This is a genomic window from Clostridioides sp. ZZV14-6387 (genome assembly GCF_020657835.1).
Lineage (GTDB): Bacteria > Bacillota > Clostridia > Peptostreptococcales > Peptostreptococcaceae > Clostridioides > Clostridioides difficile_A.
In genome coordinates, this window is sequence record NZ_JAGWCW010000003.1 from 115,343 (window position 1) to 209,856 (window position 94,514).

Genomic DNA, 94,514 nt, shown 5'->3' on the forward strand with positions numbered 1-94,514 from the left:
ATATTTATTCCAATGGGGATTTTCTTTCCTATAGTATTTAAAGAATTAAATAAAAAAACTATGATTACAGCAATTATATTTATTAGTTTAGGATTTGAAACAATACAATATATTCTTGCTCTTGGAAGTAGTGATATAGATGATATTATTTTAAATTCATTGGGTGGTATAATTGGTATTGCTATTTACATAAATATGACTAAATTATTTCCTAATAATATAATAAAGTTCAAGGCTATAATAGGAACTAGCTTGGTTTTAGGAGTTATAGGGCTAGGAATTATTTCTATAAATTATCAAGACTTGTTAAACTTTAAATTTAAATCAAATAAAGAAATATCAAAAATATTAATTGATGAAAATAAGGAAATAATCAAGGATATAAATAAAGATGAGGTAGACATAATTGGTACATTTGAGAGATTTGAAAAAGGCACAATAACCATTAAAGCTGGTTCTAATAATAAAGTAAAGAGACCAGAAAATATAATTGATAGTGATGGAAATATAAGAATTTATTTAAGTGAAAATACAAGATTAGTATCTTATGTGATTACTGAAGAATCAAAAAGTGATGTAGTTAAATATCAAGAATTTGATGTTAAAAATTTACCATTATTAAGGAAATACGATACATTTTATGTTTGGATTGATAAAGAAAACCAATCAAAAGATAAACATGGGATTGTAGCTAGCAAATTGTTAATTGGATTAAATGAATAGGACATTAATTTAATATAAAAGAATAACAAACATAAAAAACGAAAAAACTATTTCTATAACTATTTTTACATTATGCATAAAATAAGACAACTTAGTGAAGGAGTAGAGATAAATTATGGAAATAATAAGGTATGTTTTGTACTTTTTTATATATTCTTTCTTAGGATGGACAGTAGAAAGTATAGGTTGTTCTATAGCGAGCAAAAGAATAATTAATAGAGGCTTTTTAAATGGTCCAATATGTCCTGTTTATGGTTTTGGAGCAGTGATTATAATATCATTATTGGAAAGGTTTGATAATATAGTCATAATATTTCTATTAGGCATGATTTTAACAACAATATTAGAGTATTTTACAGGATTTATTTTAGAGACCTTATTTCATGCAAAATGGTGGGATTATTCTGACAGAAAATTCAATATAAAGGGTAGAGTATGTTTAAAAAATGCAATATACTTTGGTGTAATGTCTGTTATAATAGTAAAGTTGATACATCCATTTATAAAGTATTTTGTAGGAACAATTCCATATAGAATATTAATATCAATTGCTATAATTACAACACTTTGGACTATAATTGATTTGATTGTTACTATTATAACACTCAAAAAATTGGATATAAAGTTAAGCTTGTTAGATGAGATAATTGCAGACCTTAGTGATATAAATGTGAAACTTGATAAATTTGATAGAGGCGAGATACAAGCTTTATTTAAAACAGTAAATAAAGATGAATTGGAAACTAGAGAAAAAATAAACAAAATAAACAGTAAATTAGACCGTATAGAGTCCAATATTATCCTACAAAAAAGAGTTATCAAAGCTTTTCCATATATAAAACATAAAAAACAACAAGAGCAATTAGAGTATTTCAAAGGTATTATTAGAGAAAATAAAAAATAATTATATAATTTAATAGAAAATAAACAGAATAATGGTATTTATAAGTTAATTTTCAAAGGACTCTATAAAAATAGAATAGAGTCCTTTATTTTTTGTGGAATAATGTTTATTTGATAAGAATAAAATATATTGTTCCTGAATAACAAATATTTTGAAAATTGTAAAAACATATATTGACAATTTGTGTCAAAGATAATAACATTAAGTATATAAAGAATTTTATATAGGAATATCTTTATAAATCGCAATAATTTTAAAACATAAATCTATTTAAAGAGGGGATGATTTGCCAATGAGCGAGATAACTAGTCAAATGATAAGTACAGAAGAAAAAAAATATGTTGCTAAAACACAAAAAATACCTTACTATCCAGTAGCATTTAAATCAGGTGATGGTGCAATGTTATATGATTATGAAGGTAATGAGTATGTTGATTTTTTAGCAAGTGCAGGCTCTGCGAATGTAGGTCATGGAAATAAGGAAATCTCACAAGCAGTTAAAGAACAAATGGATGATATTACACAATATACACTTGCGTATTTCCATAGTGATCCTCCTGTAAAATTAGCTGAGAAGCTTGTGGAAATAGCCCCTGGAGATAATGATAAAAAAGTATTATACAGTGCAACAGGTTCTGCTTGTATAGATGCTGCTATAAAACTAGCAAGAGGGTATACTGGAAGAACAAAAATAATATCTATGTATGAATCTTATCATGGAAGTACTTATGGAGCTATATCTATATCTGCATTAAGTACAAATATGAGAAGAAAAATGGGTCCATTGTTACCAGAAGTTTATCACTTCCATTACCCTGATAAAAATAGAACAGCTAAAGAATGTTTAGATGAGATAGAATATGCTTTTGCGCACTATTTACCAGCAGAAGAAGTAGCTGCAATATTTATAGAACCAATTGCAGGAGATGCAGGAATAATAGTACCTCCAGTAGAGTGGGTACAAGGTTTAAGTAAAATATGTAAAGAAAATGGAATACTACTTATAAGTGATGAAATACAACAAGGTATGGGAAGAACAGGTAAGTGGTTTGGTATAGAAAATTTCGGAGTTGAAGCAGACCTTATAGTTCTTGGAAAATCTGTTGGAGGTGGATTACCTTTAGGAGCAGTTGTTGGAAGAACTGAGATAATGCAAAGCCTTGATGCTCCAGCACATCTATTTACTTTAGCTGGAAATACAACAGTATGTGTAGCTGCTTTAAAATCTATAGAAATAATTGAAAGAGAAAACTTACTTCAAAAGAGTATAGAAATGGGAGATTATATTAAAGCAGGATTTGAGAAGTTAAGAGAAAAATACGATATAATTGGAGAAATAAGAGCTTTAGGATTATCTATAGGAGTTGATATAGTTAAAGGAAATGGCTCTAATGAAAAAAATCCAGATGCTACAGCTAAGATATGTTATAGATGTATACAAACTGGTTTAATAATGATATTCTTAGGTCAATCTACTTTAAGAGTACAACCTCCTCTAGTAATAACTAAGGAACAAGTAGATAAAGCAATGAGTATCATAGATTCTGCAATAGATGATTATTTAAATGGTAGAATTGGTGATGAAGTATATGAAGTAACTCAAGGTTGGTAAAATACATATAAATAAAAATAAGAGTTATCTCAGTTTTAGAAAGTAATTTCTGAAATGAGATAACTCTTTTAAATTACCCACAAGTAAGAAGATTAGTTGATTCATTAAGGGTCATGTTTTGGATGTCATTCTTGTGAGCATCAGAAACAGTATTATGAGAGTAGTTACCTTTACTTGTATTATCTGTTAATTTAGTTATAATTAATATTGCTAAAAGAATAAAAATTACTGTGTATAGGGCAATAACATAAGGTTTTCTTTTATATTTGTATTTGTTGTTAAAAAAAGAATGACCATAATTATTTTTATTGACTTTAGATTTATTGGTATTTATATTCTTTTTCTTGTTATTTTTCTTTTTATCATCCTTTTTTTTATTTTTAGGGTAAGGAATGACTTTGTGTGTATTATCAAGTTTGATATTTTTATTTTTTTGAATATTGCTTTCTAGGCTAGCTTTTTTTTCTCCAAATTGAATAGTTTTGTTGGTATTGTTGTTATCTTTCAATGTTAATCTCCCTCCCTTAAACTTTCCCTTTAGATAATATTACTACTAACCCATAGAATATACAATAAATAATATATAAGTAATAAAATTTTATAAGTATAAGTCTCTTTCTCCACGTTCTAAGGCAGTCATATTATTAGATACTATGTTTCTTATATCTTCTCTTTCTATCTTAGCTATTTCTTCTGTGATAAGTTTTTTGCCCATAGCTTTAAGTTCCTCATCACCATAATCAATTAGAAATTCATTTAATGTAGTAAGAGCATTTGGTGTACAGACATTGTGGATTTGGCGACTTTTAGCTAAACTCATAAATCTATCTCCAGTTCTACCTTTGCGATAACAAGCTGTACAATAACTAGGGATATATCCATCAGTTATTAGTTCTTTAAGCACCTCTACAGGGCTTCTATGGTCTCCAACTTCAAATTGTTCTGTATTGTCACCATCTTCATATGCTTTATATCCTCCAACACCTGTCAGAGAACCTGCACTGACTTGTGATACACCATACTTTAGCAATTCATTTCTCATATCAGCAGTTTCTCTAGTGGACATTATAATTCCAGTAAAAGGAACGGCTAATCTAGTTATAGCTACTATTTTTTTGAACATATCATCAGAAACTAAGTGAGGAAAATCTTCTAAACTCATTCCTTCAGCTTTTTTTAATCTAGGGAAAGATATAGTGTGGAATCCTACTCCGAAATTTTCCTCTAAGTGTTCATTATGCATCATAAGTCCTAGAACTTCAAATTTTGGGTCAGATAAGCCAAATAAGACTCCAGCACCAACATCATCAACACCAGCTTCCATAGCTCTATCAAAAGCTGTTAAATGGTAATAGTAGTCATTTTTTATAGATTGACCATGCATCTTTATAAATGTTGGTTTATGATAAGTTTCTTGGAATAATATATAAGTTCCTATTCCTTTTTCCTTTAGTAACTTGTATTCATCTACACTTGTAGCAGCTATGTTAACGTTTACCCTTCTTATATTTCCATTTTCGTTATATGTTGAGTAAATTGCATCTAAGCAATCTAAAATATAATTTATATCACAGTTTTTAGGGTCTTCACCAGCTTCTAGAGCAAGTCTTTTATGACCCATTTTTTCTAGTATTTTAACCTCTTCTTTTACTTCATCCATAGTAAGTTTTTTTCTTTTAAATTTGTTGCATGTACTGAAACCACAGTAAACACATTCATTTACACAGTAGTTTGATACATAGAGAGGGGCAAATAAAACCACTCTATTACCATATATTTCGTTTTTTATTTGCCCAGCTATACTAAATAATCTATCTAGTTGTTTTTTATCTTCCACTTCAAGAAGAGTAGCTATATCTTTATAAGTAAGTTTTTCCCTTCTATCAGCCTTATCAAGTACCTTTTCAATATCATCATAAGTTGAATTTTTTGCATCCTCTAATAAAGAATTAATTAGTTCATGTTTTATGAACATTTACAAACGCCTCCATTCAATATTATCACCACGAGAATAGTCGACTTTAAGTCCTAATGACTTGATGTTTTCTTCTAAACTTTGGTGATACTCACAAGCTTCTTGACCAGTAAAGGCTTTGTTATCGTAAAGAGAATATTGTTTTCTAAATTCTTGAGGAGAAAGGTTTGGCATAATTACATTACAGCCAGCTAAAAGACCTGCATTTCTTCCACTAGGGTTTATAGATGCAAGGGCCGTTGTAGCAGGTAATAAAACTTTTGGAAGTAGAAGTCTTGTAATTGAAAGCATAAGTAGTGTCTTTTCTAAATCTCCATGTTTATAATCTTTAAATATTGTATCATGATGTGGAATAAAAGGTCCTATTCCAACCATATGAGGATTTAATTCTTTTAGATACAATAAATCACGAACAAGGTCCTCATTGGTTTGAAATGGTGACTCAACCATAAATCCAGCACCTACTTGATAACCAATTTCTTTAAGGTTTTTTAGGCATTCCTTTCTAGTTTTAAGTTCAATGTTTGGTGGATGTAATTTTTTATAATGACTGTCTGTAGCAGTTTCATGTCTTAAAAGATACCTGTCTGCACCACTTAAAAAGTATTTTTTATATGAGTCATAACTCTTTTCTCCCAGTGATAGTGTTATGGCACAATCCTCATATTTATTTTTTATAGTTGAAACAATTTCACATATTTTATCATCATTAAAATATGTATCTTCACCACCCTGCAAAACAAAAGTCCTGTATCCTATTTTATATCCTATATCACAACATTCAAGTATTTCATCAAGTGAAAGTCTGTATCTTATGATATTTTTATTAGAAGATTGTATTCCACAGTAGTAGCAATTATTTTTACAATAGTTTGTAAGTTCTATAAGTCCTCTCAAATAGATTCTGTTTCCATAATGCTTATTTCTCATGTCGCTAGCTTGCTTATAAAGATAGTTTCTTAAATTTTGTTCAAAGTTATATTCTTCATTGTCAATATTTTCTATTAAATATAGTAGTTCATCAAAGCTTAATGAATTTATGCTGTAAAGTTTATCTATAAAGTATTTAATCTTATTTTTAGTCATATCTAAATATGTAATTATTAAATATGGTTAAATTTTTAATAATTGAAAAGTTCAAGTGATCTTTCTAAAATACCTTTTACATATGCTATTAAAATACCATAGTTTACTATAGGTACATTGAAAGATTTTGCCTTTTCTATTCTAGATAACATTCCAGCTCTATTCATCATACAAGCTCCACAATGAACTACAAGTGCATATTTATTTATATCTTCAGTGAAGGATACTCCAGAACTAAATTCAAAAGTAATATTTTTGCCAGTTTTCTTTCTAATCATGTTAGGAATCTTTACTGTTCCAATATCATCAGTCTGTCTGTGATGAGTACATCCCTCAGCCATCAAGACTTTATCACCATCTTTTAAATTTTCTAAAGCATAAGCGCCATTAATTAATTCTTTAAGGTCTCCCTTTTGTCTAGCAAATAATATAGAAAAAGATGTAAGAGGAATATCTTTTGGAGTATCTTTATCTACTTGTGGAAATACTTGAGAGTCAGTAATAACAAGTTTTGGTTTTTTACCTAGACTAGATAGAGTTTCTTTTAAACTATCTTCCTTTGTAACTATAGAAATTGCTCCAGTATCTAAAATATCCCTTATAACTTGCTGTTGAGGAAGTATAAGTCTTCCCTTTGGGGCGGCTTTATCTATTGGAACTACCAAAACAACTAAATCACTTGGTTCAATTAAATCTGATACCAATTTAAATTCAGTGCTGTCTTTAGGTAAGACTCTTATTATTTCATTCTTTAAATCTTCAATTCCAATTTTATCTGTTGATGAGACAGAAACAACTGGACATTTAACTTTATTTTTAGTTAAGTCTAAAATTTCAGAGTGATTCTTAATTGTATCAATCTTGTTAAGAACTAAAATATGAGGTATATTCTTATCATTAAACTTTTCAATTAGCGTTAAATCTTCTTTTGATATACCAATTTGGCAATCAACTACTAGTAAAGCTATATCTGTTTTTTCCAAAACATCTAATGATTTACTTATTCTAAGTTCACCAAGTTCACCAACATCATCAAGACCGGCAGTATCTATAAGAACACAAGGTCCTATAGGAAGGATTTCCATTGGTCTAAATACTGGGTCTGTAGTAGTTCCAGCAATATCTGATACTATCGCAGCACTTTGATTCGTTATAGCATTTATTATGCTAGATTTACCTGCATTTCTTTTACCAAAGAGACCTATATGTACTCTTATTGATTGTGGAGTAGAATTTAGACTCATTTGTACTCACCACCTTAAATTTCTTTTTTTGATATACTAGTTTTTACAGATACATGAGGTATGTTTCCCAATTTACCAGTCAAACTATTAATAGTATCCATTTCGCCAACAACTGCTATACATACAATCGATACTCCTTCTTCTTCACAAGGAATTCCCATTCTGCCTTTAATAATACCTTTAAAACCTGATACAACCTCATTAAATTTAAGCTGACATTCTTTTGGCTCTTCTAAAATAGCACTTATGACCGCAACCTTTTTCATAAATATCCTCCTAACTCAGAAAATATGTCTTAAACAAATCCAAAATCAAAAAACTTTTCTTTTAAAGAAAAGTTTCTACAAAAGAAAAGTTATTAATTACACAAGTATAATGTGCCATATTAAACTATTTCCTTACAGATTAGATAACTCTTTTCTGGTAGGGTTAGCTTGTAAAAATTTAATTTAACAACAATTAACTAAAGAAAATTGAAGCTACTTATATAATAGTAGTAAATTGAAATTAAGTCTATAGGAAAACCAATTTTTGTATAAAAATTAAAATTAAAATTGGTTATTTGTTAAGAAATGACTTTAGTAAAATGTGTATTTAACTATTTTTTAAGCATATAGTTTATAAGTAGTTTTAGAGTGTTTTCGATAGCTTCTATATGTGTTCTTTCATAGTGATGACTATTGTTTGTTCCAGGACCAACACATGCTATTTGAACATCTTCTCCCCAACGAATGGCCTCTGAAGCGTCTGAACCATAGAAAGTAAATACATCGACAGCATAATCTAAATTATTGTCTTCTGCAACATCGACAAGTTTGTTTCTTAAATTAAAATCATATAATGATAAATTATCTTTTGCAACTATAGTTACACCATGTTCACTAGATGTTTGACTTGGACCAGTTGGTGCTATATCTATTGCTACAAATTCTTTTGTTTTTTCAGGTAAAGCTTTAGAAACACCATGTCCAATTTCTTCATAATTACTTATATAAAAGTTAGTAGTATGTTTAGGAGTTAAATTATTTTCCTTAAAATATCTACATATTTCAAGAACCATTGCTACAGCAGCTTTATTATCTATATATCTAGATTTTATAAAACCAGATTCTGTAGCTTCAAAGCGATGGTCTAGACACACAAAATCTCCAACACTTATTCCTAAATCTAATACATCTTGTTTTGTAAATACTTTTTCATCAAGTCTGATAATCATTGTTTCTTCATTTCTCTCAGTAGCAGCCTTTGTCTGACCATATATATGTGTAGAAGCATATTTAAATACAATACTTCCTCTGATTTTTTTACCCTTTCTAGTTATAACAGTACAGTTTTCTCCTTCTATAGCTGCCCAACAACCACCACCAACTTTATGGTATTTAAGAGTACCATCAGATGATATTTCTTTTACCATAGCTCCAAGTGTATCCATATGTGCAGATATTGTTATTTGATTTGAATCATCTTCACCAGGAAGAGTAGCTATAAGTGCACCTTTTTTTGTAAGAATAGTATTAAGACCTAATGCTTCAAAGTCTTTTTTACTTTCTAAAACTGCATTTTCAGTATATCCAGCTGGACTTGGGATATCTAAATATTTTTTCATTAAATTTATAGTATTAGTTAAATTTAAATTCATATTGTTTCCTCCTAAAAAATATATATTCATACAAATTATAACATAAATACGAATGTTCCGAAAACTAAAAATAAAAGAAAAAATTCTAAATATACTTAAAAAAAAAGTATATAAAATAAATTTAATTTATATTGTATAGATTTAAAGTAAAAATAGTTTTATCACATAATTAATAAAAATAAATACAAAACAAAATGAATGAATAAATAAAATATTTAGTTTAATTATCTTTACAAATAAAAATTTTAGTAATAAAATAATTGTTGGAAAAGATTTTAAATTCAGATTATTCATTTTTTAAAGTAATTAATCTGCAAACCTTTATTAATATATGTAAATAGTTAAGTATATATGTATTTAATTAGCATAATATAGATAAAAATATTTATTTTAATTGTTTATTTTCTGAAGAAAAGGTCTTTATTAGTAATCATAAAAAATAAAATTAATTAAGAAAAGAGAGGATGTGTATATTGTGATTGAGAATGGATTTGTATATTGTAGTTTCTTAGTTGTATTTGTAGGTGTAATTTTTTTTATGGTAGATAAATTGAAATGGAAAATATTTGATGTAATTAATCCAATGCTTTTAATATACTTAGGAGCAGCTATACTAGCATCATTTGGTTTATTTGCACAAAATGATGATGTTGGAATATATCAAAATATAATAACAGTAAATTTTTTACCATTAATGTTAGTTTTCTTGTTAATTCAGTGTGATTTAAGAAAAATATTAAAAATGGGTCCTAAAATGTTATTATCATTTTTCTGTGCTACATTTACATTTATGCTTGGATTTGTTATAGCATTTATAATTTTTAAAGGTTCAATGGGTGCAGACTCATGGAAAATTCTTGGAGCAGCATCTGGTTCATGGATAGGTGGTTCATCAAATATGATTGCTGCAGCAAATGCTTTAGGAGTTGCAGAAGAAGGTCTTAGCTATGCAATACTTATGGGTTCTATAGGATATACAGTATGGATGTCTGTTTGTTTAATGTCTGTAAAATTTGGACCTAAATTTAATAAATGGACAAAATGTGATACAAGTTTTATAGATGAAGTTACATCAAAACTTGAGAAAGAAAATAAAGATAATACAGCACCCACATTTGTAGAACTTATGACTTTACTTTCTGTTGGGTTTGGAGTAGCAGCTTTTGCACAAATTGTATCTAAGATACTTCCAACTTCGGGAATACTTAATGAAACTATGTGGGTAGTACTCGTTGCATCTACAGTATCAATACTATTAGGTATGACTAAAATATCAAAACTTAAGGGAAGTACATTAGTAGGGAATGTGTTTATGTATTTACTTCTTGCAGCTACAGGAAGTAAAGCAAATTTCTTTGGATTGTCAGAAGCACCTGTTTACATAATGTTTGGGTTAGTAGTAGTACTTGTACATGCTATTTCATTTATAGGACTTGCAAAATTGTTTAAACTAGATTTATTTACTTGTGAGGTAGGAAGTATAGCTAATATAGGGGGAGTAACCACAGCACCTATGATTGCTGGAGTTCATAACCCAGTATTAATACCAGTAGGAGTGCTTATGGGACTTTTAGGAAATGTCATAGGTACATATTGTGCTCTTATGGTAACTCAAATATTACATATGTTAGCTTAATAAAAAACAATATTAAACTAATACTTTTATATAAGAAAAGTCATCTCAATTTAAGTGTAAGCTTTTATTGAGATGATTTTTTGTTTGACAATATAATTTATATAAAAAAGATATTTTGACATATTTAGTGCATAACATTGTAAAACTTACTAGAATCGAGATATATTTAATTTTTGTATTGAATCGAACGTCTGTATGATGTATAATAAATATATAGAACGAATGTTTGCAGAACGGATGTTTTTTGAATTTATTTTAATAATTTATGAATATATACCATAATACATAAATATATTTAAATATAAAGATTAAAAAGAATTTAAAGGAGTGTTGATAACTTATGATAATTCCATCAAGAAGAATACAAGATATAACATTAACAAATTTAAAAAATGGTGAAGTAACTTTAATTGAATTGGATGAAATATATAAGAAGATGGGATTTTTATTTGTTGTTAGTGAAGGCAAATTGAAAAAGATAAAAAAGGAGAATCATCATTAGAAATGAATGAAATAATAAATATTATAATAGTTTATAAAACCTAACTTATATAGTATATAAATACTTAAGTTAGGTTTTTTTGTGATAAAGTTTATAAGTAATTAAATAAGTAATTGATTTTATAAGCTAAGTAATGTTATTAAGTGAAAAATAAATAAGTTTAAACTTTAATAAGTATTATATTACATAAGAGGTGATATTATTATGAAAATAGTAACCTACAATATTCATAAAGGTATGGATTCAAATAATAGATTAACTCTAACTAAAATGGGAACATATTTAAAACAGTTGGAGTGTGATGTAATTTGTTTGCAAGAAGTATTATATCCTCAATTTTTAGCTTTAAAAACTGTTTTAAATATGGATGGTGTATTTGCTACAAACGTAAAAAAAGTAAGTATGATATATGGTATTTGCACGTTTACAAAATTTAAAATATTAAACAGCAATCATTTTTTCCTAACTAGCAAAAAAGAACAACGAGGAGCACTTTGTATGACTATAGATGAATATGGAAGAATAGTAAATATAATAAATACTCACTTGGGTCTTGATAGACAAGAAAGAGCAAAACAATTAGATGAAATAATAGACTATAGAAACAGATTAGTGGGGATAGTTGTTTTGTGTGGTGACTTTAATGAGGAAAATGTCTTTTTAAGCATGTTTAATGATATTGCCATTTCACTAGCTAAGTCTCATCTATCTACATTTGAAAAATCAAAATCTAGGATAGATTACATTTTTGTTAATAAAAATGTTGAGTTAAATGGATATGAAGTAGAAAAAATTTACTTGTCAGACCATTATCCAGTGATAGGTTATATTTAAATTTTAATATAATTTAAACTAATTATTATAAAATCCTTGATTTTTTTATTAAGAAATAATAAAAAAATATAATAAAAAAATATCAAAAATAAAACTAATTATAAGACATAAATTTACAATAAAGTTACATTTGATTAAATTCCTTGTTTAAAAAAAGCTATTCAAATATAATCTAAAGTAGTTTTGAAATGGAAACTCTATTAGGCAAAATTAAGTTAGTGTTAAAATGAGGTGAAGTTATGGGCAGAAGTGCAACAAGGGTTTCAAGATTAGGAAAAGAAAGAAAGAGAAATCTTATAATAGTATTAGCAATTTTAGTTGTAGCTATAGGAGGATTTACTTATTTTTTTAATAACAAATTTCTGTATAATGGGAAAATCGCTAAAAATGTGTATATAGAAGGAATAAATGTATCTGATATGACTAAAGAAGAAGCATTAAAAGCTATAACAGGTAAGTATATTCCAGAAGATTTAAATCTTAGTTATGATGGGAAAAAATATACAATATCTCCAAAAGATATTGACTTAAGATATAATACAGAAGAAGTTGTAAAAAATGCATATGAGACTACAAAAAAAGGCTCTTACTTTCAAAACTTAAAAAAATATATTGATATAAGAATAAATAAGCTAGCTCTAAAAATAGAATCCAGTTATGATGAGGCAAAGCTTAGTTCAAAAGTATCATCTATAGCAGATAGTATCAATGTCAAAATGAAAAATGCTTCTATTAGTGTTGGAAGTGGAGGATTGAATTATACAGATTCTGTTGTAGGAAGAGAGTTTGATTTAGCAGCAAACAAAGAATCTATATATAATATGATAAAGAATAAAGAGCATAAGTCTTTAGAACTTAAAGTAAATCTTCAAAAACCAGACATAACAACTGAGCAAGTAAAAACTGTGAATTCTGTTATAGGTCAATATTCAACCACTTATTCTCAGGCTGTAGAAGGAAGGTCATATAATGTAGGTCTATCAGCAAGAAAAACTAGTGATGTATTATTAATGCCAGGTGAAGAGTTTTCATATAATAAGCTTACAGGACCTAGCAATAAGGCTAATGGTTATAAGGATGCACCAGTTATAGTTTATGGGAAATTAGAACAATCAGCAGGTGGAGGTGTTTGCCAGACATCTTCAACAATTTATAACGCTGCTCTTATCTCAGGAATGGAGATAACTCAAGTCACAAATCATTCGTCTGCATCAACGTATGTGCCAAAAGGAAGAGATGCTACTGTAAGTGATGGAGGATTAAACTTAAAGTTTAAAAATTCATATGACCATCCTGTATATATTAAAAACTATGCAGGTGGAGGAAGTGTATCATCAGTAATATATGGTAACTCTAGTGACAAACCTAATATATCAATAGAAGTAAAACAGACTGGTCAAAATAAGTATTCTACATATAGAATATTTAAAGATTCAAATGGAAATGTAATAAAAAAAGAACATATATCAAATAGTTCCTATAAAGAACTAAAAAAATAAATCATTTTTTAAAGTGATATTTATACAAAAAAACAAGGAAGCCTCTGACTTTCTTGTTTTTTTTGTATAAAAGTAACATTATTGACTCTTGTTTTGATATTAGAGTCATTAATATATAGAAAATATTCCTATATATTGGTATAATTGTAAATAGATTTAGTTATATAAAATGTATGAGGAGGTGACATGGTTGAATTTTATAGGCAATAGATATGAGGTAGTAAATTCTGATGACGTTTTAGAAATTAACAAAATCTATAAAGCTAGAGATGTTTTTTACAGAAAAAATGTGCTAATAAAAGTTATAAAGCACAATAATTATATCTGTGGGGATTTTGTTTCAAATTTAATTGATGAAAGTACTGCTTTAGATGAAATAAACTCTCCTTATATACTAAAAATAATAGATGTTGGAATTCATTGTACAGAAGAAACAACACTGTATTATGTTGTAAGTGAAGACTTTAATGGTATCGGATTAGATGAATTAATTCTAGGGAATTATCTTCATTTAGAAGCAATTGTAAATATAATGATACAAGTTTTAAAAGCTTTAGAAATGATACATAGAAATCATTCATATCATGGTAGTTTAAAATCAAGTAGTATAATAGTAGATACAGAATATAATATCAAGGTTTGTGATTTTGGAATTACAAAAGCAAATAATGGGGTTAATACAAGAAGTTATGGAAATAGAAGGTATTTATGCCCACATCAACTATGTATAAATTATACCGATAAAGAAAGTGATTTTTTTGCGACAGGGCTTATTTTATTTGAGTCAATATTTAAAAAATTACCTTTTGGAGAATCGAATTCAGAAGAAAAAATATTACAGTCTATTGATAAAGGATTAGATTGGAATAGTATAAAAGCAATTAATGGGAATACAGAACTTATAAACGTTATAAAGAGGCTTCTTGGTAGAAATAACAAGTATACCAGAGCCAATGATATTATTGTTGATTTAAGTAAAGTAATGTATGAAAAAGCTTATATAGAAGTTGAAGATGAGAAAAAAGAAGAGAAACAAGAAAAAGTCGTACAGATAAAAAAAGAAGAAAAAATTAAAGTGAGAAAAAAATTACATAAAAAACTTGTTGTTGCTGGTCTAGCAATAGTTATGATTTCAATGATTATTATCAGCTCTATAATATAAAAACTATATATTACATATTTAAAAGCAATATCTATGAACAATATACATATAGATAGAAAATTTAGTTTAGTCATAAATTATGAGAGGAAGTGGTTATTATGTTAGAAAAAAATAATGAGGTATCAAACATCTAAGAATATTTTAACAAATAGCCACCTGCTTTTGTAATTTAGAATAAAAAGCTGTGGCTAAAAGTCACAGCTTTTTGCTACTTTTTAAAGGCAGGAACATATTAAAAAGGAGCAAAGTATGAGTGAAATAAAAATAATAGCAAGCAATAAGTGTTGGATTGAAGATATAGCAAAGAAACAGCTTGAAGATATTTCAAACTTAAATGGAGTTTTAAAAATAGTAGGATTACCTGATTTACATGCAGGTAAAATACCTGTTGGTCTAGCTGTTGAAACTAGTGACTTTATTTATCCACATATAATTGGAAATGATATAGGATGTGGAATGACCTTATTTAAAATTGGGATTTCAAAAAAGAAATTTAAAAAAGAAAGATGGATTAAATCTCTTGATAAGATTAAAGACTTATCAGATATAGAAATAGCAGATATATATGAAGAAGAATGTCCAATTTTAAATTTGGGAACTATTGGAAGTGGAAATCATTTTGTAGAGTTTCAGTGTGTAAATGAAGTTTATAATAAAGAAGAATTTGAACAATTAAGATTATCAACTGATGATATAATGATGTTGGTCCACTGTGGCTCAAGAAATTATGGAGAAACTATTTTGAATAAATTTTATAATAAAAATGGTATTGAGGTTGAAAGTGATAAAGCAAGAGCGTATATGGAAAGTCATGATAAGGCTTTAATTTGGGCAGAACGTAATCGTGAAGCTGTCAGTAAAAAAATTATGCAATCAATAGGTACATCTGGAAATATTGAAAAGATATTATCTATAAATCATAATTTTATAGAGAAAAGACAAGATAAATTTATACATAGGAAAGGCGCTGTTTCAAGTGAAAGTGGAGCTGTAATTATACCAGGTTCGAGAGGGAGTTTATCATATATAGTTATGCCTACTGAAAATACAGAGATATCTTTATATTCTCTGTCACATGGAGCTGGTAGAAAATGGTCTCGTTCAATTTGTAAATCTCGTCTTAAAAACAAGTATAATAAAGACAACATAAAACAAACTAAATTTAAAAGCCATATTATATGTAATGATATAAATTTATTATTTCAAGAGGCTCCAGAAGCTTATAAAAATATAGAACAAATTATTGAAAGTTTGATAGAGTATAAGCTTATTCAAGTAGTGGCAACTATGAAGCCACTGATTACTTATAAAGGTTAATTTTCAAAGTTAAGAAAGATTAAAATTATATTAGATTATAAATAGCTGATTTTGTTAGAGCATGTAAAATTGTTTTACTATTATTAGCTATTTTTTTGTTCTCATAAAAGAATATAAAATGCAAATGAAGAGATTATGTTAATACAATAAATAGAAAGTTTAAAAAGTGTGTTGAAAAATAAGGATATAATGAGTATAAGTATTTATGGATTCTTGATGAAGTACAATTTTTATTATGCAAAAATATCAATGAAATTATTTTTATTGACATGAAGATGGAATCTATGAAATAATATTAGGAGCACCAAGATAAATGATTAAGTAAAAATAGAAAAGGAGCAGTTTTTTATGAAGAAAAATACTAATAGTAATGAGTCCGGGGTTAAGCTTCTTAATAAATAAGGAGTTTGATGCAGAATAACTCCTTATTTATTAAGTCGTTCACAAGATAACTATTATCAGAGTAAATGGTATGGGGATTTAAAAGCCTATGACTTATAAATAAAGGAGAAAAAATAATGAATAGTAATACATTTGAAAGATTACAACTAAACGAAGTGAAAGAGTTAATAAAAGCATATTGTGTAAGCTCACTTGGAAAAAATCTGATAGATAAATTAACTCCTAGTGGTAATATTGGAGTAGTAAGAAGAAAGTTAGCAGAAAATAAAGAAGCTAGAAAGATAATTGAAAATAGCAATCATATACCACTTGAAGGATTGTTTAATGCAGGTTCTACAATAGACAAAATTGAAAAAGGAATGATAATAGAACCAATTGAACTTGTAAATATTGAAGATTTTTTAAGAGGATGTAGGAAGATTAAAGCTTTTATGCTAGAAAAAGAATTTTATTCACCTACATTAAGTTCCTATGCTTTAAATATAACAGAATGTAAAAATATAGAAGATGAAATAAATTACTGTATAAAATCGAATAAAGTCGATTCTAATGCTAGTAAAGAATTAAAAAAAGTAAGAAGAAATATAGAAATTACAGAAGGAAAGATAAAAGATAGACTAAATAAATTTATAACATCAACTATAAATAAAAAATATATACAAGAGTTTATAATAAGTAAAAGAAATGATAGATATGTAATACCAATTAAAGCTTCCTACAAAAATGAAGTTGATGGTACTATATTAGACACCTCATCAAAGGGAAATACTGTATTTATTGAACCTATAAGTGTTTCAAATCTAAGTACAGAATTGACTATGTTAAAAGCTGATGAGACCATTGAAGAATATAAAATCTTATCTTATTTAACAGAACTTATATTTGATAAGATAAATCAGATAAAATTAAATATAGAAATACTTTCTGAATATGATATGGTATTTGCAAAAGCTAAGTATAGTCAAAAAATAAAAGGTATTACTCCGAAAATAAATAATAATGGCTATATAAAAATAATTAAAGGTAAACATCCTCTTCTAACAGGAGATGTTGTACCTTTAGATTTTGAAATAGGAAAAGACTACAGAAGTCTTGTAATAACAGGACCTAATGCAGGAGGGAAAACTGTAACTCTTAAGACCGTTGGATTATTAACTTTAATGGTTCAATGTGGATTTGATATTTCTGCAAAAGAAGGCAGTGAATTTAGTGTATTTGAAAAAGTTTTTGTGGATATAGGAGATAATCAAAGTATTGAAAATGCATTAAGTACTTTTTCATCACACATAAAAAATATCGCAGAGATTATGAGTTCATCAAATAATTCTACTCTTGTTCTATTTGATGAGATAGGAAGTGGAACTGAACCTAATGAAGGTTCAGGATTAGCAATATCATTATTAGAAGAGTTTTACAGAATGGGATGTATAACAATAGCATCAACTCATTATGGAGAGATAAAGAAATTTGCTAATTTACATCCAGAGTTCGAAAATGCTGGTATGATGTTTGATAAAGAAACTTTAGAACCAATGTATAAGTTGACTATAGGAAAATCTGAGGATAGTAATGCTCTTTTTATTTCAAAAAAAATGGGAATAAAAAATAGAGTACTAGAGAGAGCTAAAGAATATATAATTGATAGAAACTATAATTTAGACTTAGTTAAAAGAAGTAAATTACAATCGAATGTTGAAGAAAATAAAAACTCTGAAATTATTTCAAACTATACAGATTATAATGTAGGAGATAAGGTAAAATTATTAGATGAAAATGATTTTGGGGTTGTATATAAACCAACAGACAAGTTTAATAATGTAGAAGTATTATTTAAAGATGATTTTATTTCAGTAAACATAAAAAGATTGGAACTTAGTATAAAAGCGTCAGAATTATATCCAGAAGGATATGATTTGGATACCTTGTTTACTAGTTTTGAAGATAGAAAATTAGAAAAAGACATTCAGAGAGGTTCAAAGAAAGCTCTTAAAAAGATTCAGAAAGAAATTAGAGAAAATAGAAAACAAATATAAAAACACAAAAGAAGCTATCTAAAGATAAAATTTTATTTTTAGATAGCTTCTTTATTAACATATCTTCATAAATCCAATGACCAACAGTATTAAACCACTTAACCAAGATAAGTTTAGATTTATTTTTTTAACAAATACATTTCCTAGTAAGCAACCAAGTAGAACTGCAATTATATTTGAGAGTAAAGAAAATAGAATAACTTGTATATAATTTACTCCTACAAGACCACTACCAAATCCAATTGCTAATCCATCTAGACTTAGAGCAATAGCAAGTGTAAATGCTTCAGCGGACTTAAGTATTTTAGATTTACTTGTATCTAAAGTATCAGGTTCAATGCTTACATTAAAATTTAGTTTAAGGTCTAACATATTAAGATTATAATCTTTTGAATGTATGGATTTTTTCTTAAAATAAGATTTAAAAAAGCTTTCAATTAGTCGAGCACTTCCTAATAAAAATAAGATAAAGAAACATATTAACATTGTTATATTTTGAGGTAAAAAATCTCTAACGATTGTACCTGCAAAAAGTGATATTGCTAAAATAGCTGAACAGACTACACTAATAATTATATTTGAATATAAAGGAACTTTAACTTTATTTACGCCATATCCAAAGCTTGTTACAAAGGCATCTATACAAAGAGAAGTCACTAATAAAATTGATTCAATCACAGCAGATTAACATCCTTTCTCTTAAATTTTGTACTTATATTAGTTATAGTATTGTAAAAATGGATAAATTGTTACAGATAAACCAATAAATTGTTGATAAAATTTCAACATCATACAACACCTAAGTAACAGAACAATCATATTAATAATATAAAACCAATCATAATAAAGCAGGTGAAAAGGATGGAACAAAATAGTGCGGTTGGGAATTTCGGTGACTTATTTAAGATTTTGCTAGAAGAAAAAGATATATCAATGGGAGAATTGAGCAAAAAAAGTGGAATTGACAAAGCTACTATATCTCGTATAGCTAATAATAAGCAAAAACCCAATATAAATCACTTGGAAAAGATAGCAATACATTTAAATATTAATTTAGAAGAGTTATTAAAAGCTTCAGGACATGAATTTAAAAGCAATAATAATCAAATATTTAATACAGAGAGTGATTTTAGTAATTTTGATGATATTCTTGGATTTGCAAATTTAATCAATGATAAGAATTTTAATGGAAACATTGAAAAAGAATTGAGTAAGTGCAAATTATATGTACAGACAGATGAAGGGAAAAAACTACTTTTTGATAATTTTAGTAAAAAAGTAGATTCTATTGAAAAGCAAGGTCAATTTACAGATAGACTAAGAAAAATGTATGCTGACTTTTGTACAGGAGGACTTACAATAAAGAAATATTTATTGATTGGAAGTATGTTACTTTATTTTGTAATATCAACAGATGTTATTCCAGATTTTGTATTTCCAATAGGATTTATGGATGACTTAGTAGCACTAAATATAGTTACAAAATTACTCAAGGATGATAAGTAATTTTAAAGTTGTATTTATTACTTAAAGAAATAAAAGTATAGATAAAATTTATTCTCTTATTTGTAAGTAAGATATTAAAAATTTTAAAATGAACAAGTTAATATATATTTTATAAGTATTTAAGTATATAAAATAAAATAATATCCAAACTAATACAAAATAGTAATAATTGTTTTGTACTGGAGGATATTTATGAACTGTAAATGGATATCTAAAATAGATGGACAAAAAAAATGCCCTAGAGAAGCGGATTCTTCTGGATATTGTATCTTTCATAAAGAACATAAGTCTGATAAAGATATACAACTAATGATGGATACTATTTATAAAGAAGAAATTAGTGAATTTGATGGATTTATATTTGAAAATGAATTTAATGCAGAAGAAATATTAACTTATGATTACAAAAGATTGAATTTTTCTGAAGTAATATTTAAAGAGAAAGTAAATTTTAAAAAATACATTTTTAAAAAGAATATTATTTTTAACTATACAGAATTTAGAAAAAGTGTGTTTTTTAATGGTGGTGTATTTCTAGAAAACTGTGATTTTAATAAAACAAGATTCAGTAAAGCCTATATAAATGACCGTATATTTGAAAAAGTAAAATTTAAAGGACCTGACTTAGTAGTTAATAGAGCAGAAAATTTTCCACGAATGGATGGGATTATTTTTAGTATGTGTACAAAGTTTGTACTAAAAAATGTAGAGTATGATAAAAGTGAGTATAAGCATGGAAAGATAAATTATAGAATAGCTAGAAATCAAGCAACAAAAATTGGAGAATACGAAATGATAGGGTTTTATTATTATAAGGAAAGAATTTATAGTAGTAAAATAATGAAACGCTCTGATTATCCTACTTTCAGTGACTATTTAGTTGAGAAATTTTTTGACCAAGTAGCACGTTATACTACAGGTTATGGAGAAAAGCCATGGAATATATTGTTAGTAATTATAGTGATAATAAGTGTTTTTGCCTTATTATACTTGTTTGTAGGCATACAAAGTTCAAATAGTACACTTGTAGCTTTAAATATAAATAATATAGGTGATTATTCATTAAGTGAGATTTTTAGAATGTATATAGACTTATGGTATTTTAGTATGGCTACATTTAGTACAGTAGGCTATGGAGATATGGTTGCTACAAGTTTAATTGGAAAGGCTTTAGCAGGAATAGAAGTATTTTTTGGAGTTACAATAGGAGCAATTTGGGCATCTGTGATTATTAAAAGGATGATAAGATAATATCTGTGTAAATATGGATAGGTATTAATTACTAGATATAAATTGGACTAAATAGGGAAAATTTAAATATAAATATACTTAATAATCCAAGAAGGTGAAAAAATTGAAAAATGCAATAAGAAAAATTATAGCATTAGCCATGATACTAGTTTTTATAATACCAACTTATTCATTTGCAGATGAAAAATCTGTAGACAAATACTCAAAAACATCTATACTTATAGACCAAGAGACAGGTAGAGTTTTATATAGTAAAGAACCTGATATGAAGGTACCATTAGCTAGTTTAAGTAAGATGATGACTTTTTTACTTGCAATAGAAGCTATTGAAAATAAAGAAGTAAAAGAAACTGATGTAGTAAAAATAGACAAGTCTATTGCATCTGTAAAAGGTTCAAGTTATAAACTTAAAAATGGTGAAGAAGTACCACTTATAGAGCTTATGAGAGGTCTTATGATTGTATCAGGAAATGATGCGGCAATTGCTATAGCAAAACATATTTGTAAAACTAAGGAAGCGTTTGTGGATAGAATGAATAAAAAAGCAAAAGAAATAGGAATGACAAATACACATTTTCTAAATCCAAATGGTCTTCCAATATACGATTTAAATAATCCAAAACAACCAGCAAAAGAAAATAAATCTACTGCGAGGGATATAGCTATTCTTGGTAAATACATGTTTGACCATTATGAAAAACAAGTAACAGCTATAACTGATATGGAGACATATACAAATTCAGATAGAAGTTTTGAAAAAAGCAATACAAATGCATTATTAAGAATTATACCAGAAGTAGATGGTATAAAAACTGGATATACTGGTAATGCCGGATATTGTTTATCATTTTCTATGATTGTAAACAAAAATGAAAAAAATGAGAAAAAACGTAGAGTAATAGGTGTAGTATTGGGTACTAATCATAAAAATAAAAGAACATCTGCTTCTTTAGCACTACTTAAATATGGAAAAGAAAATTTTAATATGAAAAAATTAATTGATAAAGATAGTTTTATTGGTAAGAAATATATTAAAGGCATGAAAGAATTAGAAGTTACTTTAAAAGCTAAGGATGAACTTTACACAGTATTAAAAGATGATGAAAGTATAAAATCAGAAGTAAAGATTAAAGATATAGAATATCCTGTTAAAAAAGGTGATACTATGGGTACTATAAAATACTATACTAATTCAGGTGACTTACTTGGAAGTGTAGATATAGTAAGTAGTAATAATGTAGACAATATATCATTAAAAACAAAATTAAAAATGAAATTTGCAAATTAAATTCAAAAAAATGGTATAAAATACACAAAAAAATATAAAAATAGAAAATATGGAAAAAATATTGTTATTTTTTCACCTCTATGATATACTACTAGAGGTGAAAAAATAAAATAAATCACACACAGCATTGGGATCCTTAAAAGGTGCCTATTACATGGTTTTTTAGGGAGAAGATCAAGCTGGAGGTATAAAACCAGGAGGTAAAATATGTCAGTAATATCAATGAAACAATTATTAGAAGCAGGTGTTCACTTTGGTCATCAAACAAGAAGATGGAACCCTAAAATGGCTAAGTATATATTCACAGAAAGAAATGGAATATATATAATAGACTTACAAAAAACAGTTAAAAAAGTTGAAGAAGCTTACAAGTTCACTAAAGAAGTAGCTGAAACAGGAAAGCCAATCTTATTCGTAGGAACTAAAAAACAAGCTCAAGATGCGATAAAAGATGAAGCTGAAAGATGTGGAATGTACTTTGTTAATGAGAGATGGTTAGGTGGAATGTTAACAAACCACAAAACTATAAAAACTAGAATAAATAAATTAAGAGAATTAGAAAAAATGGAAGAAGAAGGTGTATTTAATGTTCTTCCTAAAAAAGAAGTTATAAAATTAAGAGCTGAAAAAGAAAAACTAGAAAAATACTTAGGTGGAATAAAAGACATGCCTGAATTACCAGGTGCAATGTTCGTAGTTGACCCAAGAAAAGAAAACATAGCTATACAAGAGGCTCATAGATTAGGTATACCAGTAGTTGGTATAGTTGATACTAACTGTGACCCAGAGCAATTAGACTTTGCTATACCAGGAAATGATGATGCTATAAGAGCCGTAAAATTAATAACTGGTGCTATGGCAACAGCTGTAATCGAAGGTAGACAAGGTGCTGAAGAAGAAGTAGCTGAAGACCAAGAATAATAATTTGACAATTAAATGGTAAGGGTCGCCCTTACCATTTATAATATGGAATAGAATAAGTAGGAGGAAACTTAAAAAATGGCTAATATAACTGCTCAAATGGTAAAAGAGTTAAGAGAAAGTACAGGCGCAGGAATGATGGACTGCAAGAAAGCTTTACAAGAAGCTGAAGGAAATATGGAAAAAGCAGTAGATTTATTAAGAGAAAAAGGATTATCAAAAGCTGCTAAAAAAGCTGGTAGAGTTGCTGCTGAAGGTCTAGTTGCGATAGAAATGAATGATGATAATACAGTTGCTTCTATGGTAGAAGTTAACTCAGAAACAGATTTCGTTGCTAAAAATGAAGACTTCAAAGTATTCGTTAAAGATGCTGCTTGTATGGCATTAGCTACTGATAAAGAAGATGTAGCTTCTTTATTAGGTGAGACTCATAGAGAAGGAATAACTTTACAAGAAGTTTTAAATAATAGAGTTGCAAAAATCGGTGAAAAATTAGACTTTAGAAGATTTGCTAAAGTTGTAACTAATGGACAAGTTGCTGGATACATTCATGGTGGCGGAAAAATAGGTGTTCTTGTTGAAATGGAAACAGAAGCTAGAGATGCTAAAGTTTTAGAATTAGGTAAAGATGTAGCTATGCAAGTTGCTGCTATGAATCCTAAGTACGTTTCAAGAGATGAAGTAGATGCTGAATACATAGCACATGAAACAGAAGTATTAACTCAACAAGCTTTAAATGAAGGAAAGCCAGCTAATATAGTTGAAAAAATGGTTAAAGGAAGATTAGAAAAAGAATTAAAAGAGGTTTGTTTATTAGAGCAAACTTTCGTTAAAAATCCAGATATAACTGTTAAACAATTAGTTGCTGATGTTGCTAAAGCAGTAGGTTCTGATATAAAAGTTGTTAAAGTTGTGAGATTCGAAGTTGGTGAAGGTATACAAAAGAGAGAAGAAAACTTTGCAGAAGAAGTTGCGAAGCAACTTAAGTAATAACCAAAGAGAGAACACGCAGGTGTTCTCTTTTTTAAAAAATAGAAAAAAATGGATATGAAGGATTGAAATAGGAGGTTTCTGATGGATAAACCAATGTACAAAAGGGTATTGTTAAAATTAAGTGGAGAAGCATTAGCTGGAGAAAGAGGTTTTGGTATAAACAATGATGTAGTTAATGATATTGCTATTGCTATTAAAAAAATACAAGAAATAGGTGTTGAAGTAGCTGTAGTAGTAGGTGGAGGAAACTTCTGGAGAGGTAGAACTAGCGAAGGAATGGACAGAACTACTGCTGATTATATAGGAATGTTAGCTACAGTTATGAATGCGATGGCATTACAAGATGCACTAGAAAATATAGAGGTTGCTACAAGAGTTCAAACTGCTATAGATATGAGACAAATTGCAGAGCCATATATAAGAAGAAGAGCAGTTAGACATTTAGAAAAGGAAAGAGTTGTTATATTTGGTGCAGGAACAGGAAACCCTTACTTTACAACAGATACAACTGCTGCTTTACGTGCTGCTGAAATGGAAGCAGAAGTTATCCTGTTAGCTAAAAATGTTGATGCAGTATATGACAAGGATCCAAAAGTACATGCAGATGCTAAGAAATTTACAGAATTAAGTTATATGGAAGTTATACAAAAAGAATTAAAAGTAATGGACTCTACAGCTACATCTTTATGTATGGATAATAAGATTCCAATAAAGGTATTTGAGCTTACAACAGAGAATATAATAAGAGCAGTAAAAGGTGAAAATATAGGAACTACTGTAAAATAATGAAGAATGAAGGAGGAGTAAAATTATGAAACTAGAAATACATAAGCAGTTAGAAGAGAAAATGAATGGGACAATTGATGCTCTGAAATTTGAATTTGGGACTATAAGAGCAGGAAGAGCTAATGCACAAATGTTAGACAAGATAAGAGTTGATTATTATGGAACTCCAACTCCGATAAATCAAATTGGTGCTATATCTGTACCAGAACCAAGAGTATTGATGATATCTCCTTGGGATAAATCTGCTATGCATGAAATAGAAAAAGCTATATCTAATTCAGATTTAGGATTAAATCCATCAAATGATGGTGAAGTTATAAGACTTTCTGTACCTGCTTTAACAGAAGAAAGAAGAAAAGAACTAGCTAAAAAAGCTAGTAAAGCTGCAGAAGAATTTAAAGTTAGAATAAGAAATGAAAGAAGAGACGCCAATGAAAAGATTAAAAAAATGGAAAAAGGCGGAGAATTAACTGAAGACGAGTCAAAGAAAGCACAAGATGAAGTTCAAAAAATGACTGATAAATTTATAAAAGAAATAGATGCATTATTATCTAAAAAAGAAAAGGATATAATGGAGGTATAATATTGAAAAAATATTATAACCTTTTAGGTCTTCATGTAGATGAGGTAAAAAAATATTTTGATGAACAAAATATAACTTATACTATAAAATCGATTGAAGGCAAAAAGGATAAAGATAAACTTGTAGTTCCTAGAGTTATAAAAATATCTGAGATAGGTGATAATGTAGAACTAATAATCACATACTTTTCTGACTCCTTAGTTTAAGGAGTCAGAACAATATTGGAGGCAAAATATGAATAACAACATTATGTATGACATAGACTTAAATAACATACCTACTCATATTGCTATTATAATGGATGGGAATGGAAGATGGGCAAAATCTAGATTTCTTCCAAGAACTGCAGGACATAAGGCTGGAGTAGAAACTATAAGAGATATAGTAAAAGAATGCTCAAATTTAGGAGTTAAGCACTTGACATTATATGCATTTTCAACAGAAAATTGGAAGAGACCAAAAATTGAAGTTGATACACTTATGAACTTATTATCTACATACTTAAGAAATGAAATAGCTGAGCTTCATCAAAATAATGTAAAAGTAACAGCTATAGGAGATATAAGTGCTTTACCAAAGACTTGTATAAGAGAATTAAACTCAGCTAAGGAAATGACAAAAGACAATACAGGAGTTAACTTAAATTTAGCATTAAACTATGGAAGTAGGGCAGATATAAAAAATGCTCTTATAGATATAGTAAAAAATTGTGAAAGTGGGAAAATAGATATAAACAATATTGATGAAGATATTATAAAAAACTATTTAAGCACAAAGTCTATACCAGATCCAGACTTGGTAATAAGAACAAGCGGTGAACAAAGATTGAGTAACTTTTTACTTTGGGAAGTTGCTTATTCTGAGTTTTACTTCACTGATATACATTGGCCTGATTTTAATAAAGAAGAATTACAAAAGGCTATTTATGTATATCAAAAAAGAGATAGAAGATTTGGAGGACTTAAGTAAGGAGATTATTTTATGCTTACAAGAATTATTGCTTCACTAGCTCTGGTTCCATTATTTCTATTTGTTGTATATGGAGGGATTCCTTTATATATAGCTGAGATGGCAATAGTTTATATTGCATTACATGAGTTTTATAAGGCGTTTAAAATAAAAGATATAAATCCAATCTTCATTATTGGATATATATTTTCTATTTATTTAGCTATAAAAAATATTTTTAACTTACCATTAGAGTATACTTATGCAATGATTTTCATTTTATTTTTAGCAAGTATAATTTATATGTTGATGGGCAAAAACAATGTTATAGATGTTTCGATTACGTTTTTAGGGATTTTTTATATAGGAGTGTTTTTAGATTTTATAGTTATAACTATAAATGGTTTTGAAAAAGGTAATATCTATGTATGGCTTATATTTGTTATATCTTTTATGACAGATATATTTGCATATTTTAGTGGCTATTTACTTGGAAAACATAAGTTAATTCCTAAAGTGAGTCCTAAAAAGACTGTAGAAGGAGCTATTGGAGGAATAATAGGAAGTACACTTTGTTGTATTATATTTGGATATTTATTTGGTATTAATTTGCTTCAATTAGCAATAATAGGAAGCATAGGAAGTATAATAGCTCAATTAGGAGATTTATTTGCATCTTCTATAAAGAGATATGTAGGGATAAAGGATTATGGAAAGATAATACCTGGTCACGGGGGTATATTAGATAGATTCGATAGCGTTATATTAGTTGCACCTTTTGTGTATAGTGCTATTAAATTTTTTATTAGATAAAGATTGGTTTTAAAAGAGCAGTCTATAATTGCTAGTAATGAAAATAGCTATGTAACTTCTAAAAGCAGAAGATTCTGCGATTGTTTAGTTACATGGCTATTTTCATTGTTTAATGATTTAGAATATATTAAGTGGATTATATAAAATAGGTATTGCTTTACAAATGTATACTATATTTGTAGTATGCATTTGTTTTGTATACGAGAATTGTCATTAAAAAGTATTTTTTTGTTTAATAATATCGATATTCTTAATTTTATTATCTTTTTATAATATATATATCTAAATGTAATTAGTTTATTATATATTTATAAATTTTATTTTTAAACATAATTAATAATAGATAAGTAGATTGTTGCTTTTATTGTACAAGTATATGTATAATTTAAGTAATATCTCAAAAAAAAGGAATATATTTCCATAATGTGATAAAATAAATTCAAAGAGTTAAATTCTAGGTAAATGGTACTTTAATTGTTTATTAAAATAAATTAGATATTCCATCTTCAATGTCATTTACTTGATGATTAAATTTAAAGTAGACTAATATTTAAAATAGCTTTTGAATTAGGTAATGATTTATTATACACATAAAAACTTTCAGAGATATAAAATGTTAGTAAAATAAAAAAATAATAGATAAATGTTTATTTCAAAAAGTTTGAAATTTGAGGGGGATGGATTAATGGAGACATTAACTAATAATATTATAGATAAATTAACGAATTTAAATGGGAATTATAATTTTAGGATGATGCTTTCAAGCTTAGAAAATCAGAAGAATCCATATGGAATTATGTTTATTGGAATAGATGATTTTGAGCAAATTAATAATTTATATTCTTACTCATTTGGAGATAAGGTTTTAAAAAAATTTTCTAGAGCTATTTTACCCTTTTTACCTGAAGATGTAAGTTTATATAGATTGGATGGAAATGGCTTTGGAGTTTTGTATCCAGATGGAGATTGTTATGAATTAATAAAACTATTTAATAGGTTTCAGGATGTAGCACAATGTATAAAACAGATTAATGGGCATGCTATTTCATTTACTATATCAGGAAGTATTTGTTTTTATCCTAAGGATGGTATAGATTGTGATTCATTGTACCAAAATGCACGTGTTACTTTTGAGAGGGCAAAGAAACAAGGAAAAAAGACTCTCCTTGTCTACTCAAAGGATAAGTTAACTTTTTCTCAGTATTCTATAAAATTGATAGAGTATCTAAGAGAAAGTGTGTTAAATGATTTTAAAGGATTTTATTTAAATTATCAACCACTCATTTTTGCTGATAATAAGAAACTATATGGATGTGAAGTATTACTTCGTTGGAAGAATCCTAATTTTGAAATGAAACTTGGCCCAACTGAGTTTATACCTTTTTTAGAATCTTCTGGACTTATGGATAAAGTTAGTCAATGGATAATTAGAACTGCTTTAAAACAACTGAATATATGGATAAAATATATGCCAAATTTCAAGATGAACATAAATGTATCATATCAACAACTTGAAAACCCTAGCTTCAAGTTCTTTATTTTAGATACTATAAGAAAAGAAGGTGTGCCACCATCTCTAATAACATTGGAATTGACAGAAGATAATACTATAAAAAAAATAGAAGAAATAAGACGTTCTTTCGATTTTCTTCGAAGTCAAGGCATTAAGATTACCTTTGATAGTTTTGGAGCGAAACATTCATCCTTAGAAATTTTTCGTGAATTAAGTGCAGATTCTTTAAAAATTAATCATACTCTTTTAAATCGTATTACATATGATGTAACAGACCAAAAAATTGTTTCACAAATTATTAACTTGTGTCACAGTATGAATATGACAGTCTATGTTGAAGGAATTGAAGATAAGGAAACTTTAAAAATTATTGAACAGATGAGACCAGAAATACTGCAAGGGTTTTATTATAAAGAGCCTATAAATGCAGATAAGTTTCATGAATATTATTTTGAAAAATATGTTGATTCATTTAACTATCAGGAAGATATTATATCAAAAGACGTTTCTTTAGAAAAGGAAAAGAGCATGGTATATTCTGCACTCACTCCAACGCATTCAATGAATATAAAAGAACTGATAGATAATGCATATGCAGGTATATTTCAAGTTGGAATGGACCATGAATTTACTTTTCTTACATGTAATGAAGGGTATCGTAGAATGCTTGGTTATACAATTAAAGAGATGGAAGAAAAATTTAAGAATCAAGCATTAGGATTTGTTCATCAAGATGATATAGAATATGTAAATTATGAAATTAGGAGACAACTTGGAATTAGTGATATAGTAACTATTGAATTTAGAGTAGTAAAATCTGATGGAACACCTATATGGATACTCGGAACAGGTAATGTCGTAAGAGGAAAAGAAGGATTTAAGAGCTTAATTGTAGTTATTGTAGAAAATGACAGACTTAAGAAGAGGTCTTTAGAGATGGAAGAATCATATTGGAAATACAGGAAAGTGCTGGATAATATTCCTGCTTGTGTAAAATGTATTCGTTTTGATGAAGATTTCACTTTAGATTACATTTCTCCTAGTTTTATATCATTAATAGGTTATACAGAAAAAGAAATAAAAAACAAGTTTGATGGAAAGTATATTGATTTAATCTTTGAAAAAGATAGAAAAAATGTAATAAGTGATATAATAAGCCAAATTAATTCTAAAGATATAATTACACTCAACTATCGCATCAGGTGCAAAGACAATCGTTTAATTTCTTTAGAAACAATTTCTAGGTTATGTGAAAATGATAAGGATGGGAAACAGTATTTTTATTCAAGTATAGTAGACGTAACAGATGAAACTTATGAAGAAAAAGATAGAACATCTAATAATTTAGCTAATCGATACCAAAAAGCATTAAAGCAATGGGGTGACATTTTATTTGAATATAATTTTAAGGATGATACAATAATATTTTCTGATAATTATTACAATATTTTTCAAGTAGAACCAAAATCAACAATTACTGAACAGTTATTAAATATTTATGAAGATGATTGTAAGACCTTACTGGATGCTTTAGAAGAGGCACAGAGAGGTAACAAGCCAGAAACAATAGAAATACGTATACTCTCTAAAAATAATGTGCATTTATGGTGTTCTATAGAGTTTAATGAACCAGATAAGATTGGAGATACTGCTATATCCATACTAGGAAAAATAAGAAATATAGATGAAGAAAAGAAAGAGTATAATAAATTAATTGAACAATCTCAAAATGATTTAATGACAGGATTGCTAAATAAGAGCACTACTGAGGAAAAGATTAGAAACATATTGCTATCGAGTGATAGAAGTAGAAGTTATGCTCTGTTTATGATTGATGTAGATAATTTTAAATATGTCAATGATACTATGGGACATGTATTTGGAGATAAAATATTAGTTGACTTAGCTGAATGTTTAAAAAGAAATTTTAGAAAAGCAGATATAGTTGGTCGTGTAGGAGGTGATGAGTTTATAGCTTTTATGGAGTACAGTGGAGAAAAAGAAAGTATACAAAATAAAGGTCTTGATATATTAAAAATACTAGATAGTACATTTAAGTATGATGATTTATATTTTGAAATAAGTGTAAGTATAGGTATTTCTGTATATCCAGAAGATGGAGAACAATTTTATGAGTTATATCATCATGCAGATAGTGCTCTATATAGAGCAAAAGAAGAAGGAAAAAACACATATTGTATGTTTTCTATCTAAAAAAATCTATATTATCAGAGATTGGTCTATCTTAGATATATAGAAGATAGAGCTATTTGAGGTAAATACATACTACTGCAAAGTGTTGATTATGCAAAATTCTATGAAACAGGAACCCTGTGACTTTAGTTATGGGAGATTCAGAAGTGATTAGTCATTTGCAAATTATATAGATATATTATAATTGAGGTAACAATAATGAAGAAAAAATATGATTTTTTAATTTATGCTACTATTTGGTTAGTTGCTATTATAATTTTTATATTTTCCCTATACAATAGTATAGAACATATTAAAATTATAAATTATACTAGTACCATTGGCAGTGAAACTCAAAAAGTTGTTAAACAAGAGTTGAATAATAAAAGAAATGATAACTTGATAAAACAACTAGATAGCATTTTAATAGAGCTAAGAACAGGTAAAGGGGAAAATGGATTACAAAGGTGTGATAATAAAGAATTTCAAGAAAAATTAATTCAAATGGATTCTATGTGGAAATCTATGAAAAAAGAAATTATAAAAGTTAGAAATGGTGGTTCAGGTGATGAATTATACAGATTGAGCGAAACATATTCTTCACTATCTAGAGATGTTATTTTTATATCTGAAAAACATTCTGACATAAAATTGCATACCTTTGCTACTGCATTACTTATCTATCTTATAGTCTCAACAATAAGCCTATTGATTTGGGAATGTTATAATAAAAGAAAATTTGATAAAATATTTTATACTGACAATTTGACAAAAATAAAAAATCAAGTTGCATTTGAAAACAGAGCTATTGAAATTTTACATCATGCACATAAGGGAGAATATGTGTTATTAAATATTGATATTGACAATTTTAAATATATTAATGATACACATGGATATGAATATGGTGATAAAGTTTTAATAATAGTTGCAACCGCACTTTCCAAGACATTTAATACTAAAGAAATTTGTGCAAGAGTTGGTTCAGATAATTTTGTGATACTTGCAAAATATAGAGAGACTCTATTAGATGAAATTAGTAAAATTCTGACTGATTCCATAATATCTGAATTAAATATGAATGTAACTCAAACTATATCTTATTGTATAGGTGCATATTTAGTTGAAGATGAGAAATTAGATTATAAATCTATTAACTCTATAATGGATAAGGCAAATATTGCACATAAGGTAAGTAAAAAGAGAGGGATTTCATCTACTGTATGGTATAATGAAAATCTGTTAAAGCAACTACAAATGGAAAATAGTATTTATAATTATATGCACAAGGCACTAGAAAATGAGGAATTTCATATGTATTTGCAACCAAAATTTCAGATATCTTCTTTAAACGTTGTGAGTGCAGAAGCTCTTGTACGATGGTTTTCTCCGGAACTTGGATTTTTGTCACCAGATCAATTTATTCCATTATTTGAGAAAAGTGGATTTATTATTGAATTAGATTTTTATATGTTAAAGAAAGCATGTTCATTTATAAAAAAGACATTTATGAAAAAAAATCAATACACTTATCCTATAGCAGTTAATTTTTCAAGAGTTACTATTTATCAAAATGACTTCTACCAAAGATTTTTGGATATTGTTAGAGAATATGAAATTCCTTTTAAATATATAGAAATAGAGGTAACTGAAAGTGCTTTTAATAAAATATCTGAGCCAGTTATTTCGATTTTAGATAATCTTAAAAAGTTAGGATTTTTAATTTCTATGGATGATTTTGGTTCAGGATATTCTTCTCTAAGTCTTTTATGCTCTTTATCGATTAACGGGTTAAAGTTAGATAAAAGTCTACTTAAAGAAACTTTTAATAGAGAAAAAGTGTATAGTATTATTCAGTGTATTATCGAAATGTCACATCGTATAGATATGTCTGTTGTATGTGAAGGTATTGAAACTAAAAAGGACCTAGATTTTTTAAAGACGATTAAATGTGATGTGGGACAGGGTTTCTATTTTTCTAAACCGATAGAAGAAAAAGAATTTTTTAATAAATATGTAACTGGAAAAATAGTATAATGTTTTTTTATTGATTTATGGATTGAGCTATTTAATGAAATATGAAATAGCTCAATCCATAGTTATGTACATCAAAAAATATAAATCATTCAAACTGTTTTTTATATTTATATAAAAATTCTTCTATATTTTTTGATTGTTCCCATATTTCAACTGCCTCTACATCTAGTAAATAAAGTATAGAATCATTTACAAGTTCAACATATTCCCCATCTTCTGAGCCAAGTGCATGCCTTTCAATTTTTAATCCTTTTTCCTCATAATATATTTTTGTTTCTCTATATAGTGATTCTCGTTTTTGTATATAGTCTTTTACTTCATTGTTTGGAAAATTATATGAATCTACCAATGTTTCACCATTTATAAAGGTTTTTTCATTAGCAATTTTTTCATCCCAACAATGGATTTCGTTCCAGCTAAAAAATATCTCACCATCATTTGGTATGAATGAAAATCTAGTAATAATATATAAATAATTGTTGAAATTTACTTCATAATATTCAGGGATATCTTTAAATTCAATATAGTAATTTATATAATTAAAATTACTACTGTCTCTTTTTACAAATGGTATTTTTTCAATAAATTTATATATCGATTGTTCATTTTTAAAAATTCCTATATCGTAGCTTCTTTCAAATTGATTAATTTTTAATAAATATGGCATATTTTCTCCTTTTTTCTAAAATATAAATTTTAAAATTTTTTAATTAAATATTTGTATATGATTTATATAATATTATAATAATGAGTTTTAAATCAATACAATAGTATGTATTTTTTGGATAGCTATTTTTCTAGTTTTGTAATGCCCAGTATTCATAACCAAATATACTTTTTCTTTTACAAAGTTTAACTAATTTATTTCTATTTATTGACTTGTACATTTTATTGGAAACTTTCATTCTTTTTATTTTATTATCTGCCTCTATTTTAAAATAATATTCCTTTCCAGAACGAGAAGAAATACTTACTTTATCAATCACTTTTACAAATTCAATTTCAGGTTTATCCAATGTGGCAACATAATTTAAAGCTGGTGTTGTAGAAAAACTAAGAATGAACGTAGAAAAGAGAACTAATAAGATGATAAATTTTGTCTCTCTTATTTTTTTTGAAATTAACATTAAAATATATGGTATAAATAATATTATCATATAAATGAAAACAAAAGTGAATCTCTCTTTTGTGGATGTATATAATAAATTTGTAGATAGAAGAAGAATCATTATTGACAATACACATGCAGTGAAAGGAAATGGTATATAATATTTTTTTAAGTCACTTTTTTTAGGCATTTCCATTGGCATTTTAGGATATAGTAATAAATACATTATCCAACAAAATAATGAGATAAATATGTATATAGAGAACTTAAGCTTAGTGGGAAGAAAAAAAGCAACAATAGCAAGTGTTGTTAGAAAGTAACGAATAATGCGAACAACATTTCTTTCTTTTTCTATGACAGTTAAATCCCAATGATTTTTTATAAATTCGTGTTTTCTTTTATGAGCCTGATTCATTTAATCATCTCCTGTTAGTAGTATAGTTTTAAATCTATTACTTTGATTTATTTTAACATATTTATTTCTACTAAACTATAATTCATATCTATTTATAAAAGAATTATTTATCTAAATAGGTGAAAATTTTCCAAAATAGATAAAATGTGATAGAATATATTTTGCGAGGTGATAATATGATTTCATACGCTCCATTATGGAAATTATTAATTGACAGAAAAATAAAGAAAATGGAATTTGTAAATATATCAGGTATAAGTATTTCTGTTTTAGGGAGACTAGGAAATGATAAATCTGTTTCTATGGATACAATGGAGAAGATATGTCTGGCACTAGACTGTAAAATAGAGGATGTTGTTGAAATAAAAAGAGACATTTAATAATACTAAAATATTTTATAATACTTTATAAAATACAGAAACAATGGATTGATTTTGGTTTGTAGAATATACTACATGAAATTTCTATGAAGAGTAAAAATAATTGTTTTAGTAGTGTTATAATGTTTTGATAGGGTATATTTATTATTAGAAAGGATTATTATATGAAAAGGATATCAATTTTAGGCTCTACAGGCTCTATAGGTAAACAAACTTTAGATGTAGTCAGAGAAAATAGAGACAAGTTTGAGATAGTTGCAATATCAGCTAATAGTAATATTGAGTTATTACTAGAACAAATAGTAGAATTTAAACCTAAATACGTAACAGTTTTTGAGGAAGATAAAGCATTAAAATTAAAAGAAATGTTGTCAAAAGATATAAAAATAGAAGTTTTAGCAGGGATGGAAGGACTAAAAATAATATCATCACTTGATGAAGTTGATGTACTTCTAACTGCTGTTGTAGGAATGATAGGCTTGGTTCCAACTCTTTGTGCTATAAAGAAGGGAATAGACATAGCATTAGCGAATAAAGAAACGTTAGTAACTGCTGGCGAACTTGTAATGAGAGAGGCAGAAAAATATAATGTAAATATTCTTCCTGTTGATAGTGAACATAGTGCTATATTTCAATGTTTAAATGGAGAAAATAAAAAAAACATAGAAAAGATAATACTTACAGCATCTGGAGGTCCATTTAGAGGAAAGAAAAAAGATGAACTTGTAAATATAACTAAAAATGAAGCTCTTAAGCATCCAAACTGGAGTATGGGTAGAAAGATAAGTATTGATTCTTCAACACTTATGAATAAAGGTCTTGAAGTTATAGAAGCTAAATGGCTATTTGGGGTAGAACAAGAAAATATAGATGTAGTAGTTCATCCACAAAGTATAATCCATTCAATGGTACAATATACAGATAGCTCAATAATAGCACAATTAGGATGTCCAGATATGAGACTACCAATACAATATGCTCTTACATATCCAGATAGAATGGAAAGTAGCTTTGAAAGAATGAATTTTTCAAAATTTAGCACTTTAACTTTTGAAGAGCCAGATTTAGAGACTTTTCCATGTTTAAAATTGGCTTATGAATGTTTAAAAATGGGAGGAACTTATTCTTCTGTTCTAAATTCAGCAAATGAAGTTTTGGTAAGTGAATTTTTAGAGGATAAAATTGGTTTCTATGACATACCATATTACATAGAGAAGACTTTAGAAGTTCATAGTAGCATAAGTAAACCAACATTGGAGGAAATATTAGAAACAGATAGATGGAGTAGAGCTTATGTTGCAAATCTGATAAAAAAATAGGAAGGTGAATTTATGACTATAATAGCTGCATTAATACTATTTAGTATAATTGTATTAATACATGAGTTAGGACATTTTATATTTGCAAAAAGAAGTGGTATCAAAGTAAATGAGTTTTCTATAGGTATGGGACCTAAGATATATAGTGTAAAAAAAGATACAGAGTATTCTATAAGAGCACTTCCAATTGGTGGATATGTGAGTATGGAAGGTGAAGATGAAGAACAAGTAAGTCCAAATTCTTTTGGAAATAAATCTATATTACAAAGATTTAGTACTATTGTAGCAGGACCAATATTTAATATAATATTAGCAGCAATACTTTTGGTACCAGTATTTTTATATATAGGTTCTCCAACAACTAAATTAGGGAAGATAATGCCAGATACTCCTGCACAGGCTGTAGGGCTTCAAGTAGGAGATAAAATAAACAAAATTAATGGTAATTCTGTTAAGTCTTGGGATGAAGTTGCAAATATAATAAATACTTCTTCTGGTGGAGAATTGAAGCTTAGTATAACTAGAGATGGAAGTGATAAGGTTATAAATGTAACACCTAAAAACAATAATGGAAAGTATGAAATAGGGATTCAACCACAAAGAGAGAAGGATTTTTTTGGTTCAATTGTAAATGCATGTAAAACTACTGTGGATATGACGAAGCAAATGTTGACATTCTTAGGTCAAATGGTTACAGGACGTGTCCCAGGAGGAATTGGTAATGCTGTTGCAGGTCCAGTAGGTGTTATTGGTATGGTATCAGATGCAGCTCGTACAGGTATTATAAATGTAGTGTATTTAGCTGCTATAATAAGTTTAAATCTAGGTATAGTAAATCTATTACCAATACCAGCCCTTGATGGATGGAGAATACTTATGTTATTACTAGAAGCAGTTAGAGGTGGTAAAAAACTTGACCCAAATAAAGAAGGTATGATAAATGTGGTTGGTTTTGGAGCTTTGATGTTATTTATGCTTTTTATCACATATAAAGATATATTAAGGTTATTTCAATAATTTAGTTTTTTATAGATATTAAGAAAAGGGCTATGTAGTTTTAAATGAGAATAAATAAATTTCAATATACGATATTTATTCTTATTTCTTTAACTATATAGCTTTTTAATTTATAATATATATGTAGATTAGAGTATTTTTAATAGTTAAATAGAATTAATATAAAATAATATATAGAGGTGGAATATGAGTTACGAGAGAAGAAAGACTAGAGAAGTAAGTGTAGGAAATATAAAAATAGGAGGAGAAAACCCTATAAGTATTCAATCTATGACAAACACTGATACAAGAGATGCAGATGCTACAATAGCTCAAATAAAGAGACTAGAGGAAGCTGGTTGTGATATAGTTAGAGTAGCAGTTCCTGATATTAAAGCAGCTAAAAATATAGGTAAGATAAAGTCTAGTGTAAATATACCTATTATTGCTGATATACATTTTGATTATAAATTAGCTCTTGAAGCTATAGAACAAGGTGTGGATGGAATTAGAATAAATCCTGGTAACATTGGTAATATAGAAAGAGTTAAGGCTGTAGTTGAGAAATGTAAGGAAAAAAATCTGAAAATTAGAATTGGAGTTAATGGAGGTTCTTTAGAAAAAGAACTTTTAAAAAAGTATGGTTCTGCAACAGCAGAAGCATTAGTTGAAAGTGCAATGGGTCATATTAAGATTCTTGAAGATTTAGATTTTCATAATATAGTTATATCTCTAAAATCATCTGATATTTATAAAACTGTCGATGCATATGAATTAATATCAAAAAAAGTTGATTATCCTCTTCATGTTGGAATTACAGAATCTGGAAGTATCCATAAAGGAACAATAAAATCTTCTATAGGTGTAGGAGCACTACTTCTTAAAGGAATTGGAGATACTGTTAGAATATCTTTGACAGGAGACCCAGTTGAAGAGGTTGTTGTTGGTAAACAAATCTTAAGAAGTCTAGGACTTTTGAATGATAAGATTAAGGTTATATCATGTCCTACATGTGGTAGATGTAATATAGATTTAATTAGTGTTGTAAATGAGGTTGAGGAAAAGATTGGAAATATGGAAAAAGATATTACTGTTGCAATTATGGGATGTGCTGTAAATGGACCTGGTGAAGCTAGAGAAGCGGATATAGGTATTGCTGGAGGTAAAGGTGAAGGTCTTTTATTTAAAAAGGGAGAAATAGTAAGAATGATTGATGGTAATAAGTTAGTTGATGAGTTACTAGAAGAGATTGATAAGTTATAGTATAAAATAAATAGATTTTAATTGGCTAGATTTTTAAATACTTTTAGACTAGATTTTATCTAGAGTATTTTAATCATCTAGCCATTTTTACTTTGAGAAATTTTAATAGATATAAAGAAATATATATTCTGATTTAAATAAAAAACAGCTAATTTAACAACTGTTATCTTGTTAAGAGCGTTTTTAATTGTCTTGTTTAATTGTATGAATATAATTCATAATAAGTTAGCAATAAATCTACCATTTTACCATAGCTCTGAGTACCTTCAGCAACACCATTAGCTTTTAAATAAGAATTGTTGAACTCATTAGAAATTTCATCAATTTTACCTTCATATTTTTGCCAAAACTCACTTTCATTTTTTAAATCTCTAAGGACTGAGTCTGAAATACCTTTAGATATGTCAACATAGGCATTATAATCAATCCTACTTAAGGCAGAAGCAGTATAATTTAAAGCTAAAATATAACCAGAATAGTTAAAATCAATATTAGGATGTTTTATACATGTAAGATATGCTATAAAATTAGCCTCATCTTCACTAGCAAATCCTCTTTGATGTGCCATTTCATGTTCGACTGTACAAGGAATATACAAGTCAGGTATTGCTACATTTACATTTGCCTCACCTGTAAATGGAAAATATATACCTGTTATTCCTGTATAGCACATAATATTCGATGAAATAATATACTTAGCTTTAGAATAACTTCCACTAACGCTAGGTAATATATCTAGAACATTATCATATCCTAGTTGAGCTCTATTTATCACACCTTTATAATCTGTATTAGATTTTATAACTCCATTCTTATCTTGTAATGTGAGTTTTCTAGTTTCATTTGACTTAGTTACAAGAAATTTATATAATTTAGTAAGTTCTTTAGCACTATGTTGCTTTGGTTGAATAGAGCTCTTATTTTCTAAATTATATTGATTTATAAGGGTAGTTTCAAGTGGAATCCTATTATAGTTTATCCCCCAAAGCACTATAAAAAGAAAGTATACTATTGATACAATAGATAATATATTTAAAATAGCATTCTTTAAAAATATTTTTAAATTTTTTTTCTTATTGAAAATCGTAAATATAGTAGAGCATAAAAATAAAATGATAGATATAACAATTATGTACATTGTTATTTCATATAGAGAAAATGGGAAAATTCCTGAAATCTTACTCAATATTTGTACAATTGTTTTATCTATTGCTTGAGAGTAATATTTTTCAACAATGTGTGGAATTTTACTTGCTATAAAATTTAAAAGTAAAGCAATAGGAAAAAGAATTAAAGAAAAATATTTTGATTTTTTGTTCATATTTCACCTCACAGACTCTAGTTTATATAAACATATTATATATCAATTGGAGATATGTTGTAAAATAAGTATATATATGTATTTATAACTTTATACTAAATTAATGATAAGTTATAATATATTAATATGAATAAACAATATGTATACAACTAATAATAATAAAAAATATTAACTATATAAGGAGTAGATAAAAATATGGTAATAAAACTTACTAAAGATAACTTCAATTTTAGATTCAAGCAATATGAAGGCATGTTTTTTCATGCAGAATTAATTGAAGGAAAAGAGTCAATTAGATATAAAATAACTAAAGATAAAGAAGGTGTAGAGTTAAAAGAATTTGGAAGTACACATATAAAAGATAATATGATATATGTGCCTCAAATAGAAGCATACATAGATTTAAATAGTATAAAATAAGGATTATAAAATTTAAATAAAATTTTTTTAGTAGGGGGAATTTAATATGAGTAATCCTATAGATATAATAATAAGACCTATAAGGAGTGAAGATGCACAAGCTGTTAATGAAATGAGAAGGACATATGGTGTTATGAGAAATACTTTGGCTTTAATGAGTGATAGAGTAGATAAAACTATAACTATGTTGAATTCTTTAGGAGAAAATGATTACATGTTTGTTGCTGAGATTGATAACAATGGAGAAAAAACTGTAATAGGTTTTGCTGGTTTACATGTAAATTCCTCTCCAAGATTAAGACATAGTGCAGAACTAGGAATAACTGTGGATGAGAATTATCATAGAAGAGGAGTAGGAAAAAAACTAATAGAGCAGCTTTTAGATATAGCAGATAATTGGATTATGTTAGCTAGAGTAGGATTAGAAGTAATTGTGGATAATGAAAAGGGATTAAATTTATATAAAAAGTTAGGTTTTGAAGTAGAGGGTATTAAAAGATATGCTGTAATTAGAGATGGAAAATTTGAAGATACCTATGTTATGGGAAGATATAATAAAAATTTGATTTAAAGAGTCTGATAGGAATAGAGAAGTAGAATAAATTGTCTTTAATATAAATTTTCATTAAAGATAATTTATTCTACTTCTCTATTATATTAAAAAACTTATTTTTAAATGTTTATAAAAACATTCTATATACAAATAAAATTATTAGCAATATCAAAGCTATTTTAAAAGCTAGACTAGCAACAGTCTTTATAATTTTTACAGAAACACCTATAGCAACTATAGCAAATACTATTTTAAAGAGTAAATCTAAATCCATATTTAAGCCTCCTATTCTATAATACATATAGATATTATTGACAAATATCTAGGAAAAAATTCCATCAATATGCTACAATAAAATGTTTATATTTGTAATTTATTGAATATGTTATTATATAATACATAAAAGAATAAATCAAGATAACAATAAAATACTTATAAAAGGTATAGATATAACTGAAAATAGTGTTGTAAAAAACACACATTGTGAAGCTAATGTTATATTGGAATCATATTGATTAGCCATTATAGCAGTATTTGCGGCGGCAGGCATTGAAGAAATTACTACTGGTATAGCTAAAATCATCTTATCATCTATCCATCCCTTTAGAATAAAATATACAATCACAGGAAGTACTAATAATCTTATAAAAGTGACTAGATATAATTTTTTATTGATAAAACAATCTAGAGCTGAAGAATTAGCAAGTAAACTTCCAATGATAATCATTGATATTGGTGTAGTGATGTTTCCTAACATCTTAAGCGGGTCATTTATAAATTGAGGTAATCTAAGTCCTGTCACAAATAAAAAAAGTCCAATAACCACAGCTATTGTAGCAGGGCTTATAAGTGATTTCATTGAAAAACTTTTGTTTGTACTACCTTTAGATAGAAGGTAAATTCCTAAAGTAAAAGAAAACAAGTTAAATGGTAGATTGAATATAGCAGTATAGAATATCGCTTCATGGCCTAGAACAGCTTCAATTACAGGATAGCCCATAAAAGCAACATTTGAAAAAACAACTATATACTGATATATCCCCAAATCTTTTTTATTGTCGCATTTCAAAACGTATTTTAATAAAAATGCAATTATAATTGAGACCATATACATAATCAGAGATGTAAATAATAACAATAGTATTTTTTGTATCATTTTATTATCAAAGTTAATTTGCATGGAGCTAATTATCATTGATGGCAAAAAAACCGTCATTGTCAAGTTTGAAAGTTTAGATGTGCAGTGGTCATCTAATAAGTTGAATTTTCTGACAAAATATCCAACTAAAATAATTATAAATAAAACTGCCACTTGAATAAAAATATTGCTGAAGTTCATAAAATGTCCCCTCCCTATATATACATTATATACCAATTATATAATAAAATCTAATGATTATAAAATTTAAAATCTAATGTTACAATATAGTGACAAAAGGTAAAAATTCAATATTATAGCATTAATTATGGATTATAATGTATAATAATGTTTGAGAGATTATATTTTATAAAATGGGTAGGTAGCTAATAATGAAAAATACAAAATTTTCTATAAAAAAAATAAAAAATATATCTAGTGACCCGAAAGTGATACATACTAAAGGGGCTCTTCTTGAAAAGATGGGTAAGACAGAAAGTGCAATAGAATTATATAAGAGTGCAGCATTAGATAATTATGTAAAATCTCAATATACTTTGGGAAATATATATGAAAGTAAAAAACAATTTAAAGAAGCCGAAAAATGGTACTCAATGGCATATAAAAATGGAAGTGAGGATGCCGCTTTTGATTTAGGTAATATGTATTATAGATTGGATGGTTATGAGTATGCCATATATTGGTATGAAAAGATAGCAACTTTAGGGTATTTACCAGCACAAAATAATTTGGGTGTATGCCATTTTAAAATGAAGGATTTTATAAGAAGTGAAAAATGGTTAAAAGCAGCAGCAGACAATAACTTAGGGAAAGCTTGTTTTAATCTAGGAGTATTATATACTTTTTTGGAGAAGGATGATGAAGCATATGAGTATTATAAAAAAGGTTCTGTACTTTTAGATGATGATGCAAAATATAATTTAGCAATATTAAATGGAAAAAAGAAAGATAACAAATCGACAGTGAGTCTATATAAACAATTGTATAAATCAGGTCATATGAAAGGTTGCTTTAACTTAGGTATGATTATGGAAATAAATGATAATTTAGAAGAAGCAGAAAGGTACTATAAAAAAAGTGCAGATAGAGAAGATGTAAAATCTGAATACAGACTTGCATATGTATACGATAGAAAAGAAGAACTAGGAGATGCAATTTATTATTATGAGAAAGCAATAGAAAAAAATCATACACTTTCTAAATATAGACTTGCTAATTTATATAATAGGGAAAATGATATAGAAAAAGCAAAAATTTATTACAAAATGGCTGCAGAAGATGATATAACAGAGGCAAAAAATAATCTGGCAGGTATATATTTTGAAGAAAAAGATTATGAAAATGCTATTAAATATTATGAAGATGCTATAGCTGTTGGATGTAAAAGTTCACTTGAGAATCTTGGAGATTTATATTATCAAAATCAAGATATAGAAAAAGCAATTTCGTACTATTCAAGGATTCCTAATAATGCATCTTGTCAAATCAAATTAGGAAATATCTATGAGGATTTAAATAATATCGAAGAAGCTATAATTTGGTATAAGAAAGCATCTGAAAATGGAGATACTAGGTCTAGTTATAGATTGGGATGTATATATGAAAATCTAGGAAATACAAAAAATGCTAGAAAATATTTTGAGATGGCAAGTAGTAAAAGTCATATGAATGCTCGTATACACTTAGGTAGAATTTACTTTAGAGAAGGAAAATTAGAAGAAGCTAAGATGATGTTTGATACACCTGCTAATGAAAATAATGTGTATGCTCAACATATGGTAGGATTAATTTATGATATGTTCTATAAAGACTATGTAAATTCTAAGTTTTGGTATGAAAAGTCTAGAGCACAAGGTTGTGTTGAATCAATCTATAATTTAGGACAAATTTATTTGAAATTAAATGATGATGTAGAAGCTGAGAAATATTATAAAGAAGGTATTAAATATGGAAGTAAGAAGTGTGAGTATATGCTTGCAGGCCTTTATTATAAAAAAAGTTTAGATATGTATACTTCTTTAGCTAATGAAGGATATGATAATTGTGAAGAGATAGTAGAAGATTTCCCTAATTTAAATATAAACTTTGATGAAGTATTAATTCCTCCATTTAAACTACAAGAGGAAGTAATTGACGAAGAAGAGTATGTGCCAATTTATATATTAAATATAAAAGAGAGTTTAGATTCTATGTTAGAAGGTCTTGAAACTGAAATGATTATAGATGAAGAACACGATAACTAAAAAACGTTATAAGAGTCTATAGATTTAAATATATAAAAGCCATTAGAATAAATGAAATCAATTAATTCTAATGGCTTTTTTAATAAATATTTTATAATAGCTTATTTCTTGACATGAAAAATGTAATCACTATACATATTATAGAGGTAATAAGCAGAATTATCCAAAATCCATTTGGATTATTGGAAAATGGCATATTGATAACATTCATACCAAAGAATCCTGATATTATTGTAGGTATTGAGAAAATTAGTGTAACTACTGTTAAAATTTGCATAACATTATTTTGATTATTACTTATAATTGCACTGAAAGCATCCATAATTCTACTCAATATATCTCCGTATATTTTAGCCATATCAAGAGCCTGTCTATTTTCGACTATAACATCTTCTAATAGGTCTTCATCGTCTGGGTATTTCTTTATACCAGCAGTTCTAACCATTTTGTTTAAAACCAGTTCATTAGATTTTAATGAAGTAGAGAAGTATACCAAAGACTTTTCTAATTCCAATAATTGAACTAATTCTCTATTTTTCATTGATTTGTAAATTTCTCGCTCTATTATGATTGTCATCTTATTTATTTTTCTTAAGTAATGCAAATAATAAGCTGCATTTTTATGAAGAATTTGAAGTAAAAAGCGAGTTTTTTTAAATGTAAAAAAATCTTTAATATGACCAACTATAAAGTCGTTTAAAATCTTAGTCTGTGCATTACAAACGGTTATAATAGCTTCTTTAGTTATTATAATACCTAGGGGTATTGTAGTATAATGAGAAGAATTAGAGTCACTTTCGTCTACTGGTATATCTATAAGTATAAGAGTATGATTGTCTTCAACATCTATTCTTGAGCGTTCTTCTTCATCTAGTGCAGATTCTATGTTTTCTACATCTATATTCAATAAATTAGAAATTTCGTTGATTTCGCTATGATTAGGTTCAACAAGATTTATCCAACAGCCATCTTCAAAAAAACTAAGTTTCTCTAATTTTGAATCTATAGTTTTGTAATATCTTATCATGGCAACACATCCTTTATTCAGTTTTATATAAATCTCATCATTTAATAGTATCTATTAATTAGCTAATTTATATAACTGAATATATGTATTAGTTTTGATTTTAGATATTATTAAGTGATGAGATTGTAAAAAATTCTCTCCGCAACGGACTAGTATCCATTGCCCATCACTCTCCTTATTTATTATTTTATATACCTATATACTAAATTCGTATTTTAAGCACTCTTTAATATAATACCTTTTCCAGGTATATAAATCAAGTTTTGATTTGATTAAATAATATTTTTACCACAATTTACATGTTAAATACAACAGTTATATTTAACTTAAATAAAGAATATATATATTCTGAGTGAAAATATTAAATATATTAAAAAAATAAGTGTGTGTTTATATATTTACTTATTTACAATAATATATTTAAAATAAGGTATTTTATTTTCAAAAGTAAATTTTATTTATAATTTGTAACGAAAATAAGAGTACCATAAATATAAGAGAATGAGAGGTTATTGAGATATGAGTGAATTTAAAGAAATTGTAGCAGAAGATATTAAAAATAATCCATTTGGATTGATAGGGAAAGACTGGACACTTATAACAGCAGAAAAAGAGGGCAAAGTAAATACCATGACTGCTAGTTGGGGAGGTCTTGGAGTTATGTGGGGAAAAGATGTTGCCTTTGTAGTAATAAGACCACAACGTTATACTAAGGAGTTTATAGATAATACAGATAAATTTTCTCTTACTTTTTTTGATGAAGATTTCCGTAAAGAGCTTTCATATTGTGGTAAAGTATCTGGTAGAGAAGAGGATAAGATATCACAAATTGGATTTAATATAGAACACTTAAATGAGACACCTTATTTTAAAGAAGCAAAGATGGCTATTATATGTAAAAAGATGTATAGTCAGAAAATAGAGCCTCAATGTTTTATTGCTGAAGGTATAGATGGAAGATGGTATCCACAAAAGGATTACCACACTTTATATATAGCTGAAATAACTAATGTTCTTGTAAAAGAAGATTAAATGTAAGACTACTATTAAATTGAGTTGAATAGGAGATTTGCAAAAATATATTGATATATAAAAACATATAAAAAAGCTAAGGAAGTAAATATGTTAACAAAGATTAATCGATAACATATATAAATTCCTTAGCTTTATAAAATTTCAAATTATAACTCTTTAAATTACAACTCAGAAATCAATTCATTGATAACATCTTCAACACTACTTAACTTGTCAATCTTATATGCATCATTTCCACAAAATAAAAGTGAATTTTCAACATCTCCTTTAACTGCATTGATTAAAGCTTGAGAAATACAGTAAGGAGTTTCTTTTGGATTGCAAGGAATCAAGCAATTGTAACATTTTGTTATTTCTGGACGAGTTATTTTAACTTCTTCTATAAATTTATTTCTTATAGCACGTCCAGGAAGACCTACAGGGCTTTTAACTATATGAACATCGTCTTCACTAGCATTTATGTATGCCATTTTAAAGTTCTCATGTGCATCACATTCATAAGTAGCAACAAATCTTGTACCAACTTGTACACCACTTGCTCCCATGTCTATATATTTTTTAACATCGCTACTTGATGTTATACCACCAGCAGCAACAACTGGAATGTTTCTGCCAAATTTTTCTCCATAAGTATTTGCAACCTTTAAGATTTCAACAAATTCCTTATCATAGTCTATAGAATCTATGTTATCAAGTTCCTCATTAGAGTATCCAAGGTGACCACCAGCTTTTGGACCTTCAACAACTATTAAGTCAGCCGTAGTTTTTTCTTTTCTATCCCACATCTTTAAAATTACATTAGCAGCTTTTGCAGTTGAAACGATAGGAGCTATTTTTACATTACTTCCTTTTACCAATGATGGTAACTTATTAGGTAATCCAGCTCCAGATATTATAAGGTCTACGCCAGCTTTAACAGCTTCCTTTACGTATGTTTCATATTCTTTCATAGCTACCATGAAATTAATACCAATAATACCACCATTTGAAATTTCTTTAGCTTTAGAAATATGTTTTTTTATAGCTCTTAAATTTGCATTTATAGTGTTAGTTTCAAAATCTTCCTCATCATATCCAATTTGAACCCCAGAAATTACACCAACACCACCAAGCTTAGCAACTGCACCAGCCAATGATGATCTAGATATACCAACGCCCATTCCACCTTGAATTATAGGAACTTTTGCAACTAAATCTCTAATTATTAACTCTTTTATGATAATCCCTCCTTAATGTAAACATGTTTAAAGAACTAGATTATAATACTTAATATTATTACCTAGTCCTAATTATTATACTACAAATTATAATAAAAGAGTAGTTATATTTTATAGATGAGATGATAATTATATAATATTTAAAACAGCTCCATTAGAATCACAACATAACTCTTTTATTTGCCAATCAGATTTTAATTTTGATAGGTAGTCTTTCATATTATCTACAAAATTATCATCATTTTCTTGTATTAAAGACATTATAGTAGGCCCAGCTCCACTTAAAAAGACTCCAATACTATTTAATTGCTCAGATTTTTTAACAATATCACTGTAGTTTTCAATTAGAGTTCCTCTATAATCTTGATGTAATTTATCCTGACAAGCAACTTTAAGAAGGTCAAAGTTTTTGTTTAGTAGAGCTGATACAAGTAATGCAACCCTACTGACATTAAATACACCATCAGAATAAGGTATTTCTTTTGGTAAAACACCTCTAGCTTTTTCAGTTGATAACTTAAAATTAGGTATCATTGCACAAAATTTAAGTTCGTTAGGAATTTCTATAATATCATAGTGTATGTTATCATTATCAGTCACAGAGACAATCATATTTCCTAAAATAGCAGGGGCAACATTATCTGGATGCCCTTCTATTTCTGATGCTATATTTAACAACTGGCATTTATCCAAATTAGCATTTGATAGAGCATTTGCAGCTATAACACCAGCTACTATGCAAGATGCACTACTACCAAGACCTCTACATATAGGGACTTCACTTTGAATTTTTATTTTGATGCCAGTAGGTATTTTGTCTGGCTTAACTCTATCAAAAAAGTACTTCATAGATGTATAAACCAAATTGTTTTCGTTTTTATAGGCATCTTCACAGCCTTCTATTTCAAGACCATTTTCAATTTCTTCAATATAAAATTTATTATATATATTTAATGCAATTCCAAGACAATCAAACCCTGGACCTATATTAGCACTTGTTGCAGGTACTATAATCTCTAACATAATAATCACCTATACTTTCAAAAATTTTTTTATAGCTAGTTTTAATTCATCTTTTTCACAAATATCTTTATGTAGTATTTCTGCATCCTTAAGATTTTTAATAGGTTTTGGTATATCTGTTTTAGAAATACTTGATAATCTATCAATTATAGCGAAGTCATCAAGGTTCTCAAAATCACAATCTATAGATTTTAGAACATCCTCAGAAAACTTGAATGGACTTGCAGTACTTACAATAACAGTTTTTGTGTTATCAGAAGTTTCTTTTTTGTACTTTTCATAACAATTGTATGCAACAGCAGTATGAGTATCTATCAAATAGTTATAATTTTTAAATACATTATTTATTGTTTCTTTAACTTCTTTTTCATTTGAATATTCTCCATAAAATGAAGATAAATTTTTTTCCATATCTTCATTTATTTTGTAGACTCCATTATCATTAAGGTCAGATAATAGTTTATTTACGATAGTAGTGTTTCTATTTGATATCTCAAACAACAATCTTTCTAAGTTACTAGATATTAATATATCCATAGAAGGAGAAGACGTTAATTTTAATGTTCTATTTTTATCATAAATACCAGTTTTAAAGAAATCATAAAGAACATTATTATCGTTTGATGCACATATCAATTTGTTTATTGGAAGTCCCATTTGTTTAGCATAATATCCAGCTAAAATATTACCAAAATTACCAGTTGGTACAACAAAATTTATTTTATCATTTAACTTTATCTCACCCTTATCAACTAATTTCATATATGAATAAAAATAATATGCAACTTGTGGAAGAAGTCTTCCTATATTAATTGAATTAGCAGAAGATAGTATATAATTATTATCTAATAGTTTTTGATTAAATTCTTTATCAGAGAAAATTTTCTTTACACCAGATTGTGCATCATCAAAATTTCCTTTTATACCAACTACATATGTATTTTTTCCTTTCTGAGTCTTCATTTGAAGCTTTTGTACTGCACTTACACCATCTTCTGGGAAGAATACAATTATCTTTATTTTATCAATATCTTTAAATCCCTCAAGTGCCGCCTTTCCTGTATCTCCAGATGTAGCAGTAAGAATCACGACATCTTTCTCTAAATTATCTTTCTTAATAGATGTTTTAAGAAGATGAGGCATTATAGTAAGTGCCATATCCTTAAATGCTAAAGTTGGTCCATGATATAATTCCAAGAAATAAGTATCATTTATTTTATTTAATGGAGCTATACTAGTGCAATCAAACTTTTCGTCATATGCATTTTCTATACAGTCTTTAATCTCATCTTCAGTAAAATCACATAAAAATTTACTAAGCACAAAGAATGCTATCTGAGAATACGTTAAATTCATTAAATCTATAAGTTCATTTTCAACATTTGGAAATTTACTTGGGACATAAAGACCACCATCATTTGATATTCCCTTTATTATTGCTTGTGATGCAGTTACTTTTTCTTCGGTGCCTCTTGTACTTGAATAATACATTTCTATAATCCTCCATATATTTTAGATTTTTAATTAGCTAATTAAGTTAAGTACAGAATATTTTAAAAACTGAATTTAGGTAATAAAAAAAGACCCTCATCCCTAAAAAAGGGACGAGAATCTGTTTCCCGCGGTTCCACCCAAATTGATTTAAAAAAATCCACTTGATACTTTAACGTAAGTAATAAAAACGTCTATTCCTACTAAAATCATTAAGATAACTTCAGATAGAAGCTCATAGGTAGTTTTCAATCTTTCTAATTAGGGAAACATTTCAGCTAATAGTTTCCTTCTCTGGTAACCGATTCAGATTTACTCTTCCTAATCAAAGCCTTTCAATATTCTTAATATTATTAATTATTCTAGATTATAAAACAGACAAAGTCAAGTATTAATATAAAAATTTGGGAAAAATATTTTTTAAATTGTAAAAAAATTGTAATCAAATTGGGTCATAGAAAAATATTTTTTTAACTGTTTTTAAACTCTTAGGATTTTGTGTTTTCATAGGAATGAAGCTGTTTTTAATATAACTAATCAAGAGGGAACAGTTACATCTCTGTAATATTACAGTTTTATACTACACTATATTACAAAAAAAGTTTACAAAACTTTAATTTGAAAAATGTAATTATATGGTATATGATATAAATATAAGTAAATAATGTTAATATTTAAACTATTAATAACAATTGACTTAATAAAAGTATATAATTAGGAATATTTAATTTGAAGAAATTGTTAATATAAAATTACAGCTATATTCAAATTAAATTCACAAGTATTTCACATAATAATAGTATACTGTAAACAAAAGGAGGTATTAAATATGGGAATAGTACTTATAACAGCAGCATTAGTTTTGGTTATGTATGGACTTTCAATTCTATCATATATATCAGAAAACAATATATTAGAAGACACTGTAAATGATAACCAATAAGGTTTTAAATTATATAAATGAGTAGGAACTGTAAATAAAAGTGACTTTTATTTGCAGTTTTTTTACATATATGTAAAATAAAGTTAACTAATAAAAAACAATCCTTATATCGAAATAAAGGTTTATTAAACTTTTTATACATTAATAAAAAATAATGTTTTGTTTATAGTATATATGGATAATAATAGTAAAGTATAAGAATAATGAGAATAATATATAAGAAATAATAATATAAAGAGAGGTAAAATGTTATGGTAGATATTATTGTAATTGGTGCTGGACCAGCAGGTTTAACTTCAGCAATTTATGCTATGAGAGCAGGATTAAGTGTCACAGTATTTGAAAAAAGTATTTATGGAGGTCAAGTTGCAAGTACATCTGAAGTAGAAAATTATCCAGCAGTTCAAAAGATTTCTGGGGTAGAATTTTCTAATAATATATATAATCAAGCTATCGCTCAAGGTGTTGATATTCAGTTTGATGAGGTTGAAGAGATAAATCTTGAAGGAAAGATAAAGGTTGTAAAGACATCTTCAGGTGAGCATAAAGCAAAGGCTGTTATTCTTGCAAATGGAGTTGAAAGACGTAAATTAGGTTGTGAGGGAGAAGAAAAATTTACAGGTAGAGGAGTATCTTATTGTGCTACGTGCGATGGAGCATTTTTTAAAGATAAAGAAGTAGCCATAGTAGGTGGAGGAAATACTGCTTTAGAAGATGCTTTATTTTTGGCTAACAACTGTACAAAGGTATACTTAATTCATAGAAGAGACAGTTTTAGAGGTGAAGAAGTATTAGAAAAATCTGTAAAGGCAAGAAAGAATATTGAGATACTTTATAATCATGGTGTAGAAAAAATAGAAGGTGAAAAGACTGTATCAAATATAGAAGTAAAGAATTTAAAGACTGAAGAGAAAAGAACAATAGATGTTAGTGGCATTTTTATTGCTATAGGTCTTAAACCTAATAATAAAATGTTTGAAAATGTTCTTGACTTGGATGAAGGTGGATATATAATTTCAGATGAATCTTGTACAACATCAGTAGAAGGTGTATATGTAGCAGGAGATAGTAGAACTAAATTTTTACGCCAGATAATAACAGCAGCGTCAGATGGAGCAATTGCGGCCGTTCAAGCTGCTAATTATATAAATATTGAATAATATAAATTTTAAATAAAAATAGCCATATATACTGAAAGATATCTTTTAGTATGTATGGCTATTTTATTAACTAGAGATAAATATATATTATTTACCTTGTCTAGATTTATTATATCTTAATCTATCATGTTCATTTAAGAATCTTTTTCTAAGTCTTATAGAATCAGGTGTGATTTCAACTAATTCGTCATCTTCTATAAATTCTAGAGCTTCTTCAAGAGTAAATATTCTAGGTGGAGATAGTTTTATAGCATCATCTGAACCAGAAGCACGTACATTACTCATTTTTTTATTTTTACAAGGATTGACTACCATGTCGTCTTTTCTAGAATTCATACCGATTATCATACCTTCATAAACTTCTACACCAGGGTCTACAAACATTACAGCTCTATCACTTAAAGCATTAAGAGAATAACCCATAGTAACACCAGGTCCTTGTGCTATTAAAACACCATTTCCTCTTGAAGGTATCTCTCCTTTGAATTCTTCAAACTTTTCAAATGAACGAACTAGAGTACCTTCTCCACGAGTAGCATTTATAAATTCACTTCTATATCCTAAAAGACCACGAGTAGGTGCTAAGAATTCTATTTTTACATAGTCTCCTTCTATTGACATAGATTCCATCATACCTTTTCTTAAGTTCAATTCGTTTATAATAGTACCAGAATAAACTTCAGGACAGTTTACAACAACTCTTTCTACTGGTTCCATTAATTTTCCATCTTCTTTATGCATTAAAACTTCAGGTTTAGAAACACCAATTTCATAACCTTCACGTCTCATATTTTCAAGTAGTATAGATAAGTGAAGTTCTCCACGTCCAGAAACTTTATATCCATCAGTAGTTTCAAGAGGTTCAACTTTAAGCCCAACATTCACTTCAAGTTCTTTTTCAAGTCTATCTTTTAAATGTCTAGTTGTAACAAACTTTCCACTTTTTCCAACAAATGGAGAGTCATTTACTAAGAAGTTCATTGAAAGAGTAGGTTCTTCTATTCTTATCATTTCCATAGGTAGTGGATTATCTAAATCACATAGAGTTTCTCCTATAGATATATCTGGTATACCAGCTATAACAACTATTTCTCCACTAGTAGCTTCATCAACTTCAACTTGTTTTAAACCTTCATACACAGAAAGTTTTGATACTTTTCCTTTAGATACAACAGAATCTTCTCTACATATAGCAACTTGTGTATTGCTTTTAAGAGTACCTTTGTAAATTCTACCTATACCAAGTCTACCTACATAATCATCATATGCAAGGGCTGATATTTGGAACTGTAAAGGTTCATTGTCGTAATCAGGATAAGCTTCAACATGATTTACAATAGTTTTAAATAGAGGAGAAAGGTCTTCACTATCATCATCCATTTCAAGTTTAGCTATACCTTGCTTAGCTATACCATATATTATAGGGAATTCACATTGTTCATCTGTTGCATTTAAGTCTACAAATAAATCGAAAACTTCATTAACTACTTCTTCCGCTCTTTGGTCTTTTTTATCAATCTTGTTTATAAATAATATTGGTTTTAAACCGAACTCTAAAGATTTTTGTAAAACGAATCTAGTTTGAGGCATTGGGCCTTCACTAGCATCAACTAATAAAATAACTGTGTCAACAGTTTTCATAACACGCTCAACTTCAGAAGAAAAGTCGCTATGTCCTGGAGTATCAACTATATTTATTTTATAATCTTCATAGTTTATTGCACAGTTTTTTGAATATATAGTTATGCCTCTTTCTTTTTCAAGGTCGTTACTGTCCATAACGCAGTCTTTGACTACTTCGTTCTTTCTAAAAACACCACCTTGAGAAAGGAACGCATCAACCAATGTTGACTTTCCAGCATCAACGTGGGCTATAACTGCGATATTTATAATTTTATGTTTTTGTGACATCTTTGTTGCTCCCTTCGATTAAAATAACTTACTAATTATATCACAATATATTATTAGGTACAAGGAGAAATAGATTAAAATGTATTAATATAGCTCAAATTGAACAAAAATGCTAGTTTTGTCTAAAAAAATTTATTTTGTTTAAAAAATTTTTATATACAAATAATAGATTTATAAATGAAAATATTAATAAAAAGCAAAGGATGATATATGTTGGAAGTAACAAAAATAATAATTAAGTATTTTGCTAGCGAAAGTGATACTTTCTTAAAAGAAGAGATTTGTAATTTTGATGAGCTATTAGAATGGTCTCATAAATTTATTGAAGGTAAAAAGACAGAAGATGTTTTATATATAAAGTCTAAAGAAAACTACAAAGTAAATGTAATTAAATCTTTGGAAATTAAAGAATTGGAAATAATAAGAAAACAACAGATACCACCATACATGTAATAATAATATATAAAATGTCTATATAATGTTGATAATATGATAAAAATGGAATTTATGGAAATAATTTATAACAAAAAAGATTTTTATAAAATTTATATTTGGGTATAAAACTATTAATTAGACATTAATTAGGAGGAACTTAAATATGATAAGAGTATGTCCAAACTGTTCAAATGTGGATGTAAATAAGTTAAAAACTTTAGTTGGAGAAGAAAATGTGAAGACTGGTTGTATAGGTCAATGTAGAGCATTTAAAAAAGAAGCTGTTGGGATAATAGACAATGAGCTTGAAATAAAAGAAACAGAAGCAGAATTTTTCGAAGCATGTAAGGAATAAACTATAAATAGAATATAAATTATAAGAAATAGAGTATATAAATTGTACAAACATTAAACAATTTATATACTCTATTTTTATTTATATATCTAATTAGGAGTATACTTTTTTAGTAAATACAAATAAATATAACTAATAAATTTATTTATAAAAAATTATAAAAAAATATTGATTAAGCATACCTATAGGGGGTATAATAAAAAATATAGATTTCTAAATAAATAATTTATCAAGATTACATATCAAAGTGCAAAATTATAAATTGATTGAAAACATGTTAAAAGAAAGGACGGATTTATTATGAGTTCAAATAAAGTAGTAGAAAGTTATAAAATCACAGGTATGACATGTGCAGCCTGTGCAAAGGCAGTAGAAAGAGTAACCAAGAAAATGGATGGAGTATATGACCAGAGTGTAAATATAGCTACTGAAAAACTTAAAATAGAATATGATAATTCTAAAGTTAGTTTTGATGATATAAAACAGGTTGTAGAAAAAGCTGGATATGGAATTGTAAAGGAAGAAAGTAATAAAAAAATTGATATGAAAATTGATGGAATGACATGTGCAGCTTGTGCAAAAGCAGTAGAGAGAGTAGTAAAGAAATTGGATGGAGTAGAGAACATTAGTGTAAATATAGCAACAGATAAAGCTAATATAGATTATAATCCATCAAAGGTAAAATTATCTCAAATAAAAGCAGCTATTGAAAAAGCTGGATATAAGCCAATAGAAGAGGTAAGAGATAAGGTTGATGTAGATGAAGATAAATTAAGAAAAGAAAAAGAAATGAAGTCTTTATTTGTTAAATTTATAGTTGCAATAGTATTTGCAGTTCCATTGTTTTATATAGCAATGGGACCTATGATAATAAAGCCTATAGGGCCATGGCCTTTGCCAGAGATTATAAACCCTATGACGAATACTTTGAATTATGCATTAATTCAGCTGATTTTAGTAATACCAGTAATGATAGCTGGATATAAATTTTATATAAATGGATTTAAAGCACTTTTTTCTTTAAGCCCTAATATGGATTCTTTAGTTGCAATTGGTACATTAGCAGCATTTTTGTATAGTTTATATACAACAATACAAATAGCAAATGGACAAATTCAAGGTATGCACCATCATCAGTTATATTATGAAAGTGCAGGAATAATAATAGCACTTATTTTACTTGGCAAATATTTAGAATCAAAATCAAAAGGAAAAACATCAGAAGCAATTAAAAAACTTATGGGATTACAACCAAAAACTGCAATAGTATTAGTGGATGGTAAAGAAGTAGAGACTCCTATAGAAGAAGTAGGAATTGGAGATATAATATTAGTAAAGCCAGGTACTAAGATACCAGTAGATGGTGTCGTAATAGAGGGATATACATCAGTTGATGAATCTATGCTTACAGGAGAAAGTATACCAGTAGAAAAGAATGTTGGAAGTAAAGTTACAGGAGCTAGTATAAATAAAAATGGAGTTATTAAGTTTAAGGCTGAAAAAATCGGTGGAGACACAGCTCTTGCTCAAATAATAAAATTAGTTGAAGATGCTCAAGGTACAAAGGCACCTATTGCCAAACTTGCAGATACTGTGTCTGGATATTTTGTACCAATAGTAATTTCAATAGCAGTAGTGGCATCATTATTGTGGTTTTTAGTAGGTGGAAAAGATATAGTCTTTGTACTTACTATCTTTATATCAGTGCTTGTAATTGCTTGTCCTTGTGCACTAGGATTAGCAACACCAACTGCTATAATGGTTGGGACTGGAAAAGGCGCAGAAAATGGTATATTGATAAAAGGTGGAGAAGCATTAGAATCTGCACATAAAGTAAATACAGTAATATTTGATAAAACAGGAACAATAACAGAAGGAAAACCAAAGGTAACAGATATTGTATTAAATAATGTAGAAGAAGAATATCTTATTAAGATTGCTTCAAGTGCAGAAAAAGGTTCAGAACATCCTCTTGGTGAAGCAATAGTAAGATATGGTGAAGAAGAGAATATAAAATTGGAAAAAGTTGACGACTTTAAAGCTATACCAGGTGCTGGTATACAAGTTATTATCAATAAAGAAAATATATTACTTGGAAATAAAAAACTTATGAATGATAATAATATTCTTCTTGAAGATTTAGAAGAAAAATCTAATGAGTTGGCAAGCCAAGGTAAAACACCTATGTATATAGCTGTAGATGGAAAGTTGGCAGGAATAATTGCAGTAGCAGATGTAGTTAAAGAAAGTAGTAAAAAAGCAATAGAAATCCTTCATGATATGGGAATAAAAGTTGCAATGGTAACTGGAGATAATGTAAAAACTGCAAATGCTATAGCAAGTCAAGTAGGTATAGATATGGTGTTAGCAGAAGTATTACCAGAAGACAAGTCTAAAGAAGTTGAAAAATTACAAAACCAAGGCAACTTTGTTGCAATGGTAGGAGATGGAATAAATGATGCTCCAGCCCTTGCAAAAGCAAATATAGGTATAGCAATAGGAAGTGGAACTGATGTAGCAATTGAGTCTGCAGATATAGTACTTATGAAGAGTGACTTGATGGATGTTCCAACAGCAATTAAACTTAGTCATGAGACTATAAAAAACATAAAACAAAACCTATTTTGGGCATTTGGATACAATACGATTGGTATACCTGTAGCAGCAGGATTATTGTATATATTTGGAGGACCTTTGTTAAATCCCATGATTGCAGCAGCGGCTATGAGTTTAAGTTCAGTTTCAGTTGTTTCAAATGCACTTAGACTTAAAAATTTCAAACCATATAAAAGAGATTAGATTAAAAAGTTAAATAAAATGTATAAAAAAGAGCTATCTTTAAATTAAAAGAATTAATTTACAAATTAAGATAGCTCTTTTTTCATGTAAAATTCACAACAATGATATAAAATATAAGTAATGTAGGAAATTTCAAATAAAATAGAAAGGATTGATAGAATGAACTCGTCAATACTTGTAATTGAAGATGATTCAAATATACAAGAATTAATATCAGAATTTTTAAGTGCAGAAGGTTATCAAGTTGATACAGCCAATGATGGGTTGGAAGGTATACAAAAGTTTAAACAAGGAAGTTATGATTTAGTTATATTAGATATAATGATGCCAAATCTAGATGGTTATGGGGTCTGTAAAATGATAAGAAAATCATCAAGTGTTCCAATTATATTTTTGACTGCTTTGAATGATGAAGGGGACCAACTTAAAGGCTTTGACCTAGAATGTGATGACTATATAACAAAGCCATTTTCATTTAATCTTCTTATAAAAAGAGTAGAAGCTATTTTGAGAAGAAGTAACAAAACTATAAATGATAAATTTATAGTTTTTGAAAAATTAAAGTTAGATTTAAACACATATATAGCTGAGATAGATGGAGAACCTATAGAGCTTACACTAAAAGAGTTTAATATATTGAAAGCTCTAATAGAAAAGTATCCACAGGTTATAACTAGAGAAGGTCTTTTAGATAGTATATGGGGTTATGACTATTATGGAGATACTAGGATTGTAGATGCACATATAAAAAATATAAGAAAAAAAATATCATTACCATATATTAAAACTGTAAAAGGGATAGGATATACACTTGAGAAGGATATTTGATAAGTGGGAAAAGTTAAGCATAAAGTATAAGTTATTTTCTATAACGACATCATTATTAATAGCATTAGCTTTAATAATATATTTAATTTTATATTTTTTATTGCCATCATATTATCATGAGTATAAAATTGAGTCTCTTCAAGAAAGTTTAAAGTCTTTAGTAGATAGTTCGATTCATTTTGATACGTATACTCTAGAAGAAAGACTTTATTATATGGCTAAAGACCAAAATCTTGCTATTTTATTAAAAGATAGTCAAGGAAAAATCGTATATGGTAAAAATGAAGTAGTTATTTTAAGATACAGTAAGTACATGATTAATAGCATTGAGGATGAATATAGAACATCTATACCTATATATACTAAAGATGCAAAAGATGGGCCATATACTTTGGAACTCGTTATGCCATTACAGCCAATTGATGAAGCAAACGAAGTTATAAGAAAGTTAATGCCATACATCATATCAATAGCGATATTAATAGCAATTATTGGAGCCTATATATATTCGATTGTAATAACAAAACCTCTGATAAATATAATAGAGAGTGAGAGAGAACAAGAATATAGGAGAAAGGATTTTGTCGCCACAATATCACATGAACTAAAAACTCCAATAACCATAATAAGTGGTCAAATTGAAGGGATGATTTATAGTGTAGGTAAGTATAAAGATAGGGATACTTATCTGAAAAAATCATATGAATGTACACAAGAATTAAAAGATTTAGTAAATGAAATGATAGAAGTTTCAAAATCAGAGATACTTGAAAAAGATTTGAAGCTTGTATCAATAAATATAAGCGAACTTTTAAATAGATTGGTAAAAAGACAAGTATTTTTAATAGAAGAAAAACATATGAAAACTATTTTAAAAATAGAGGAAAATCTAGAAGTAAAAGCAGACCAAGAAAGAATAACTAAGGCAATTAATAATATAATAAATAATGCCATAAAATATTCTCCTGAAGGTTCAGAGCTTATAATTAGACTTTATGATAAAAATAAACGTATAAATAAAAAGACTTCTAATCAAAGGGTAATCTTAGAAATTGAAAATACTGGTGTAACTATAGAGAAACGTTATTTAGAAGAAATATTTAATCCGTTTTATAGAATAGAAAAATCTCGTTCACGAAAAACTGGAGGAAGTGGACTTGGACTTTATATAGTCAGTCAAATTTTTAAAAGTCATGGATTTGATTATAGTATAAAAAATAAAGAAAACTCTGTAGTATTTACAGTCGAATTTAAAAATTGATTTGTTTGAATAAATAATATAGAAGTTTCAATAATAGTTCATTCTAAAATCATAAAAAATTCATACTAAAAATGTATTATATAAATATAAATAAAAAAAGTTTTAAACCATAGAATACACCAAACTATAATGATGAGATTTTATTACATCCTCCATATAAGTCATCATTATAGTAATCCCAACAATTAAGTTATTGTGAATTTAGAAAATAACATCGAGCATATAGTTTATGTTTGATGTTATTTTTATTTTGAAACAAGAAATATTTAATCTATCGAAATTTATATATTTAAGCACTATTAAATTACATTTAATGACTTAAAAATTATAAGTGATATTGCAAATAAATATATGTACTTTGGGAAAAATAAATATAGAAAATATTATATTTACAGAGGAGGTAGTTTTGATGGATAGATTAAAAAGAGACATGAAAAATATGAAAGAAGATATAAAAGACGGTGTTAAAAAGACAGCTTATGTAATGAAGAATACTGCTGAGGATTTAAAAGATGATGCACAAGGTGCTATGGTAAACTTAGAAATGAAAAAAGATGAAATGATGGAAAGATACGAGCAAAAAAAATTTGCTAAAGAAATAGAAAAGCAAATGAAAGATGAAATGAAATAAGATTTATATATAGTGTATAATAGTATTAAATTGTTTGTTAAAGAAATAGACTTTCTAAAAATAACTGTATTAGATTTAGAAAGTCTATTTCAAATTAGTTTTAACCACTAAATTCAATTATAAAATAATTATTAGAAAATTAGGTTTTTTAAGCTTCTTTATAAAATAATAATTTATATTTATAAGTAAATCTATAAAGTGTGTAATTGAGTTTATAAAACATTTACATTAAATTCGGATAAAGTGTTTACTATATCAGGAGTAGGAGATTTTTCTGTAATTATAGAACTAATATCTTCTAAGTGAGCAAATTTAAAGTTTCCATCAAATTTAAATTTTTTATCTTCCATAACTATAAATACTTTCTTACTTGAATTTATTATAGCTTTTTTTGTAAGCCCATCTTCAATTTCAAAAGTTGTAAGTGAAGAGTTAAATACATCCACACCACAACTACCCATAAAGGTCTTGTCAAATTTATATTTTGATATAAAGTCTATAGTTGGAGTACCAACAAATCCATCAAGACTAAGATTTAATAAACCTCCAGTAGAGATTATATTTAAATTATTTGGTCTTGAAGTAACTACATTTAGTATGTCCAACATATTTGTCACTAGTGTCACCTTTTTATTACTTTCAGCTAGAAGTTTTGCCAGTAAAATATTAATTGTAGAGATGTCTAAAAATATAGTTTCTCTATCTGTAATTAGATTAAATGCTTTCTCTGCTATTATTTTCTTTGTTGGAATGTTGATTTCTTTTCTATCTTTTGTATCTTGGTTTTCTAAGGTTTCTCTGGCTAATACAGCTCCACCATAAATTCTTCGTATTGAAGAGATTTTTTCTATATTTTTTAAGTCTTTTCTTATACAATCTTCTGTAACGTTAAATTTAGAACTGAGTTCTTTTACAGTAACTCTACCTTCTTTTTTTAGGATATTTAATATAGCTTGAATCCTTTCTTCTGCAAACATTTTTTACCTCTTTTCCTAATGTAGTATTATAGTAAATATTATAAGATAAAATACCATATATCAACTATTTTAACATGGAATACAAAATTAATTTAATATAAAAAGTATATTTTTGATAATTATATATTTAGAATTTAATAAATAAAGAGATTATAAAATTAAAAAGAAAAGTAAAACAATAATAAAAAAGAAAAAACAATAACAAAATTATTGAAAATAATACCAAATCAATATATAATAAGAATAAATAAAAACTAAAGGGGGATATTTTAATGCAACTAATCTTAGATACAGGTAATGTAGAGGAGATTAAGGAATTATGTACTTGTTTACCAATAGATGGTGTAACTACAAATCCAAGTATTGTCTCAAAAGAAAAAAAGAATTTTAAGCAACTCATAAATGAGATTGGTGAAATTATAGGTGAGGATATGCCTATACATGCTCAAGTGTTAAGTAAAAAGTATGAAGAAATATTAGAAGAGGCATTATATATAAGTAGTTTGAGAAAAAACATATATGTAAAAATACCTGTAACACAAGATGGTTTAAGAGCTATAAAAGACCTTCATAAAAAAGGGATAAAAATAACTGCTACTGCAATATTTACAGCACATCAAGGTTTTTTGGCTGCAAAAGCTGGAGCAAACTATATCGCGCCTTATGTAAATAGACTTGATAATATATCTGGCGATGGAGTATCTATGGTTTCAGAGCTTATAAAAATAATAGATACATATAAAATGGACACAAAAGTACTTGCTGCAAGTTTTAAAAATGCACAACAAGTTATAGAATTAATGCAAAATGGAGTACATAGTGTTACAGTACCATACGATATTTGTAAGGCTATGATGAATCATCCATTGACAGACTGGAGTGTAGATAAGTTTATAGAAGATTGGGAGAATACTTTTGGAAAAGGTAGTAAAACAAATAATATCTAGCATTATAATTAAAAAGTGGTTTTATGCCTAATTATGCAAGTAGACTTGTATTAAAAGATGAAAATATGAATTATTTTTAATAATTTAAGCTATTATTTTAAGTTAATTCATATTTTCATCTTTTTAGATTTCTAAACCTATGAATCTCCACCAGGGGAATGTCACACATATTATTATAAAATAAGTTAAAGGAATTAAAGTTAAACCATACTTAAAAATAACCTTGCTATTATACAGATTTTCACCGTGTCCAACCATTATTGTTGCATGATGGAATGGTAGTATGTATTGTATACTTACTATGATATAGACAAATAGGCATAATGTAATGCTATTTTCTTTTAGTATGTGCAAACTTCCAAGCAATGGTATTACCACAGATGATGTAGTAACAGCACTTCCAAGACATATATTCAATACTATTGTTAGAGTTATTAAAAATAAGATTGAAATAATTTCTGAAGAGTGTGGTATAAACTTTATCAAATAATTTCCCATTATATCTACAACTCCAGAGTACTTTAATACTCCTCCAATTGAAAATGCCGCTACGAAAAAAATAAGGACTTTCCAGTTTATTTCTTTTAAAGTATTGAATCCAATTATTTTTCTTAATAATAAAAGAAGTACACAAATTGACATTATGATTAGAGTGTTTATGTTATGTATAAACTGGGTCAAAAACATAAAAAACATTATTCCTAGGCATAAAAAAGTGTATTTTTGTTCCTTATTCAATAAATTAAACTCCATTTTAAAATTAGAATATGAAAATTGAAATTTATTAGAATCAAGATTTTTGTTAGAAATAAATTCTATTGAAGATAATTCTTTTTTAAAAATAAAAATAAATAAAAAATAAGTTACAAGACAAGTAATTATAGTTGGAACAGACATATAAAAAGCCCATTGACCCCAATTTATATTACAGTTTCCAAGTTCTAATACAACGTAGTTTAAAAGGGTATCTCCATTTATAAAAAACATAGATGTAAAGGTAGATGCTGTAAATATGCTAAATAAAAGTATAGATTTTGAATCTTCAGTTATTTTTTGTTCTTTTAAAAACTCTTTGTAAAAAGCTGATACCAAAATGACCCTTGGGAATGGTTGTGGAATAAAAAATATTAACAATATACCTAAAATATATGATAAAAGAATCATTTTTTTAGGAGTGTTAACAATATTTAAAATTAATTTTTCAGAAATAATCCTTGCAACACCTGTCTTTGTAACTGCATTAGTAATTATGTAGGCAAGGACTATTATATAAAAATTTTCTGTAAATAAAAATTGTAAAATTACATTTAAGGGTGCAATGTTAAAAATAAATGCTAGAATTACGAAAAATAATGCAACTACAGTTTTTTCAACAGAGTCTATAGCCCAAATTAAGATGGTTAAAAAAGATAAGCATATAGAAAATTTTATATTAAAACTGTAATTAAGAGAAAAGTACAGAATTATTGTAGCTATAATAGTCATATAAAATTTTTTTGGCTTAAGAATAATACCCATTTTTATATTCACCTCCATAATTTATTATATCATAATGGAGGTAAATACATTTTATCAAAAGATTATTCATTGATTATATGATTTACAATAACTTTAATTTTTTAATACCCTTTATGGCATATAGTTAAATTCTTCACTTTGTTTTTTAAAAATAAAAAATTTATCAATTCATTATAATATAATCTTAGAGTAAGCTTTATATTTCAACTATAAATAAATTGTATTAAAATATCATATATTTTTCGAAAATGTAAAGAATATAATTATAATCGGGATAAGAGAAATTAATACTTAATATAATCGAATATTAATACAAAATCAGTATAATATATACGTATATATTGACAAAATTAATTATATAAATTAAAATAATATTCGTAAAGAAAAAATAATGTTTTGGATTGTATAACATATAATTTTGACAATATGGGTCATAAGTTTCTACCGGAATACCGTAAATATTCTGACTATGTATACTATTATTTAGTTAATTAAATATTTAATTAACTGAATTATGAAGGATACGGCTCAGCTTATCAATTACTGTGTCGTTTTTTTGTAAAATTTAATAGGAGGTGTTGTTATGCAAACAACAAACAGTAGTACCATGCAGAAACTTTTTCCAATTTTGACTAATAAAAATGTTGATATGAAAAAAGAAGTCATTGCAGGAGTAACTACTTTTTTAACTATGGCTTATATAATAGCTGTAAATCCAAATATTTTATCTGAGACAGGTATGCCAGCTGGTGCACTTGTTACAGGGACATGTTTAGCAGCAGCATTTGGATGTATTTTAATGGGTGTAGTTGCAAATCTTCCTTTTGCTTTGGCATCAGGTATGGGTCTTAATGCATTTTTTGCATACACAGTAGTTTTACAAATGGGTGTTCCTTGGGAAGTGGCTCTTACAGCAGTATTTGTAGAAGGTATTATTTTTATAGTTTTATCAGTAAGTGGAGTTCGTGAGGCTGTTGTAAATGCAATACCAAAAAATATGAAATTAGCTGTTACAGGTGGTATTGGTATATTTATTGCACTTATAGGTTTAGTAAATAGCGGAATTGTTATTGGAGATCAAGCTACTCTTATCAAAATGGGTAGATTTACACCAGCAGTAATAATAACTTGTATAGGATTAGTAATTATTGCTGTATTAGATAAAAAAAGAGTTAAAGGTTCTATACTTTTTGGAATAGTAGTAAGTTCATTACTTGCTTGGGGATTTGCTTTTATGAATCCAGAGTATGCACAAAAACTAGGGATATATTTACCTGGTGGAGTATTTAAATTTGAAAGTTTAGCACCAATAGCAGGTAAAATAGATTTAGGATATGTATTACATCCAACGAATATAGGTGGATTTTTAGTAGTAGTTTGCACATTTTTATTTGTTGATTTCTTTGATACAGTTGGTACATTAGTAGGTGTTTGTTCTAAAGCAAACATGCTAGATGAAAAAGGAAATGTTCCTAATGTAGGAAGAGCTTTACTTACAGACGCAGTTGCAACTACAGTAGGTGCAGGACTTGGAGTGTCTACAGTTACAACTTATGTTGAAAGTTCAACAGGAGTTATTGCAGGTGGAAGAACTGGATGGACAGCAGTTACAGTTGGGATTTTATTCTTAGCTGCAATGTTTTTCTCTCCTGTATTTATAGCAATTCCATCATGTGCTACAGCACCAGCTTTAATATATGTTGGATATTTAATGCTTGGTACAGTTAAGGATATAGAGTTTGACAATATAACTGAAGGTGTTCCAGCATTTGTTACTATTGCTTGTATGGCATTAACTTATAGTATAGGTGATGGTTTAACTTTAGGTATATTAACTTATGTTTTCGTAAATGTATTTTACAATATATTTGGAACTAAAAAAGCAGAAGATAAGAAGCATGTTTCTATAGTAATGATTGTCTTGGCTATATTATTTATAATAAAACTTTGGCTTTTATAATGAATATTATTTAAAAAATTAATTTAATAAAATAAAGAGCTGTAATTTCTAACATGTTTTAATGAGAAATTACAGCTCTTTTGTATTTGTTAAATTATTTAACTGTATCTATTAGCTTTCCATTTTGTAAAATTTTAGGCACAATTGTTATATTAAATTCTTTTTGTAAATCCTTTATCACATCTAATTCTTGTTTTGTTATTATTGAGATTGTGTTACCATCTCGATTCCCTCTAGCAGTTCGGCCGCATCTATGCAAGTATTCATTTTTACTTTTTGGAAAATCTAAATTAAAAACATGACTTACATCTACTATATCTAGCCCACGAGCAGATAAATCAGTTGTAATTAAAATTTTTGCTTTTCCAAGTTTAAATTTATTTATTGCATTTTTTCTATCTTCTTTTGCCATGTTTCCAAAGATTCCAATTGCCTTATAATTATGATAATTTAGTTTTGATACTAGGACTTCTATATTTTTTTCGTTGTTTACAAATACAATTGCTCTTTTTGGATTTGTGGCAGCTAATGTTTTTCTAAGAAAATTAAATTTATCCCTTATTTCACCTAATAAATATGAGTGATTTATATTAGGATTTATTTGTGACTTTTCTTTCGTTTTTATTATTTCAAATTCTTTCATAATTTTATCACAAATTTTTATAGTATTATCAGTAAGGCTTGCAGAACATCCTATAATCTGTCTATCCCTTAATGTAGTTCTTATTATATCTTCTATACAAGTTATATTTTTTCCATTCAATAGATTGTCTACTTCATCTAAGACGATAGTTTTTATATTATGTGATTTTAATTTCTTTTGTTTTATTAAGTCTAAAACTCTTCCACAAGAACCAATTACTATATGTGGTTTTATTGTTTTTATGTTTTTTATTTGCTTTTGTATATTTACTTCCCCAATTAAAGCTAAAGAAGTTAAAGGAATTTCTGAGTTTTTAGCTAATAATTCAACTTGGTTTGTAATCTGCATTACTAGTTCATGTGTAGGTGCAAGTATAAGCGCTTGTGTCTCTCTTTTTGATGTATCAATTTTTTCACATATAGGTAGAAGATATGCCAGTGTTTTTCCTGTTCCAGTCTGAGAATTAATCAATAAATCTTTATTTTGTATTATATTTTCTATAGCAAGTGACTGAACTTCTGTTGGAGAAGTTATGTCTTGTTTTTTAAGCCCATCTATCAAAGTAGAACTTATTTTTAATTGTTCAAATGTATTCATGTTTTGCTCCTTCTATTTAATCATTAATATTATTATAGTCAACTATTTTTTATTATACATTGTTTAAGCAAATCGAACTATATATTCTTTTATAATTATGTGTAATTTAGAAGTAAATATAATTTATATTTCCATATTTCTAATGGTTTTGTATTTTCTAAACTTTAAAAATAAACAAATAAAAGTTGTAATTATTTGATAGTTGTTATATATTATATATAACAACTATCAAAACTATAATATGGAGGGAAATTATGTTAAAGATAATCAATGTATCTAAATCATATAAAAATAAGAAAGTAGTAAATAATATTTCATTTGATGTAAATGATGGAGAGCTTTTTGGGTTTATAGGTCATAATGGTGCAGGTAAAACTACTACTATTAAGGCAATTGTTGGGATACACGATTTTGAAGAGGGAGAGGTGCTTGTAAATTCTAAGTCGATAAAAAAACAACCTGTTGAATGTAAAAAAGAAATGGCATATATACCTGATAATCCGGATTTATATGAATCATTAACTGGTGTACAATATCTTAATTTTATAGCAGACATATTTGAAGTTGATAAAAATAAAAGAGAAGAGTTAATAAAATATTATTCGAATAAGTTTGAACTTAATAAAGCATTAGGAGATTTAATATCTTCATATTCACATGGTATGAAACAAAAATTAGCCATAATTTCAGCTTTAATACATAATCCAAAAATTTTAATTCTTGATGAACCTTTTGTAGGTCTTGACCCAAAGGCATCGTTTATATTGAAAGAGATTATGAAAGAATTCTGTGCAAAAGGTGGTTGTATATTTTTCTCAACACATGTTTTAGAAGTTGCCGAAAAAATTTGTGATAAAATTGCCATAATAAAGGATGGAAATATAATTGCTTATGGAAGCACAGAAGAAGTTAAAGGAAGTAATTCACTTGAAAGTATTTTTTTGGAGTTAATAGAAAAATAAATTGTTTTTTATACAATATAGTGTCTAAAGTGAGGAATGATAAAACATGAACAATCTAAGTATATTAATAAAAACTAATATAATAAATGAATTTAAATTGAATACTTTAAAAAAAGCAGATGGAAGAGAAAAACAAAAAATAATGGGAATGGTATTTTCAATTGTTATTATAGCAGGGTTGCTAATTTTTTATGTAACTAGCTTAAGTCTTTCTCTAGTTGATATTTTGAAACAGATAAATCAAATGGAAATGTTACTGATATTTGGGTTTGGACTGTCAACATTAACAACTATCGTTACATCATTATACAAAACTTCATCATATCTATTTCAAGCAAAAGATTTAGATCTATTGACTAGTTTACCTATAAAAGAATCTACTATACTAGCAAGTAAAATATTGATGTTGATTGGAACAAACTATTTATTTTCTTCAGTATGTATGATTATACCAGCAGTAGTTTATTTTTTTAATTCTGATGTAAGTATAGCTTATTTTCCTTATTTAATATTATTATTTTTAGCTTTGCCTCTATTACCAATAGTTGCATCATCAATAATTTTTTTATTTATAGGGCAGATATCATCAAAAATAAAATATAAAAATTTAGTATTAATCATAGGTAGTGTAATATTGCTTTTACTTTATACTCTATTTATGTCAAGACTGAATTCTATATCAGCTGAAATGTTAAAGAATAGTGTATCTATTTCAGAAACTATTAGAAAAATATATCCACCTACATATTATTTTGTTGATGCTCTTAAAACAGGAAGTATAATTTCTTTTTTAGCATTTATATCAATATCAATAATACCATTTTTTATGTTTATAACTTTATTTGCTAAAAGATTTAAAAATATAAATTCTAAAATGCGTGAAAGTTATAAGTCAAAAAGTTATGAGTTTAAGAGTCAAAAAATTTCAAGACCATCAAAAGCTCTATTAAAAAAGGAGTTTAAAAGATATTCTTCTTCATTCATTTACTTTTTAAATTCATCTGTTGGTCTGTTATTTCTAATAGTAGGTACAATTTTAATATTACTATTTGGGGCAGATAAAATGGCTGAATTGCTAAAAATGAATATTGATTTTAATCTCATAAAAATACAGTTATTAGGAGTGTTCTTCTTTATAATGGTAATGAATTGTACAACATATTGTTCGATTTCTTTTGAAGGAAAAAATTTATGGATATTAAAATCTTCTCCAATAGATGAGAAAGAAATATTCTGGTCAAAAATATTGATGAATTTTTTATTGAATGCACCATTATCTATTTTGTGTTTGATATTAGTGTCTATAAAATTAGATTTTGAAGTCCAATTTATTATTGTATCAATTTGTTTACTTACAACTTTTTCAATGTTTGTAGCTTTGATGGGGTTATTAACAAATCTATTATATCCAAATCTTGATTGGAAAAATGAAGTTGCAGTTGTAAAGAGAAGTGCAAGTATGATAGTTACAATGTTAGCATCATTAATATATATAGTTGTACTTGGAGGTATATATATATTAATGGGAATTTCATTTTTAAATATGTATATTGTTTTAGCAAGTGTGCTTACATTAATACTAGATTTTATGATATGGAGAATTATTTCTACTAAAGGAGTAAAAATTTTTAAAAGTTTATAGATGTATTTGTGTCAAATAGAGACTTATTTTTTTTAGTATTGCAAAGAATATGTTAAGTAGTATACTATGATATAGTGATATGAAAAAATTTAGGAGAAAATAAATGAGAAAACTATCCAAAAAAGAAAAAGATTTTATTCAATATGGATTTTTGCTATTTTTGATATGTATTACTACTTATTTAGTGCTAACCACTTTAGATATAAAAATGATACCTAAAATTATAAGAATGGTAAATAAGGCTTATATATTCTTTGGAATATTAATAATACTAGTATATATGCTAATTGAAGCTATTGTAACTCATTTGATAATAAATGCAGTTCAGAAAACAAAAGTAAAATTTATTGGTATAAAAATGGCTACAATGGGATTTTACTATAACTTAGTTACTCCATTTGCATCTGGGAGTCAACCAATGCAAATATATGCACTTACAAAATATGATGTGAGCCTTAGCAAATCAGTAGCTATAGTTACTAACAAGACAGTGGTGTTTCAAAGTACAGTTACCATGTTTTGTGGAATTTTAATTTTACTAAATAAGCCGTTATTAATGCAACAAATACATTCTGTTAGAGTTTTGATAACGGTCGGGATGATTATGAATGTAAGTATGTTGTTAGGTGGACTACTAATAGTATTTAGTCCAAAACAAGTAAAAATGGTAGCAGAAATTTTGATTAATTTTTTATCTAAATTTAAGACATTTAAATTCTTAGATTCAAAACGTGATAGAGTAAATCATTATATTGATGATTATAATTACTCTATAAAAATATTTATTAAAAATGTGAGAGTTTTAGTTTTAAGTATATTACTTACTGTGTTGCAACTAATAGCGTATTTTAGTATAGTCTATTGTGTGTATAAAGCTTCAAATCTAAAAGGAGTATCCTACATACATATAATGACACTACAAGTGTTTTTGTATATGGCAATATCGCCAGTACCAACACCAGGAAATGTTGGAGCGAATGAAGTTACATTCTTTACTATGTTTTCAAAAATAATTCCCAAAGAGTTATTAGGGTATTCAGTACTATTATATAGTGGATTTGTATACTATTTTATATTAATAATCTCGGGGATGTTTACGTTTAGGACACATTATACCTTAAATAATTGGAAAAAAGAAGAAGAAGTAAGTTCTAATTTAGAGGAAGTTATTGAAAAATTTAATTAGTAAAATAATTAGGGAAATTCTAGATACGAATATAGTGTTAAATAAGCTATATTATATTGAGAAATTTCCCTTTTTTGATTAAAACTATAGAAATTTGAAATAATAAGTAATAAATAGAAAAATTTATATTGTTTTGAAAGGATAAAATATGAAAAAAGATAAAAAAGATAAAAATAGAAGTAATATTTTTAGTACGAAAAAAAATCTTCATAACAAGCTTGAAATTGCTGAAGAATTACATCCAAGTAAAAATATAGGAAGTATGCTTGGATATAGGATAGATAAGAAAAAAATGAATAAACCAAGTTAATGAAAATGTTGAAAATAGTACGTTTTAAAAAAAATATATAATGAAATGTTTTATTGTTAAATTTAAAGTTATTTTAATAAGAAAAAAAGTCGAAAAATATCTAAAAAAGATATATGTATAGATAGTATTAATATATATATATTATAAACTTGACAAAATCAACCTTTTAATAACTGGTAAAAAATATTAAAATTATAGAAGCGTTATTTAATTATCAAAAATGAAGGTTAAGTTGCAGGAAGGAAAAAATATGATTGATAACATTTATTTGTGTGCTATAATTATATAGTAAAACGAATAAATGAGTATGTCATATAATGCATGCATATTGGGAGGAGAGACTGACATGGAATCATCTATACACACAATTGCCAGTAATAATTTATTGGTGATTTTTGCTGTTGTAAGTATAACTGGAATAATTTGTAGCAAGCTTAGCGAAATATTGAAAGTTCCTGATGTTGTACTATTTTTACTTGTAGGAATTCTAATAGGACCATCATTTTTAAAATTTATAGATATTCGCGGATTTCAAATAGAAAATCAATTAATACTTACATTTGGTTCTGCATTTATCTTATACTTAGGTGGAAAAGAAATAAGTTTAAAAGTGTTGAGAAATGTAAAGATATCTGTATTCTTACTAGCTACTTTAGGAGTTGTGATATCTGCTTTTATAATGCAACAAGTAATAAGCTTTGCTTTTGGAATAAGTGCAATGACTGCTTTACTAGCAGGAACTATAATAGCATCAACAGACCCAGCTACTCTTGTACCTATATTTAATCAAGTAAAAATAAAGGATAGAGTAAAACAAACTGTAATAAGTGAATCAGCTTTTAATGATGCAACAGGAGCTATATTAACATCAGCAGTGTTAGCTGTAATTTTATCAAATAAATTTTCATTAAGTGAAAATATTTATGAATTAGGGACAATGGTTATTGTCGGAGTTGTGATTGGTTTAATTACAGGAATACTGCTTTTGAAATTGGTTAATGATAAACCATATGGAATATTCAAAGATTTTGCACCAATAATATCTGTTATTTCAGTTGTTGTTGCATATGAATTATCTACAAAGTTAGGTGGAAGTGGATACATGTCTTGCTTTATTGTAGGTATAATAACTGGTAATAAGAAAAACTTTAGAATTTGGTTAAGTCAAAAATCTTATGATGCAGATTTCTATGTTGCTGAAACTTTAGGTACTATTTGTCGTATGGCAATATTTATAATATTAGGTAGCCAAGTTAACTTAGCTCAATTAGGCCAATATTTTGTACCATCTGTAATTACAGTACTAGTATTAATGTTTATAGCAAGACCACTTTGTGTTTTAGTTTGTACACTTGTGGATAGAGAAGCAAAATGGAGTAAAAATGAAATGTTATTTATGATGTGGGTAAGGGAAACTGGAGTAATACCAGCTGCACTTTGTGGTATCATTTCAGCAATGAAAGTTCCTGGATACGAAGTAATTTCATCAGTAGTATTTATGACTATACTAATAACGTTAGTAATACAAGGAAGTACTACAAAATTGGTAGCTAAAAAACTTGGATTATTAGAAGAAGAAGTGATAAATATAAGTGAAAAAGTATCAACTTTTTAAAATTTCACTTTAAATAATACATAATAATGGCTATTTTAAAATTATCTAATGATAATTGTTGAAATAGTCATTTTTTATGTAGAAGTAATTTACAGAATTTACATATTGGATATATTTATTATCAAAATTTGTTGAAGCTATGATATAATTAGTTGTATTTAAAATAAGAATAGCAAATAAGGGAGGAAATTTATGTTTACGGTTATGGATATTGTACAGCCAGATACAGTAGAAGAAGCGTACTCAATTTTAAATAAAAGAAAAACTAATCAAGTGATTGGTGGAAGTGCTTTTTTAAGAATGGGGAAAAAAAGAATAGGTACAGGGATAGAATTATCTAATTTAAACTTAGACTATATAAAAGAAGATGAAGATTATATTGAGATTGGCTCTATGACTACTTTTAGAACCTTAGAGACAAGTCAAATAGTCAAAAAAAATTTTGGAGATATAATAGAAGATTCAGTTAAAGATATAATAGGAATTCAGTTTAGAAATGTAGTAACGGTTGGAGCTACAGTATTCTCTAAATATGGTTTTTCTGACTTGATAGTAGCATTGCTTTCATTAGACACAGAAGTAGAATTATATAAAGCTGGAAGGATTAGTCTGGAAGAGTTTCTTAATAGAGAGTATGAGAAAGATTTACTAATTAAGGTATATATAAAGAAAACAAATAAAAATGCTTCTTATAAATCACTAAGAAATGCAAAGAGTGATTATCCTCTCCTAAATGTATCTGTATCAAAACACATGGGAAAATTTAAATTATGTGTAGGTGCAAGACCTCAAAAAGCTACGATTGCGAAACAAGCTAGTGAATTCCTATCTAATAATGAAGCTAATGAAGTTAATATAGATAAAGCAATAGAAATTGCGTCAGAAGAATTAACTTTTGGTTCTAATATGAGAGCATCTAGGGATTATAGAAAAGCTATGAGTAAAGTACTTTTAAAAAGAGCTATAATGGAGGTTATTTAATGTTAGTGAAACTTAATATAAATGGAAAGAAAAAAAGTGTAGATATAGAGCCAGAAGAATATTTAGTTGACACTTTAAGGAAAGTTGGCAATTTAAGTGTAAAAAGAGGTTGTGACACAGGATGTTGTGGTCTCTGTACAGTTTTAATTGATAAGAAACCTACATTATCTTGTGCAACATTGACATTGAGAGCTTTAAATAAAGAAATAACTACAATTGAAGGTTTAGAAGATGAAGTTAGAGAGTTTAGCGAAGTTTTGGTAAAAGAAGGTGCTGAGCAGTGCGGATTCTGTTCTCCTGGTTTTATACTTACTGTACTTGCAATGAAAGATGAGCTTGAAAATCCTACAGATGAAGAAATAAAACATTATCTGACAGGAAATCTATGCAGATGTACAGGATATATGGGACAGTTAAGAGCTATCAAAACTTATCTGGAGGTAAAGTAGAACATGAATATAGTTGGAAAAGGAATCAAAAAAATAGATGGAATGAGTATTACAACAGGTAAACCTGTGTATACAGATGATTTATCAGCAAAAGATGCTTTGGTGGTAAAGATACTTAGAAGTCCTCATGCTTATGCAAAAATAAAAGATATAGATACATCAAAGGCAGAAATGGTTGATGGTGTTGAATGTGTTTTAACATATAAAGATGTACCAAAATCTAGATTTACACTTGCTGGTCAAACATATCCAGAACCATCTCCATATGATAGATTAATTCTTGAAGATGTTGTTAGGTATGTAGGTGATGAAGTAGCTATAGTTGCTGCTGTGGATGAAAAAACAGCAATTAAGGCAATGAATCTTATCAAGGTAAAGTATGAAGTACTTACTCCTGTTTTGGATTTTGAAAAAGCAATAGGGAATAAAGTTGTAGTTCATGATGAGGATAGACATTGTAACTTTGACATAGGTATGCAGAGAGAAAATAATATAGTATCACATCATGATTATACTAAAGGTGATATGGACAAAGTACTAAGTAATTGTGATATAGTAATTGAAGAAACTTATTATACTCAAGCACAAGCGCACGCAATGATGGAGACATATAGAGCATACAATTATTTAGACCACACTGGTAGATTGGTTGTAGTAAGTTCAACTCAAATACCATTTCATGTTAAAAGACATTTGTCTCGTGCATTAGAGCTACCAGCTAGTAAAATTAGAGTCATAAAACCTAGAATTGGTGGTGGATTTGGCGGAAAACAAACTGCATGTGTGGAGATTTTCTCAGCAATTGTAACTTTAAAAACAGGTAAACCAGCTAAAATAATTTATGATAGAAAAGAAACTTTTAATTGTTCAACAAGTAGACATGCGATGAGATTGAAGGTTAGACTAGGTGCTACTAATGATGGAATAATAAAAGCTATAGATATAAATGCACTTTCTGATACAGGTGCATATGGAGAGCATGCCTCTACAACTATTGGTTTGGTTGGAGAAAAAACTTTACCAATGTATAATAAAGTTGAAGCAACAAGATTCATTGCAGATGTAGTATATACTAATAAAATGCCAGCAGGAGCACTTAGAGGTTATGGAGCTTCTCAAGGATGCTTTGCTGTTGAATCAACTATAAATATGCTTGCTGATAAATTAAAAATGGACCCAACAGATTTAAGGTTAAAAAACGTAGTAACACAAGGTGAGACTACATTTGCATATGGAAAAACTTTAAATAGTGTGGATTTAGTAAAATGTATAAATAAGGGTAAAGAGCTTATTGGATGGGATGAAAAATATCCTTGTAAACATCTTGAGAATGGAAAGGTTAGAAGTGTTGGTATGGGAATTACTATGCAAGGTTCTGGTATACAAGGTCTTGACAAGTCTTCAGCTGAAATTAAATTGAATGACTGTGGAGATTATACACTTATGATAGGTTCTACTGATATGGGTACAGGAAGTGACACAATCCTAGCCCAAATGGCTGCTGAAGTACTTGAAACGAGTATCGAAAATATAACAGTCATATCGGCTGATACTGACTTAGTTCCATATGACCCAGGTTCATATGCTTCAAGTACTACTTATGTAACAGGTATGGCAGTAGTTAAAGCTGCTCAAGACTTAAGAGCAAAAATAATTTCTGCTGGAGCTACTAAACTAGGTGTTGATATAGATGAAGTAGAATTTGATGGTGTAAACTTAACTAGTAAAAAAGGTAGCACATTATTATTTGATATAGCAGTGGATTCTACAATTGGGCCTGACACTAATCAATTGATAGGTCTTGCTTCTCATGGTAGCCCAGTATCACCACCACCTTTTATAGCTGGTTTTGCAGAAACTGAAATAGATAAAGAAACTGGGAAGGTTGATTTAGTAAATTATGTGGCTATAGTAGACTGTGGAACAGTTATAAATAAAAATCTAGCTAAGATACAAGTTGAAGGTGGAATTGTTCAAGGGATTGGAATGGCCTTATTTGAAGAAGTTAGATACACAGAAAAAGGTAGTATGGATACGAATACATTTATGCAATATAAGATTCCGGCTAGATGTGATATTGGAAATGTAGAAGTAGATTTTGTTGAAACTTATGAACCAACAGGGCCATTTGGTGCTAAGTCAGTTGGAGAAGTTGTTATAAATACACCTTTGCCAGCTGTACAAGAAGCTGTATTTAATGGGGTTGGCGTGAGAATAAATACACTTCCTATTACACCTGAAAAAGTATTCATGGCAATGAATAAATAATTATTTATGAAGATTTTAGACTAGTTTTACATGTTAAACAACCAGTTATGTCATACCTGTTGAAAGATATTTAATAAGTAGTTATTATAATATTATGAATTTTACTTATAAAATATAAAATTAACTAAGGGGATGATGTTTTGGCTGGAAATCTAAATAACATAAGAGCAGTAAATAATTTTAGAGGAGATAAAAACATTTTAGAATGTTTAGTCAGCTTTGAGGGTCGTTCGATAAGTCAGAGAAAAGTAAGAGTGTTCTTTAAAGAAAAACAAAATCAAATAGAAATTGACTTTGCAGAAGAGGAAATTTCTAAACTTGTTGAAAATGTAGTTTTAAATACATCATATCAAGAAATGTTGTATGATGAGATAGAAAAACAACTAGAAATTGATTGCATAGGTACTTGGATGATATTATCTAAATTAAAAGATAGCAGAGTTCATTGATTTTGACATAAATTATTAGAGCCTAATTTTAAGGCTCTTTTTTAATGTTTTTATAGAATAATAGAAAATTAAATTTGAATTTGTATACGATAATTATAACATATATTTAAAATATAGATATTTGAGTTTATATGTATCATATTGTATAATATAAATTGAATTAATAAAATAGTTCGTTAAAATAATTTGTTTATATAAAATAACTGTTTAAGTTTATAGAATTTGTATAAAATAAAGTTATATCATTAATTTTTAGCAATAAAATTTTTACTAGGAGACAGATATGAGAAGAAAGAGTATTAATATAGCATTAACAGCGGTTGTTACAGCAATTTATGCTGTTTTAACTCTGTCATTGGGATTTATAAGTTATGGACCAATACAATTTAGAATAGCAGAGATTATGATGCTCTTAGCATTTTTAGATAAAGGATACATAGTAGGTCTTACATTAGGATGCTTTTTAGCAAATGTTATAGGGCCATATGGTGTACCTGATATAGTATTTGGGACATTAGCTACATTTATAAGTGGGAGTTTGATTTATTTTACTAGAAAAATAGGTGGACAAAGTAAAGGCACACTGATTATAGCTTCTATATGGCCAACTATCGTAAATGCAGTTGTAGTTGGATTGATGTTAAACATATTTTTTGGACTTCCTTTGATTTTATCTATGATACAGGTAGGTTTTGGAGAATTTGTGGTTGTGACAGTAGTTGGAGTACCATTTTTCAGTTTCTTAATGAAAAAATACAAGAAGGTCATCGATATTAAATTTTAAAAAATAAATTATCATTTCATAGATTAAGATTAGTATTAATAATAAGGGGGATTTTATTTGTCAAAGATAAAAAGATTAACTGATGTTTGGACATATATTAATGATAAACAGAAGTTTACAATTAAAGAGTTGTCAGAAGAGTTTAATCTTTCGACTAAGACTATTCAACGATACTTGACAGAATTAAATGAAATGGGACTTCCAATTCAGACAGAGAAGGGTAGGAATGGAGGATATAGGGTTTTAAATAATAGTTATATACCTCCTGTTGTATTTACAGAAATAGAAGTCATGTCCATCTTCTTTGCTCTTAAGTCACTTCAAATTTATAGGTCGATGTTAATAGATAAAGAAATTGATTCTATAATAAGAAAAATAAGTTATGAGCGTAAAAGCAGTATAAAAGAAGGAATAGATAATATAAAAAGTTATATTGAGTTTATACCTAATGAAGGAATGTATAAAAGTAGTGATATAGTTGAAATTTTTAGAGCTTCATCAGAGTCTTGTATTTTAAATATTAAATATAAGTCTGGAAATCAATTACAGGAAAAAAATGTATGTCCTATAGGTATATTTTTAAAGAAGTGTGTGTGGTTTACACCTGTGTATGATTATGAGAGTGATAAGATTATATTAATTTGTATGGAAAATGTAATTGAATTTAAAAGGATAGGAAATAGCAAAAAGAAAAATATAAGTTTGAAAGAGTGGATAGACACAGTATATATGGAAGCATATGAAAATATGCAATTTGCTAAGGAATTTGATGAAAATACTAAACTATGTGTACTATTGACTGAAGAAGGTGTATTGAAACTAAAGAATGATTCTTATGATTTAGATATAAAGATGAATGAAGATGGAAGTGGTATAATTGATACATTTATAAAGCATGATGAAATAGATTGGTATGTATCTACTTTATTTTCAATAGGACAAGAGGCAAGGGTAGTAGAGCCGAAATTTATAAATAAGTTGCTTTATGACAAGGCTAAGGAGTTAAAATATTTTTTTGAAGAAAATATGTTATAATATTTAAAAATGTTAAAACTAAATAATCATTAAGGAGAAATGTATTATAATGGAAGATTTTAATAAGAATGCTAAGATAATTGGTATTGGGGCTGAAGGCATCAATATAATAAATGAAATAGAAGAAAAAATAAAAGAAAATATAGACATAGAAAGAATCAATGTAAATCAAGAAGTTGAGAAAGAATATGTAAGAAGTCTTTTAGACGGAGTAGACATATTATTTTTAGCCTATTCAACTGAAGATAAACAAAGTAGAGAAATTATAAAAGCTATTTCATATATGTCAAATGAAAGAAGAATTTTATCTATAGGAATGAATTGTTCTGATAAGGAAAATAAAGAAGATTTGGAACTTGGAAGAGAATTTAAAATCAATAGAGATAGTATTTTTAAATTTGTTGATTTGATGAATATTATGATAGAGTCTATTTCAGATTCTTGTATGATAAATATAGATATAACTGACTTAAAAGAAGCGATTATAGGAGATAAAGGAATTAAGTATTCTTTTGAAGAATTTGAAGATACAAAAGAATATAGTAAAATGGCGAACACTTTATTTGAGAGAATGGAATATCTTGGTGAAGAATTTTTAAATAAAAAAGGCATTGTATTTGTTGAAGGAAATATGGATTTTTCTCTAGTAGAATTGAATGATTTAATAAATAATATTCAAAGTAAGATAGAAGAAAAATATGAAGTGATATTCTCTTTATACTTAAAAGAAAATTTAGGTGGAAAGATTAAAGTTGCTTTATTGTATAATTAGCATATTTTAGATATTAAGGAGAAAGATATGTCTGAAAATATAAGGATTGCAGAGTATTGGTTAATGGAAGAATTTTTTTATCAAGAAACAGATACACCACAAGTTTTTAGAGAAGAAAGTATAATTGCACTTGGTTTTGATATAAAAATAAATCTAAAAAAAGTATTCAATATGGGAAAAAAATCAGAAAAATATATCAATGAGAACTGTAATGACAAAGATTTTATAAAAAAGTTTATGTCAATTAAAAAAGGAGATTATTTTTTATATAAGGCATATCAAAATATAGAAGAAAAAATTAAATGTAGTGTATCTATTGGTATAGTTGATGAAAGTTTTGAAGATGGTTATGAATTAAGTCATATTTTGGGGCATACATTGCCAGTGAAATGGATGTACAACTTTGATGCAGTTTCAAGTTGCAAAGTATATACAAGCGAGTTTTATAAATTAAGTAATAATGATATTAGTTCATATTTAGAAATCATTAAGTTACAAGATAAGAAATCATTGAGAAAAATGATAGAAGAAAGTGACAATAATAAATGGTATCTAAAAAACTATTATTATAAAAATGTAGATGAATGTATAGACAATGAAGAATTATTTATTCAACCGACTAACCTAGAGCAATTAGAATATCTTAAAAACATAAATACAGATGATTATATTTTGTTATATAATAGTGAGAAAGTAATCTGTGAAAATGACCATACAATGAAGAGTGTATTTGGTGTATGTCAAGTTATGGAAGGATTCGATATAGAAAAAATAAGTATCTTAGAGGGAGGATATTTTTTACCTGTTAAGTGGATAGAGTATGAAAAAGAGAATATAGATGGAAATGCTTGGGTCGTATTTGAAAATAATAGTCTAGTTGAGAAGTATATAAAAAGATTTACTAATAAAATGCCTTTAAATACTATACTTTATGGTCCACCAGGAACTGGTAAAACATATAATGCAAAACAAGAAGTTTGTAATTTGATAAATGGAACTAGTTTAAAAGATAGAGATTACATAAGTAATACAAATTATAAAAATAATGTAGAATTTTGTACGTTTCATCAATCATATGGATATGAGGAATTTATAGAAGGACTAAAGTCTGATGGTGAAGGTAATTTTAAACCAGAGGATGGAATATTAAAAGATATATCTATAGAAGCATGTTATGATGCATTGAAGTTTGAAAAAAAGTTGAATCTTGAGTTGGAAAAAGAGTATTTGACTTTAGAAGAGATAAAAACTAGAAAAAAGAAGTTGATATTAGAAAATATAGAATCTAGTGACAGTTTTAATTTTGAAGAATCAGAAAACTATGTTTTAATAATAGATGAAATCAATAGAGGAAATATATCTAAAATATTTGGTGAGTTAATAACATTACTTGAAGAAGATAAAAGACTCACTAAATCAAATCAAACTATTGTAAAATTACCATACTCAAAAGAAAAATTTTCTTTACCTCCCAATTTGTATATAGTTGGAACTATGAATACGTCAGATAAATCAATAGCACTCTTAGATATAGCTTTGAGAAGAAGATTTAATTTTGAAGAAATTATGCCAGATTATGATTTATTGCCTATTGTAGATGGTATAGATATTAAAAATATGCTATATACAATTAATAAAAGGATAGAGTTTTTATATGATAGAGACCATGTAATTGGACAAGCTTACTTACTTGATGTAGATAATATTGATGATATAGTGTCAGTATTTAGAAGTAAAATAATACCACTTCTTCAAGAGTATTTTTATTATGATTCAGAAAAAGTAGGTCTCATTTTAGGTGGTATAGGGAAAGATGAAAAAGATAAATATATTGTTTATAAAGAAGAACTTATAGCTTCTGAATTATTTAAAAAAAATAATACTTATGTGATTGAAAATAAAGTTAACTATTGTATAAAGCGAAACATATCTAGTGAGGAGTTAAAAAATATATATGAGTAAAAATATATATGTTAAAGAAACTTACGAATGGATAAGGGTTGGTAATGGTGAAAATGAGCTTACAGAAATTGAATATGAAAAATTGCTTAAATATATAGATAATAATAATGATGTATTAAAGAGCAATATAATAGATATTAAGTATAAAAAACTTAGATTCATAAACTATGTAGGTGTTATATGTTTTGAAAATGTAATACTTGAAGTGCTTCCAAAACTGTCATTAAGTGATAATCTTGCAAAAGATAGAGAAATGTTATTACAGATGCTTTCTATATGTAATAAAATTCCACTTATAATGAATGAAAGCATAAGATTAAGTTTGAAAAATTATAACCTTTTAAATTTCTTTGTTATGTATTTTATTGAAAATATGCAAACACAAATTAAAAGAGGCATTCACTTTGAATATATAAATAAAATAGAAAATTCAAATGTTATAAGAGGTAAAATATTGTTGAGTACATATGCAAGAGAAAGAGGAATTTCTCCAGTGAAAATAAAATGTGAGTATGATGAATATAGTGAAAATAATTTCTTGAATCAAGTTCTTAAAAAAGCATGTATATCTATTTTATATAGAATAAATGATAATTTAATTCAAAGTAAGATTAAAAAAATTTTAAGCTATTTTCAAAATGTAGACTTAATTTATGTAGACAAAGAAAAACTATTAGATTATAAATTTTATAAAAACAATGATAGATTTAAAGACTGTTACTTACTAGCTAGACTCATACTTTTAAATTTATCAATGGATAATAGTAAAAACAATCAAGAAGCATTTTCTATATTATTTGAAATAAATACTTTATATGAAGAATATATAGGTGTCTTAATAAAAAATATATGGGACAATTCATCTAGAGAAACTTATATACAAGATAAGAGTAAGTTTCTCTTAAAAAATGAACAAACAGGAAAGAAAAATTTTAATTTAAGACCAGATATAGTATTATACGATTTAAAAAACGAATATGAAATTATAATTGATACAAAATGGAAAGCTATTGAAGTAGATTCAAATGTTTTTTATAGGTCAAGTGATATATATCAGATGTATGCATACATAACAACCTATGAAAATGCAAAAAGATGCATATTGTTATATCCTTGTATTCAAAAGGATAAAAATTATAGTTCTTGGAAATTATCAGAATCATTTAAAGGTAAATTTATAGAAGCAAAAACTGTGAGATTAGATGATGTGAAAAACACAAAAGATGATTTGAAAAAAATAATTTTTAATTATAAATTTTAGAAATAAGAATTATAAAAATAATAAAAATACTTTAAAAAAGGGTAAATATAACTCTATATGTATAGAAAAATTTCTGATGTATAGAAAAAAATTTATAAAAATCTTAAATTTAAAATTTTGAAAAGCATTTATATGTAAAGTGTGGCATCGCAATTGCTTGTTTAATATAAGATGCGTGTAAGATTAAGAAAGTATATCTACTAATTTGAGATTTGGTAGATATACTTTTTATTAATCTTAACTTGAAAAATAAAATATTATTAAATTATAACTAAACTTTTCTGTTATGATATAATTAAATAGATAATTTGAAGGATTATTATATAGAATACTTATTTGGAGTTGATATTTTATGGACAAACACAGTGATTCAGTAATGTATGGTGGAATGGAAGTATACAATATTTGGGGGACAACAACAGTAGACTCTATAATTGGAGATTCTGATGTAATGCGTGCTCTAAAAAATAGAATTCGCAAAATTGGAAATAGCGATTCTACTGTAGCTATAACTGGAGAAAGTGGTACTGGAAAAGAGTTAATAGCAAGGGCCATTCATCTCGCAGGAAATAGAGGGAATAAAACATTCGTTGCTATAAACTGTGCTGCTATACCAGAACCTCTACTGGAAAGTGAACTTTTTGGATATACAAAAGGAGCTTTTAGTGGAGCAGATTCAAAAGGTAAGATTGGTAAATTTGAATTGGCCAATGGAGGAGTCGTATTTTTAGATGAGATAGGAGACATGCCAATTCAACTACAATCGAAGTTATTGAGAGTATTACAGGAAAAGAAGTTTACGAGAATAGGCTCAAACGAACTGATTGATATAGATGTTAGAATCATATCGGCTACTAATAGAGACTTATTTGAATTGGTTAAAGAAAATAAATTTAGAGAAGACTTATACTATAGATTAAATGTAATACCTTTAGAAGTACCTCCACTTAGAGAAAGAGGAGATGATATACAAATATTAATAAACAATTTTATAGATAAATATTCCAGAAAGATGAAGAAAAATGTATACCATATAGAACCAGATGTAGAGCAAATGTTGCTTAAATATCCTTGGCCAGGGAATATTAGAGAGTTGGAAAACACTATAGAATTAGCCTTAAATCTCCTTGAAGAAGATGGCATAATACACAAAGGTATAATAAATAGAAAGATAATTGAATATTTTAAGCGAAACAATATAAATATAAAACTACTTGAGGAAAATGACTATGAGATAAGTATGGAACAAGAGATACTTACGCTTGAAGAGTTTGAAAGAGCATATATAAAGAAAGTGTTGAAGTTTTATGGTAATGATACTAAGTCTAAAAAGTTAGCTGCTAAAAAACTTGGAATATCATTAGCCACTTTATACAGAAAGATAGATGTATAATAATTAACTTTTTAATTCTCAATTCTAAAATTTGAAATTATAAAATTGATAAAAAACACTTGGAAAATAATTTTCCAAGTGTTTTTTTGTGTAATAGTATTTTATTATCCAAAAATAAAAAAAATTTAAAAGAATTAAAAAAAATAAATGCTTTATCAAATTATCAAATACTAACAAATATAATAAAATTTATATGTGTAAAACAATTCTGTTAAAAAATTGGCATTATAATTGCTTCATAGTAAATTGAGATGACAAAATAAAAAAAGAAAGGATGTTGTATGAGATGATAATAACTGTCATTAAAAAATAGTTGGGAGTGATAACCTTGAGTAAATATCAAAAGAGTGTCTCTATGTTTGATATTGATGGAAGGCCACCAATTTTAAAGTGTCTGCCACTATCAATGCAACATATATTAGCAATGATAGTTGGAACTGTTACAGTACCTATAGTCGTAGGAGGAGCTGTGGGTGTTAGTCCTACACAAATAACGCTTTTAGTCCAATATGCATTAATAATAGCTGGCATATCGACACTTATACAACTATATCCAATAGGAAATATTGGTTCAAGATTGCCTATAATTTTTGGAGTTGGATTTACTTATGTACCAACACTTGTAGCAGTTGGAGGAAATTACGGATTAGCAAGCATTTTGGGGGCACAACTAATAGGGGGAGTTGCTACAGTATTAATAGGATTATTTATAAAAAAGATAAGAAGATTTTTTCCTAATATAGTTGCAGGAACAGTAGTGTTTACAATTGGATTATCTTTATATCCTATAGCAATAAATTATATGGCAGGTGGTGTAAATAGCCCTACTTATGGCTCTATGCAAAATTGGGCAGTAGCAGCTATAACACTAGTGGTAGTTATAGGTCTTAGTCAATTTGCAAAAGGGTATGCAAAATTGGCAGCAATATTTTTGGGAATTATAGTTGGATATTGTGTATCTTTAGTTTTGGGTATAATAAATTTTGACCCTATTAGAGAAGCAGCTTGGTTTGCAGTACCTAAACCACTTGAGTTTGGATTGGAATTTGATATACCTGTAGTAATATCAGTAGTAATTGTAAGTATAATCAATGCTGTTCAAGCAATTGGAGATTTATCAGCTACTACAATGGGAGGTATGGACAGGGATATTACAGATAAAGAATTATCAAGTGGAGTAGTAGGAAGTGGAATTTGTACTATGATAGGAGCTTTGTTTGGAGGTTTGCCACCATCATCATACAGCCAAAACGTGGGGATGGTAGCTATGAACAAAGTAATAAGTAGATTTGTGCTTGGAATAGCTGGTATATTTATGTTATTGTCGGGGTTTGTACCTAAATTTGGTGCATTAATGACTACTATACCATATTCAGTTTTGGGAGGAGCTACAATATCTATATTTAGTATGATAACAATGACAGGTATAAAGTTAATTATTACAGAAGAGTTGTCATCAAGAAATATTACCATTGTTGGTTTGGCAATTGCTTTAGGCATGGGAATAACATCAGTCCCAGCAGCCCAAGAGGCATTTCCTTCATTTGTAAAATTAGTATTTGGAGAATCTCCAATAGTAATCGCAACATTGGTTGCATTCATTTTAAATCTAATAATACCAAATAAAAGTCTAGAGGATGAGGCTAAAGAAAGAGCTGTTATGGAAGAAGCCAATTAAGATATAATAATTTGAAAGGGTTGTTTAAATTATTTATTATGAGGTTGTTAGATTATTTTTGATAGCTATTCATTTTAATAAAAAATTTATCAAAGAAATATATACCAGACAATTAATATTTATTCAAAAAGAAAATCGGGGAGGGTATATTAGAAAATTTGTTAATTTTTTATAAAAATAGCTCAGTTTAGCTGTGTTTATCGGTTGAGCAATAAATTCATGGTCATAAAAATATTTATAGAAAATAATTATAAAAATATTTAGTCAAGATATTTATGTATGGGAGGATTTATTTTATGAAAACACGTAATACTTCAAAATATGATGTCGATGGGATACCACCACTAAAGGAATCAATACCTTTAGCTTTACAACATCTGTTAGCAATGATAGTAGGAAATATGGTACCAGCGATATTAATAGCAAACGTGGTAGGACTTAACCAGGGGCAAGCGACAATGCTGATTCAAGGCTCTATGTTAGCGGCAGGTTTGGCAACGTTTTTACAATTATATCCAATACCTTTATTTAAAGGATTTAAGTTAGGTTCAAGATTACCTGTAATGATGGGAATGAGTTATGTATTTTTAGGAGCATGTCTTTCAGTAGCAGCTAAGGATGGTTTAGCAGCTTTATTTGGAGCACAGATTGCTGCTGGGGTAATCGTATTCTTTGTAGGATTTGGAGTTAAGAAAATTAGACATATATTCACTTCAATAGTTTCTGGAACTATAATCGCATGTATGGGACTTGGATTATTTGCAACAGCTATAAAGAATTTAGCAGGTGGAGAAGGGGCAGAAACATTTGGAAGCCCAGTAAACTTTATAGTGGGAGTTATAGTTGCTTTTGTAATAATAATGATAAATAAATATGGTAAGGGTCTAGTAAAAAATTCTTCAATATTGATAGGAATATTGGTAGGTTATGCTATATCTTTAGTTTTAGGATTAGTTGATTTTTCAGCAGTTCAAGGAGCAGCCATAGTATCTTTACCAACACCAGCAGCTTTTGGATTAGAGTTTAGACCAGAGTTAATAGTAATGTTTACTATTATTTACATAATAGGTATAGCTGATATGATGGGTGCATGTACAATAGCTACAATAGGTGCAATGGATAGAGAGGTAACTGACGAAGAGTTATCATCAGTTGTTTTAGGAAATTCTATAACTTCTATAATTTCATCATTATTTGCAGCTCTTCCAACTGGAGTATTCAGCCAAAATACAGTAATCGTATCTATGAATAAAGTTACAAGTAGATTTGTAATAGCACTTGGTGCACTTGTATTATTACTAGCAGGAATATCTCCAGCATTAGGTGCAATAATGACAACTATACCATCTTGTGTTGTTGGTGGAGCAACTTTAGTAGTATTCTCATCAATAGCAATGTCTGGTTTCTCTATTATGAGTATGGATGGATTTACTGAAGAAAACAATCTTATAGCAGGAGTATCTATAGCAACAAGTATGGGTCTTACAACTGCACCACAAGTTTTAGACCAATTCCCAGCAACAATTGGAACTGTCCTTGGAGGGTCAAGTATAGTTTCTGGAGCAATAATAGCTATATTACTTCAGACATTATTTAAATTAAAATCAAATAAAAAGTCTGAAAACGTTACTTCAAACCTTGAGGAAAATATTGGATAAATGTATTAGATATGATATGAGAAAGCCATATGATAAAATGTTGTAATAAAAGTATTAATAAGGGGGATTTAAGATGATTGATATACTAATAAAAAATGCAATAGTTGTTACAGTTAATAAAGATAGAGAAGTCATATTTGATGGAGCAATAGCTATTCAAGGTGATAGAATTTTAGATATGGGAAACACAGCTGATATTGAGCCTAAGTATCTGGATGCTAAAAAGGTTATAGATGCTAATGGAAAAGTTATATTCCCTGGCTTTATAAATACTCATAATCATTTATTCCAAGTATTATTAAAAGGTTTAGGTGATGATATGGCACTTCATGAGTGGCTAAATACAATGATGTTTCCATCAGCAAAATTCTTAACAGAGCAAGATACTTATGATGCTGCAATGCTTGGATGTATGGAAGGTTTAAAAAGTGGTATAACTACAATGGTTGATTACATGCATACACACAATAGACCTGGACTTACAGATGGAATAGTAAAAGCGTATAAAGATTTAGGAATAAGAGGCGTTGTAGGTAGAGGTTGTATAGACTTAGGTATTCATAAAGAGCTTATAGAAGATGTGGAAACGGTTGAAAAGGATTTAAGAAGGGTATTTGAAAAATATCATAACTCAGAAAATGGAAGGATAAAAATTTGTGTAGCACCTTCTTCAATGTGGGCTATATCTGAAGAAATGGGTAAAATGCTTTGGAATATAGTTAAAGAATATGACTCATATTTTACAGTTCATATATCTGAAACAGAATTTGCAAGAACAGCAACAAAAGATATACATGGAGAAATAGATATAAAATTACTTGAAAAATGGGGTATAGTAGGTCCAGAAGTTGTAGCAGTACATTGTGTATGCATAACTGATGAAGACATGGAAATGCTTAAAAAGTATGATATAAAAGTTTCTCATAATGTTGCAAGTAATATGTATCTTGCCTCTGGAGTTGCACCTGTTCCAGAAATGTTAAAACAAGGAATAAATGTAAGTTTAGGTCTTGATGGTGCAGCAAGTAATAATGCACAAGATATGGTAGAGCTTATGAAACTAACAGCTTTACAACACAAAGTGAATAATTGTGACCCTCTTGCAATTTCTGCAGAAAAAGTTCTTGAAATGGCTACAATAGAGGGAGCAAGAACTCTTAGAATGGAAGATGAAATAGGTTCTTTGGAGATTGGGAAAAAAGCTGACTTAGTAATATTTAACTCAATGCTTTCTCCAAAATCAATACCTCTTCACAATCCTGTATCAACTTTGGTATACTCAGCTAGCATGCATAATGTAGAAAGTGTTCTAGTTGACGGAAATGTAATACTTGAAAATGGAAAAGTAACTACAATCGAAAGTGAAGAACAAGTATTATTGAATGCACAACATGCAGCAGAAGAATTATGTAAGAGAGCTAATGTAACTAATAGAATGGAAGGGCATAAGTGGAATAGCTTATACTAATATTAAAATAAGATTGTAATAATATTCTATTACAACATTAGTTTATCTGTAGGAGGAGAAAATGGAAAAAATAAAATTAAATATTAATGATTACATGTATGAAATAGAAATTGAAAATAATGAAACTCTTTTGCATGTACTTCGTGAAAAATTAAATCTAACTGGAGCGAAACAAGGTTGTAATAGTGGCAGTTGTGGAGCATGTAAAGTTTTGATAGATGGAGTTGACGTAAAATCTTGTAAACTTCTTGCAAGAAACTGCGAAGGTAAAGTTATATACACTATAGAAAGTTTTGCTAATGGGGAAAATCTTCATCCAATACAAGAAGCTTTTATAGAGGTTGGAGCTGTACAATGTGGGTATTGTACTCCTGGTATGATTATAACTACACAAGCTCTTTTAAATAGAAATACATCTCCTAATGAAGATGAGATTAGAGAGGCTTTTAAAGAAAATCTCTGTAGATGTACAGGATATGTGAAAATTATAGAAGCTGTAAAATTATCTGCAGCTAGATTAGGGGGTAGATAGTTATGGAAAAGGTAATAGGAAAATCATACCCTCTAAAAGATGCAGCTTTAAAAGTTACTGGTCAAATGAAATATGTGGCTGATATGAAACCACAGAATGTGCTTCATGCTAAAATGCTTTTAAGTCCTGTAGCACATGCAAAGATAAAAAGTATAGATATAAGTGAAGCAGAGAAAGTAGTTGGTGTTAGAGCTATAGCTACTCATCTTAACACATCACAAAGAAAATACAATGGTTCTTTGAGATTCTATGAACATAATATACCTGAAAACGAAGTTATATTTTCAGATACAGTTAGATTTGTTGGTGACCGTGTTGCAGCAGTAGCAGCAGAAACACCAGAAATAGCAGAAAAAGCTATAAAGCTTATAAAAGTAGAATATGAAGAATTACCAGCTGTATTTACTATACAGGATGCAATAAAAGAAAATGCTATATGTATACATGGGGATTCAAATATAGTTTCCCAAAACAACATAAATGGAGGAGATGTAGAAAAAGGATTCAAAGAATGTGATTATATATTTGAAGATGAATATTCTACTCCAGCAATACATCATAGTGCAATAGAGACTCACAGTGTAATTGCACACTATGATTATAATGATAAGTTAACTGTACATACACCTTGCCAAAATACATTTGGATTTAGAATAATACTATCTCAAATTTTTGGGATGTCACTAAATAAAATAAGAGTTATAAGACCTGCTATTGGAGGTTCATTTGGTGGAAAATTAGAACTTACAATTGAACCAGTAGCAGCAGCATTATCAAAAATGACTAGAAGACCAGTTAAAATGGTTCTTACAAGAAAAGAATCTATGATATCAACAAGAACTCGTCATGGGTCTTTTGTAAAATTAAAAACTGGTGTAAATAAAGATGGAGAAGTAATAGCACAAGATATAAAAATATATACAAATACAGGAGCATATGCGTCAAGTGCTTTAAATGTTATAGGTGCACTCAGCCATAAAGTATTTAAAGTTTATAAAATACCAAATATAAAATTTACTGGAATGCCTGTATATACAAATACACCAATAGCTGGAGCTATGAGAGGTTATGGTTCACCTCAGATATTCATGGCTCAACAGGCTCAATTTGCTAAAATAGCTAAGGAAATAGGAATGGATTTAGTTGATTTCCAAAATAAAAACGCAGTAGAACCAGATGATGTTGATATAATTTTCCATGGCTCTCTTGGAAATCCTAGAGTATTGGATTGTATAGAACAAGGCAAAAAAATGTTTAAGTGGGACGAAAAGAAGAATCTTCCAAAAGAAGAAGGAAAATATTTAAGAGGTATAGGTATGGCAATAGGTGCACATGGTAATGGAGTTTTTGGTGCACATAGGGATGTTGTTACATTGACTCTTAAATTAAATGAAGATGGTACATTGACACTACTTACAGGAGCACATGATATGGGTAATGGTGTTGTAACTATGCAAACAATGATGGTAGCTGAAGTTTTAGGAATAACACCTGATAAAGTTGAAACATTTGAAACTGATACTGATGCATGTACATTCAATCTTGGAGATTATGCAAGTAGAGGTGTATTTGTAGAAGGTGGAGGAGCTAAAAAAACAGCAGAGAAATTGAAAACACTTATATTAGAAGAAGCAGAAAAATTACTTGAAACATCAAAAGAGGAATTATATCTAGATGGTGGATATGTAATTAGTAAACTTGATGAAAATATCAAAGCATCATTATCTGATGTTGCAGTATATAGTCAAAGTAAGTCTTTAAGAGAATTAACTGTTGTTGAAGACTATTCTTCTCCTGCAGGACTTACTTCATATGGTGTACATTTTGCTGAAGTTTTAGTAGACAAAGAAACTAAAGATATCAAAGTGGTTGATTTTGTAGCTGTGCATGATGTTGGTAGAGTTATAAATCCTCTAAACTTAGAAGGTCAATTAGAAGGTGGAATTCACATGGGTCTAGGTTACGCATTGAGTGAAGAGTTAGCATTTGATGAGCAAGGGAGACCTAAAGCTACTGATTTTAAAACATATAAATTATTTAGAACTGTAGATATGCCAAAGTGTCAAGTTGCATTTGTAAATGGTTATGAAAAAGCTGGACCTTTTGGTGGCAAAAGTATTGGAGAATGTGCTGTTGTACCAGTTGCACCAGCTGTTGCAAATGCAGTATACAATGCAACTAATGTAGAAATACATTCATTACCAATAAAATTAAAGTAACAGAAGTTAAGGTAGAAATGACAATTTATTATATTTGTAAATGGATAATAAAAATAGATTTATTTGATGAGGAGATATTGTTATGGCAAAGATATTAGGTATCTGTGGAAGTCCACGTAAAGGAGCAACAGAATATGCAGTATTAGAAGCTTTGAAAGAAGCTGAAACTATACCTGGTATAGAAACTGAGTATTGGTCAGTTAGAGGGAAAAAAATAAGTCCTTGTGTACATTGTGATGCATGTATAAGAAAAGAGACTATGTGTATCATAAAAGATGATATACAAGAATTAGAGCAAAAAATATTAGAAGCAGATGGAATTATAGTTGGTTCTCCAGTATATGATATGAATATAACTGCTCAACTTACAGCAGTATTTAACAGACTTCGTCCTATGTATTTAGTTCATCCAGGAAAGCTTCAAAATAAAGTTGGAGCAGCTATAACTACTGGTGGAACTAGATATGGTGGTCAAGAGCTTACAAAACTTCCTATAATAAATTTCTTCCTAATGCATGAAATGTTAGTATCTGGAGGTTTAGGTGGTTGTTATATAGGTGGGACAATATGGAGTAAAGATGGAAAAGCAAAAGGTGCACAAGAAGACGAAACAGGTATGGATACTATAAAAAGACTTGGAAAAGGAGCAGCAGAAGCTGTTATGGTTTCTAAGTTTGGTCTTGAAAAATGGAATGTTGTAAAAGAGGAATTAGATGTTAAGAAAGATGAAAAATCACCTCTTAGAGACCATTAAAAACTTATTAGATTATGAATATGTAAATAGTGATGTAATAGATTATTACATCACTATTTATGTTTTAATTTAGATTTTATAAGCTAGGTATTAAAAAATATACAAACAGAGGATTTTAAGATTTGTTTTTAAATTTTAAAAATGAGAATTAAAAAGTGAGAAGATAGAAAAGGTTTTTCATTTATTAAATTCTACACACATTGTATGAATTAAAGGTAGATAAGAAAAAACAATAAAAGCATTGCAATTTCTATATTAAGCAGTCATAGAAAAATATCCAACATATATTTAGTATTGGCATGTTAATTGCTTATATATTAAAGTATAAAAATTTAACAATAATTTGGAGGTATTTTAGATGTTAAAAGAGATTAAATGGAAAGTAAATAATTTGCCAAAAGGTGACAAGGAAAATTGTATTAAATTCTTAAATGAAGAAGAAATAACTAAGGTTAGAAATTTTCATAAAAGCTTTCCTCAATATAAAGAAACTCCATTAGCAAACCTAGAAGGTTTAGCAAAAAAATTAGGAGTTGCAGGAGTATATGTTAAAGATGAATCTTATAGATTTGGATTAAACGCATTTAAAGTTTTAGGTGGTTCTTACTCTATGGGTAAATATTTAGCTCAAAGATTAGATACAGATATATCTGAATTAGGATATGACAAATTAACTTCAGATGAAATAAAAGAAAAATTAGGAGAAATAACTTTCTTTACAGCTACAGATGGAAATCATGGTAGAGGAGTTGCTTGGACTGCTAATAAATTAGGTCAAAAATCTGTTGTATTAATGCCAAAAGGTTCTTCTGAGTTTAGATTAAATAAAATTAAAGGAGAAGGAGCAGATGCTAGTATAACAGACTTAAACTATGATGATGCAGTAAGATTAGCTAATGATTATGCAGAAGCTGATGATCATGGAGTAATGGTTCAAGATACAGCATGGGATGGATATGAAGAAATTCCAGCATGGATAATGCAAGGATATGGAACTATGGCTCAAGAAGCGATAGAGCAATTAAAAGAATATGGAGTAGACAGACCAACACATGTATTTGTGCAAGCAGGGGTTGGTTCACTTGCTGGAGCAGTTCAAGGATATGTTGCTTCAATATACGATGAATGCCCAATAACAGTAGTAGTAGAAGCTGATGAAGCTGATTGTTACTATAAATCAGCAGAAGCAGGAGATGGAAAACCAAGATTTGTTGGAGGAGATATGCCAACTATAATGGCTGGTCTTGCTTGTGGAGAACCAAATACTATAGGATTTGAAGTATTAAAAAATCATGCTGCAGCATTTGTTTCAGCACCAGACTGGGTTTCTGCTAAAGGTATGAGAACATTAGGTAATCCTTTAAATGGGGATGCAAAGGTAATCTCTGGAGAATCTGGAGCAGTTACAACTGGTCTTTTAATAGCAGCTATGGAAAGAGAAGATTTAGCAGACTTAAGAAAAGATTTAAAATTAGATGAAAATTCAAGAATACTTTTAATAAGTACAGAAGGAGACACTGACCCTGATAAATACAGAAGTATAGTTTGGGATGGAGAATATCCAAGTATATAAATAATGATTAAAATATCATTATTAAGTAGCAATTTACATATTTAGAAAATATATAAATTCTAAAATTTAGAAAGTATATAACATATAATACATACATTATAAAAAATCTAGGGGGATAATGAAATGTTAAATGAACAAAGAAAACAAGAAGTAACTGAAGTATGCCAAGATTTAATAAGAAATGCTAGTTATTCAGGTCAGGAAGAAAATGTAGTAAAAGCAATAGAA

81 protein-coding genes, 1 riboswitch and 1 other annotated feature (1 of these 83 cut by a window edge) are annotated in these 94,514 nt (G+C 27.7%); of the genes, 61 read left to right on the top strand and 20 right to left on the bottom strand.

Annotated features, from left to right (window positions below):
• The 3 genes from KGF38_RS02805 to KGF38_RS02815 form a co-directional block, all read left to right on the top strand.
• A protein-coding gene (locus KGF38_RS02805) for a VanZ family protein (protein WP_054270617.1) crosses the window boundary here: on the top strand, nucleotides 1-723 show its 3' portion. The gene continues 237 nt to the left of window position 1, outside the view; only the last 723 of its 960 coding nucleotides appear in the window; its start codon lies off the left edge, out of view; it ends in the stop codon at nucleotides 721-723.
• Between the two features lie 115 nt (nucleotides 724-838).
• Nucleotides 839-1,627 carry a putative ABC transporter permease gene (locus KGF38_RS02810; RefSeq protein ID WP_054270616.1) on the top strand — a complete coding sequence of 263 codons (789 nt, stop codon included), beginning with the start codon at nucleotides 839-841 and terminating at the stop codon, nucleotides 1,625-1,627.
• Between the two features lie 292 nt (nucleotides 1,628-1,919).
• Entirely contained in the window at nucleotides 1,920-3,239 is a 1,320-nt protein-coding gene (locus KGF38_RS02815; protein WP_054270615.1) for an aminotransferase class III-fold pyridoxal phosphate-dependent enzyme, read from the top strand.
• A gap of 73 nt (nucleotides 3,240-3,312) precedes the next feature.
• On the opposite strand, the gene KGF38_RS02820 is transcribed toward KGF38_RS02815, so the two are convergent.
• The 6 genes from KGF38_RS02820 to KGF38_RS02845 form a co-directional block, all read right to left on the bottom strand.
• Nucleotides 3,313-3,747 carry a hypothetical protein gene (locus tag KGF38_RS02820; protein WP_054270614.1) on the bottom strand — a complete coding sequence of 145 codons (435 nt, stop codon included), beginning with the start codon at nucleotides 3,745-3,747 and terminating at the stop codon, nucleotides 3,313-3,315.
• A 90-nt stretch (nucleotides 3,748-3,837) separates the two neighbouring features.
• The gene (hydG, locus tag KGF38_RS02825; RefSeq protein ID WP_054270613.1) at nucleotides 3,838-5,214 is read right to left on the bottom strand and encodes a [FeFe] hydrogenase H-cluster radical SAM maturase HydG; all 1,377 of its coding nucleotides are present in this window, start codon (nucleotides 5,212-5,214) and stop codon (nucleotides 3,838-3,840) included.
• On the bottom strand, nucleotides 5,215-6,300 hold the full coding sequence (gene hydE / locus KGF38_RS02830) for a [FeFe] hydrogenase H-cluster radical SAM maturase HydE (protein WP_054270612.1): 1,086 nt from the start codon (nucleotides 6,298-6,300) through the stop codon (nucleotides 5,215-5,217).
• Nucleotides 6,301-6,335: 35 nt separating this feature from the next.
• On the bottom strand, nucleotides 6,336-7,544 hold the full coding sequence (gene hydF, locus KGF38_RS02835) for a [FeFe] hydrogenase H-cluster maturation GTPase HydF (RefSeq protein WP_054270611.1): 1,209 nt from the start codon (nucleotides 7,542-7,544) through the stop codon (nucleotides 6,336-6,338).
• Nucleotides 7,545-7,558: 14 nt separating this feature from the next.
• Nucleotides 7,559-7,810 carry a TM1266 family iron-only hydrogenase system putative regulator gene (locus tag KGF38_RS02840; protein WP_003430584.1) on the bottom strand — a complete coding sequence of 84 codons (252 nt, stop codon included), beginning with the start codon at nucleotides 7,808-7,810 and terminating at the stop codon, nucleotides 7,559-7,561.
• 332 nt (nucleotides 7,811-8,142) lie between these two features.
• Nucleotides 8,143-9,183, bottom strand: coding sequence for a M42 family metallopeptidase (locus tag KGF38_RS02845; RefSeq protein WP_054270610.1), 1,041 nt, complete (start codon nucleotides 9,181-9,183; stop codon nucleotides 8,143-8,145).
• A gap of 475 nt (nucleotides 9,184-9,658) precedes the next feature.
• On the opposite strand from KGF38_RS02845, the gene KGF38_RS02850 reads away from it, so the two are divergent.
• From KGF38_RS02850 to KGF38_RS02880, 7 genes are all read left to right on the top strand, one after another.
• Nucleotides 9,659-10,819, top strand: coding sequence for a DUF819 domain-containing protein (locus KGF38_RS02850; protein ID WP_054270609.1), 1,161 nt, complete (start codon nucleotides 9,659-9,661; stop codon nucleotides 10,817-10,819).
• Nucleotides 10,820-11,159: 340 nt separating this feature from the next.
• The gene (locus KGF38_RS02855; RefSeq protein ID WP_003424559.1) at nucleotides 11,160-11,321 is read left to right on the top strand and encodes a hypothetical protein; all 162 of its coding nucleotides are present in this window, start codon (nucleotides 11,160-11,162) and stop codon (nucleotides 11,319-11,321) included.
• Nucleotides 11,322-11,525: 204 nt separating this feature from the next.
• Entirely contained in the window at nucleotides 11,526-12,155 is a 630-nt protein-coding gene (locus KGF38_RS02860; RefSeq protein ID WP_074179640.1) for an endonuclease/exonuclease/phosphatase family protein, read from the top strand.
• 239 nt (nucleotides 12,156-12,394) lie between these two features.
• The gene (locus KGF38_RS02865) at nucleotides 12,395-13,654 is read left to right on the top strand and encodes a VanW family protein (protein WP_054270607.1); all 1,260 of its coding nucleotides are present in this window, start codon (nucleotides 12,395-12,397) and stop codon (nucleotides 13,652-13,654) included.
• 181 nt (nucleotides 13,655-13,835) lie between these two features.
• A complete protein-coding gene (locus KGF38_RS02870) occupies nucleotides 13,836-14,816 on the top strand; it encodes a protein kinase domain-containing protein (RefSeq protein WP_223152915.1) in 981 nt (326 codons plus the stop codon).
• Nucleotides 14,817-15,065: 249 nt separating this feature from the next.
• A complete protein-coding gene (locus tag KGF38_RS02875; RefSeq protein WP_074179641.1) occupies nucleotides 15,066-16,133 on the top strand; it encodes an RNA ligase RtcB family protein in 1,068 nt (355 codons plus the stop codon).
• A gap of 518 nt (nucleotides 16,134-16,651) precedes the next feature.
• Nucleotides 16,652-18,568 carry an endonuclease MutS2 gene (locus KGF38_RS02880; protein WP_074179642.1) on the top strand — a complete coding sequence of 639 codons (1,917 nt, stop codon included), beginning with the start codon at nucleotides 16,652-16,654 and terminating at the stop codon, nucleotides 18,566-18,568.
• Between the two features lie 54 nt (nucleotides 18,569-18,622).
• Here KGF38_RS02880 and ytaF read toward each other — a convergent pair whose 3' ends face one another.
• Nucleotides 18,623-19,246: a sporulation membrane protein YtaF gene (gene ytaF / locus KGF38_RS02885; RefSeq protein ID WP_074179643.1), complete on the bottom strand. Its 624-nt coding sequence runs from the start codon at nucleotides 19,244-19,246 to the stop codon at nucleotides 18,623-18,625.
• Between the two features lie 183 nt (nucleotides 19,247-19,429).
• On the opposite strand from ytaF, the gene KGF38_RS02890 reads away from it, so the two are divergent.
• From KGF38_RS02890 to KGF38_RS02945, 12 genes are all read left to right on the top strand, one after another.
• The gene (locus KGF38_RS02890) at nucleotides 19,430-20,074 is read left to right on the top strand and encodes a helix-turn-helix domain-containing protein (protein WP_054270602.1); all 645 of its coding nucleotides are present in this window, start codon (nucleotides 19,430-19,432) and stop codon (nucleotides 20,072-20,074) included.
• A gap of 192 nt (nucleotides 20,075-20,266) precedes the next feature.
• Nucleotides 20,267-21,325 carry a potassium channel family protein gene (locus tag KGF38_RS02895; RefSeq protein ID WP_054270601.1) on the top strand — a complete coding sequence of 353 codons (1,059 nt, stop codon included), beginning with the start codon at nucleotides 20,267-20,269 and terminating at the stop codon, nucleotides 21,323-21,325.
• A 103-nt stretch (nucleotides 21,326-21,428) separates the two neighbouring features.
• Nucleotides 21,429-22,613 carry a D-alanyl-D-alanine carboxypeptidase family protein gene (locus KGF38_RS02900; RefSeq protein WP_176702528.1) on the top strand — a complete coding sequence of 395 codons (1,185 nt, stop codon included), beginning with the start codon at nucleotides 21,429-21,431 and terminating at the stop codon, nucleotides 22,611-22,613.
• A 207-nt stretch (nucleotides 22,614-22,820) separates the two neighbouring features.
• Nucleotides 22,821-23,534, top strand: coding sequence for a 30S ribosomal protein S2 (gene rpsB, locus KGF38_RS02905; RefSeq protein WP_003424537.1), 714 nt, complete (start codon nucleotides 22,821-22,823; stop codon nucleotides 23,532-23,534).
• Nucleotides 23,535-23,612: 78 nt separating this feature from the next.
• Complete coding sequence (gene tsf, locus KGF38_RS02910) at nucleotides 23,613-24,524, top strand: translation elongation factor Ts (RefSeq protein WP_054276922.1); 912 nt, start codon at nucleotides 23,613-23,615, stop codon at nucleotides 24,522-24,524.
• Between the two features lie 84 nt (nucleotides 24,525-24,608).
• Complete coding sequence (gene pyrH, locus KGF38_RS02915) at nucleotides 24,609-25,313, top strand: UMP kinase (RefSeq protein WP_021384989.1); 705 nt, start codon at nucleotides 24,609-24,611, stop codon at nucleotides 25,311-25,313.
• Between the two features lie 25 nt (nucleotides 25,314-25,338).
• Nucleotides 25,339-25,896 (top strand): ribosome recycling factor, encoded by a 558-nt coding sequence (gene frr / locus KGF38_RS02920; RefSeq protein WP_021384992.1) that lies wholly within the window; start codon nucleotides 25,339-25,341, stop codon nucleotides 25,894-25,896.
• Between the two features lie 2 nt (nucleotides 25,897-25,898).
• A complete protein-coding gene (locus KGF38_RS02925) occupies nucleotides 25,899-26,102 on the top strand; it encodes a hypothetical protein (protein WP_054270598.1) in 204 nt (67 codons plus the stop codon).
• Nucleotides 26,103-26,130: 28 nt separating this feature from the next.
• Entirely contained in the window at nucleotides 26,131-26,865 is a 735-nt protein-coding gene (locus KGF38_RS02930) for an isoprenyl transferase (RefSeq protein WP_054270597.1), read from the top strand.
• 12 nt (nucleotides 26,866-26,877) lie between these two features.
• Nucleotides 26,878-27,657 carry a phosphatidate cytidylyltransferase gene (locus KGF38_RS02935; RefSeq protein WP_054270596.1) on the top strand — a complete coding sequence of 260 codons (780 nt, stop codon included), beginning with the start codon at nucleotides 26,878-26,880 and terminating at the stop codon, nucleotides 27,655-27,657.
• A gap of 685 nt (nucleotides 27,658-28,342) precedes the next feature.
• Nucleotides 28,343-31,384, top strand: a complete 3,042-nt coding sequence (locus KGF38_RS02940; protein ID WP_054270595.1) for a diguanylate cyclase domain-containing protein — start codon at nucleotides 28,343-28,345, stop codon at nucleotides 31,382-31,384.
• A 198-nt stretch (nucleotides 31,385-31,582) separates the two neighbouring features.
• Nucleotides 31,583-33,400, top strand: coding sequence for a putative bifunctional diguanylate cyclase/phosphodiesterase (locus tag KGF38_RS02945; RefSeq protein WP_074179645.1), 1,818 nt, complete (start codon nucleotides 31,583-31,585; stop codon nucleotides 33,398-33,400).
• 85 nt (nucleotides 33,401-33,485) lie between these two features.
• Here the strand turns inward: KGF38_RS02945 and KGF38_RS02950 are convergent, their stop codons facing one another.
• Nucleotides 33,486-34,067, bottom strand: a complete 582-nt coding sequence (locus tag KGF38_RS02950; RefSeq protein WP_074179646.1) for a hypothetical protein — start codon at nucleotides 34,065-34,067, stop codon at nucleotides 33,486-33,488.
• A gap of 130 nt (nucleotides 34,068-34,197) precedes the next feature.
• Nucleotides 34,198-34,923, bottom strand: a complete 726-nt coding sequence (locus tag KGF38_RS02955; RefSeq protein ID WP_227832150.1) for a hypothetical protein — start codon at nucleotides 34,921-34,923, stop codon at nucleotides 34,198-34,200.
• Nucleotides 34,924-35,099: 176 nt separating this feature from the next.
• On the opposite strand from KGF38_RS02955, the gene KGF38_RS02960 reads away from it, so the two are divergent.
• The 4 genes from KGF38_RS02960 to ispG all read left to right on the top strand — a co-directional run bounded on the left by KGF38_RS02960 (nucleotide 35,100) and on the right by ispG (nucleotide 38,881).
• Nucleotides 35,100-35,303: a helix-turn-helix domain-containing protein gene (locus KGF38_RS02960; RefSeq protein ID WP_021384994.1), complete on the top strand. Its 204-nt coding sequence runs from the start codon at nucleotides 35,100-35,102 to the stop codon at nucleotides 35,301-35,303.
• A 164-nt stretch (nucleotides 35,304-35,467) separates the two neighbouring features.
• The gene (locus KGF38_RS02965; protein ID WP_054270592.1) at nucleotides 35,468-36,622 is read left to right on the top strand and encodes a 1-deoxy-D-xylulose-5-phosphate reductoisomerase; all 1,155 of its coding nucleotides are present in this window, start codon (nucleotides 35,468-35,470) and stop codon (nucleotides 36,620-36,622) included.
• Between the two features lie 12 nt (nucleotides 36,623-36,634).
• Entirely contained in the window at nucleotides 36,635-37,639 is a 1,005-nt protein-coding gene (gene rseP / locus KGF38_RS02970; protein WP_074179647.1) for an RIP metalloprotease RseP, read from the top strand.
• A gap of 186 nt (nucleotides 37,640-37,825) precedes the next feature.
• Nucleotides 37,826-38,881, top strand: a complete 1,056-nt coding sequence (gene ispG / locus KGF38_RS02975; RefSeq protein WP_074179648.1) for a flavodoxin-dependent (E)-4-hydroxy-3-methylbut-2-enyl-diphosphate synthase — start codon at nucleotides 37,826-37,828, stop codon at nucleotides 38,879-38,881.
• Between the two features lie 196 nt (nucleotides 38,882-39,077).
• Here the strand turns inward: ispG and KGF38_RS02980 are convergent, their stop codons facing one another.
• Nucleotides 39,078-40,202 (bottom strand): DUF3810 domain-containing protein, encoded by a 1,125-nt coding sequence (locus KGF38_RS02980; RefSeq protein ID WP_074179649.1) that lies wholly within the window; start codon nucleotides 40,200-40,202, stop codon nucleotides 39,078-39,080.
• A gap of 195 nt (nucleotides 40,203-40,397) precedes the next feature.
• Here KGF38_RS02980 and KGF38_RS02985 point away from each other — a divergent pair, with 195 nt between their 5' ends.
• Nucleotides 40,398-40,622: a hypothetical protein gene (locus KGF38_RS02985; protein ID WP_054270588.1), complete on the top strand. Its 225-nt coding sequence runs from the start codon at nucleotides 40,398-40,400 to the stop codon at nucleotides 40,620-40,622.
• Nucleotides 40,623-40,668: 46 nt separating this feature from the next.
• Nucleotides 40,669-41,193, top strand: a complete 525-nt coding sequence (locus tag KGF38_RS02990) for a GNAT family N-acetyltransferase (protein WP_054276912.1) — start codon at nucleotides 40,669-40,671, stop codon at nucleotides 41,191-41,193.
• 109 nt (nucleotides 41,194-41,302) lie between these two features.
• Here KGF38_RS02990 and KGF38_RS02995 read toward each other — a convergent pair whose 3' ends face one another.
• Together KGF38_RS02995 and KGF38_RS03000 are read right to left on the bottom strand one after the other, a co-directional pair.
• Complete coding sequence (locus tag KGF38_RS02995; RefSeq protein ID WP_167640550.1) at nucleotides 41,303-41,449, bottom strand: hypothetical protein; 147 nt, start codon at nucleotides 41,447-41,449, stop codon at nucleotides 41,303-41,305.
• Between the two features lie 138 nt (nucleotides 41,450-41,587).
• Nucleotides 41,588-42,514 (bottom strand): AEC family transporter, encoded by a 927-nt coding sequence (locus tag KGF38_RS03000; RefSeq protein ID WP_074179650.1) that lies wholly within the window; start codon nucleotides 42,512-42,514, stop codon nucleotides 41,588-41,590.
• A 191-nt stretch (nucleotides 42,515-42,705) separates the two neighbouring features.
• On the opposite strand from KGF38_RS03000, the gene KGF38_RS03005 reads away from it, so the two are divergent.
• A complete protein-coding gene (locus tag KGF38_RS03005; RefSeq protein WP_054270586.1) occupies nucleotides 42,706-44,577 on the top strand; it encodes a tetratricopeptide repeat protein in 1,872 nt (623 codons plus the stop codon).
• Nucleotides 44,578-44,668: 91 nt separating this feature from the next.
• Here the strand turns inward: KGF38_RS03005 and KGF38_RS03010 are convergent, their stop codons facing one another.
• A complete protein-coding gene (locus KGF38_RS03010; protein ID WP_021384983.1) occupies nucleotides 44,669-45,604 on the bottom strand; it encodes a magnesium transporter CorA family protein in 936 nt (311 codons plus the stop codon).
• 519 nt (nucleotides 45,605-46,123) lie between these two features.
• Between KGF38_RS03010 and KGF38_RS03015 the strand changes: the two genes are divergently transcribed.
• Nucleotides 46,124-46,636, top strand: a complete 513-nt coding sequence (locus KGF38_RS03015; RefSeq protein WP_054270585.1) for a flavin reductase family protein — start codon at nucleotides 46,124-46,126, stop codon at nucleotides 46,634-46,636.
• A 164-nt stretch (nucleotides 46,637-46,800) separates the two neighbouring features.
• On the opposite strand, the gene KGF38_RS03020 is transcribed toward KGF38_RS03015, so the two are convergent.
• From KGF38_RS03020 to thrC, 3 genes are all read right to left on the bottom strand, one after another.
• Nucleotides 46,801-47,859 (bottom strand): NAD(P)H-dependent flavin oxidoreductase, encoded by a 1,059-nt coding sequence (locus KGF38_RS03020; protein ID WP_074179651.1) that lies wholly within the window; start codon nucleotides 47,857-47,859, stop codon nucleotides 46,801-46,803.
• 126 nt (nucleotides 47,860-47,985) lie between these two features.
• The gene (thrB, locus tag KGF38_RS03025; RefSeq protein WP_074179652.1) at nucleotides 47,986-48,879 is read right to left on the bottom strand and encodes a homoserine kinase; all 894 of its coding nucleotides are present in this window, start codon (nucleotides 48,877-48,879) and stop codon (nucleotides 47,986-47,988) included.
• A gap of 9 nt (nucleotides 48,880-48,888) precedes the next feature.
• Nucleotides 48,889-50,370, bottom strand: coding sequence for a threonine synthase (gene thrC, locus KGF38_RS03030; protein WP_074179653.1), 1,482 nt, complete (start codon nucleotides 50,368-50,370; stop codon nucleotides 48,889-48,891).
• Nucleotides 50,371-50,476: 106 nt separating this feature from the next.
• Nucleotides 50,477-50,708, bottom strand: a binding site (T-box leader).
• Nucleotides 50,709-51,564: 856 nt separating this feature from the next.
• On the opposite strand from thrC, the gene trxB reads away from it, so the two are divergent.
• Nucleotides 51,565-52,473, top strand: coding sequence for a thioredoxin-disulfide reductase (gene trxB / locus KGF38_RS03035; RefSeq protein ID WP_054270581.1), 909 nt, complete (start codon nucleotides 51,565-51,567; stop codon nucleotides 52,471-52,473).
• Between the two features lie 87 nt (nucleotides 52,474-52,560).
• On the opposite strand, the gene typA is transcribed toward trxB, so the two are convergent.
• Complete coding sequence (typA, locus tag KGF38_RS03040) at nucleotides 52,561-54,384, bottom strand: translational GTPase TypA (protein WP_054270580.1); 1,824 nt, start codon at nucleotides 54,382-54,384, stop codon at nucleotides 52,561-52,563.
• 210 nt (nucleotides 54,385-54,594) lie between these two features.
• Here typA and KGF38_RS03045 point away from each other — a divergent pair, with 210 nt between their 5' ends.
• From KGF38_RS03045 to KGF38_RS03070, 6 genes are all read left to right on the top strand, one after another.
• Complete coding sequence (locus KGF38_RS03045) at nucleotides 54,595-54,837, top strand: hypothetical protein (RefSeq protein WP_021384973.1); 243 nt, start codon at nucleotides 54,595-54,597, stop codon at nucleotides 54,835-54,837.
• 145 nt (nucleotides 54,838-54,982) lie between these two features.
• Nucleotides 54,983-55,174, top strand: a complete 192-nt coding sequence (locus KGF38_RS03050) for a hypothetical protein (protein ID WP_003424459.1) — start codon at nucleotides 54,983-54,985, stop codon at nucleotides 55,172-55,174.
• Between the two features lie 300 nt (nucleotides 55,175-55,474).
• A complete protein-coding gene (locus KGF38_RS03055) occupies nucleotides 55,475-57,973 on the top strand; it encodes a heavy metal translocating P-type ATPase (protein ID WP_074179654.1) in 2,499 nt (832 codons plus the stop codon).
• Nucleotides 57,974-58,132: 159 nt separating this feature from the next.
• Nucleotides 58,133-58,801: a response regulator transcription factor gene (locus KGF38_RS03060; protein WP_003424455.1), complete on the top strand. Its 669-nt coding sequence runs from the start codon at nucleotides 58,133-58,135 to the stop codon at nucleotides 58,799-58,801.
• The gene (locus KGF38_RS03065; RefSeq protein ID WP_054270578.1) at nucleotides 58,785-60,062 is read left to right on the top strand and encodes a sensor histidine kinase; all 1,278 of its coding nucleotides are present in this window, start codon (nucleotides 58,785-58,787) and stop codon (nucleotides 60,060-60,062) included. Before KGF38_RS03060 ends, KGF38_RS03065 begins: the two co-directional genes overlap by 17 nt.
• A 409-nt stretch (nucleotides 60,063-60,471) precedes the next feature.
• Nucleotides 60,472-60,693, top strand: coding sequence for a hypothetical protein (locus tag KGF38_RS03070; protein WP_054270577.1), 222 nt, complete (start codon nucleotides 60,472-60,474; stop codon nucleotides 60,691-60,693).
• Between the two features lie 212 nt (nucleotides 60,694-60,905).
• Here KGF38_RS03070 and KGF38_RS03075 read toward each other — a convergent pair whose 3' ends face one another.
• Nucleotides 60,906-61,670 carry a DeoR/GlpR family DNA-binding transcription regulator gene (locus KGF38_RS03075; protein WP_054270576.1) on the bottom strand — a complete coding sequence of 255 codons (765 nt, stop codon included), beginning with the start codon at nucleotides 61,668-61,670 and terminating at the stop codon, nucleotides 60,906-60,908.
• A 272-nt stretch (nucleotides 61,671-61,942) separates the two neighbouring features.
• Here KGF38_RS03075 and fsa point away from each other — a divergent pair, with 272 nt between their 5' ends.
• Nucleotides 61,943-62,617 (top strand): fructose-6-phosphate aldolase, encoded by a 675-nt coding sequence (gene fsa / locus KGF38_RS03080; protein ID WP_054276903.1) that lies wholly within the window; start codon nucleotides 61,943-61,945, stop codon nucleotides 62,615-62,617.
• A gap of 123 nt (nucleotides 62,618-62,740) precedes the next feature.
• On the opposite strand, the gene KGF38_RS03085 is transcribed toward fsa, so the two are convergent.
• Nucleotides 62,741-64,135, bottom strand: a complete 1,395-nt coding sequence (locus KGF38_RS03085) for an SLC13 family permease (RefSeq protein ID WP_054270574.1) — start codon at nucleotides 64,133-64,135, stop codon at nucleotides 62,741-62,743.
• Nucleotides 64,136-64,522: 387 nt separating this feature from the next.
• A riboswitch (purine riboswitch) is annotated at nucleotides 64,523-64,625 on the top strand.
• 93 nt (nucleotides 64,626-64,718) lie between these two features.
• On the opposite strand from KGF38_RS03085, the gene KGF38_RS03090 reads away from it, so the two are divergent.
• Nucleotides 64,719-66,095 carry an NCS2 family permease gene (locus KGF38_RS03090; RefSeq protein WP_074179656.1) on the top strand — a complete coding sequence of 459 codons (1,377 nt, stop codon included), beginning with the start codon at nucleotides 64,719-64,721 and terminating at the stop codon, nucleotides 66,093-66,095.
• A 94-nt stretch (nucleotides 66,096-66,189) separates the two neighbouring features.
• Here KGF38_RS03090 and KGF38_RS03095 read toward each other — a convergent pair whose 3' ends face one another.
• On the bottom strand, nucleotides 66,190-67,335 hold the full coding sequence (locus tag KGF38_RS03095) for a DEAD/DEAH box helicase (RefSeq protein ID WP_054270572.1): 1,146 nt from the start codon (nucleotides 67,333-67,335) through the stop codon (nucleotides 66,190-66,192).
• 254 nt (nucleotides 67,336-67,589) lie between these two features.
• On the opposite strand from KGF38_RS03095, the gene KGF38_RS03100 reads away from it, so the two are divergent.
• The 22 genes from KGF38_RS03100 (at nucleotide 67,590) to dpaL (ending at nucleotide 94,286) form a co-directional block, all read left to right on the top strand.
• Nucleotides 67,590-68,297, top strand: a complete 708-nt coding sequence (locus KGF38_RS03100; protein ID WP_074179657.1) for an ABC transporter ATP-binding protein — start codon at nucleotides 67,590-67,592, stop codon at nucleotides 68,295-68,297.
• A gap of 46 nt (nucleotides 68,298-68,343) precedes the next feature.
• Nucleotides 68,344-69,939: a putative ABC transporter permease subunit gene (locus tag KGF38_RS03105; protein WP_074179658.1), complete on the top strand. Its 1,596-nt coding sequence runs from the start codon at nucleotides 68,344-68,346 to the stop codon at nucleotides 69,937-69,939.
• 103 nt (nucleotides 69,940-70,042) lie between these two features.
• The gene (locus KGF38_RS03110; protein ID WP_074179659.1) at nucleotides 70,043-71,125 is read left to right on the top strand and encodes a lysylphosphatidylglycerol synthase transmembrane domain-containing protein; all 1,083 of its coding nucleotides are present in this window, start codon (nucleotides 70,043-70,045) and stop codon (nucleotides 71,123-71,125) included.
• A 148-nt stretch (nucleotides 71,126-71,273) separates the two neighbouring features.
• The gene (locus KGF38_RS03115) at nucleotides 71,274-71,435 is read left to right on the top strand and encodes a hypothetical protein (RefSeq protein WP_054270568.1); all 162 of its coding nucleotides are present in this window, start codon (nucleotides 71,274-71,276) and stop codon (nucleotides 71,433-71,435) included.
• A 346-nt stretch (nucleotides 71,436-71,781) separates the two neighbouring features.
• A complete protein-coding gene (locus tag KGF38_RS03120) occupies nucleotides 71,782-73,050 on the top strand; it encodes a cation:proton antiporter (RefSeq protein ID WP_054270567.1) in 1,269 nt (422 codons plus the stop codon).
• Between the two features lie 192 nt (nucleotides 73,051-73,242).
• The gene (locus KGF38_RS03125) at nucleotides 73,243-74,031 is read left to right on the top strand and encodes an FAD binding domain-containing protein (protein ID WP_054270566.1); all 789 of its coding nucleotides are present in this window, start codon (nucleotides 73,243-73,245) and stop codon (nucleotides 74,029-74,031) included.
• Nucleotides 74,031-74,480, top strand: coding sequence for a (2Fe-2S)-binding protein (locus KGF38_RS03130; RefSeq protein ID WP_054270565.1), 450 nt, complete (start codon nucleotides 74,031-74,033; stop codon nucleotides 74,478-74,480). The genes KGF38_RS03125 and KGF38_RS03130 overlap by 1 nt, the downstream gene beginning before the upstream one ends.
• 3 nt (nucleotides 74,481-74,483) lie before the next feature.
• Complete coding sequence (locus KGF38_RS03135; protein ID WP_054270564.1) at nucleotides 74,484-76,748, top strand: xanthine dehydrogenase family protein molybdopterin-binding subunit; 2,265 nt, start codon at nucleotides 74,484-74,486, stop codon at nucleotides 76,746-76,748.
• Between the two features lie 140 nt (nucleotides 76,749-76,888).
• Entirely contained in the window at nucleotides 76,889-77,197 is a 309-nt protein-coding gene (locus KGF38_RS03140; RefSeq protein WP_054270563.1) for a hypothetical protein, read from the top strand.
• Between the two features lie 283 nt (nucleotides 77,198-77,480).
• Complete coding sequence (locus tag KGF38_RS03145) at nucleotides 77,481-77,981, top strand: QueT transporter family protein (protein ID WP_074179660.1); 501 nt, start codon at nucleotides 77,481-77,483, stop codon at nucleotides 77,979-77,981.
• Nucleotides 77,982-78,038: 57 nt separating this feature from the next.
• Nucleotides 78,039-79,016 (top strand): helix-turn-helix transcriptional regulator, encoded by a 978-nt coding sequence (locus KGF38_RS03150; protein ID WP_074179661.1) that lies wholly within the window; start codon nucleotides 78,039-78,041, stop codon nucleotides 79,014-79,016.
• Nucleotides 79,017-79,065: 49 nt separating this feature from the next.
• Nucleotides 79,066-79,788, top strand: a complete 723-nt coding sequence (locus KGF38_RS03155; protein ID WP_074179662.1) for a cell division protein — start codon at nucleotides 79,066-79,068, stop codon at nucleotides 79,786-79,788.
• 27 nt (nucleotides 79,789-79,815) lie between these two features.
• The gene (locus KGF38_RS03160) at nucleotides 79,816-81,750 is read left to right on the top strand and encodes an McrB family protein (protein WP_074179663.1); all 1,935 of its coding nucleotides are present in this window, start codon (nucleotides 79,816-79,818) and stop codon (nucleotides 81,748-81,750) included.
• Complete coding sequence (locus tag KGF38_RS03165) at nucleotides 81,743-83,011, top strand: McrC family protein (RefSeq protein ID WP_054270558.1); 1,269 nt, start codon at nucleotides 81,743-81,745, stop codon at nucleotides 83,009-83,011. The genes KGF38_RS03160 and KGF38_RS03165 overlap by 8 nt, the downstream gene beginning before the upstream one ends.
• Nucleotides 83,012-83,363: 352 nt before the next feature.
• Complete coding sequence (locus KGF38_RS03170; RefSeq protein ID WP_054270557.1) at nucleotides 83,364-84,404, top strand: sigma-54 interaction domain-containing protein; 1,041 nt, start codon at nucleotides 83,364-83,366, stop codon at nucleotides 84,402-84,404.
• A gap of 355 nt (nucleotides 84,405-84,759) precedes the next feature.
• Nucleotides 84,760-86,082, top strand: a complete 1,323-nt coding sequence (locus KGF38_RS03175) for a nucleobase:cation symporter-2 family protein (protein WP_176702529.1) — start codon at nucleotides 84,760-84,762, stop codon at nucleotides 86,080-86,082.
• A 296-nt stretch (nucleotides 86,083-86,378) separates the two neighbouring features.
• Nucleotides 86,379-87,740: a uracil-xanthine permease family protein gene (locus KGF38_RS03180; RefSeq protein WP_054270555.1), complete on the top strand. Its 1,362-nt coding sequence runs from the start codon at nucleotides 86,379-86,381 to the stop codon at nucleotides 87,738-87,740.
• Nucleotides 87,741-87,813: 73 nt separating this feature from the next.
• Nucleotides 87,814-89,208: an amidohydrolase family protein gene (locus KGF38_RS03185; protein WP_054270554.1), complete on the top strand. Its 1,395-nt coding sequence runs from the start codon at nucleotides 87,814-87,816 to the stop codon at nucleotides 89,206-89,208.
• 61 nt (nucleotides 89,209-89,269) lie between these two features.
• Nucleotides 89,270-89,740 (top strand): (2Fe-2S)-binding protein, encoded by a 471-nt coding sequence (locus KGF38_RS03190; protein WP_054270553.1) that lies wholly within the window; start codon nucleotides 89,270-89,272, stop codon nucleotides 89,738-89,740.
• A gap of 2 nt (nucleotides 89,741-89,742) precedes the next feature.
• Nucleotides 89,743-91,959, top strand: coding sequence for a xanthine dehydrogenase family protein molybdopterin-binding subunit (locus KGF38_RS03195; protein ID WP_074179664.1), 2,217 nt, complete (start codon nucleotides 89,743-89,745; stop codon nucleotides 91,957-91,959).
• A gap of 82 nt (nucleotides 91,960-92,041) precedes the next feature.
• Entirely contained in the window at nucleotides 92,042-92,713 is a 672-nt protein-coding gene (locus KGF38_RS03200; protein WP_054270551.1) for a flavodoxin family protein, read from the top strand.
• Nucleotides 92,714-93,071: 358 nt separating this feature from the next.
• The gene (dpaL, locus tag KGF38_RS03205; RefSeq protein ID WP_054270550.1) at nucleotides 93,072-94,286 is read left to right on the top strand and encodes a diaminopropionate ammonia-lyase; all 1,215 of its coding nucleotides are present in this window, start codon (nucleotides 93,072-93,074) and stop codon (nucleotides 94,284-94,286) included.
• Nucleotides 94,287-94,514 lie beyond the last annotated feature (228 nt).

What these genes read in the sequence shown, in the direction of transcription:
- KGF38_RS02810 (WP_054270616.1), top strand. Translation starts at nt 839, where the DNA reads ATGGAAATAATAAGGTATGTTTTGTACTTTTTTATATATTCTTTCTTA.
- KGF38_RS02815 (WP_054270615.1), top strand. Translation starts at nt 1,920, where the DNA reads ATGAGCGAGATAACTAGTCAAATGATAAGTACAGAAGAAAAAAAATAT.
- hydG (WP_054270613.1), bottom strand. Translation starts at nt 5,214, where the DNA reads ATGTTCATAAAACATGAACTAATTAATTCTTTATTAGAGGATGCAAAA.
- hydE (WP_054270612.1), bottom strand. Translation starts at nt 6,300, where the DNA reads ATGACTAAAAATAAGATTAAATACTTTATAGATAAACTTTACAGCATA.
- hydF (WP_054270611.1), bottom strand. Translation starts at nt 7,544, where the DNA reads ATGAGTCTAAATTCTACTCCACAATCAATAAGAGTACATATAGGTCTC.
- KGF38_RS02840 (WP_003430584.1), bottom strand. Translation starts at nt 7,810, where the DNA reads ATGAAAAAGGTTGCGGTCATAAGTGCTATTTTAGAAGAGCCAAAAGAA.
- KGF38_RS02845 (WP_054270610.1), bottom strand. Translation starts at nt 9,183, where the DNA reads ATGAATTTAAATTTAACTAATACTATAAATTTAATGAAAAAATATTTA.
- KGF38_RS02855 (WP_003424559.1), top strand. Translation starts at nt 11,160, where the DNA reads ATGATAATTCCATCAAGAAGAATACAAGATATAACATTAACAAATTTA.
- KGF38_RS02860 (WP_074179640.1), top strand. Translation starts at nt 11,526, where the DNA reads ATGAAAATAGTAACCTACAATATTCATAAAGGTATGGATTCAAATAAT.
- KGF38_RS02865 (WP_054270607.1), top strand. Translation starts at nt 12,395, where the DNA reads ATGGGCAGAAGTGCAACAAGGGTTTCAAGATTAGGAAAAGAAAGAAAG.
- KGF38_RS02875 (WP_074179641.1), top strand. Translation starts at nt 15,066, where the DNA reads ATGAGTGAAATAAAAATAATAGCAAGCAATAAGTGTTGGATTGAAGAT.
- KGF38_RS02880 (WP_074179642.1), top strand. Translation starts at nt 16,652, where the DNA reads ATGAATAGTAATACATTTGAAAGATTACAACTAAACGAAGTGAAAGAG.
- KGF38_RS02890 (WP_054270602.1), top strand. Translation starts at nt 19,430, where the DNA reads ATGGAACAAAATAGTGCGGTTGGGAATTTCGGTGACTTATTTAAGATT.
- KGF38_RS02895 (WP_054270601.1), top strand. Translation starts at nt 20,267, where the DNA reads ATGAACTGTAAATGGATATCTAAAATAGATGGACAAAAAAAATGCCCT.
- rpsB (WP_003424537.1), top strand. Translation starts at nt 22,821, where the DNA reads ATGTCAGTAATATCAATGAAACAATTATTAGAAGCAGGTGTTCACTTT.
- tsf (WP_054276922.1), top strand. Translation starts at nt 23,613, where the DNA reads ATGGCTAATATAACTGCTCAAATGGTAAAAGAGTTAAGAGAAAGTACA.
- pyrH (WP_021384989.1), top strand. Translation starts at nt 24,609, where the DNA reads ATGGATAAACCAATGTACAAAAGGGTATTGTTAAAATTAAGTGGAGAA.
- frr (WP_021384992.1), top strand. Translation starts at nt 25,339, where the DNA reads ATGAAACTAGAAATACATAAGCAGTTAGAAGAGAAAATGAATGGGACA.
- KGF38_RS02930 (WP_054270597.1), top strand. Translation starts at nt 26,131, where the DNA reads ATGAATAACAACATTATGTATGACATAGACTTAAATAACATACCTACT.
- KGF38_RS02935 (WP_054270596.1), top strand. Translation starts at nt 26,878, where the DNA reads ATGCTTACAAGAATTATTGCTTCACTAGCTCTGGTTCCATTATTTCTA.
- KGF38_RS02940 (WP_054270595.1), top strand. Translation starts at nt 28,343, where the DNA reads ATGGAGACATTAACTAATAATATTATAGATAAATTAACGAATTTAAAT.
- KGF38_RS02945 (WP_074179645.1), top strand. Translation starts at nt 31,583, where the DNA reads ATGAAGAAAAAATATGATTTTTTAATTTATGCTACTATTTGGTTAGTT.
- KGF38_RS02950 (WP_074179646.1), bottom strand. Translation starts at nt 34,067, where the DNA reads ATGCCATATTTATTAAAAATTAATCAATTTGAAAGAAGCTACGATATA.
- KGF38_RS02955 (WP_227832150.1), bottom strand. Translation starts at nt 34,923, where the DNA reads ATGAATCAGGCTCATAAAAGAAAACACGAATTTATAAAAAATCATTGG.
- KGF38_RS02960 (WP_021384994.1), top strand. Translation starts at nt 35,100, where the DNA reads ATGATTTCATACGCTCCATTATGGAAATTATTAATTGACAGAAAAATA.
- KGF38_RS02965 (WP_054270592.1), top strand. Translation starts at nt 35,468, where the DNA reads ATGAAAAGGATATCAATTTTAGGCTCTACAGGCTCTATAGGTAAACAA.
- rseP (WP_074179647.1), top strand. Translation starts at nt 36,635, where the DNA reads ATGACTATAATAGCTGCATTAATACTATTTAGTATAATTGTATTAATA.
- ispG (WP_074179648.1), top strand. Translation starts at nt 37,826, where the DNA reads ATGAGTTACGAGAGAAGAAAGACTAGAGAAGTAAGTGTAGGAAATATA.
- KGF38_RS02980 (WP_074179649.1), bottom strand. Translation starts at nt 40,202, where the DNA reads ATGAACAAAAAATCAAAATATTTTTCTTTAATTCTTTTTCCTATTGCT.
- KGF38_RS02985 (WP_054270588.1), top strand. Translation starts at nt 40,398, where the DNA reads ATGGTAATAAAACTTACTAAAGATAACTTCAATTTTAGATTCAAGCAA.
- KGF38_RS02990 (WP_054276912.1), top strand. Translation starts at nt 40,669, where the DNA reads ATGAGTAATCCTATAGATATAATAATAAGACCTATAAGGAGTGAAGAT.
- KGF38_RS02995 (WP_167640550.1), bottom strand. Translation starts at nt 41,449, where the DNA reads ATGGATTTAGATTTACTCTTTAAAATAGTATTTGCTATAGTTGCTATA.
- KGF38_RS03000 (WP_074179650.1), bottom strand. Translation starts at nt 42,514, where the DNA reads ATGAACTTCAGCAATATTTTTATTCAAGTGGCAGTTTTATTTATAATT.
- KGF38_RS03005 (WP_054270586.1), top strand. Translation starts at nt 42,706, where the DNA reads ATGAAAAATACAAAATTTTCTATAAAAAAAATAAAAAATATATCTAGT.
- KGF38_RS03010 (WP_021384983.1), bottom strand. Translation starts at nt 45,604, where the DNA reads ATGATAAGATATTACAAAACTATAGATTCAAAATTAGAGAAACTTAGT.
- KGF38_RS03015 (WP_054270585.1), top strand. Translation starts at nt 46,124, where the DNA reads ATGAGTGAATTTAAAGAAATTGTAGCAGAAGATATTAAAAATAATCCA.
- thrB (WP_074179652.1), bottom strand. Translation starts at nt 48,879, where the DNA reads ATGTTAGAGATTATAGTACCTGCAACAAGTGCTAATATAGGTCCAGGG.
- thrC (WP_074179653.1), bottom strand. Translation starts at nt 50,370, where the DNA reads ATGTATTATTCAAGTACAAGAGGCACCGAAGAAAAAGTAACTGCATCA.
- trxB (WP_054270581.1), top strand. Translation starts at nt 51,565, where the DNA reads ATGGTAGATATTATTGTAATTGGTGCTGGACCAGCAGGTTTAACTTCA.
- typA (WP_054270580.1), bottom strand. Translation starts at nt 54,384, where the DNA reads ATGTCACAAAAACATAAAATTATAAATATCGCAGTTATAGCCCACGTT.
- KGF38_RS03045 (WP_021384973.1), top strand. Translation starts at nt 54,595, where the DNA reads ATGTTGGAAGTAACAAAAATAATAATTAAGTATTTTGCTAGCGAAAGT.
- KGF38_RS03050 (WP_003424459.1), top strand. Translation starts at nt 54,983, where the DNA reads ATGATAAGAGTATGTCCAAACTGTTCAAATGTGGATGTAAATAAGTTA.
- KGF38_RS03055 (WP_074179654.1), top strand. Translation starts at nt 55,475, where the DNA reads ATGAGTTCAAATAAAGTAGTAGAAAGTTATAAAATCACAGGTATGACA.
- KGF38_RS03060 (WP_003424455.1), top strand. Translation starts at nt 58,133, where the DNA reads ATGAACTCGTCAATACTTGTAATTGAAGATGATTCAAATATACAAGAA.
- KGF38_RS03070 (WP_054270577.1), top strand. Translation starts at nt 60,472, where the DNA reads ATGGATAGATTAAAAAGAGACATGAAAAATATGAAAGAAGATATAAAA.
- KGF38_RS03075 (WP_054270576.1), bottom strand. Translation starts at nt 61,670, where the DNA reads ATGTTTGCAGAAGAAAGGATTCAAGCTATATTAAATATCCTAAAAAAA.
- fsa (WP_054276903.1), top strand. Translation starts at nt 61,943, where the DNA reads ATGCAACTAATCTTAGATACAGGTAATGTAGAGGAGATTAAGGAATTA.
- KGF38_RS03085 (WP_054270574.1), bottom strand. Translation starts at nt 64,135, where the DNA reads ATGGGTATTATTCTTAAGCCAAAAAAATTTTATATGACTATTATAGCT.
- KGF38_RS03090 (WP_074179656.1), top strand. Translation starts at nt 64,719, where the DNA reads ATGCAAACAACAAACAGTAGTACCATGCAGAAACTTTTTCCAATTTTG.
- KGF38_RS03095 (WP_054270572.1), bottom strand. Translation starts at nt 67,335, where the DNA reads ATGAATACATTTGAACAATTAAAAATAAGTTCTACTTTGATAGATGGG.
- KGF38_RS03100 (WP_074179657.1), top strand. Translation starts at nt 67,590, where the DNA reads ATGTTAAAGATAATCAATGTATCTAAATCATATAAAAATAAGAAAGTA.
- KGF38_RS03105 (WP_074179658.1), top strand. Translation starts at nt 68,344, where the DNA reads ATGAACAATCTAAGTATATTAATAAAAACTAATATAATAAATGAATTT.
- KGF38_RS03110 (WP_074179659.1), top strand. Translation starts at nt 70,043, where the DNA reads ATGAGAAAACTATCCAAAAAAGAAAAAGATTTTATTCAATATGGATTT.
- KGF38_RS03115 (WP_054270568.1), top strand. Translation starts at nt 71,274, where the DNA reads ATGAAAAAAGATAAAAAAGATAAAAATAGAAGTAATATTTTTAGTACG.
- KGF38_RS03120 (WP_054270567.1), top strand. Translation starts at nt 71,782, where the DNA reads ATGGAATCATCTATACACACAATTGCCAGTAATAATTTATTGGTGATT.
- KGF38_RS03125 (WP_054270566.1), top strand. Translation starts at nt 73,243, where the DNA reads ATGTTTACGGTTATGGATATTGTACAGCCAGATACAGTAGAAGAAGCG.
- KGF38_RS03130 (WP_054270565.1), top strand. Translation starts at nt 74,031, where the DNA reads ATGTTAGTGAAACTTAATATAAATGGAAAGAAAAAAAGTGTAGATATA.
- KGF38_RS03135 (WP_054270564.1), top strand. Translation starts at nt 74,484, where the DNA reads ATGAATATAGTTGGAAAAGGAATCAAAAAAATAGATGGAATGAGTATT.
- KGF38_RS03145 (WP_074179660.1), top strand. Translation starts at nt 77,481, where the DNA reads ATGAGAAGAAAGAGTATTAATATAGCATTAACAGCGGTTGTTACAGCA.
- KGF38_RS03155 (WP_074179662.1), top strand. Translation starts at nt 79,066, where the DNA reads ATGGAAGATTTTAATAAGAATGCTAAGATAATTGGTATTGGGGCTGAA.
- KGF38_RS03160 (WP_074179663.1), top strand. Translation starts at nt 79,816, where the DNA reads ATGTCTGAAAATATAAGGATTGCAGAGTATTGGTTAATGGAAGAATTT.
- KGF38_RS03165 (WP_054270558.1), top strand. Translation starts at nt 81,743, where the DNA reads ATGAGTAAAAATATATATGTTAAAGAAACTTACGAATGGATAAGGGTT.
- KGF38_RS03170 (WP_054270557.1), top strand. Translation starts at nt 83,364, where the DNA reads ATGGACAAACACAGTGATTCAGTAATGTATGGTGGAATGGAAGTATAC.
- KGF38_RS03175 (WP_176702529.1), top strand. Translation starts at nt 84,760, where the DNA reads ATGTTTGATATTGATGGAAGGCCACCAATTTTAAAGTGTCTGCCACTA.
- KGF38_RS03180 (WP_054270555.1), top strand. Translation starts at nt 86,379, where the DNA reads ATGAAAACACGTAATACTTCAAAATATGATGTCGATGGGATACCACCA.
- KGF38_RS03185 (WP_054270554.1), top strand. Translation starts at nt 87,814, where the DNA reads ATGATTGATATACTAATAAAAAATGCAATAGTTGTTACAGTTAATAAA.
- KGF38_RS03190 (WP_054270553.1), top strand. Translation starts at nt 89,270, where the DNA reads ATGGAAAAAATAAAATTAAATATTAATGATTACATGTATGAAATAGAA.
- KGF38_RS03195 (WP_074179664.1), top strand. Translation starts at nt 89,743, where the DNA reads ATGGAAAAGGTAATAGGAAAATCATACCCTCTAAAAGATGCAGCTTTA.
- KGF38_RS03200 (WP_054270551.1), top strand. Translation starts at nt 92,042, where the DNA reads ATGGCAAAGATATTAGGTATCTGTGGAAGTCCACGTAAAGGAGCAACA.
- dpaL (WP_054270550.1), top strand. Translation starts at nt 93,072, where the DNA reads ATGTTAAAAGAGATTAAATGGAAAGTAAATAATTTGCCAAAAGGTGAC.